Annotated in this window: 90 protein-coding genes and 1 tRNA gene; 30 read left to right on the forward strand and 61 right to left on the reverse strand. The window is 57.2% G+C overall.

The window, feature by feature from the left end; translation table 11 throughout:
* The 4 genes from ABD013_RS15705 to ABD013_RS15720 all read right to left on the reverse strand — a co-directional run.
* On the reverse strand, positions 1-217 hold a 217-nt coding region (locus ABD013_RS15705), incomplete at its 3' end, for an electron transfer flavoprotein subunit beta/FixA family protein (RefSeq protein ID WP_425543402.1).
* 144 nt (positions 218-361) lie between these two features.
* Positions 362-2140, reverse strand: a complete 1779-nt coding sequence (locus ABD013_RS15710; RefSeq protein WP_343808053.1) for an acyl-CoA dehydrogenase — start codon at positions 2138-2140, stop codon at positions 362-364.
* A gap of 90 nt (positions 2141-2230) precedes the next feature.
* Positions 2231-4357, reverse strand: a complete 2127-nt coding sequence (fadB, locus tag ABD013_RS15715) for a fatty acid oxidation complex subunit alpha FadB (protein ID WP_343808056.1) — start codon at positions 4355-4357, stop codon at positions 2231-2233.
* Between the two features lie 197 nt (positions 4358-4554).
* Complete coding sequence (locus ABD013_RS15720; RefSeq protein ID WP_343808059.1) at positions 4555-5739, reverse strand: acetyl-CoA C-acyltransferase family protein; 1185 nt, start codon at positions 5737-5739, stop codon at positions 4555-4557.
* A 229-nt stretch (positions 5740-5968) separates the two neighbouring features.
* Between ABD013_RS15720 and ABD013_RS15725 the strand changes: the two genes are divergently transcribed.
* Positions 5969-6973 (forward strand): AraC family transcriptional regulator, encoded by a 1005-nt coding sequence (locus tag ABD013_RS15725; protein WP_343808062.1) that lies wholly within the window; start codon positions 5969-5971, stop codon positions 6971-6973.
* Here ABD013_RS15725 and ABD013_RS15730 read toward each other — a convergent pair.
* Complete coding sequence (locus ABD013_RS15730; RefSeq protein ID WP_343808065.1) at positions 6958-10752, reverse strand: sensor domain-containing protein; 3795 nt, start codon at positions 10750-10752, stop codon at positions 6958-6960. The genes ABD013_RS15725 and ABD013_RS15730 overlap by 16 nt on opposite strands.
* A gap of 328 nt (positions 10753-11080) precedes the next feature.
* On the opposite strand from ABD013_RS15730, the gene ABD013_RS15735 reads away from it, so the two are divergent.
* Positions 11081-12037 carry a carbon-nitrogen hydrolase family protein gene (locus tag ABD013_RS15735; RefSeq protein WP_343808067.1) on the forward strand — a complete coding sequence of 319 codons (957 nt, stop codon included), beginning with the start codon at positions 11081-11083 and terminating at the stop codon, positions 12035-12037.
* Positions 12038-12095: 58 nt separating this feature from the next.
* Positions 12096-12530 (forward strand): GFA family protein, encoded by a 435-nt coding sequence (locus tag ABD013_RS15740; protein WP_343808070.1) that lies wholly within the window; start codon positions 12096-12098, stop codon positions 12528-12530.
* Between the two features lie 76 nt (positions 12531-12606).
* Here ABD013_RS15740 and ABD013_RS15745 read toward each other — a convergent pair whose 3' ends face one another.
* Entirely contained in the window at positions 12607-12966 is a 360-nt protein-coding gene (locus ABD013_RS15745; protein WP_343808073.1) for a hypothetical protein, read from the reverse strand.
* A 465-nt stretch (positions 12967-13431) separates the two neighbouring features.
* Here ABD013_RS15745 and ABD013_RS15750 point away from each other — a divergent pair, with 465 nt between their 5' ends.
* The 3 genes from ABD013_RS15750 to ABD013_RS15760 all read left to right on the forward strand — a co-directional run bounded on the left by ABD013_RS15750 (position 13432) and on the right by ABD013_RS15760 (position 15538).
* Positions 13432-14022: a carboxymuconolactone decarboxylase family protein gene (locus ABD013_RS15750; RefSeq protein WP_343808076.1), complete on the forward strand. Its 591-nt coding sequence runs from the start codon at positions 13432-13434 to the stop codon at positions 14020-14022.
* 15 nt (positions 14023-14037) lie between these two features.
* Positions 14038-14358 carry a thioredoxin gene (trxA, locus tag ABD013_RS15755; protein ID WP_343808079.1) on the forward strand — a complete coding sequence of 107 codons (321 nt, stop codon included), beginning with the start codon at positions 14038-14040 and terminating at the stop codon, positions 14356-14358.
* A gap of 136 nt (positions 14359-14494) precedes the next feature.
* Positions 14495-15538, forward strand: coding sequence for a TRAP transporter substrate-binding protein (locus ABD013_RS15760; RefSeq protein WP_343808082.1), 1044 nt, complete (start codon positions 14495-14497; stop codon positions 15536-15538).
* A gap of 73 nt (positions 15539-15611) precedes the next feature.
* On the opposite strand, the gene ABD013_RS15765 is transcribed toward ABD013_RS15760, so the two are convergent.
* Positions 15612-16391, reverse strand: coding sequence for a helix-turn-helix transcriptional regulator (locus tag ABD013_RS15765; protein ID WP_343808085.1), 780 nt, complete (start codon positions 16389-16391; stop codon positions 15612-15614).
* Positions 16392-16709: 318 nt separating this feature from the next.
* On the opposite strand from ABD013_RS15765, the gene trxB reads away from it, so the two are divergent.
* A complete protein-coding gene (trxB, locus tag ABD013_RS15770; protein WP_343808088.1) occupies positions 16710-17657 on the forward strand; it encodes a thioredoxin-disulfide reductase in 948 nt (315 codons plus the stop codon).
* Positions 17658-17731: 74 nt separating this feature from the next.
* On the opposite strand, the gene ABD013_RS15775 is transcribed toward trxB, so the two are convergent.
* On the reverse strand, positions 17732-18814 hold the full coding sequence (locus ABD013_RS15775) for an alkene reductase (RefSeq protein WP_343808091.1): 1083 nt from the start codon (positions 18812-18814) through the stop codon (positions 17732-17734).
* Between the two features lie 443 nt (positions 18815-19257).
* Between ABD013_RS15775 and yghU the strand changes: the two genes are divergently transcribed.
* Together yghU and ABD013_RS15785 are read left to right on the forward strand one after the other, a co-directional pair.
* The gene (gene yghU, locus ABD013_RS15780) at positions 19258-20100 is read left to right on the forward strand and encodes a glutathione-dependent disulfide-bond oxidoreductase (protein ID WP_343808094.1); all 843 of its coding nucleotides are present in this window, start codon (positions 19258-19260) and stop codon (positions 20098-20100) included.
* A 66-nt stretch (positions 20101-20166) separates the two neighbouring features.
* Positions 20167-21093: a LysR family transcriptional regulator gene (locus tag ABD013_RS15785; RefSeq protein WP_343808097.1), complete on the forward strand. Its 927-nt coding sequence runs from the start codon at positions 20167-20169 to the stop codon at positions 21091-21093.
* Positions 21094-21208: 115 nt separating this feature from the next.
* Here ABD013_RS15785 and ABD013_RS15790 read toward each other — a convergent pair whose 3' ends face one another.
* Entirely contained in the window at positions 21209-21652 is a 444-nt protein-coding gene (locus tag ABD013_RS15790; RefSeq protein WP_343808100.1) for an acyl-CoA thioesterase, read from the reverse strand.
* A 453-nt stretch (positions 21653-22105) separates the two neighbouring features.
* Between ABD013_RS15790 and ABD013_RS15795 the strand changes: the two genes are divergently transcribed.
* Positions 22106-24688, forward strand: a complete 2583-nt coding sequence (locus ABD013_RS15795; protein ID WP_343808103.1) for an ATP-binding protein — start codon at positions 22106-22108, stop codon at positions 24686-24688.
* Between the two features lie 3 nt (positions 24689-24691).
* Here ABD013_RS15795 and ABD013_RS15800 read toward each other — a convergent pair whose 3' ends face one another.
* The 4 genes from ABD013_RS15800 to ABD013_RS15815 form a co-directional block, all read right to left on the reverse strand.
* Positions 24692-26089, reverse strand: a complete 1398-nt coding sequence (locus ABD013_RS15800) for a sigma-54-dependent transcriptional regulator (protein ID WP_343808106.1) — start codon at positions 26087-26089, stop codon at positions 24692-24694.
* Between the two features lie 63 nt (positions 26090-26152).
* Entirely contained in the window at positions 26153-26638 is a 486-nt protein-coding gene (locus ABD013_RS18500; protein ID WP_425543417.1) for a response regulator, read from the reverse strand.
* A gap of 92 nt (positions 26639-26730) precedes the next feature.
* Entirely contained in the window at positions 26731-28020 is a 1290-nt protein-coding gene (locus ABD013_RS15810; RefSeq protein ID WP_343808112.1) for an SdrD B-like domain-containing protein, read from the reverse strand.
* Positions 28021-28483: 463 nt separating this feature from the next.
* Positions 28484-28571 (reverse strand) — tRNA-Ser (locus ABD013_RS15815).
* 199 nt (positions 28572-28770) lie between these two features.
* Between ABD013_RS15815 and ABD013_RS15820 the strand changes: the two genes are divergently transcribed.
* Both ABD013_RS15820 and corA read left to right on the forward strand, forming a co-directional pair.
* Positions 28771-29745 carry a calcium/sodium antiporter gene (locus ABD013_RS15820; protein ID WP_343808115.1) on the forward strand — a complete coding sequence of 325 codons (975 nt, stop codon included), beginning with the start codon at positions 28771-28773 and terminating at the stop codon, positions 29743-29745.
* Positions 29746-29766: 21 nt separating this feature from the next.
* Positions 29767-30720, forward strand: a complete 954-nt coding sequence (corA, locus tag ABD013_RS15825) for a magnesium/cobalt transporter CorA (RefSeq protein ID WP_343808118.1) — start codon at positions 29767-29769, stop codon at positions 30718-30720.
* A gap of 26 nt (positions 30721-30746) precedes the next feature.
* Here corA and ABD013_RS15830 read toward each other — a convergent pair whose 3' ends face one another.
* Positions 30747-33596, reverse strand: a complete 2850-nt coding sequence (locus ABD013_RS15830; protein ID WP_343808121.1) for a bifunctional diguanylate cyclase/phosphodiesterase — start codon at positions 33594-33596, stop codon at positions 30747-30749.
* A gap of 120 nt (positions 33597-33716) precedes the next feature.
* The gene (locus ABD013_RS15835; protein ID WP_343808124.1) at positions 33717-34184 is read right to left on the reverse strand and encodes an Lrp/AsnC family transcriptional regulator; all 468 of its coding nucleotides are present in this window, start codon (positions 34182-34184) and stop codon (positions 33717-33719) included.
* A 213-nt stretch (positions 34185-34397) separates the two neighbouring features.
* Here ABD013_RS15835 and ABD013_RS15840 point away from each other — a divergent pair, with 213 nt between their 5' ends.
* From ABD013_RS15840 to ABD013_RS15850, 3 genes are all read left to right on the forward strand, one after another.
* Complete coding sequence (locus ABD013_RS15840; RefSeq protein WP_343808127.1) at positions 34398-37913, forward strand: indolepyruvate ferredoxin oxidoreductase family protein; 3516 nt, start codon at positions 34398-34400, stop codon at positions 37911-37913.
* A complete protein-coding gene (locus ABD013_RS15845) occupies positions 37906-39099 on the forward strand; it encodes an amino acid aminotransferase (RefSeq protein ID WP_343808130.1) in 1194 nt (397 codons plus the stop codon). Before ABD013_RS15840 ends, ABD013_RS15845 begins: the two co-directional genes overlap by 8 nt.
* 98 nt (positions 39100-39197) lie before the next feature.
* Entirely contained in the window at positions 39198-40583 is a 1386-nt protein-coding gene (locus ABD013_RS15850; RefSeq protein WP_343808132.1) for a sodium-dependent transporter, read from the forward strand.
* Between the two features lie 415 nt (positions 40584-40998).
* Here the strand turns inward: ABD013_RS15850 and ABD013_RS15855 are convergent, their stop codons facing one another.
* Both ABD013_RS15855 and ABD013_RS15860 read right to left on the reverse strand, forming a co-directional pair.
* A complete protein-coding gene (locus tag ABD013_RS15855; protein WP_343808135.1) occupies positions 40999-42615 on the reverse strand; it encodes a BCCT family transporter in 1617 nt (538 codons plus the stop codon).
* Positions 42616-42943: 328 nt separating this feature from the next.
* Positions 42944-43120 (reverse strand): hypothetical protein, encoded by a 177-nt coding sequence (locus ABD013_RS15860; RefSeq protein ID WP_343808138.1) that lies wholly within the window; start codon positions 43118-43120, stop codon positions 42944-42946.
* On the opposite strand from ABD013_RS15860, the gene ABD013_RS15865 reads away from it, so the two are divergent.
* From ABD013_RS15865 to ABD013_RS15875, 3 genes are read left to right on the forward strand one after another with little or no spacing between them, the layout of a single operon-like run.
* Positions 43119-44243 carry an aromatic ring-hydroxylating oxygenase subunit alpha gene (locus ABD013_RS15865; protein ID WP_343808141.1) on the forward strand — a complete coding sequence of 375 codons (1125 nt, stop codon included), beginning with the start codon at positions 43119-43121 and terminating at the stop codon, positions 44241-44243. The two genes, ABD013_RS15860 and ABD013_RS15865, sit on opposite strands and share 2 nt — an antisense overlap.
* A gap of 48 nt (positions 44244-44291) precedes the next feature.
* On the forward strand, positions 44292-45740 hold the full coding sequence (locus tag ABD013_RS15870) for an NAD-dependent succinate-semialdehyde dehydrogenase (RefSeq protein ID WP_343808144.1): 1449 nt from the start codon (positions 44292-44294) through the stop codon (positions 45738-45740).
* Positions 45741-45763: 23 nt separating this feature from the next.
* The gene (locus ABD013_RS15875; protein WP_343808147.1) at positions 45764-46714 is read left to right on the forward strand and encodes a PDR/VanB family oxidoreductase; all 951 of its coding nucleotides are present in this window, start codon (positions 45764-45766) and stop codon (positions 46712-46714) included.
* On the opposite strand, the gene ABD013_RS15880 is transcribed toward ABD013_RS15875, so the two are convergent.
* Positions 46715-47605 (reverse strand): PAS domain S-box protein, encoded by an 891-nt coding sequence (locus ABD013_RS15880; protein WP_343808150.1) that lies wholly within the window; start codon positions 47603-47605, stop codon positions 46715-46717.
* Positions 47606-47630: 25 nt separating this feature from the next.
* Positions 47631-48536: a LysR substrate-binding domain-containing protein gene (locus ABD013_RS15885; RefSeq protein WP_343808153.1), complete on the reverse strand. Its 906-nt coding sequence runs from the start codon at positions 48534-48536 to the stop codon at positions 47631-47633.
* 102 nt (positions 48537-48638) lie between these two features.
* On the opposite strand from ABD013_RS15885, the gene ABD013_RS15890 reads away from it, so the two are divergent.
* Together ABD013_RS15890 and ABD013_RS15895 are read left to right on the forward strand one after the other, a co-directional pair.
* Positions 48639-49703, forward strand: coding sequence for a tartrate dehydrogenase (locus tag ABD013_RS15890; RefSeq protein WP_343808155.1), 1065 nt, complete (start codon positions 48639-48641; stop codon positions 49701-49703).
* A 130-nt stretch (positions 49704-49833) separates the two neighbouring features.
* Complete coding sequence (locus ABD013_RS15895; protein WP_343808158.1) at positions 49834-50742, forward strand: porin; 909 nt, start codon at positions 49834-49836, stop codon at positions 50740-50742.
* 167 nt (positions 50743-50909) lie between these two features.
* Here ABD013_RS15895 and ABD013_RS15900 read toward each other — a convergent pair whose 3' ends face one another.
* The 6 genes from ABD013_RS15900 to ABD013_RS15925 form a co-directional block, all read right to left on the reverse strand.
* The gene (locus tag ABD013_RS15900) at positions 50910-52310 is read right to left on the reverse strand and encodes an MFS transporter (protein ID WP_343808161.1); all 1401 of its coding nucleotides are present in this window, start codon (positions 52308-52310) and stop codon (positions 50910-50912) included.
* 152 nt (positions 52311-52462) lie between these two features.
* Positions 52463-53878 carry an aldehyde dehydrogenase family protein gene (locus ABD013_RS15905; protein ID WP_343808164.1) on the reverse strand — a complete coding sequence of 472 codons (1416 nt, stop codon included), beginning with the start codon at positions 53876-53878 and terminating at the stop codon, positions 52463-52465.
* A gap of 71 nt (positions 53879-53949) precedes the next feature.
* On the reverse strand, positions 53950-55275 hold the full coding sequence (locus ABD013_RS15910) for an alginate export family protein (protein WP_343808167.1): 1326 nt from the start codon (positions 55273-55275) through the stop codon (positions 53950-53952).
* Between the two features lie 196 nt (positions 55276-55471).
* Entirely contained in the window at positions 55472-56683 is a 1212-nt protein-coding gene (locus ABD013_RS15915; protein WP_343808170.1) for an OprD family outer membrane porin, read from the reverse strand.
* 82 nt (positions 56684-56765) lie between these two features.
* The gene (locus ABD013_RS15920; protein WP_343808173.1) at positions 56766-58454 is read right to left on the reverse strand and encodes an arylsulfatase; all 1689 of its coding nucleotides are present in this window, start codon (positions 58452-58454) and stop codon (positions 56766-56768) included.
* A gap of 364 nt (positions 58455-58818) precedes the next feature.
* Positions 58819-60741, reverse strand: coding sequence for a sigma-54-dependent Fis family transcriptional regulator (locus tag ABD013_RS15925; protein ID WP_343808176.1), 1923 nt, complete (start codon positions 60739-60741; stop codon positions 58819-58821).
* Positions 60742-60953: 212 nt separating this feature from the next.
* Here ABD013_RS15925 and ABD013_RS15930 point away from each other — a divergent pair, with 212 nt between their 5' ends.
* Complete coding sequence (locus ABD013_RS15930; protein WP_343808179.1) at positions 60954-61469, forward strand: Slp family lipoprotein; 516 nt, start codon at positions 60954-60956, stop codon at positions 61467-61469.
* Positions 61470-61527: 58 nt separating this feature from the next.
* Here ABD013_RS15930 and ABD013_RS15935 read toward each other — a convergent pair whose 3' ends face one another.
* The 5 genes from ABD013_RS15935 to peaA (ABD013_RS15955) form a co-directional block, all read right to left on the reverse strand.
* Positions 61528-62856, reverse strand: coding sequence for an alginate export family protein (locus ABD013_RS15935; RefSeq protein WP_343808182.1), 1329 nt, complete (start codon positions 62854-62856; stop codon positions 61528-61530).
* A 106-nt stretch (positions 62857-62962) separates the two neighbouring features.
* Positions 62963-64087 carry a quinohemoprotein amine dehydrogenase subunit beta gene (gene peaD, locus ABD013_RS15940; RefSeq protein ID WP_343808185.1) on the reverse strand — a complete coding sequence of 375 codons (1125 nt, stop codon included), beginning with the start codon at positions 64085-64087 and terminating at the stop codon, positions 62963-62965.
* A gap of 18 nt (positions 64088-64105) precedes the next feature.
* Complete coding sequence (gene qhpC, locus ABD013_RS15945; protein ID WP_343808188.1) at positions 64106-64432, reverse strand: quinohemoprotein amine dehydrogenase subunit gamma; 327 nt, start codon at positions 64430-64432, stop codon at positions 64106-64108.
* A 1-nt stretch (position 64433) separates the two neighbouring features.
* Positions 64434-65864, reverse strand: coding sequence for a quinohemoprotein amine dehydrogenase maturation protein (gene peaB, locus ABD013_RS15950; RefSeq protein WP_343808191.1), 1431 nt, complete (start codon positions 65862-65864; stop codon positions 64434-64436).
* 71 nt (positions 65865-65935) lie between these two features.
* Positions 65936-67528, reverse strand: coding sequence for a quinohemoprotein amine dehydrogenase subunit alpha (gene peaA, locus ABD013_RS15955; protein WP_343808194.1), 1593 nt, complete (start codon positions 67526-67528; stop codon positions 65936-65938).
* A gap of 449 nt (positions 67529-67977) precedes the next feature.
* Between peaA (ABD013_RS15955) and ABD013_RS15960 the strand changes: the two genes are divergently transcribed.
* Complete coding sequence (locus ABD013_RS15960; RefSeq protein WP_343808198.1) at positions 67978-69468, forward strand: aldehyde dehydrogenase family protein; 1491 nt, start codon at positions 67978-67980, stop codon at positions 69466-69468.
* 39 nt (positions 69469-69507) lie between these two features.
* On the opposite strand, the gene ABD013_RS15965 is transcribed toward ABD013_RS15960, so the two are convergent.
* The 9 genes from ABD013_RS15965 to ABD013_RS16005 all read right to left on the reverse strand — a co-directional run bounded on the left by ABD013_RS15965 (position 69508) and on the right by ABD013_RS16005 (position 77213).
* Entirely contained in the window at positions 69508-70227 is a 720-nt protein-coding gene (locus ABD013_RS15965; protein WP_343808201.1) for a GNAT family N-acetyltransferase, read from the reverse strand.
* A 6-nt stretch (positions 70228-70233) separates the two neighbouring features.
* Positions 70234-70677, reverse strand: a complete 444-nt coding sequence (locus ABD013_RS15970; RefSeq protein WP_343808204.1) for a DMT family transporter — start codon at positions 70675-70677, stop codon at positions 70234-70236.
* Positions 70674-71306 carry an NAD(P)H-dependent oxidoreductase gene (locus ABD013_RS15975; protein ID WP_343808207.1) on the reverse strand — a complete coding sequence of 211 codons (633 nt, stop codon included), beginning with the start codon at positions 71304-71306 and terminating at the stop codon, positions 70674-70676. The genes ABD013_RS15970 and ABD013_RS15975 overlap by 4 nt, the downstream gene beginning before the upstream one ends.
* A gap of 97 nt (positions 71307-71403) precedes the next feature.
* Positions 71404-71991 carry a Crp/Fnr family transcriptional regulator gene (locus ABD013_RS15980; protein ID WP_343808210.1) on the reverse strand — a complete coding sequence of 196 codons (588 nt, stop codon included), beginning with the start codon at positions 71989-71991 and terminating at the stop codon, positions 71404-71406.
* Positions 71992-72056: 65 nt separating this feature from the next.
* On the reverse strand, positions 72057-73733 hold the full coding sequence (locus ABD013_RS15985) for a GGDEF domain-containing protein (protein ID WP_343808212.1): 1677 nt from the start codon (positions 73731-73733) through the stop codon (positions 72057-72059).
* A gap of 13 nt (positions 73734-73746) precedes the next feature.
* Positions 73747-74763, reverse strand: coding sequence for an amino acid ABC transporter substrate-binding protein (locus ABD013_RS15990; RefSeq protein ID WP_343808215.1), 1017 nt, complete (start codon positions 74761-74763; stop codon positions 73747-73749).
* A gap of 127 nt (positions 74764-74890) precedes the next feature.
* Positions 74891-75523: a LysE family translocator gene (locus ABD013_RS15995; RefSeq protein WP_343808218.1), complete on the reverse strand. Its 633-nt coding sequence runs from the start codon at positions 75521-75523 to the stop codon at positions 74891-74893.
* 7 nt (positions 75524-75530) lie between these two features.
* Complete coding sequence (locus ABD013_RS16000) at positions 75531-76136, reverse strand: DUF2238 domain-containing protein (RefSeq protein ID WP_343808221.1); 606 nt, start codon at positions 76134-76136, stop codon at positions 75531-75533.
* 111 nt (positions 76137-76247) lie between these two features.
* Complete coding sequence (locus ABD013_RS16005) at positions 76248-77213, reverse strand: GlxA family transcriptional regulator (RefSeq protein WP_343808225.1); 966 nt, start codon at positions 77211-77213, stop codon at positions 76248-76250.
* Positions 77214-77309: 96 nt separating this feature from the next.
* Between ABD013_RS16005 and ABD013_RS16010 the strand changes: the two genes are divergently transcribed.
* Positions 77310-77861, forward strand: coding sequence for a cysteine hydrolase family protein (locus tag ABD013_RS16010; protein WP_343808228.1), 552 nt, complete (start codon positions 77310-77312; stop codon positions 77859-77861).
* A gap of 44 nt (positions 77862-77905) precedes the next feature.
* Here the strand turns inward: ABD013_RS16010 and ABD013_RS16015 are convergent, their stop codons facing one another.
* The 13 genes from ABD013_RS16015 to peaA (ABD013_RS16075) form a co-directional block, all read right to left on the reverse strand.
* Entirely contained in the window at positions 77906-79048 is a 1143-nt protein-coding gene (locus ABD013_RS16015) for a sterol desaturase family protein (protein WP_343808231.1), read from the reverse strand.
* A gap of 85 nt (positions 79049-79133) precedes the next feature.
* Positions 79134-80426, reverse strand: coding sequence for a GGDEF domain-containing protein (locus ABD013_RS16020; protein WP_343808233.1), 1293 nt, complete (start codon positions 80424-80426; stop codon positions 79134-79136).
* On the reverse strand, positions 80419-81222 hold the full coding sequence (locus ABD013_RS16025) for a phosphate/phosphite/phosphonate ABC transporter substrate-binding protein (RefSeq protein WP_343808236.1): 804 nt from the start codon (positions 81220-81222) through the stop codon (positions 80419-80421). Before ABD013_RS16025 ends, ABD013_RS16020 begins: the two co-directional genes overlap by 8 nt.
* A 240-nt stretch (positions 81223-81462) precedes the next feature.
* The gene (sfsA, locus tag ABD013_RS16030; protein WP_343808239.1) at positions 81463-82185 is read right to left on the reverse strand and encodes a DNA/RNA nuclease SfsA; all 723 of its coding nucleotides are present in this window, start codon (positions 82183-82185) and stop codon (positions 81463-81465) included.
* A gap of 214 nt (positions 82186-82399) precedes the next feature.
* Entirely contained in the window at positions 82400-83107 is a 708-nt protein-coding gene (locus tag ABD013_RS16035) for an NAD(P)-dependent oxidoreductase (protein WP_343808242.1), read from the reverse strand.
* Positions 83108-83199: 92 nt separating this feature from the next.
* A complete protein-coding gene (locus ABD013_RS16040; RefSeq protein ID WP_343808245.1) occupies positions 83200-83973 on the reverse strand; it encodes a TIGR01458 family HAD-type hydrolase in 774 nt (257 codons plus the stop codon).
* An 85-nt stretch (positions 83974-84058) separates the two neighbouring features.
* On the reverse strand, positions 84059-85384 hold the full coding sequence (gene qhpG / locus ABD013_RS16045; protein WP_343808248.1) for a flavin-dependent monooxygenase QhpG: 1326 nt from the start codon (positions 85382-85384) through the stop codon (positions 84059-84061).
* Positions 85377-86093 carry a subtilisin-like serine protease QhpE gene (qhpE, locus tag ABD013_RS16050; protein WP_343808251.1) on the reverse strand — a complete coding sequence of 239 codons (717 nt, stop codon included), beginning with the start codon at positions 86091-86093 and terminating at the stop codon, positions 85377-85379. Before qhpE ends, qhpG begins: the two co-directional genes overlap by 8 nt.
* Positions 86083-87810 (reverse strand): ABC transporter ATP-binding protein, encoded by a 1728-nt coding sequence (locus tag ABD013_RS16055; protein WP_343808254.1) that lies wholly within the window; start codon positions 87808-87810, stop codon positions 86083-86085. The genes qhpE and ABD013_RS16055 overlap by 11 nt, the downstream gene beginning before the upstream one ends.
* 129 nt (positions 87811-87939) lie before the next feature.
* Entirely contained in the window at positions 87940-89058 is a 1119-nt protein-coding gene (peaD, locus tag ABD013_RS16060) for a quinohemoprotein amine dehydrogenase subunit beta (protein ID WP_343808257.1), read from the reverse strand.
* A 13-nt stretch (positions 89059-89071) separates the two neighbouring features.
* Entirely contained in the window at positions 89072-89395 is a 324-nt protein-coding gene (gene qhpC, locus ABD013_RS16065; protein ID WP_343808260.1) for a quinohemoprotein amine dehydrogenase subunit gamma, read from the reverse strand.
* A 1-nt stretch (position 89396) separates the two neighbouring features.
* On the reverse strand, positions 89397-90827 hold the full coding sequence (gene peaB, locus ABD013_RS16070; protein WP_425543418.1) for a quinohemoprotein amine dehydrogenase maturation protein: 1431 nt from the start codon (positions 90825-90827) through the stop codon (positions 89397-89399).
* 54 nt (positions 90828-90881) lie between these two features.
* On the reverse strand, positions 90882-92483 hold the full coding sequence (gene peaA / locus ABD013_RS16075; protein ID WP_343808265.1) for a quinohemoprotein amine dehydrogenase subunit alpha: 1602 nt from the start codon (positions 92481-92483) through the stop codon (positions 90882-90884).
* Between the two features lie 254 nt (positions 92484-92737).
* On the opposite strand from peaA (ABD013_RS16075), the gene ABD013_RS16080 reads away from it, so the two are divergent.
* Both ABD013_RS16080 and ABD013_RS16085 read left to right on the forward strand, forming a co-directional pair.
* On the forward strand, positions 92738-93478 hold the full coding sequence (locus ABD013_RS16080; RefSeq protein ID WP_343808268.1) for a response regulator: 741 nt from the start codon (positions 92738-92740) through the stop codon (positions 93476-93478).
* Positions 93475-99855 carry an AAA family ATPase gene (locus ABD013_RS16085; protein ID WP_343808271.1) on the forward strand — a complete coding sequence of 2127 codons (6381 nt, stop codon included), beginning with the start codon at positions 93475-93477 and terminating at the stop codon, positions 99853-99855. Before ABD013_RS16080 ends, ABD013_RS16085 begins: the two co-directional genes overlap by 4 nt.
* On the opposite strand, the gene ABD013_RS16090 is transcribed toward ABD013_RS16085, so the two are convergent.
* The 4 genes from ABD013_RS16090 to ABD013_RS16105 form a co-directional block, all read right to left on the reverse strand.
* On the reverse strand, positions 99803-100678 hold the full coding sequence (locus tag ABD013_RS16090) for a phosphate/phosphite/phosphonate ABC transporter substrate-binding protein (protein ID WP_343808273.1): 876 nt from the start codon (positions 100676-100678) through the stop codon (positions 99803-99805). The two genes, ABD013_RS16085 and ABD013_RS16090, sit on opposite strands and share 53 nt — an antisense overlap.
* Complete coding sequence (locus ABD013_RS16095) at positions 100675-102960, reverse strand: putative bifunctional diguanylate cyclase/phosphodiesterase (RefSeq protein WP_343808276.1); 2286 nt, start codon at positions 102958-102960, stop codon at positions 100675-100677. Before ABD013_RS16095 ends, ABD013_RS16090 begins: the two co-directional genes overlap by 4 nt.
* Positions 102961-103133: 173 nt before the next feature.
* Positions 103134-103547 carry a hypothetical protein gene (locus ABD013_RS16100; RefSeq protein WP_343808279.1) on the reverse strand — a complete coding sequence of 138 codons (414 nt, stop codon included), beginning with the start codon at positions 103545-103547 and terminating at the stop codon, positions 103134-103136.
* A 78-nt stretch (positions 103548-103625) separates the two neighbouring features.
* Complete coding sequence (locus ABD013_RS16105) at positions 103626-104183, reverse strand: TMEM165/GDT1 family protein (protein WP_343808282.1); 558 nt, start codon at positions 104181-104183, stop codon at positions 103626-103628.
* 309 nt (positions 104184-104492) lie between these two features.
* Here ABD013_RS16105 and ABD013_RS16110 point away from each other — a divergent pair, with 309 nt between their 5' ends.
* Positions 104493-105035 (forward strand): lysozyme inhibitor LprI family protein, encoded by a 543-nt coding sequence (locus tag ABD013_RS16110; protein WP_343808285.1) that lies wholly within the window; start codon positions 104493-104495, stop codon positions 105033-105035.
* 10 nt (positions 105036-105045) lie between these two features.
* Here ABD013_RS16110 and ABD013_RS16115 read toward each other — a convergent pair whose 3' ends face one another.
* Positions 105046-106350, reverse strand: coding sequence for a DUF2252 domain-containing protein (locus ABD013_RS16115; RefSeq protein ID WP_343808288.1), 1305 nt, complete (start codon positions 106348-106350; stop codon positions 105046-105048).
* A gap of 156 nt (positions 106351-106506) precedes the next feature.
* On the opposite strand from ABD013_RS16115, the gene ABD013_RS16120 reads away from it, so the two are divergent.
* On the forward strand, positions 106507-107655 hold the full coding sequence (locus ABD013_RS16120) for a cytochrome-c peroxidase (protein ID WP_343808291.1): 1149 nt from the start codon (positions 106507-106509) through the stop codon (positions 107653-107655).
* A 279-nt stretch (positions 107656-107934) separates the two neighbouring features.
* Positions 107935-109038 carry a phosphoribosylaminoimidazolesuccinocarboxamide synthase gene (locus ABD013_RS16125; RefSeq protein WP_343808293.1) on the forward strand — a complete coding sequence of 368 codons (1104 nt, stop codon included), beginning with the start codon at positions 107935-107937 and terminating at the stop codon, positions 109036-109038.
* 190 nt (positions 109039-109228) lie between these two features.
* Here the strand turns inward: ABD013_RS16125 and ABD013_RS16130 are convergent, their stop codons facing one another.
* Positions 109229-110062, reverse strand: coding sequence for a M48 family metallopeptidase (locus tag ABD013_RS16130; protein WP_343808296.1), 834 nt, complete (start codon positions 110060-110062; stop codon positions 109229-109231).
* Between the two features lie 149 nt (positions 110063-110211).
* Between ABD013_RS16130 and ABD013_RS16135 the strand changes: the two genes are divergently transcribed.
* Positions 110212-110523: a monooxygenase gene (locus tag ABD013_RS16135; RefSeq protein WP_343808299.1), complete on the forward strand. Its 312-nt coding sequence runs from the start codon at positions 110212-110214 to the stop codon at positions 110521-110523.
* 27 nt (positions 110524-110550) lie between these two features.
* Here ABD013_RS16135 and ABD013_RS16140 read toward each other — a convergent pair whose 3' ends face one another.
* The 3 genes from ABD013_RS16140 to ABD013_RS16150 all read right to left on the reverse strand — a co-directional run bounded on the left by ABD013_RS16140 (position 110551) and on the right by ABD013_RS16150 (position 113966).
* Entirely contained in the window at positions 110551-111480 is a 930-nt protein-coding gene (locus tag ABD013_RS16140; RefSeq protein ID WP_343808302.1) for an electron transfer flavoprotein subunit alpha/FixB family protein, read from the reverse strand.
* Positions 111477-112229 (reverse strand): electron transfer flavoprotein subunit beta/FixA family protein, encoded by a 753-nt coding sequence (locus ABD013_RS16145; RefSeq protein WP_343808305.1) that lies wholly within the window; start codon positions 112227-112229, stop codon positions 111477-111479. The genes ABD013_RS16140 and ABD013_RS16145 overlap by 4 nt, the downstream gene beginning before the upstream one ends.
* An 84-nt stretch (positions 112230-112313) precedes the next feature.
* Positions 112314-113966: an AMP-binding protein gene (locus ABD013_RS16150; RefSeq protein ID WP_343808308.1), complete on the reverse strand. Its 1653-nt coding sequence runs from the start codon at positions 113964-113966 to the stop codon at positions 112314-112316.
* Between the two features lie 242 nt (positions 113967-114208).
* Here ABD013_RS16150 and ABD013_RS16155 point away from each other — a divergent pair, with 242 nt between their 5' ends.
* Positions 114209-115213, forward strand: coding sequence for an AraC family transcriptional regulator (locus ABD013_RS16155; RefSeq protein WP_343808311.1), 1005 nt, complete (start codon positions 114209-114211; stop codon positions 115211-115213).
* Positions 115214-115343 lie beyond the last annotated feature (130 nt).

Consider the following 115343-nt stretch of genomic DNA (forward strand, 5'->3'; position numbering starts at 1 on the left):
GGATCTGCTCCTGGCAGGCCTTGGGACCGATGGACACGACGACCACTTCAGAGGCCGTGCCGGCTTCCTTCAGGCGTACGGCTTCTTCCACGGCGATTTCACAGAAGGGGTTCAGGGCCATTTTGACATTGGCCAGATCCACGTCGGTGTTGTCCGACTTGACGCGCACCTTGACGTTGTAGTCGATGACGCGCTTAACGGCGACAAGTACTTTCATGCTCTACCTCTCTCAATACCCGAAGCAATTACGGCACACCGGGTATTTGCTCTCTTGTTATTCTGTCTGCCGCAAACAGAAACCCGCTGACAGACTAAGGTTCAGATACCGGGCGGACATAACCGCCCGGCACGATTTCAGCGATCAGAACTGATCTTCGCTCAATGCCATGATGCTGGCACTACCCTTACGGATGGTTTCCAGGCTTGACTTGGTACGCGGCAGCAGATGCTCTGAGAAGAACTGCGCAGTCACCAGCTTGGCCTTCAGGTATTCAGGATCGCCGTTACCGGCTTCCATCAGCGCCTGGGCACGCAGGGCTGCCTTGCCCATAAGCCAGCCACCACACAGGTAACCGAACAGCATCATGAAGTGTACGCTGACGCTGCCAGCTGCAGCCGGATCGGTTTCAGCATTTTCCAGCAGCCAGGCACGTGCTTGCTGACCGGCTTCCAGGGCTTCACGCAGGGACTTGCCCTGCTCGGCAAAGTTGGCGTCACCTTCCAGCGCAATCACGGTTTCTTCGATTTCGGCCAGCAGGTCTGCCAGGGCTTCACCCTTGTTCATCAGGGTCTTACGACCAACCAGGTCCAGTGCCTGGATACCAGTGGTGCCTTCGTAGATGGTCAGGATACGAGCATCACGGTAGTGCTGGGCAGAACCGGTTTCCTCGATGAAGCCCATACCGCCATTCACCTGAGTCCCCAGATAGGTCAGTTCCTGAGCCAGCTCGGTGATCCAGCCTTTAACGATCGGTGTCAGCAACTCCAGTCGTGCCTGTTCCTTGCGCTGAACGGCTGCGTCGGATGCACGGGCAGCACGGTCAACCGCAGCACCACCTACGAACGCCAGCGCTCGCATGGCTTCGGTACCGGCCTTCATCTGCATCAGCATCCGGCGCACATCCGGGAACTTGATGATGGAGAAGCGGCTGCCATCCTTCTTGGTGCCCTGCAGACGCTCTTTGGCATATTCCAGAGCCTGCTGGTAGGAACGCTCGGCAATCGCAACACCCTGAACACCAACCGCCTGACGGGCGCAGTTCATCATGGTGAACATGTAGGACAGACCTTTGTGGGCCTCACCTACCAGATAACCGACAGCACCTTCGTTATCACCGTAGCTCATAACGCAGGTCGGGCTGGCATGGATACCCAGCTTGTGCTCGACAGACACGCAATGGGCATCGTTACGCGCACCCGGGTTGCCGTTTTCATCCAGCAGAAACTTGGGTACCACGAACAGGGAAATGCCCTTCACACCGGCCGGAGCATCCGGCAGACGCGCCAGCACCAGATGGATGGTGTTGTCGGTCATCTGGTGGTCACCCCAGGTGATAAAGATCTTCTGACCGGTAATCAGGTAATGATCGCCGTTGGGTACGGCACGGGTCTTAACCGCCGCCAGGTCAGTACCTGCATCCGGTTCGGTCAGGTTCATGGTACCCGTCCACTCGCCGGATACCATCTTCGGCAGATAGGTCTGCTTCAGCTCATCGCTGCCATGGTGGGCGATGGCTTCAACCGCACCCTGAGTCAGCAGCGGGCAGAGCGCAAAGGCCATATTGGCAGACTGCCAAATCTCGTTGACAGCGGTACCCAGCACGTTCGGCAGGCCCTGGCCGTCATAAGCTTCTTCGGCGATCAACGAGTTCCACCCGCCTTCGGAGAACTGCTGGTAAGCTTCCTTGAAGCCTGCGGTTTCTTCCACGCCTTTTTCGGTCAGCTTGACGCCCTGAGTGTCACCGATGACGTTCAGCGGTGACAACACACCAGTACCAAACTTGCCGGCTTCGGTCAGAATGACAGATGCCAGTTCAGAGTTGATTTCGTCGAAGCCGTTCTCTGCGCACAGGTCGTCGAAACCAACCACTTCATTGAGGATAAATTCAGCATCAACCAGAGGGTGTTTGTACTCGCTCATTTCTTCTGCTCCTCGGTTTCAGACCCGGTCTGAAACCTCTTGTTTGTTATGGCCGCTCCGACAGGATTCACCAGCCGGAGCCTGGCTTCATCAGTAGTAGGTGCGACCTTCAGCCAGACGCGCCTTGAAACCTTCAGTCAGCTGGTACAGCGGGCCATGCGCCTGATTAGCTTCAGCACGGCTGGCAAACTCCTGCAGACCCAGCGTATCGATGTAGCGCAGAGCACCACCGCGGAAGCGCGGGAAGCCCAGGCCCAGAATCAGGCCCATATCAGCCTCTGCCGGCGTTTCGACAATACCGTCTTCCAGGCAGCGAACCGCTTCCAGGCACATCGGGATCATCATGCGATCGATAATTTCCTGATCGGTCAGCTCAACCGGCGCCTCAACACGTTCGCTGATCAGCTGCTGGGCGATTGCTGTCGCCTTCTTGTAGCGACGGCCGTTCTCATCCACACCATACTCGTAGAAGCCCTTGCCGTTCTTCTGACCCAGATGCTGAGCATCCAGCAACGCTTCAGCAATTACGTCACCGTCGTGCCCCATACGCTCCGGGAAGCCTTCCTGCATGACATGGTCAGCATGTACCAAGGTATCGATGCCGACCACATCAGCCAGGTAGGCAGGCCCCATCGGCCAGCCAAATCCTTCCATCACGCGATCGATACGCTCGAAATCAACACCATCCAGCAGCAGACGGTTGAAGGCATTGAAGTACGGGAACAGGATACGGTTAACCAGAAAGCCCGGGCAGTCGTTGACCACGATCGGGGTTTTGCCCATGGCAGTAGCATAGGCCACAGTACGGGCGATGGTTTCATCGCTGGTCTGACTGCCGCGAATGACTTCAACCAGCGGCATCAGGTGTACCGGGTTAAAGAAGTGCATGCCGCAGAACTGCTCCGGACGGGACACGCTTTGCGCCAGCTGATCGATGGAGATGGTCGATGTATTGGAGGTCAGCACCGCATTTTCGGGCACTACGCTTTCCACATCAGCCAGCACCGCGGCCTTGATCTGCGGGTTTTCGACCACCGCCTCAACCACGATATCGACATCACCGAAACCTTCGTAATCCAATGTCGGTGTGATGGCAGCCAGGACTGCCTGCTTGCCGGCCTCATCCAGACGGCCTTTTTCGATCTGCTTGTTGAGCAGGCCGGTAGCCGTCTTGGTACCCAGTTCCAGCGCCTCATCACGGATATCCTTCATCAGGATCGACGTGCCGGTAGAAGCAGACTGGTAGGCCACGCCACCGCCCATGATACCGGCGCCCAACACCGCGCTCTTGGTGACCGGAGCAGCCTGTTTGGTCCAGTTGCGTGATTTCTTCTTCAGCAGCTGATCGTTCATGAACAGACCAACCAGGCTCTTGGCCGCATCGGATTTGGCCAGGGTAACGAAACCATCCACTTCAGCCGCCAGAGCATCAGCAAACGGCAGCGTTGCATGGGTAGTGACCAGCTCCAGAATCTTCAGCGGCGCCGGATAGTTAGGATCCAGCTTCTTGGCCATCTGCTCGGCCATGGCGGCCAGCTCAGCACCGTTCTCCAGCGCCTGCTGCTTGCGCTGGCGATTTGCCAGGTAGTCCACCTCACCACTCACGGCGGCCTGCAGCAGCGCCAGACCTTCTGCGCGCAGATCAGCGGCATCGGCCACACGATCCACCGCACCCAGCTGCAGTGCGGCCTGTGCCTTTTGCGGCTTGCCGGTCAGCATCCATTGAGCAGCGGCAGCGGCATCGATCAGGCGGCTCAGACGCACGGTACCACCCCAGCCCGGGCAGATACCCAGAGTCACTTCCGGCAGGCCAATGCGCGCATCACTGCCCAGCACACGGAAGTCGGCGCTCAGTGCCAGCTCGCAGCCGCCCCCCAGGGCCATGCCGTTAACTACGGCAAGCGTCGGGAACGGCAGCGCTTCCAGCTGCGAAAAGAGCGCATGGGTCCTGCTGATCTGCTGATGCAGTTCGGCTTCAGGCTGTGAGAACATGCCCACAAATTCAGTGATATCGGCACCGACAACAAACGCAGGCTTGGCACTGGTGATCAGCAGGCCTTTTACATCACCGGCATCCTCCAGCAATTGCACCGCTTCGCCCAACTCGCTCAGGGTCAGGGCGTTCAACTTATTGACGGATTCACCCTGAAGATCCAGTACCAGCTCGACAAGTCCGTCGTTGAGTGTATTAAGGCTTACTGCCTGACCGTTATACATATTCGTTTTTCCTCAATCCTGCCTGCAGTGGAAAAAAGGTGGGCCATTTCTGGCCCCCAAAGGGACAACACGTCCTAGCCACGTGCAGACAATCCAAACTCGTTACTTAATCCGGGAAAAAGAGACCATCCATGGTCAAATAGAGCAGACATCACGTATTACTCCCCGGTGTTCAATCGCAATCCATCCGGACCGGATCAAACGCGCTCAAACAGTGCTGCGATACCCTGACCACCGCCGATACAAAGGCTGACCATGGCATAGCGGCCATTAACTCGTTCCAGTTCATACAGCGCCTTGACGGTAATCACCGCACCGGTTGCACCGATCGGGTGGCCCAGAGAGATGCCGCTGCCGTTCGGGTTGACACGATCCATCGGCAGGTCAAGCTGCTGGCACACGGCCAGCGCCTGGGCGGCAAAGGCTTCGTTGACTTCGTATACATCGATATCATTGACGCTCAGGCCGTTGCGCTCCAGCACTTCGCTGATTGCCGGAACCGGACCGATGCCCATGATTTTCGGATCGACGCCAACCACGGAGTAGTCGACCAGCTTAGCCATCGCCTTGATGCCCTGGGCTTCAGCCTCTTCACGGTCCATCATCACGATGGCAGCCGCCGCATCGTTCATGCCGGAGGCGTTGCCCGCTGTAACGGTGCCATCCTTCTTGAATACCGGCTTCAGGCTTGCCATGTCGGCTGCACTGCAGTTGAAACGCACATGCTCATCGGTATCGAAGGACACGACACCCTTACGGCTTTTGATCTCAACCGGCAAAATCTGATCCTGGAAGCGACCTTCTTCAATCGCTTTCTGGGCACGGTTGTGGCTCAGCGCCGCCAGATCGTCCTGCTGTTCACGGGTGATGCCGTACTTCTCGGCCACGTTTTCAGCGGTCACACCCATATGAATGCGGTTGAACGGGCAATGCAGGGCTCCCACAACAGGGTCGACCATCACACCGTCGCCCATACGCTGACCGAAACGGCCCGCCGGCAACTGGTAGGGAGCGCGACTCATGGACTCGGCACCACCGGCAATCACGGCCTTGTTGATACCCAGCTCGATCTGCTGAGCGGCGGTCAGGATCGCCTGCAGGCCGCTGCCGCAGAGGCGGTTAACACCCATGGCCGGAGTCGCTTCCGGCACACCCGCTTCAACAGCGGCGACACGCGCCAGATAGGCATCACGCGGCTCGGTCGGCAGCACGTTGCCGAAAACGCTGTGGCCGATCGCTTCCGGCGCAACACCGGCACGCTTGATCGCTTCATCGGCTACCAGGGTAGCCAAGGTGTGTGGCGCGTGGCCCTTCAGGCTGCCACCGTAACCACCTATCGCTGTACGAACACCACTGACGACAACCACTTCACGTTTCTGCATGGGACCCTTCCTTTCAACTGCATCCGTGTATTTAATCAACGGCAGCAGTTGAGCTTTGTTATTGGCTTCTCCGAGGTCGAGCACCCCGGCTGATGTCAGCTAGTTTCCGTTCCCGGCGCGATTTCAACAATAACGAAAGCAGCCCGATACTTAACATTTCCGGACACAGCATCTACACTATCCCGATCGTTACTTAACTTTTTGTTCCAGGCACCTACCCTAAACGGACATGAGAAACGACCATCATTCAGTCTCGACCCACTTTGCCCGCACCATGGTCGCGGCCGCAAAACGGCATGGGCTCAACCATGAGCAACTCCTGCAGGACGCAGGGCTCAATGAACAGCTGATCAATACACCGGGCTTGCGGATCACGCCGGAGCAATTGAGCCGCCTGACCCAAGGGATCTGGCATATGGCGGATGATGAGTTTCTCTGCATGGGCAGCAGCCCTTCCCGGTATGGGGTATTCGCCTTGATGACGAAACAGGTATTGCGCTGCCGCAGTCTGAGGTCGGTCTACCACAACCTGTGCCGATTCTATGACCTGGTAGGAGAGGCGATCAGCCTGGAGTTCAAGGTGGAAGGGGATATTGCGACGTTAACGCTGCAATTGACCGACCCGGACAAGGATCAGGACTACACGCTACGTGAATTTTTGTTGCTGTTGCTGCACCGTTTTCCGAGCTGGCTGATCGGCCAGCAGATTCCGCTGCACTATGTCACGCTGGATTTCCCGGCACCGGCACACCAGAACGAACACCGCCTGATGTACCCCTGTCGTACCGAATATGGCCAGCCAACCAACAGCCTGGTGTTTGGTACCGAACTGCTCAATGAGCCCGTGGTACAGACCACACGTACGCTCAGTACCTATCTGCGCAGCCTGCCGCTTGACTGGTTCAAGCGGCAGGCCTACTACTCGGTGTATACCCGCCGTGTAATGGATTATCTAGAACAGAGCACAGACCTGGCCGCCACCAATATGGAGTCAGTCGCGGAAGAGCTGCACATGACCTCTCGCACCCTGAGGCGGAAGCTGACCGATGAAGGCACCAGCTTTCAGGACTTGAAGGATGACGTGCGCCGCGATGCCGCCATCCATATGCTCAGCCAGCCATCGCTGCCAATCTCGCAGATATCGCGCCAGCTCGGTTTCTCCGAGCCGGCAGCCTTCACCCGCGCGTTCAAGCAGTGGACCGGAGTGTCACCGGGGATCTATCGCCGCTCCTGAGCGGACGCCTTGAGCAGCAGTTTTTCACAGGTTTCGGCAGGCAGGGGCCGGGAGAAGAGATACCCCTGATACTGGTCGCAGTTGCGCGTTCGCAGGAAATCCAGCTGCTCTTCGTTCTCGACGCCTTCCGCAATCACGTGCAGGCCTAAAATATGAGCCAGTGAGATGACCGCATGGGCAATGGCCGCATCATCGGCGTCCACCGTTACATCCTTGACGAATGAGCGGTCAATCTTGAGCTTGTCGACCGGAAGCTGCTTGAGATAGGACAGGCTGGAATAGCCGGTACCAAAATCATCGATCGACATCTTCACCCCAAGGGCACGCAAGCGATTCATCACTTCCAGCGCCTGTTCCGCTTCCTTGAGCAGCACTGATTCGGTCAGCTCCAGCTCAAGCATGGACGGCGGAATGCCTGACTCTCGCAACGCCTCGACGACCGCTTCTTCCAGGTTGCCTCGGGTAAACTGAAGCACTGAGATATTGACCGCCATGATCATGTCATCGCAGCCGATCATTTCTCGCCAAACACGCAACTGACGGCAGGCTTCGCGCAGCACCCAACGCCCCATTTCCACAATCAGGCCACTGCTTTCAGCCACGGGTATGAACCGGTCGGGTGGGACCAGCCCGATGTCAGGATGCTGCCAACGAACCAGCGCTTCCACACCGACAACCTGACCGCTATTGAGATCGACCTGAGGCTGATAATGCAGGACGAATTCATTGTGCTCCAACGCCCTGAGCAGACCGTTACGCACCAGAATACGATCCATTACATCGGCGTTCATTTTCTCGGCGAAGAAACGGAAGGTATTACGGCCGGCATCCTTGGCGCTGTACATCGCCATATCGGCTTTTTTCATCAGCGTATCGAAGTCTTCACCGTCATCAGGGTACATCGACACACCAATGGAAGCGGAAACGGACAGGGTATGACCATCCACATTGAAGGGGCGCGACAGTGCTGCCAGCAGCTTGGAGCACACTCTGGAAACAGTGTGCATCTCCACATCGCCGGTCAACATGATCAGAAACTCGTCTCCGCCCTGGCGACTGACCGTATCGGTCTCGCGGACGCTCTCCTGCAGACGCTCAGCAGCCGCTCGAATCAGGCCGTCTCCGACGGTATGACCCAAAGCATCGTTGATCCCCTTGAACTGGTCCAGATCGACAAACAGGAGCGCAAAATGGCCATCCTCTTCTCGCCGGGTTCGCGCCATCGCCTGCTCCAGACGGTCGCGCGCCAACTGACGATTCGGCAGCTCGGTTAACGGGTCATGGTAAGCCAGGAATTCAATACGGGCCGTGGCTGCCTTGTTGTCGGTAATGTCGTCGGAGATACCGATGAACTGAGTAATGTTCCCCAGTTCATCACGCACCGCGCTGGCGGTCAGCCACTGGGCAAAGTAACTGCCATCCTTGCGACGATTCCACAGTTCGCCACGCCAGTAGCCATCACGCTTCAACGACTTCCAGAAACTACGATAGAACGACTCTGACTGCCTTCCAGACTGCAGGAAGTTGGGATTACGGCCAATGGCTTCTTCTTCCGAATACCCTGTTACCTCGGTGAACGCAGGATTGACCGCCACGATCACCCCCTTGGCATCGGTGACGATGATGGCACTATGACTGTGCTCGATCACGCGCGCAGACAAGCGCAGCGCCTCCTGCGCCCGCACCTGCTCGATCACCTGGCGCACAAGCGTTCCTACCTGTTCGATCAGCCTCTGATTCTCGGAATCAGGCAGGCCTGGCTCGCGGTAATAGACAACAAATGCGCCCAGCCCGCGACCGGTACTGCTGCAGATCGGCAGGGACCAGCAGGCCCTGAGCCCACAGGAGAGCGCCAGTGGCGCCAGATTACGCCAGCGTCGATCACATTCGATATCCTCAATGAAAACCGCCTGACCGGAGCTGACCAAAGCTTCAAATACTGTAATATCCGCACCAGTTTTCACCCCTAGCAGCGCTTCTGCATAGGCTTGAGGCAAACTGGGACCCGCTCCCAGGCGCACCCGTCTCCCCTCGTCTTCCTGCAGCATGACACTGACAATCATGTCAGGATCGATCGCTTCGACACCCCGTATAACGATGTCCAGCGCATCTTTCAGAGAGCCACCTTCCGCCAGCAGACGCAGGGTTTCCGTGCTGGTTTCCAGCAGCGTGTGCTCACGCCACTGCTGCGTAATATCCTGCACGGTTCCAACGGCGTGCCTTAGCGCTCCGTCAGCCCCGGTTTCCAGCTCTGCCCGCTCCTGGACCCACTTGACGCGTCCATGGACGATAATGCGATGAATAACGTCGTATGGAGCGCCCGCCAACGCCTGCTTCCAGGCCAGATCCACCCGGGCAGCGTCATCCGGATGAATATGCTGCAGGAAGATGTCATAGTGCAGCGGCTCGCCAACCTCCATGCCAAAAATTCGATAGGTTTCGTCGGACCATATAAGCTGCCCGCTGGGAACATCGATCGACCAGCTGCCGACATGTGCGACCTGCTGGGCACGTGCCAGCTGAGTCTCACTGTCGCGCATGGCCTGTTCGGCCTGGCGCTGAGAGGTGATATCCCTGAGGTAGCCGGTCAAACGGCTAACCTGGCCATCCTCATCGTATTCACATTCCCCATGCGCAATACAGACACCGAACTCGCCATTGGCACGGATCGTACGCAGCTCAATCTCGTATGGCTGCCCAGTGGCTTGCGCATGGGCAACAACCGCTTTCAAGCGCTGAAAATCCTCGGCATGGTAGAGCCCCAGCTGCTCCTGCTCGGCAAAAGTCGGCGCGCCTTCGGCCGGGTCGATCTGCAATAGCTGAAACAGCTCATCCGACCAGGTGACAACATCGGTGGCCAAATCCCACTCCCAGCTGCCCAAGTGCGCCAGGCGCTCGGTACGCGCCAACATCTTTTCACGTTGACGCAGCTCCCGCTCAGCCTGCTTGATCGCCGTAATATCGGTCCAGAGCGATTCGATATAGGTTCTGCCCTGAAGCTCGACAAGGCTGGTGTTGACCATCATATCGATCAGATGCCCATCGCGGTGGCGGTGGCGGGTGTCGAAACGCAGCCCTCCCTGCTCGAGCATCAGTCTGAAGTGCTCACGGATTTTTTCCGGTGAGAGAGCCCCCTCAATATCAGCGACAGTCAGCTTGGCAAACGCCTCTCTGGAGTAGCCCAGGTTGCGGTGCGCAGCCTCGTTGAATTCGATAAACCGTCCCGTGTGAGGATCGATGAGCGCGATTGCACTGCCAGCAAGACTGACGAGGGTTTCCAACAATGTTTGCCGTTCACGCAACTTTGCCTGAGTATCATGGAGCTTGGTAATGTCACGCGCGATGCCGAGTACGCCGATGTAAGCGCCATTCTGGTCAAAAATCGGTGTTTTGATCGTTTCGAACAGGCCCTGGTAACCATCCTCCGCGAAGGTGAGCCACTCTTCGTTGATGCTGGGCTCACCCTTTTCAACCGATTTAAGATCATGTTCACGGAAGAAATCTGCAAGTTCCCGCTCCACAAAGTCATAATCGGTCTTGCCCAGGATATCGTCCTGCCCGGCACCGAAAAAGCGTTCGAAAGAAGGGTTGCAGAACAGGTAAACCCCGTCAGGGTCCTTGAGCCAGATCAGATCGGGAATGGCACTCAACAGCACCTGCAACGCCCCATCGGTCGTGCTGGTTACCAGGTGCCCAAGGGATTTCGCCAGATGTTTGCCAACTGAAGAGCTATCTTCGCTGCCTGAAGCCGACTGCTGTGTTTCATCAGAAATTATCATAAATTCTATACCGCCAAGTTACTGCGTTGGCCTGAAACACTCCACGCCATGCCGCACCTTTCCCAGGCCCGGCTGACAGCGCTTTCAACTCCATTGATACTGGCCGCTAAATCTCAATTCTGGATAGCTAAAATATATGCAGAAATATACTGCTCTTCCAAGTATCTGAAAACAAGACGAAGACACAGGCAGCAAGTCAGCCTTCACCCGTGGCTTTTGACAGGCTCAGGTTCTCCACTAGGCTTAATGCACGCGCCGGCAACACGTTCTTGATTCATGCCCCCGCAGCTGCCACGCCGTCACCACCCTGCTAAGCCGGAGGCAGAACATGTCGAGCTCCCCCATCAAAGTCGCCATCGTGCAAAAGCCGCCAGCCTGGCTGGATCTTCAGGCAACGCTGGATAGCGCCATTGCCAGCCTGAATGAAGCGGTAAGCCAGGGTGCGCAACTGGTTATGTTTCCCGAAGCTTACCTGCCCGGCTACCCCACTTGGATCTGGCGCCTCAAGCCCGGCGGCGACATGGCCTTGGGCAACCAGCTACATGCAAAGCTGCGCAAAAATGCGGTGGACCTCCGGCGTGGCGACCTGGACAGCTTCCGCGAGGCGGTAAAGGCTTCTGGCGCCGTCGTGGTCATTGGCATGCATGAGCTGGACTCCCGCTTCAGCGGTACCACCCTGTTCAACTCGGTGGCGGTTATCGACAGCGATGGCCGGCTACTGAACGTCCATCGCAAACTGATGCCAACCAACCCGGAACGCATGGTCTGGGGCATGGGGGATGCATCGGGACTTAAAGTGGTCGACACCGCCGTGGGGAGAATCGGTTGCATGATCTGCTGGGAAAGCTACATGCCGCTAGCCCGTTTTGCGCTGTATGCGCAGGATATCGAGCTCTATCTGGCGCCGACCTGGGACTGCGGCGATACCTGGCTTGCTTCGATGAACCATATCGCCCGTGAAGGCGGCTGTTATGTGTTGAGCACAGCAACCGCAGCACAGGGATGCGATATTCCCGACAGTTTTCCTGAACGGGATAGCCTGTTCACACCGGATGAATGGATCAACCCCGGCGATGCGGTGGTGATCAAGCCTTTCGGCGGCGTATTAGCAGGCCCACTGCACCGCGAGAAGGCGATCCTGTATGCCGAAATCGATCTGGAAGAGGCGCGTTCGGCACGCAAGGCACTGGATGTGACCGGGCATTACAACCGCCCCGATCTGTTTCGGCTGGAGGTGGACCGGCGTGCCGCTCCACCAGTTCATTTCACTGATGATCCCGCATAGTGTCGATACACCGGGATCCGCCTTCTGCGACTGAGCTGCTCAGTCAGGGAGTTTTGCCATGAATGAAGATAAACGCTATCACGGCAGCTGCTTCTGTGGCGCCGTGGAGCTGGAAGTCACCGGCGCACCCGAAGTTATGGCCTACTGCCACTGCGACTCCTGCCGCCATTGGTCGGCCTCCCCCGTCAGTGCCTTTACCCTTTGGAAGCCCGAAGCGGTCAAAATTACTCAGGGTGATGAACATGTCGGTTCTTTCCACAAGACCGAGAACAGTCACCGTAAATGGTGCAAGCAGTGCGGTGGTCATCTGTTGACCGAACATCCGGGAATGGGCCTGGTCGAAGTTTCCGCGGCCGTAATTCCTGACTTCCCTTTTGAGGCCGGTTTCCACGTTTTCTATCAGGAAACACGGCTGCCGATGAAAGATGGCTTGCCCAAATTCAAGGACTTACCTGCCGAAGCGGGAGGCTCTGGCGAACAGATGCCCGAGTAATCCTTGATCGGACTATACGTCAAAAAACGGCGGCGCGAGCTAATCCCGTGTCGCCGTTTTTCATGTCCTGATTGACTTAAGGTTTAAGCACCGTGATTTGGCTGCCATTACTGTCACCGTCCGGATCGCTGTTGGCTGCCGGGTTATAACCACTATCCTCGACACCTGTCACTTCGAAAATGACACTGCCGTCTCGCTTGCGGATACCGGCATTGGTAAACCGGCACCAGCCTGCAACATCAGTAGTACAGGAAAAAGTTGTATCACCGGAGCCAATGAGAGACCAGCTGCCATCTACTTGTACACCAGAGACCGGCTGCCCCGCGTCACTGATCATGACATCGACAATTGCCGTCCAGGTACCCTCGTTATTAATACCGGATGCATCCAGGTCCGAAACGTGGACGCCGTCTCCCGAAACAGGCGAATCCTGCACACTGACATTCGCACACGGAATCCGTAAAGCCAACGGCAACCCAAGCATCGGTCGTGGATATCAATTGCTGGAAGTCTGAGCCAAACTGCGCGGCCGCAACCGCTTCCGTTGCCGTTGCCGTTGCCGTTGCCGTTGCCGTTGCCGTTGCCGCTCGAGCATCACACATGCTGGCATCAGCACTCAGGCCGATCGCAAGCACCTGCCAAGTAAGGTCAAGGTATTCGTTGACTTCCTGCTGGAACAATATGCTGAAAAGCCCCCCTGGGGTTAGGCCTCTCCTGATGCCTGACAGGAGCAGACTAGACTCTGCCTCGCTTCTATAGATACACCAGCCCCAGAACGGGTTCTACCCTGCTCCAGGAGAGTTTTAAAGCATTGGTGTACCTATCTGTAGGGACAGACAGTTACGACTCACGTTTTTAGTATGGGGTTGACGTTAACAGGAGCAAATACCAGGAGATCGAAATGGCTCATCTAAGACCCCTCGAAAACCATGAAGTCGACCAGGAACTGCGTGACATGTTCGCGCATTACGAAAAAACCCGCGGCTTCTGCCCGAACAGCGTGAAAACCATGGCACGTCGCCCCAACATCTCGAAAACCTTCGGCAAGCTGAACCAGGTGATTCTCTATGAAGGTACCGTTCCCGAAGAGCTGAAGATGCTGGTTGCGCTGGCGTCCAGTCTGGCATCCGGTTGCCGCTACTGCCAGTCCCACATGACCAACCTGTCCAGCATCTACAAGGCTTCAGACGAGAAAATTGCCGCCATCTGGGAATTCGAAACCAGTGACCTCTTCAGCGATGCCGAGCGCGCCGCCATCAAGGTCGGCCTGAAAGCCGGCACCCTGCCCAACGATGTCACGGCAGAGGATTTTGATGAGCTGAAGCAACACTTCGACGAAGGCCAGATCGTTGAAATCGTGGCCACCATCGCGCTGTTCGGTTACCTCAACCGCTGGAATGACACCATGGCAACCCAGCTGGAAGAACTGCCGACCCAAGTCACTGAACGCGCGGTGGGCCACAAGGGCTGGGAAGCCGGAAAGCACGGCTAAACAAGGGTGAATAACATGACGACTCAACAGGTTACCGACGCCGACTTTCAGGCAACCCTGGATGCGGCCGACCGCCCCGTCCTGCTCGATGTATGGGCCCCCTGGTGCGGCCCCTGCAAAATGGTGGGCCCCGCTGTTGAACGCCTGGCGGCCAAACAGCCCGGGCGCTTCCAAATTGCGATGGCCAACATGGAGGCGTTTGAACAGCTCGCCGCCAAACTGGACATCAAGACCACACCCACCCTGGTCCTGTTCAAGGATGGCCAGGAAGTGGCGCGACGTTCAGGCGCCATGATGGAAAGCCAGATTGCGCAGTGGCTGAATCAGCACCTTTGAAATGAAGCACTGACCCAATGGGCATGGGCATCCTGATCCAGTTCGATGCCCTCTTTCCGGTCGATTCTACGGAGGACTCGAACAGGCCCAAGCCCGACAGCAAGATCCGATTATAAAAAGAACAGGAGATATACAGATGAGCATTCATCGACTTTGCAAGCACCTGATGGTGGGACTCATATCCACTTTGACACTGCTCTCCGGTGCCGCACAGGCCGAAACCATTCTCAGGGTAGCTTCCTGGGCACCGCCCTCACACCCCCAGAACAGCGTTGTAATCCCGACTTGGGCCGAGTGGGTTCAGGAAGCCACTGACGGCCGTGTGAAGGTCGTCGTAGACTATGACCTTGGGCATCCCAAGACCATGTTCGACATTGTTGAGGATGGCGTTGCCGATGCCAGCTGGAGCTACCATGGCTATGTGCCGGGCCGCTTCATTCTGCCAATGGCGGTCGAGCTGCCTGGCCTGGGGGCTGATGCCGAAGCTGCTTCGGTCGCCTTATGGCGCACCTACAACAAGGAGTTTGCCAGCGCCGGAGAATTTGCCGGACTGACATTGCTGGGCATGTTCACCCATGGCCCCGGTCAGCTGCATACCCGTACGCCTGTAACGTCCTGGGATCAGCTGGAAGGCAAGAAGATACGTGTGGGCGGCGGTGTACAGAGCGAGCTTGCCTCCCGCATGGGCATTACCCCGGTCTCGGCACCTGCCTCCAAGGTATATGAGATGATGCAACAGGGCGTAATTGATGGTGTCTTCCTTACGTTGAGTGATCAAAAAGGATTTCGCCTGTTTGAGGTCGCTCCCCATGTCACCGTCGTACCCAACGGCATGTACCTGGGCAGTTTTTCCATGTTCATCAATCCTGACTTTTTGGAATCACTGGAGCCCCGCGATGCTGAGGCGATCATGAAGGTCTCGGGTGAAAAGCTCTCCGCTATGGCAGGACGCGCCTGGGAAACGGCCGACGAGGAGGGTTTGGCGACCGCGAAGCAAGAGGGTGTGAAAGTGAATGTGCTTTCGGAAACCGACCCAATGACAACCAGCTTCCATGACCTGATTCAGGGGATGGACGAGGCGTGGATCCAGAAAGCTTCCGAGAGAGGCATCGATGCGCGAGCAGCACTGGAGGAACTGCGTAAGACCGCCCGCGAGTACACCTCCAGCACACAGGAGTAACTCTCTTCTCCGGCAGGGTAATACCCCTGCCGGAGGCTATCTGCCTGGCGATGAAATCACCAACCGCTAACACTCAAGAAACGGTCAGACAGAGCCCAAAAAGCTCATTCTGACTGGAGATATTGAGCCTGCTATAGGCGCGCTTGCGGTAGGTCAAAACGCTCTGCAGTTTAATACCCAGGTCCAGGGCGATGCCATCCGAACTCATTCCAAGCAACACTCGGGAACACACCTCTTTTTCCCGCTGGCTCAACGAGCTGTCCAGCTTGCTCAGGCGCTTGATCAACATCTCGATCTGGGCTTCGCGTGTCATGAAGCTGGATAGTGAGCCGGACAAACGGGAATGTTTGATGATCAAGCTGGACAGTAATGATGCCATACGATGGATGGCATCTATCGCAGTATCAGGGAAAGGAGTTTTATTACGAAAAAGGTTCAAGCAATATAATCCTTTATCCGCCTTTACTATTACTGATAACCGGTCAACAATTCCCATTTTATCGTACCACAGCCTGCGGTATCCAAGGTCGTTTATATCCTGCTGTCGGAGCCGCCTGATAATCATCTGGTCATCTTCCGTGAAGTCCTGCAGAAATTCCTTGTTAGGGTCCAGCCGATAATAGATCGTCAGATAGAGCTGCTGCATCTCCGGGGTAATATTCAGGGTTTTATCACTGGCCGACAGGATATAGGTCACCTTATCCTGCTCTTCAAGATGGACAAGAGACAGGTGATTGATTTCACAGATATTATTCAACCAACACAATAATTCTTCAGAAAAAACCGGACCACCCAGTTCGAGTACCAGTTGAGCAACACCCTCATAATCCAGCTGCTGTTTACTACCCGTCAAAATGCAACCACCGCCTCTTAACCATCTTCTTAATGACCTGTACCTATCTGTAGGGACAGACAGTTCCGACTCCTCTTTTTAGTATGAGGGAAGACGGTAAAAGGAGCAAATATCATGAGACAAAATGGCCAAAACACCCTGATAAAGAATGGGCTCACACCCCAGAATTCAGGAAAACACAACGAACCAACTTAGAAAAGCTTCTTTTAACCCAGTACATGATATTACAACTCAACAGATGCGGCTCAACAGTCAATCGCCATGATGGAAAGCCAGATTGCGCAATGGCTGGACCAGCATCTCTGAACGGGAATGAAAATGAACGAACAACAGCATCATAAAGTGATTATTCTGGGCTCAGGTCCTGCTGGTTTTACCGCTGCGGTCTATGCAGCTCGCGCCAGCCTGAAGCCAGCCATCATCTCGGGAATGGCGATTGGTGGTCAGCTCACCACGACAACCGATGTTGATAACTGGCCGGGAGAACCCGGCGGCGTACAAGGGCCGGAGTTGATGACTCGGATGCAACAGCATGCCGAAAGTTTCGATACCGCCATGATCTATGATCATATCGTATCAGCCGACCTGTCTGCTCGCCCCTTCAGGCTTACAGGCGATAGCGGTATCGTCTATACGGCTGATGCACTCATTATCGCCACCGGTGCGTCTGCCCAGTACCTTGGGCTGGATTCCGAACTGCAGTACATGGGCAAAGGCGTCAGTGGCTGTGCTACCTGCGACGGCTTTTTCTACAAGGAGAAGCCTGTCGCAGTTGTCGGCGGTGGCAACACCGCAGTAGAGGAAGCACTCTATCTGAGCAACATTGCCAGCCATGTCACCCTGATACACCGCCGCAACGAACTGCGTGCCGAAAGGATCCTGCAGGAAAAGCTGTTCGAGAAAGCGGCCAACGGTAATATCGATATTATCTGGGAACATCAGCTGACTGACATCCGGGGTAACGGCCAAGCGGTCAAGGAGCTGCAGCTGGTAAATACCAGCAATGGAGAAGAACGCTTCGTTAAGGTTGACGCCGTATTCATTGCCATTGGCCACAAGCCCAATACCGGCCTGTTCGTTGATCAGCTCGACATGAACAATGGTTACCTGGTCGTCAACAGTGGCTTGCAGGGAAATGTTACCCAGACCAGTGTTCCAGGCGTCTTCGCAGCTGGGGATGTGGCTGATCAGGTCTACCGCCAGGCAATCACCTCTGCGGGTATGGGCTGCATGGCTGCTCTCGATGTTGAGCGCTATCTTGGATAACCCTGGCCGCATCAACCGGCTGGTGATAGCGGCCGTTTTATGCATGAGCGGGAGCCCCGGCCCCCGCATCACCTTCAGGCTTCTACCAACGCTTCCAGAGCTGGATAATCAGTGTAGCCCTCTGCCCCTTGCGAATAGAAAGTGGAAGGATCAGCCCTATTCAGTTCGGCACCGTTTTCAAGGCGTTCAGGCAAGTCCGGGTTGGCAATAAAGGGAACGCCAAAAGCCACGGCCTCTGCTTGGCCAGAATTGATCACTTCATTGGCCTCATCACCTGCGTACCCCATGTTCAGGATCAGGTTACCGCGATAATGTTCACGAGCCGGAGTGACAACATCGGCTTTTTGCTCGCCCAGGAAATCGCCGCGCATCAGATGCAGATAGGCCAGATTGTAGTCATTCAGTCGCTGCGCAAGCCAGGTGATCAGCCCTACCGGATCGCTGTCTTTCATGCTGTTAAAGCTGTTCAACGGAGAAAGGCGTACGCCGACACGATCAGCTCCCCACACCTCTGCCACAGCCTCAATCACTTCCAGCAGTAACCGGGCACGATTTTCAATCGGGCCGCCATAAGGGCCTTCACGACGGTTGGCGCCATCGCGGAGGAATTCATCCAGCAAATAGCCGTTGGCACCATGCACCTCAACACCATCAAAGCCGGCTCGCCTGGCGTTCTCGGCAGCGGCTCTGAAACCCTCGATTATGGCCGGAATTTCATCATCCAGTAGTTCACGCGGCACGGTGTAGGCCTTTTTACCTTCAGGCGTATGTACCTCATCATTGGTAATCGCGATCGCACTCGGCGCAACCGGCTGCTGACCGTCATTGAGCAGTGGATGGCAAGCGCGCCCCCCATGCCAGATTTGCAGGAAAATTTTACCGCCCCTGGCATGCACAGCATCGGTAACCTTTTTCCATCCGGCAACCTGGTCTTCAGAATAGATTCCCGGTTCACGCCAGAACGCCGAGCAGCCCTCCATTGCCATTGTCGCCTCGGCAATAATCAGGCCTGATGAAGCGCGCTGGGCATAGTGCTCGGCCATCAGTGCCGTCGGTACATGGTCGGCATCCGCCCGACACCGGGTCAGTGGTGCCATCAACACACGGTTGCTCAAAGTGACAGCACCAAGCTGAACAGGGGTGAAAAGGTCTGTCATATCAATCCTCGCTGCAGAGAAAGCTATCGGTAAAATCTTGCTGAGATAAAGGGGCTACTTTTCACGTTCATTTCACCAAAACAGCTGTTCCTCGGGTACCCTCTAAAACCTTGGAACAGTTTCAACCATCGGTTGAAGCACAAGCTTCTAGATCAATCGGTTCAATCAACACGACCACCAAGCTTCAGGGGTCCATCAAAACTTGACCTGAAAGCTCCAGCCGAAGCAAGCGGCCATCCGCTATCAGCTTTTTGACTTCATGAAATACCTAGGCATCAACTGAACGAAGTTGATAGTCATAGGTCTTTTAAACTGTTGGTTGAATCAATTTTAAACAGATGGTTACTACAAACAGGGCCTTACTCTGCCTTAAAGTATCAACAAGTCGACAGAAGCCGGCCACGAATTTGGTACCTTCCCCCTTTAATCTTTGGAGTCTTAACATGTGTACAGCCTACGCCCCTCCCAAGGTATGGAGCTGGGACAAAGCCAACGGTGGCAAGTTCGCCAACATCAACCGCCCGTTAGCGGGACCAACGCACGAACAAGTTCTCCCCACCGGTGAGCACCCATTGCAACTTTACTCGCTGGCGACGCCAAACGGGGTCAAAGTCACCGTCATGCTGGAAGAGCTGTTGGCCATGGGTCACACGGGGGCTGAATATGATGCCTGGCTCATCCGTATCAGCGAAGGAGATCAGTTCTCCTCGGGCTTTGTGGACATCAACCCGAACTCCAAGATTCCGGCCCTGGTCGATTACAGTGCCGATAAACCTGTACGCGTTTTTGAGTCCGGCTCTATTCTGCTCTATCTTGCAGAGAAGTTTGGCGCCCTGCTACCCACCGATTTTCAGTCAAGAACAGAGGCCATGAACTGGCTGTTCTGGCAGGTAGGCTCAGCACCTTACCTGGGTGGGGGCTTTGGCCATTTTTATGCCTATGCCCCGGAAGCGTTTGAATACCCGATCAACCGCTTTACCATGGAAACCAAACGTCAACTGGATGTACTCAACCGCGAACTGGCCGAAAAGCCTTTTATTGCTGGAGATGAATACAGCATCGCCGATATCGCCATCTGGCCCTGGTATGGCGCGTTGGTTCGAGGGGATTTGTACAACGCAGCGGAGTTCCTCTCCGTGTCTGACTACCCCAATCTCATGCGATGGGCTGACTGCATCGCTGAACGCCCTGCCGTCAAACGCGGACGCAGGGTTAACCGTACTTGGGGGGAGGAATCCATGCAGCTTGCCGAACGGCACAGTGCCGACGATTTGGGTACCGAATAGGACCCACTGCGCCCTGCCTTTTAGTCAGGGCTTTAACACAGCTTCAGGGACATAAAACAGCCTGTCATGATCCCCAATCAGCTCAACACCTTCATTGCGGTAGTCAAAAACGGAAATTTTTCCTCCGCGGCCCGCCAACTTGGCGTTTCATCTGCTGCGGTCAGCAAGGCAATTGCACAACTCGAGAAAACGCTGGAGTTACGCCTGTTCCACAGGACCACTCACTCGTTGACACTGACCGAAGACGGCCACGAGCTTTACAGAAGAACGGGGCATCTGGTTGAGCAGCTTGAAGACCAGATCCGGCTCAGCACAGACAAGCAAAAAGCACCAAGTGGTCGGCTGAAAGTCAATTTGCCCGACAGTTTCGGACGCATGGTGGTACTGCCGTTGGTACCTTCATTTCTGGAACAATATCCGGATATCGAGCTCGACCTGACGTTTGATGATCGTATTGGTGATCTGGTCAAGGAAGGTGCTGACGTTGGCATCGGCGTGATGCTTAACCCGGACAGTCGCCTGATCGCCAGAGATTTCTACAAGCTTCAGCCGGTGCTCGTCGCCAGTCGCAACTACATAGACCAACATGGTGAACCCCAAACACCTGAAGACCTGTCAGAGCACAACTGCATCGCTTACCGATCCCCAACCACAGGACGAAAACGTACCTGGAATTTCAGGATTGATGGTGAGCTGGTTCAGATCGAACCTCAGGGCAATCTGATCGTTAACAACCTCTCAGCCGCCATCAAAGCCGTCGAGATGGATATCGGTATTTCCGCTGTGGGGATTGGTCATGCAAAATCATGTATTGAACTGGGGTGCTTTCGCAGAGTCTTAAGAAACTATGAGGTCGATCCCATTCAGATCATGATCTATTACTCGTCACGCAACTATCTGCCTGCCAAAACACGACTGTTTATCGACCACATGCTGGATCATGTTCATGAAGAACGGACGATCGATCTGGATGACATGATCCATGAGATTTAACCGGTAGGTGGCGTGAAGGCTGACAGCAGCCACAAGACTTGGTTGGTCCCATGACTGCCAGATCAGTTACCTGGTATATAACAGCACATTTCAAGTCTGTTACTCACTTAACCGGTCACTCAACCAGGTCCGAATCCAATAGATATTTGGATAGCGAGCGGCGTGCCTGATCACTGAGTCGGTCAGACTTTCGCGTCCTGTTATCGACTTGAACAATTACGGTCTCTGCGGTTGCTACGCACTGGCCGTCCTGAAACACCCCCTGGAGCAGCCTCATGGAGCTGTTGCCTACACTCATGACCCCCGTGCCAATATCCACTTTCCCCGGCCAATTAATCTCCGCAAGGAGCTGCAAGTTCAAGCTGGCAATCACAAAAGAATTTTTCTCAGACATGAGTGGCAGCTCGGAAGCGAACATCAATTCGACCCGCCCTGTTTCCAGGTAAGTTGAGAATACAGCGTTATTGACATGCCCTTGCCTGTCCGTGTCGCCATACCTGATCTTGTCGAAGGATTGGGACGGAAATGCTTCCAGTGGGAGCCGGGAGGATGTGTTCATTTTGTTATTACACCTCACTATCGAGTTTGGCATGCAGCCGCGATGATCATTATTTGTTGGGTTTCGTTTTACGTTTACGTATAAGGGTACAGCCTATCCAAAAGATGACAACCATGCCTAAGGCATTGATATTGAACCGTAAGAGAGAACCTCAAGCAACCTTCAGGCGTCCAGCAGGACACGTAATAAAATGGGACCAGATCAGTTTGCATCAAGCTAAGTGACCAATAAAAATCAAATTTGATGTGCTGTTGGTACTGGCGATCCTGCCCCAATCGTTCTATAGGTTGGAGATACGGAGGATACCTTGCTTCTCGGGACGAGACAGAGAACTGCCACGTTGTCCCGTTCCCACGGCATCGCCCATTTTCGTCCAATAAATCATCCTCCAGCGCAAACCGCTGAACTATTCCACTTTGTGCAGGGGGCCAGGCTTTAGACAGGAACCTCAATGTGACAAAGCTGCGCCGGCTTATCCCAAAGCTTCTCGTCAAACTCAAGGGCCCTCTCTCCCTCCAGGCTCAAGACTTTGGGGTTGCGCTACTCGTCTTTGGTCTGGCGTTCGGTACTGCCAGCACCTGGATTCACTTCAATCACAATTTCCGGGACGAAGAACAGCAGCTGCAGACCCAGCAAACTGCACTGATCCACGCATCAGTATTCGAGCTTAATCTGCAGCGTTCCCTTTCAGCGGCTAAGATTCTAGGGTCCTATGTCGAAATCAAGCAGGGGGATAGCAGTGGTTTCGAGCAGCAGGCACAGGTCTTGTTGGAATCTCTTGGTGGGATCACCAACCTGCAACTGGCTCCCGACGGCATCATCACACAAATCTATCCGCCAAGTGGACATGAGGCCGCTCTGGGTCACAACTTGATCAAGCAGGACAGCCGCCGTACTGAAGCACTCACGGCCATTCGGGATCATCGCATGACGGTCGCCGGCCCCTTTGAACTGATACAAGGCGGAACCGCGATCGTGGCACGCTACCCGGTCTTTCTGCCAGCGGACACGCATGGCATGCAGATCGAAAACACTAGTGATCTGCCATTTGCCCGTCAGGGTGATCGACAATTCTGGGGATTCGCTTCAGTGCTGATCATGTTCGATGACGCGCTCGCTTTCACCGAACTCGACAATGCCGCTCGCCAGGGCTTCGCCTACCGGATCCGGCGACAGCATCCTGATACCGGGCAGTGGCAGGTGCTTGCCGGTCAGTTGACCCTACCGGACATCTTTGTCGCCACCAGCCCAATAAGACTACCGAACGCTGTCTGGCAGCTGGATATTGCGCCACTGGCCCCCGCCGTAGCGCAGTTCGCCAAGATACTGGAGTGGATCGCAGCACTGCTCTTCGCCATCGTGCTGTCGGTGCTGGCCGTGATTCTGGTTCGACGCCCCCGCGTGTTGGCCCGACTCGTCGAACTGCGCACCTTGGAACTGCAGCGGACCCAGCAGGAACTCAAAGAGGCCAAAGTGCGTGCGGAAGATGCCAGCCAAGCCAAATCTGATTTCTTAGCGGTGATGAGCCACGAAATTCGTACACCGCTCAATGGGGTGCTGGGACTGCTCGAGCTTTTGGCAGACGCCAACCTTACGCCCCGGGAGGCCTCCTTTCTCAAGACTGCAAGGGAGTCCGGCGAAGCACTGCTGGAGGTCATCAACGATATCCTCGACTTTTCGAAGATGGAAGCCGGACAAATGCAGCTCGAGGAATCCACCATCGAGACACGTAAGCTGGTCGCAAGCGTCTCAATGCTGATGAGGCCCAAGGCAACCTCGAAGGGACTAACTCTTGAAAGTAACTTCAGTGGTGAAATACCGGTGCATTTCACCGGCGACCCTGGTCGCGTGCGTCAGGTTTTGTTGAACATGACCAGTAACGCTGTCAAGTACACCGGAAGCGGCACTATTTGCCTCGAAGTACATGGCCAACATATCGAGGACGACCGCTATCGGTTGCTATTCTCCGTCACCGATACTGGCATCGGGATCGATCTGGACCATCAACCTAACCTGTTCGAACGCTTCGCCACCGTTGATGCCTCCTATTCACGCCGCTATGGAGGAACCGGTCTCGGCCTTTCCATCTGCCGCGAACTTGTCGGGCTAATGGGCGGTACTCTTGGCGTCGATAGCCGCCCGGGCGCCGGCAGTCGGTTCTGGTTTGAGCTCACTGTCAACGCCACCAGTCCGGAGGGCACCAGCAATATGCCCATGCCACCACCAGCTTCGGCTTCGATCCGTCCACTCAAAGTCCTAGTGGTAGAAGATGTCGTCACCAACCTGCTGGTAATTCGTGAGATGCTCCTCCGCGCAGGCCATCGCGTGCAGATGGCGAAAAATGGTATCGAAGCCATACAAGCACTGCAAATAGCGCCGTTCGACCTGGTGCTGATGGATCTATCGATGCCGGAAATGGATGGTCTGGAGGCGACGCGCGCCATCCGGGCAATGGAGGAACCTGCATCAGGAGTGATTATTATCGCCATGACCGCGCACACCTTTGAAGAGGAGCGCACTCGCTGTCTCGAAGCCGGTATGAATGATTACCTGACCAAGCCGATTGATCGCCAACGCTTGCTGGCTACCATTACCCATTGGTTTGCCGACAAGAAAGATTACGACATGCCTGCCGGGGACGACAAAGCGTGGCAGTCTCTGACAGAGTCGGATGCCGTCGATGAGAGAACTCTGGCTCAACTCGCTGAGGACATCGGTGTGCAACGGGTTCCAGAACTGGTGAACATTTTCATACAGGATGCGCGCAGCCGGCTAGCACAATTCGAAGAGGCACTGCAGCATCTCTCACTCGACAAGCTTCAGCGTGAAGCGCACTCGCTGGCCAGCAGTGGCGCCACCTATGGCCTGCCAGAGCTGCACAGGCTTGCTCGGACTGTCGAACAAGCTTGTCGTGACGGAGACCAGGAAATGATAGCGGCCTCCGCCGACCAGCTGATCCTCCGGGGGCCGATCCTTATCGATACCCTTGTTACATTCATGTCCCACTGGGAGGACCAGCAGCCAACTGCGCGATAGCGCCTACTCACGCCAGGCAGCTTTCTTGCGGTAGATGGTGGCGGCACTGATCCCCAAATGATAGGCAGCATCCGCGATGTTGCCGTCGCAGATTGCGATCGCCTGTTCTATGGCTTCGCGCTCGACGTCAGCCAACCGGCGGATCTCCTGTGAAGTTGGTGTTGCCGGCCTGGATGCTGCAGTCGGCAGCTTGGGTGCAGCTGGTTTGGACGCAGTCCCGGCAATGGATTCCGGGACCAGCACTTTTTGCAGCATTGCCTCGGTAACAGTTTCGCCCTGATTGAGAACCACGATGTTACGAATCACGTTCTGCAGCTGTCGGACGTTTCCTGGCCAGCCGTACTCGCTCAACAGGCGCTCCGCTTCAGGCGAAAAGTGTGTGAACACCTTGTGCTCCTCGGTAGCATATAGAGCAAGAAAGTGCTGGGCGATCTCCAGCACATCACCGTCGCGCTCTCGTAGTGGCGGCAGCATGATTGGCAGTACATGAAGACGGTAATAGAGGTCTTCACGAAACCGTCCTCGGCGAACCTCCTCTAGCGGATCCCGGTTGGTCGCGCAAATAATGCGCACATCCACCTCCCGCGTTTTGCTGCTGCCGACCGACTGGAAGCGACCGGTCTGCAGAAAACGCAGCAGCTTCGGCTGCAGCTCAAGATCCATCTCGCAGATTTCATCGAGAAACAGGGTACCACCATCGGCCTGCTGCGCCGCGCCCTTGCGATCGTTGAGTGCACCGGTAAAAGCGCCCTTGATATGACCAAACACCTCGCTCTCGATCAAGTCCCCGGGAATAGCACTGCAGTTGATTGCAATAAAGGGGCCCTTGGCCCGGGAACTATGCTGGTGTATCGACTCGGCACAGACTTCCTTACCCGTTCCGCTTTCACCGGTAATAAACACCGTGGCACGCGAGCTGGCGGCACTTTCGATAATGCGGTAGACCGATTGCATCTCAAGTGACGAGCCGATAAATCCTCCAAAGCCGTGCTGATCAAGTTCACGATAATTATCCAGCATTTGGCTCAGACGACTGCGCTCAATTACATTGCCGAGAGTTGTGTAGAGACGTTCCTTGCCAAACGGCTTGACGATAAAATCACTGGCACCGAGCCGCATCGACTCGACAGCAGTACTGAGCGCCCCGTCACCTGTCACCACTACCACCTCGGTGGGAAGCTCCCGTTCGCGAATCCAGCGCAAGATATCCTGACCATTCATATCCGGCAGAGTAAGGTCGAGCAAGACGACATCGGGCAGCTCCCCTGACTCGAGCAGGCTTAGCGCTTCCGCACCAGTGGTGACATGTGTCAGATTGCAGGATTCCTGTTCCAGATACGCTTTATAGAGCGCGGCTATAGCTGCATCATCTTCAACCAGCAGCAGGTTGTAATGCGCCATCGTGCCTCCTTAAAACCCTTCATAGAGGAGTTCCTTGCAGTATAGAACCTGGAATCTGGCTGATCAGCTGCGGCGGCATCGTGCTTCGATACTGTTTGCCCTGTCCAGTGCCGACTTTCGACACCGGACAGAATGATAGCGCTGTGCAATCCGGGCCATCGCTTTCAACCGTGCGGCAAGTACTCTGACATCAACTGGCTTGCAAAGAAAATCATCACCGCCGCTGTTAACTCCTATCAGCATCTGCTCAGGGGAGCAAAGACTGCTGAGGAAAAGTATCGGCCGCCAGCATCCGTACCCTTGCTGTTCACGCTGCCGAATTCTGCTTGCCACCTCATAACCGTCAAGGTCAGGCATTTCGACGTCAAGCAGGATCAGGTCGATCTCGTCATGCCTCTCATCCAGCAGCCGGATGGCCTCGTGGCCGCCATCAACTTCAATGACCCTGTAACCAATCTGTTCCAGTTGGCATCTTGTAAGCAGCCGTTCGCTATAACTGTCATCTACCAGTAGCACCCCAATCGATGCTAATAATGGTTGACTATGCATCTTGCGTATCTTCTTAGTTTGCCTGAAACAACAGGCCCCGGCCTGAAGGCCGGGGCTTCTGACCGGGCTGTCGGCAACAGCCCGTCACGCAATTACTCGCCCGTGTTGTTGATCAGATCACAGATGTCCTTCATATCCAGGATTTCAGCAGCTGAGAATTCGCTGCTGAAGGTAGCCACATATTCAGCGAAATCGATCAGCACATCCTGCAACTGTCGGGCATCTCCCATCAGGCCCTGACCGGCGACATGGTTAAGTTCGGTTGCCAGCAGCTGCTTACGCAGCAGGTCAACGGAATCACTCGAGGTATTCTTCATGATATCGAACGCCTCCTGATAAGCATCGATACCGAACTCAAAGGTACCTTTGCCCAGTATCCAGCCGTCTTCAACATCAGTCAGGTAGGCTCCCAGGGTTACTGCATCTACTTGAGCCCGCCCCTTGCCCTTGATTGCAACGGCATTTTGGTGCTTCCAAAAGCCGATGGTCTTGCCAGTTCCCTCGAAGACCAAGCCATTAGCATTGCTATCAGCCAAGTCAAAGTCGGCAAGCACAGCCTGCGCCTGCAGCTGGAAGCCAAAGTCGTTGTCAAAGCTGTCTGACGACAGGTTCAGTGCGATCTCGTTATAGTTGACGATACCCTTGAAATAGAGCGACAACTGTTCATTGAAATCTTCACTCATGCCATCGGTAATATCAGGGATCTGGACCCAGTAGCTGCCGGCATACACACCGGTAAATTCGTAGTAACCATCTGAATCAGTCAGGGTCACTACTTCATTACCATCAACGTCAATTAGCACGACCGTGACGTTGTTCAACACTGGCTCGTATATACCCTGCATACCGTCACCATTGGCATCGACGAAAGCAACACCACTGATGCTGTAGGTACTGTCTACCGGTCCACCACACAGATCACCCGGGCCAGTAGTGGTACCTATCGCATAGTAGGTACCACCCTTAACTGCATAATCCACGTCTGTTCCACAGACATTGCCCTTGATGATGATCTTGTACTGCTCTACCGAGTTTTCAGTCTGACCATCATCGCACTTCAAACCGTACGTGCCGGTTGTCGGGTCAAGACCAAACGAACTGTCGACGCAACTGGCGAAGTCGAACGCTGGCAAGTTGCCTTCACCGGCATAGCCCAGTACCCAGTGGCTCAACGCCTTTTCACCGCTACTAACTCCCAAGCTGTAGATAAATGTCGTGGAATCAAACTCGGCGTCGTAAGTACGCTCCTGAAAACTCAGATTCCAACCCACGTTGCTAATATCACGCTCCTCGAAACTTGGCCCGGCAAGGGCGGAGCTGGCCAAGGTCAGACCGACAATGGAAAGAGCGGATTTATAGCTTTTGACTGTTGATGTATTCATGACATTCTCCAGTGAAGAATTCTTGTACTAGCAAGCAAATCCATCGAATGGTTATCCTTGACCTGATAGATACAAGGGGCGTACCAACAGAAAAAAAACCATTTAAAACAGCTATATATATTATTTTATCGGCGCCTTTCGGGCATTTGAGGCGTCATCAGGCAGGGTATTCGCATTTTGCGAATCATTGTGACAATCAGCTTGAGGAAATTTTGATGGGTTACAACCCCAGCCTTCCTACCCTACATCAAGGTGATGAAGAGGTTCAGATACTGGAAGCAAGCATGCAATGTAGTGTCAATTCAGGCCTTGGGGGTCAGGCAATAAGCCATTCCATTGCGGGATGATAGTGAGAGGCTTCGCCGCAAGTGCGAGATTGGCCAGCCAATGACAGAGCCGGAAACTGCCAATGAATTTCAGACACAAAAAAGCCCGCACTCGGCGGGCTCTTTCGTATAAATAATGGCGGTCAGGGAGGGATTCGAACCCTCGATGCCTTTCGACATACACACTTTCCAGGCGTGCTCCTTCGGCCACTCGGACACCTGACCATACCTCGATTGATTCGACCCTTTCCGTTTCGGTCTGTGTCGTCTCAAACGATGGCGCGTATTATAGATCGTTGTTTTCAAAGCACAACCCCTTGATCCATATTTTTTTCACTTTCTTCATAACGCAGACGTCAGAGCCTTGTCAGAGTATGATGCGCTACTGCAGAAACGACGAGAACAACGAGGAGTTCTGATACAAATGTTGATGGCAATTTTGGCCGTAGTGGGTGGACTAGCGGTGCTGGTCTGGAGCGCTGACCGTTTCATTGATGGAGCGGCCGCAACCGCTCGGCATGCGGGCATGCCGCCTTTACTCATCGGCATGGTCATTATCGGCTTTGGCACCTCGGCTCCGGAGATGGTGGTCTCTGCCTTCGCTTCCCTGCAAGGCAATCCCAATCTGGCACTGGGCAACGGCTATGGTTCCAACATCACCAACATTGCCCTGATCCTGGGTATCACTGCCCTGCTCAGCCCCATTGCCGTGCATTCACAGATTCTGCGTAAAGAATTGCCACTGTTGTCTGTGGTGACTCTTCTGGCCGGATATCAGTTGATAGATGGTCAGATTACGGCTATTGAAGCCTGGACACTGTTGGGCGTCTTCTTCCTGCTGATGGGCTGGTCGATCGTACAGGGCATGCGCCAGCGTGGAGATGCTCTTGCTAATGACATAGAGCAGGAAATGAGCAGCGATGACGTCATGCCGATTGGCAAGGCTATGTTCTGGCTCCTGCTGGGCCTGGTACTTCTGGTTGGCAGCTCCCGCATTCTGGTCTGGGGTGCCGTTGATATCGCCAGCGCCATGGGCGTCAGCGACCTGGTGATAGGCTTGACCGTAGTAGCCATCGGTACATCTCTGCCTGAACTGGCGGCATCGATTATCGCCGTCCGCAAGAACGAACACGATCTGGCGCTTGGCAATGTGATAGGCTCCAACATGTTCAACACCCTGGCTGTCGTCGGTATTGCAGGCACTATTCACCCGATGAGCATTAGTCCTGAAGTACTGACCCGTGACTGGGTGGTCATGGCCGGTCTGACACTGTCCCTGTTTGTTCTCAGCTACGGCTTCCGAGGCCCCGGCCGGATCAACCGCGCCGAGGGTGGCCTGCTGGTTGCGATCTTTGTCGCCTACACCAGCTACCTGGTATACGGTGTAGTGAACGCCTGAGCGTCATAAGGAGACACGCCCTTGATCCGTACCTTTGCACTGGAAGCCGGCAAACTGCGTGAGCAGGAGCCTACCGAACCCCTGACGCAGTTCGATCTGGAAGGTACCAGCTGGATCGATCTGCAGGATGCAGACGAGCATGAGCGGCATGCCATCGAGCAGCTGTTTCCGCAGAGTCTGCCCGATGCCGATGAGGTTGAGGAGATCGAGTCCAGCGCGCGCTACTTTGTTGAAGGTGATGACCTGCATGTGCACTCGCTGTTCCTCTATCAGACCGAGGGGCGCTTTCGCACAGCCACAGTGGCATTCACGCTAAAGCCTCAGCGTCTGATCAGCACCCGGGATGTGGAGCTGCCAGACTTCCGCCTGACACGCCTTCGTGCCAGGCGGGGCTGGATCGAGGCCAGCACTCCGCTTCAGGTCATGACCGCACTGTTCGAGCAAAAGGTGGACAACCTGGCGGACCAGCTGGAAGACCTGCACCACAGCCTGGAGCAGATCAGCATTGAGGTACTGGAAAATCGGGAAGCCGACCTGGGTGAACAGCTGGACCGCCTGGCCAAACTGGAAGACAGCAATGGTCAAATCCGCCTGTGCCTGATGGACACCCAGCGCTCTACCTCCTTCCTGCTGCGGCATATTCGCCAGGAACCAGCCAGCGTGGAAACCTGCCGCGAAATCCTGCGCGACCTGGATACGCTGATGGCGCACGCCACCTTCGTGTTCGAGAAGATCAACTTCCTGCTGAATGCGGCTCAGGGCTTCATCAACATCCGTCAGAACCAGATCATCAAGATCTTTTCCATCGCGGCCGTGGTGTTCCTGCCACCGACACTGGTCGGCACCGTTTACGGCATGAACTTCCATACCATGCCGGAACTGGATTGGGTGTTCGGTTACCCAATGGCGTTGGGATTAATGGTGGTATCGGCGATATCGCCTTACCTGTTCTTCAAACACAAGGGCTGGCTGTAAGCCAGCCCCTGGTTATCCGGGATGAGTCATTGCAGGCGATTGCTGAACTCGTCTGCCGGCAGTGGTTTGTCGAAATAGTAGCCCTGTGCCAGGTTACAACCTGCCGCACGGAGGAACTCGCAGTGCGCTTCAGTCTCAACCCCTTCTGCTACGGTCATGATATTGAGGTGACGGGCGATATCGATAATCGATGAGGTGATGGCCACATCGTCCTTGTCTTCCGGAATCCCCATGATGAAGGTTCTGTCGATCTTCAGCTTGTCCAGCACGAAGCGCTTCAGATAGGCCAGACTGGCATAGCCAGTACCGAAATCATCCAGCGCGATACGGATACCCAGCTCACGCAGCTGCTGCAACAGACGCACCGAGCCATCCACATCGCTCATCAACACGCTTTCAGTCACTTCCAGCACCAGTTGTCTGGGGTCAAAACCGGTGACATCCAGCGCATTGCGCACTTCCACCACCAGTTCGGGCCGGAACTGCACCGCCGACACGTTGACAGCAACGGATATTGGCTCGACGGTGGCGCGATTCCAGATTTCACCCTGCCGGCAGGCCTCTTCCAGTACCCAGGCCCCAATCGGGATGATCAACCCCGTCTCTTCGGCCAGCGGGATAAACCGGTCCGGCATCACCAGTCCATCCGGGCCATTCCACCGAATGAGTGCCTCACAGCCACACAAGCGATTGCGGCTGAAGTCATACTGCGGCTGATAATAGAGTTCAAACTCCTCCCGCTTAAGCGCATCCCGCAGGGCGCTTTCCAGCAGCAGACGCTCGGACACCTTCTGATTCATCGACGAGGTAAAGCACTGGTAGTTGTTACGCCCCTGCCCCTTGGCATAGTAAAGCGCCGTATCGGCATTTTTCAGCAAGGTGTCGAAGCTTTCACCGTCGTCCGGATAGACCGCAACACCTGCACTGGCGGTCACAACCAGTTCATGCCCATTCAGATCCAGCGGCCTGGCCACCTGGGCCAGGCAGTGAGCAACCTGCGCACTCAGATCGCTTTCAGCATCAACATTTGGCAGCAAAGCCACAAACTCGTCCCCACCGATACGACTCAGGGTCGCACCGCCTCGCATCTCGTGTGACAGACGCTGCGCCACCCGCTGCAACAAGGTATCGCCGGCGCCATGCCCCAGGGTGTCATTGACGTTCTTGAAACGATCCAGGTCGATGATGACCAGCGCCACCTGCTCGCCGCGACGCATCGCCCGACTGATGGCCTGTTTGGTCCGCTCACGCAGGAGACGACGGTTGGGCAGATCGGTCAGCGCATCAAAATCCGACAGGTAACGCACCTGATCCTCGGCCGCCTTGCGCTCCGAGATGTCGTTCAGCATTGCAACATAGTTGCGCGGTGCACCCTCTTCATCGGTCACCAGCGTAATGGACAGCCATTGCGGATAGATTTCGCCGTTGCGGCGACGATTCCAGACTTCACCCTGCCATCGCTCATCCTCATGCAGGGTTTTCCACATCTGCTTGAAGAAAGCACGGCTGTGACGGCCGGAGGCCAACAGCGCCGGCGTCTTCCCGACCACTTCCTCCGCGCGGTAACCGGTAATGCGCGTAAATGCCGGGTTGACCGCCATGATGCGATTGTTGGAATCACTGATCATGGCACCCTCGCCAGCGGATTCGAACACCTGCCCCGCCAACTGCAGCTTGCGAGAGCTGGCCTCCAGCTCCTCACGCTGATGATCAATCTCGTGCTGGTAGCGTCGCATCAGCACACGCAACCAGCGTGAAATCAACAGCGCCACACCCATTGCGATCATCAGCGCGACCACCAGCAGCATCAATAATGCACGCAGATCCTTGTGCAGCCCGGCCTCCAGGCGCTCACGCTGCTCATTAAGGCTGCCGATCAACTGATCCTGATAAACACCTGCCACCAACACCCAATTCCACTCTGGCACAAGCTGCACCAGCGCCAGCTTCTCATGCTTTTCACTGCTGCCAGGGCGATACCAGTCATAATTGACGAAGCGCCCTTCAGGGGTGGCCTGCTCGATCAACCAACTCGCCATATCACGCTGCTCAACGTCCAGATCCTGCAGCCCTTGTCCTTCCAGAGCGGGGCGTGACGGCCAGAGCAAGAGCTCACCATCCTGTTGCAGCACAGCAATATAGCCATGATTGTCGAGTCGCAGCGTTTGCAGCCGCTTCAGGGTTTGCTGTTTGAGGTCGTTTTCAACCTGGTAGAGGTAGTCGCCACTGCCGATAATCCAGTTCAGTGGCTCGAATGCTTCCACATAGGCGATTTTGGCCCGCATCTGATCGGGGTAATCAGGAGCATACCAGCGGTATGAAGAATAACCGGTACCACGAGGCTGCTGTGCCGCTTCGATCAACCCGCGCATGATGTAGTGACCGGTATCATCCTGGTTGTCGTACAGCGAGCTGCCTTCGACTTCGGGCAAGGTTGGCAGGAGCACACACTCTCCGGCCATAGTGTCGATAAATATATAGCCACGCCCATCAAAGAAACGCAGGTCGCGCAAAGCCTCGCGAATCAGCCGCGCCGCTTCCCCATCGCCTGCGTTGCGGGCCTGAACGTCGGCATAGATGGAACGCGCCACGCTGACCGCTTGTCGCACCTCATCCCTGACCTGATCCTTTAAAACTGACTCGGTCTGCTGACGAATAAAACCGATATAGTCCAGCGTCGAGTCCACTTGGTCCCGCAGCTTCTGATGACTACGCTCAAGCTGGGTCTGCCACTGCTGCCGAATGTATTCATTACCGGCAGTGTATGCGTTAACGATAAAAAAGGCGGACACGGCCAGCATCAGCACAGCGACCATCCCAAGGATCACCCGGGTCTGGTAGCGCGGCAAGGTGTCTGCATTGATGATCAGTGACATTTTCAAGTCTCTGCAGAGTTGTAACAGCTTCCGTCCGAGTCCTTTTATATTGACCTAACGGAGATACAAGCTGTTGTTTTATAACACCACGTCTAGGCTAGCCGCAAACGATAACCGCTCTCAAAGCGGGAGATGTTGAGTATTCTTGATCTCACGCAGGGAAAAATTGGAGTGTACCTGAGCGATGCCCTGCAAAGTGAAGATCTTTTCGTTTAGAAAGCGGTCATAGGAACGCATATCCGGCACCACGACCCTCAGCACAAAATCCGCATTCCCCGTTACCGCAAAACACTGCAGCACTTCAGGATAGGTCATGACCTGCTGTTCGAACTCCTCGGTGCTGTCGATGTTATGGCGTTGCAGAGAAACCAGCACGAACACACTCATCGCCTGCCCCAGCATTTCGGGGTTCAACAAGGCACTATAGCCGGCAATGGCGCCCTGCTCTTCCAGTGCCCGGACACGCCGCCAGCAAGCCGCCGGCGATAGTCCAACTTCTTCAGCCAATTGCTGGTTACTGATGCGACCGTCCTGTTGCAGGTAATGAAGGATCTTGCGGTCATAACCATCCAGATCTAATTGTTTCATTTGGTAACACTCCTATTTTTTCGAACTATATTTCACAATAATAGAACCCAAAGAAACAATCTTGCAAAAAATCTTGCATCCAACCATCAAATAGCAAGCACCTTCATCGGTCTTCTCCCTACAATTTCCTCCCATGAATACGGGTTTTTTCGCTCAGCCATCCGGCGTTAATCCCCGATAACAACAAGATCCAACAGAGAGAGGTAACCGGGTATGTCTGCCACGACCCCCGCACTCGACGACTACCGTCTTGAAGATCGCTACCTGCGTGACTCAGGCCGTGTTTTCCTCACCGGCACTCAGGCCCTGGTCCGCATCCCGCTGATGCAGGCGCGCCTCGACAAGCAGAACGGTCTCAACACCGCCGGTCTGATCAGCGGCTACCGTGGTTCTCCCCTCGGCGCCTACGACCAGGCACTCTGGCAGTCCAAGAAGCTGCTTGACGAGCACAAGATCGATTTCGTACCGGCCATCAACGAAGACCTGGGCGCAACCATCATCCTGGGCAGTCAGCAGGTTGAGACCGACGAAGACAAGCAGGTCGACGGTGTATTCGGTCTCTGGTACGGCAAGGGCCCGGGTGTAGACCGCGCCGGCGATGCGCTCAAGCACGGCACAACCTACGGCAGCTCCCCGCACGGTGGTGTACTGGTTGTCGCCGGTGACGACCACGGTTGCGTCTCTTCTTCCATGCCGCATCAGTCCGACGTCGCCTTCATGGCCTGGTTCATGCCGACCATCAACCCGGCCAGCCTGTCCGAGTACATGGACTTTGGCCTCTGGGGCTACGCACTGTCACGTTTCAGCGGCTGCTGGGTCGGCTTCAAGGCGATCTCCGAGACGGTGGAAAGCGCAGCCTCCATCGAGCTGAAGCCGCTGCCGAGCTTTGTTACCCCGACCGATTTCACCCCGCCAGCCGACGGTCTGCACTACCGTTGGCCGGATCTGCCTGGCCCTCAGCTGGAGACTCGTATCGAGCACAAGCTCGCTGCGGTTCAGGCCTTTGCCCGTGCCAACCCTATCGACCGTCGCATCTTCAACAACGATGAAGCACGCTTCGGTATCGTCAGTACCGGCAAGGGTCATCTGGACCTGATGGAAGCCCTGCAGCTGCTGGGCATCGATGAGGCCCGTGCCCAGGAACTTGGCATCGACATCTATAAAGTCGGTATGGTCTGGCCGCTTGAGCGCCAGGGCATGATGGACTTTGTCCGTGGCAAGGACGAAATCCTCGTGATCGAGGAAAAGCGTGGCATCATCGAGAGTCAGATCAAGGAGTACCTGTCCGAACCGGATCGCCCTGGCGAAGTGCTGATCACCGGTAAACAGGACCAGAATGGCGAGCCGCTGATCCCTTACGTGGGTGAGCTGAGCCCGAAACTGCTGGCAGGCTACCTGGCGGCACGTCTGGATCGCTTCTTCGGGGTGAAATTCAGTGACAGCATGGAGCAGATCAACTGCTCTCTGGGCATTACCGATCCGGGTGGCGTGCGCCGCATGCCCTACTTCTGTTCCGGTTGCCCGCACAACTCCTCCACCAAGGTACCCGAGGGCAGCAAGGCGCTGGCCGGTATCGGCTGCCACTTCATGGCATCCTGGATGGGGCGTGACACCGAATCCCTGATCCAGATGGGTGGCGAAGGCGTCAACTGGATCGGCAAGAGCCGTTACACCGGCAACCCGCACATCTTCCAGAACCTGGGTGAAGGTACCTACTTCCACTCTGGTTCCATGGCGATCCGTCAGGCGATCGCGGCGGGGATCAACATCACCTACAAGATCCTGTTTAACGACGCTGTGGCGATGACTGGCGGTCAGCCGGTAGATGGCCAGATCACCGTGGACGCCATCGCCAAACAGGTATCGGCCGAAGGCGCCAAGCGCGTGGTCGTACTGAGCGATGAACCGGAGAAATACAAGGGCCACGAATCCCTGTTCCCGCAGGGCGTGACCTTCCATGACCGCTCCGAGCTGGACAAGGTTCAGCGCGAACTGCGTGACATCGAAGGCTGTACCGTACTGATCTACGACCAGACCTGTGCCGCCGAGAAGCGTCGTCGTCGCAAGCGTGGCCAGTTCCCGGATCCGGCCAAGCGCGCCTTTATCAACCACCACGTCTGTGAAGGTTGTGGCGACTGCTCGACTCAATCCAACTGTCTGTCCGTGATTCCGCGCGAAACCGAGCTGGGCCGCAAGCGCAAGATCGACCAGTCCTCCTGTAACAAGGACTTCTCCTGCGTCACCGGCTTCTGCCCGAGCTTTGTCACCATCGAAGGTGGCCAGCTGCGCAAGTCCAAGGGACTGGATCTGGGCGCCGAACTCGACAAGCGTCTGGGCCAGATCGGCACTCCGTCGATCCCGACCCTGGCCGGCAGCTATGACCTGCTGGTTGGCGGTGTCGGTGGTACCGGCGTTGTCACCGTGGGCCAGCTGATCACCATGGCAGCGCACCTGGAATCCAAGGGGGCCTCCGTACTGGACTTCATGGGCTTCGCCCAGAAAGGCGGTACCGTACTGAGCTACGTTCGTCTGGCGCCGACTCCGGACAGCCTCTACCAGGTGCGTATCGAAAATGGCCAGGCTGACGCCCTCGTCGCCTGTGACATGGTGGTTGCGACCTCACAAAAGGCACTGAACGTACTGCGTCCGAACCACACCCGCATCGTGGCCAACGAAGCCGAGCTGGCCACCGCCGACTACGTGCTGTTCCGCGATGCTGACATGAAGGCTGAAAAGCGCCTGAAGCTGCTGAAGGATGCCGTTGGCAACGACGCCTTCGACCAACTCAACGCCAACCTGGTGGCCGAAAAGCTGCTCGGCGACACCGTGTTCTCCAACGTCATGATGCTTGGTTTTGCCTGGCAGAAAGGCCTGGTACCGGTTTCTCTGGAAGCCCTGATGCGCGCCATCGAGCTGAACGGCGTGGCCATCGAGCGCAACAAGCAGGCGTTCGGCTGGGGCCGCCTGGCCGCCAACGACCGTGACTACGTGATGTCACTGCTGAGCCCGGAAGCGCGCGAAAAGCCGATCACACCGGCTAAAGAAACACTTGAGCAGCTGATCGAGCGCCGCATGAAGCACCTGAGCGAATATCAGGACGCGGCCTGGGCCGATCAGTACAAGCAGCTGGTCGAACAGATCCGCACCGCTGAACTGTCGCTGGGCCAGAAAAATATGACCCTGACCCGTGCCGTCGCACAGCAGCTGTTCCGTCTGATGTCCTATAAAGATGAGTATGAGGTAGCACGTCTGTTCACCCAGACCGACTTCCTGAAAGAGGTCGAGCAGACCTTCGAAGGCGACTACCGCATCAACTTCAACCTGGCGCCGCCGATCCTGGGTGGCAAAAAGGATGCAAAAGGCCGACCTGTAAAGCGTCAGTTCGGTCCCTGGATGCTGAAGGCATTGAAAGTTCTGGCACCTTTGAAGGGGCTCCGTAACACTGCGTTCGACCCCTTCCGTTTTTCCGCCGATCGCAAGCTGGATCGTGCCCTGCTGGCGGAATACAAGGAACTGCTGAACCGCATTGCCCGTGAGCTGAACGCCGGCAACTACGAGTTCGCCGTCGACCTTGCCGAACTGCCGTCCGAAATTCGCGGCTACGGCCCGGTACGCGAACAGGCGGCTGAAGGTGTTGCCGAGAAGCGCAAGCATCTGATCAAGGCATTCGAAACCGGTCAGGCAACCCTGATCAAGGTCGCTCAGACAGAGGAGAAAGCTCATGTTTGAACAACTCAAAACCCTGCCCCAGGATCCGATCCTGGGCCTGATGAAAACCTTCCGCGAAGACCCGCGCACTGACAAGGTGGATCTGGGTGTTGGTGTCTACCGTGACGAAGCCGGTGCAACGCCGATCATGGCCGCCGTAGCGACTGCCCAGGAACGCCTGCTGGCAACGGAAACCACCAAGGCCTACATCGGCCCGGCCGGTGCTGAAGGTTTCAATCGCCTGATCGGCCAGCTGCTGCTGGGCGGTAATCACCCGGCACTGAAAGATGGCCGTGTCAACGTGGTGCAGACCCCGGGCGGTTGTGGCGCCCTGCGCATGGCGGCGGAATTCCTGAAGCTGTGCAAAGCGGATACCACCGTTTGGGTCAGCACGCCGACCTGGGCCAATCACATCCCCCTGCTGGGCGGTGCCGGCCTGAGCATTCGCGAATACCCGTATCTTGACAAGGCCACTCTGAGTGTCGATTTCGACGCCATGATGGCCTGCCTGGAACAGGCAGACGCCGGTGATGTGGTACTCCTGCACGGCTGCTGTCATAATCCGTCCGGCGCAGATCTGGACGCCGATCAGTGGTCCGCTATCACGGACCTGGTCGAGCGCAAGGGCTTGCTGCCGTTTATCGATATTGCCTACCAGGGCCTGGGCGAAGGCCTTGATCAGGATGCGCTGGGTGTTCGCCTGATGGCGGAGCGCCTGCCGGAAGTGATTGTCGCTTCCTCCTGCTCCAAGAACTTCGGCCTCTACCGGGAACGTACCGGTGCCCTGATGCTGATTTCGGCCAATGCCCAGCAGGGCCTGGCCGCCACCAGCCAGCTGTTGAGTGCGATCCGGTCGCACTACTCCATGCCTCCCTCGCATGGCGCAGCAGTGGTCGAGATGATCCTCGATACACCCGAGCTGATGCAGCAATGGCAGCAGGAACTCGGGGCGATGTGTTCACGCATCCTCGAGCTTCGAGCAGCCTTGAGCCAGGCGCTGGCACCTGCCGGCGACTTCAGCTTTATCGAGCGGCAGCGTGGGATGTTCTCCTTCCTGGGGATCTCCCCGCAGCAGGTACAGATCCTGCGCGAAGAGTTCGGCATCTACATGCTGGACTCCAGTCGGATCAACATCGCCGGTTTGTCCGCCACCACCCTGCCTCAGGTCGCTACGGCCCTGCAGGAGGTACTCGGACGTACTGAGTAGCCAGCAACACTACAAAGCCTCCACCGTTCCCCAGCGGTGGAGGCTTTTCAGTACCGGCACTGACCGATAACAATAACGATACCGGAGAACTCTTTATAATGAGTCAAGCAACACCCAAAACACACCAGCAGGCTGGTAACCTCTGGTCTTCACGCATGGCCTTTATCCTGGCAGCCGTCGGCTCCGCGGTAGGCCTGGGCAACATCTGGAAGTTCCCCTATATCACTGGCGAGAACGGCGGCGGCGCCTTCGTACTGGTTTATCTCGCCTGTATCGCCATTGTCGGCATTCCCGTGCTGATTGCCGAAGTCATGATCGGTCGTCGCGGCGGCCAGAGCCCGGTCGCCAGCATGCGTGAACTCACTACCACCGAAGGCACCGCCAAGGGCTGGCGCCTGATCGGCTGGAACGGCATCATCGCCTCCTTCCTGGTACTGTCTTTCTATTCCGTGATTGGCGGCTGGTCACTGTCCTACGTGGGCAAGGCCGCATCCGGCATATTCACCGGTGCCGATGCCGACACCATCGGCGGTGCCTTTGGCGGCATGCTGGCCAGCCCCGGCGACCTGATGCTCTGGCACAGTGTATTCATGGCGATCGTGGTACTGATCGTCGGCCGCGGCATCCGTTCCGGTATGGAAAAGGCGATCAACACCCTGATGCCGCTGCTGTTCATTCTGCTGTTCATCATGGTGGGTTACGCCACCACCACCGGCAAGTTCGGTGAAGCGGTCAGCTTCATGTTCTCACCGGACTTCAGCAAGCTCACCACCGAAGGTGTGCTGACGGCGCTGGGTCATGCGGCCTTTACCCTGAGCATCGGTATCGGCGTCATGATGGCCTACGGCTCCTACCTGCCGCAGAAGGTCAACATCGCCCGCACCGCCATGACCATCGCATTCATGGATACCGGCGTAGCACTGCTGGCCGGTCTGGCGATCTTCCCGCTGGTATTCGCCAACGGCCTTGAGCCGGGTGCGGGTCCGGGCCTGATCTTCGTCACCCTGCCGCTGGCGTTCGGCCAGATGACCGGTGGCGTGATCTTCGGTACCCTGTTCTTCGCCCTGCTGCTGGTGGCAGCACTGACCTCCGCCATCTCCATGCTGGAGCCGGTGGTCGAATGGCTGGAAGAGCACAAGGGCATCAGCCGTGCCAAGAGCGCCTTCTTCGGTGGCCTGGCGATCTGGCTGGTGGGTATCGGCACCGTACTGTCGTTCAACAGCTGGGCCGAATTCCACCCGCTGGCATTCATCCCGTTCTTTGAAGGCAAGACCGTATTCGACCTGCTCGACTTCCTGGTCTCCAACCTGATGATGCCGCTGGGCGGTTTGGCTATCGCACTCTTTGCCGGCTGGGCGATGAAACGCCAGGGCCTGGATCAGGAGATCGGCCTGAAAGGCGCCGTCTACAGTGCGTTCATGTTCGTCCTGCGCTTCCTGACTCCGGCCGGTATCGCGGTGGTGTTCCTGTACAACCTGCTGTAATCCGTCTCAGGAATCAGTACTCACTGATGACCAAGCCCCCGGGCGGCAACCGCCACCGGGGGCTTTTTGTTCCTTACATCCCTCCTCTCGGACTGCTCCCCAATAGCGGCCCGACTGCCTGCCCTGCAGCTCCCTGTTTTCGACCAGCATCCAGCACCTTATATGGCCACCTTCGAATCCAACATCCTTGCAAGACCCGCTTACCCAATGGGCAGAGCAGCGCCTATCAACATGAGAGTAGTGCCTCGGACAAAGATACGTAGATAGCGAAGCTGTACTGCTTACAGCAGCCGAGAAGGCACTGCTGGCAGACATGAAAAAGCCCGCTGCCGGCAAATCCGACAGCGGGCTTTTGTGAATGCTCTTCCTGCCTGCCGGGCTATACCCAGCTCAGTTCAGAACACACCGAAAGGATTCAGCCTGAAACCTTATCCGTTGAGCTCTGGTAGGTGCATACCTTTACGTTCTCGCCTTTCACCTGGCAACGCGCGATGGCATGCGGGGCCAGATCGGCACCGAAGTCCTGGTACACCCAGCGCAGCAGGGACGCCGCCATAATGAACAGAACCGGAATCATCGGCAGGGCTACCAGTACGGTGGAAGACTGCACGGCTTTCAGGCCGCCAACCGACAGCAGGCCCACACCAACCATGGCCAGCACCAGAGTCCACAGAATGCGATTCCAACGGGCCGGTTCTTCATAGCCGGTAATTTCCTTGGTGCAGATGGCAGACAGCATGTAGGCCGACGAATCTACAGTGGTCGCCAGGAATACGAAGCACAGCAGCGTAAATACCGGAATCACCAGGTCAGCCATGGGCAATTGCTGCAGCACTGCCACCACGGTAGCCGGAATCCCCTCAGCACTCAGGATAGCCTGCAGATCGACACCGTTATTAACACTCAGGTCGATGGCATAGCCACCCCAGATGGCAAAGAAGGCCCAGCAACCGATGCTGCCCCACAGCACCCCATTCACGATCAACTCCTTGATGGTACGACCGCGGGAGACACGTGCCACGAACAGCCCCATCATCGGTGCATAGGCGATCCACCAGGCCCAGTAAAACATGGTCCAGCCTTCCGGGAAGCCGCCCTTATCGATGGGGTCAGTCCAGAAGTTGATACGGAAAAAGTTATCCATGAACAGACCGAAACTGTTGGACCACAGGTTCAACAGAAAAACGGTCGAGCCGGTCACCAATACGAACACCAACAGTACAAATGCCAACACCGCATTGATGTTGGATAGGGTCTGAATCCCCTTATTGAGGCCGTTGTAGACACTCCAGGCAATCATGGCAATCCACGCGGCAAGGATCATCATCTGCAGGCCAAAAGAATCTTCCAGGCCAAACATCTCCTGGAAAAGCTCAGATACCAGCGGCACGGACAGGCCCAAGGAAGTACCTACACCACCAACGATGGAGAAAATCACCACAATATCGATGATCTTGCCCAAAGGGCCATCCACACGATCACCCAGCACGCCTCGGCACGCCTCGCTCAAGCGCAGAACATGCACCTTACGCACATACAAGGCATAGCCGATTGGCAGCGCTGGCATCAGATACAGCGCCCAGGGCACCACACCCCAATGGAACATCGGGTACATGGCTGCCCATTCAGCTGCGGCATGCGTATTGGGTGCAACGCCAAGCGGCGGTGAAGACAGGAAGTAAAGAGGCTCGACGAAAGCCCAGTTACAGATGGAAATACCGATACCGGCACAAAACAGCATCGCAATCCAGGATGCCTTGTTGAACTCGGGCTTGTCGTCAGGCGCACCCAGCTTGATCTTGCCAACCGGACCATAGGCCAACCAGCACATGAAGAAGAAACTGCCAATGCCGGTCAGCAGATACAGCCAGCCAAACTGGCCAGTGGCCCAACTCAGCAACTCGCCGACAACCGCTTTACCCGCATCGGGGTAAATTGCCAGCGGGATGCTGGTGGCAAGAATCATCATGACGGCAGGCCAGAGGATAGCGGGGTCAATCGCCATCTTATTATTGTTGTGATTCGTACTCATTCGAGATACCTATCATTTAATTATTATTAGATCGCCAGCAGCTGGGCGGGGGAAGCCACTGCTGCACAACCCTCTTCTCCGTCCTGAGCAGCTGTCACCGACCGGGCGGGACCCGCACCCGAACAGCCACATCAGTCCTGACAAGCATATTTACTTCAACCCGCATGCGCCCATCCCTGAGCTCAACCGCTTTCCTGCTCTCATTCATCCAACGACAAGTGAGGAGCAACCCAACAGGTCGAGACAAATAAACTTGAGGTTTACAATCTAAAGAGTCTCAAACAGCCATGTCAATAGTGACACAGGAATTAAATCAAGCCTAAAAAACTTATTTTTTTTGATCCAAGGCTGATGGTTGTTGAGTTTTATTGAGATCAACCTGCCATAAATTGAGTTTTTCTAGACTTATTTGTGCAATTGCCAGTTGACTCAAAACACAAGCCTCGATAGCATCCACTCGAAGTGTTAACTTGTAGTTTACAAAAACAAGAACGGAGCCTGCCATGAACGCCAAGCACCCTCTCTCGCTGGATGACTTCACCGATATCGACAACGCGTGGACCATCCCCGCTCAGTACTACACCTCTGACGAGATCTTCGAGACCGAGAAAGAGAAATTTTTTGCCAACTCCTGGGTGTGCGTGGCGCACAGCAGCGAAGTGGCCGACAAGAATGCGTACATCACTCGCGAAATCATCGGTGAAAGCCTGGTGATCGTACGTGGTCGTGATAGTGTGCTGCGTGGCTTCTATAATGTTTGCCCGCACCGCGGACATCAGTTGATGAGCGAGACCGCAGGCAAGGCCAAGAACGTCATCACCTGCCCGTATCACGCCTGGGCCTTCAAGCTGGATGGCAAGCTGGCGCACGCGACCAATTGCGAAAATGTAAACAACTTTGAGTCAGATGCACTGGGCCTGACCCCCTTCCACGTCATCGAACATGCCGGCTTCATCTTCATCAACCTGACAGAAGGTGAACCACAGCCGATCGAAGAGCAGCTGCCCGGTCTGGCCGACAAGATGAAAGAAGCCTGTGGCGTGATCAAGGATCTGAAACTGGCGGCTCGCTTCGTCAGCCACACGCCGGCCAACTGGAAAACCATCGTCGACAACTACATCGAGTGCTACCACTGCCCGACCAACCATGTCAGCTTTGCAAGCTCGGTCAATGTGGATGTTTACGAGCATCAACTGAACGACAACTGGACCGTGCAGATCGGTGAAGCCAAGTCTTCCGATGCTTCTTTCCAGATCGACGCATCCGTAACCGATCCCAAGTTCTTCGGTTTCTGGGTATGGCCCTGCACCATGTTCAACATGCCGCCGGGGGGCGACTTCATGACCGTTATTTACGAATTCCCGGTCAGCGCCAACGAGACCCTGCAGTACTACGACATCTACTTCCTCAATGAAGAGCTGACCGAGTACCAGAAAAACCTGGTCGAGTGGTATCGCGATGTGTTCCGCCCGGAAGACCTGCGCCTGGTCGAAAGTGTACAGAAAGGCCTGAAGTCACGTGGTTACCGCGGTCAAGGCCGCATTATGGTGGACCGTCAGCGCAGTGGCATCAGTGAGCACGGTGTTGCTCATTTCCACCAGCTGATTGCCAAGTCTCACCTGAGCTAATCCCATTCACCCGGGGCACTCAGGTGCCCCGTCGCGAGGATGCACGCCATGCACACCCTGACATCCCCTTCACTGTTCCGCCAGAGCTGCTATGTAAACGGCCAATGGATGGACGCCGATAACAGTATCGACGTCACCAACCCGGCCAACGGCGAACGTCTGGGTAGCGTACCCAGCCTGAGCGTTGAGCAGGTCGAAGCCGCTATCGTCCAGGCCCACACGGCCATGCCAACCTGGGCCGCCCGCACCGCCAAGGAACGTGCTCAAATCCTGCGCCGCTGGTTCGACCTGATCGAAGCCAACATTGATGACCTCGGCCGCATTATGACCCTGGAACAGGGTAAACCCCTGCACGAAGCGAAAGGCGAGATTCGTTACGCCGCCTCTTTCATCGAATGGTTTGCCGAGGAAGGCAAGCGTGTCTATGGCGAGACCATTCCGCAAACCGTAAGCAGCAACCGTCTTACCACAATCAAGCAGCCGGTCGGCGTCTGCAGTGCCATCACGCCGTGGAATTTCCCGGCCGCCATGATCACTCGCAAGGCCGCGCCGGCACTTGCAGCCGGCTGCAGCATTATCATCAAACCGGCATCGGAAACGCCGTTCACGGCATTGGCACTGGCAGAACTCGCCGACCAGGCAGGCATCCCTGCCGGTGTTTTCAATATCGTGACTGGCGCCTCCCGAGTACTGGGTGAGCAGCTGACTCAGCATCCGCTGATAAGCAAGTTCTCCTTCACCGGCTCGACACCTGTCGGTCGCACCCTGTATGAACAGTGCGCACCCACAATCAAGAAGACGTCACTTGAGCTTGGCGGCAACGCCCCCTTCATCGTGTTTGACGATGCCGATATCGACAAGGCCGTCGCCAGCGGCGTTATGGCCAAGTATCGCAACGGCGGCCAGACCTGTGTCTGCGTGAACCGTTTTTATGTGCAAAGCGCTGTTTACGATGAATTCCTGGAAAAATTCACTGCAGCCGTCGCCAAATTGAAGGTCGGTAACGGCCTGGACGCCAACACCGACATCGGTCCGATGATTACCGGCCGTGCCATTGAAGGCATGCAGGCACTGCTAGACGATGCCCTGACCAAAGGGGCCAAACTGGTCACTCTGGGCAATGAGATCGAGGAGCACGGACAGTACTTCAACCCGAAGGTGTTGACCGAAGTCGATCACTCGATGGATATCGCCAACGAAGAGATCTTCGGTCCGATCGCGACTTTGATCCGTTTCGACAGCGAAGAAGAAGTTCTGCACCACGCCAACAATACCATCTACGGCTTGGCGGCCTATTTCTTCAGCAATGATGTACGCCGTGTCTATCGTGTCGCCGAAAAGCTGGAAAGCGGCATGGTGGGCATCAACACCGGAATCATCTCCAATGAGGTCGCACCCTTTGGTGGCGTCAAGCAATCCGGCCTCGGTAAGGAAGGCTCCCGTTACGGCATCGAAGACTACCTGAAGGTGAAATACCTCTGCGTCGACATCGCCTGAGCTACAACGAGTGAGAAAGCGTCATGAATCAGAATAAAATTACCGTCACAGTCAGCCGGGTCGAACAACTGACACCGACTATCAAGCAGTTCGAGTTTTCCGCCCCGAACGCTGAACTGGGCACTTTCAGTGCCGGCAGCCATGTCAGCGTCCATATGGATGAGGCCGGAATCCGTCGTGCCTACTCTCTGACCAGTGACCCACAGAAGGCAGATCGCTACAGCATCGCCGTACTGCTGGATGAAAATTCTCGTGGTGGTTCGACCTACATGCACCAGCATGTAGCTGAGGGCGATACCCTGCAGTTGTCAGCTGCCGAGAACTTTTTCCCTCTGGTTCATGATCGCGCCAGCAAGCATGTCCTGATTGCCGGCGGTATCGGCATCACCCCCTTTCTCTCCTACCTGTACGAACTGGAGCGTGAAGGGCTGGATTACGAGCTGCACTACACCTTCCGTGATGGTGCGAATGCCGCTTTCGTTGACGAACTGCATACACGCCTGGGCAACCGCCTGCATACGTATGACAACACTAAGGGGCAACGCCTGGAAGTTGCATCACTGATCGAGCAACTGCCTCCTGAAAGCCATGTGTATGTCTGCGGCCCACAACCGCTGATCGACGCGGTCATCGCCAATGGCAATCGCGTTCTGGGCGAAGCGCGCACCCATTTCGAGAATTTTGGTGAAGTCGCCAGTGAAGGTGATGCGTTCGAAGTACACTTTCAGCGCTCAGGTTTCAGCCTGAACGTGGAGGAAGGTGAGTCGATCCTGCAAGCCATTGAAGCAGACAGGCGCATCAATATCGAATGCCTGTGTCGCAACGGTGTCTGCGGCACCTGCGAAACTACGATTCTGGAAGGCGAAGCGGACCATCGTGACCACTACCTGGATGAAGATGAGCAAGCCGCGCAGGAAACAATGATGATCTGCGTATCCCGCGCCAAAGGCAAGCGCCTGGTACTGGACCTCTGATTACTCGAATTCAAACATCAGAAATGGCTGTGCGTTCTCATCTTCATGATGATGCACAGCCATTTTTTTACCTTGAAAACGGGTCTTAACACTGCCGTCTTCTTTCACTTGGGCCAACAGCTCCCCATTTCTCAGGACGAACTGGTACAACAAAGCCTGCAGTTCCAGATAGCCTGTTTTTTCCGGCCGAGTCTCATGGTTGGTCGCCAGTATCTCGCCTGCCACATCCGTAAATACCACCAGATGATCCATATGACTCAACAGAGCGCGAAACAGGCGGCTGGTGCTCCTCAACTGCAACTCTGTCGTTTTGCGCTCGGTGTTGTCCATACTGATACCCACCAGCTTGGTCACCTTGCCATTCGGCCCCTTGACTCCTGTCGCCCGTGACGTGATCCAGCGGGACTGACCATCATGTCCAACGCGGAAATCCATTTCATGGGCGCCGCCTTCACGCATGATTCTCTCGTAGCCTTTAACCAGCTTGTCTCTGGACGCTTCGCTCATCAGGGACCAGAAATCATCGTTAGTGGCTATCTTGACGCCATAAACCGCTTCCACATTGTCGGAATAGGTCACCTCTCCGGTAAGCAGATCCCACTCCCAGGTGACGATTTCGACATTATCATGCATGTGAACTTCGTTGATATTACGACCTTCACGCGCCTGATCACCGGCACTGCCGACATACTCACCATACTTGAGCCAGATCTTGTCAACACTCAGGAAAGCCGCCAGGTTCTCCAGGTTGCTGTCGTCAATCATGCCGCCCTTGGTCCACTTGTTGACCGCAGTCCTTGAGACTCCCAGCGCCTTGGCCACCTTGATCTGGCTGAGCTTCCGCTCTTTCAACAGGCTGAGCAAACGCTTACCGAACTCTTCTCCACTCATATCCTTTTTTCTTTCTCCCGTTCGTTCAAGCCATATTCTGCTTCAGATACAGCTCCAGCTGCTCAATGAACACTCTCAGATTGGCACTCGTTCCTGTCTGTCTTGAGTAAACTGCATATACATCGGCGGGCTGTTGCCATTCCGGCAGTACATGAACCAATCGCCCTTCGCCCAGCTCCTTGCGAATACTCCAGATTGACCGCAGCAATATGCCCTCACCGTTCAGACACCATTGCTTGGCCACATTGCCGTTGTTGACGCTAAGTTGACTGTTGGGAGCAACTGTCAGCTTCTCGCCCCCTCGCTCTATCTTCCAGGAAGCAGGGTTATGGTTACGTTCGCGAATGGAGATACAGGCATGCGCATGCTCCAGATCACGAGGGTGGTCAGGCCAGCCGTGCTGCTCGAGATAGCTGGGTGAAGCGCAGAATACCCGGTAATTGCGAGCAAGCTTGCGTGCAATGTATTGCTCCGGAATGTTACCGCCCAGACAGATATCCAGATCTACATTTTCAGTGACGATATCCACACTGCGGTCGACCAGCTGAAGGTCGATCCCCAGCAGGGGGTAAGAGTCCCGAAGCGACAGAATGAACGGGTTAAGAAACTCGGTGCCAAAACCGGTACTGCAGCTGATTCTCAGCATCCCCCGCGTTTCCTGACGACAGGCCAGCAGCTCATCCTTCATTGAATCCAGCTCCTGTAGCATCTGCACTCCAGTGCGCAGCACAATTTCACCTTCCGGCGTCAGGCTAATGGAGCGGGCGGAGCGGTAAAAAAGTGTAAACCCCAGGTTTTCTTCAAGCAGTTTTATACGCTTTGAAATATAGGCCGGCGAAACCATAAGCTGTTCAGACGTCCTTGCAAAGCTCATGAAACGGGCTGCCGTCACGAAAACCTTGATATCTTCAAGTGCAGGAAGCTTGTCCACGTTTTGTAAACCCAAAGATTACACTTCGTGCCTACATCTTATCAGACTAATCCCTAAACTGGTTTACCAAGTTGCCAATTAAGACAATAAAAGGTGTAGCCAATGTCACAATTCAACATCGCCGTTATTCCCGGAGACGGTATCGGCACAGAAGTCATTCCGGAAGGCATCAAGGCACTGGAAGCCGCAGCGTCCAAACACGGCGTTGAACTCAACTTTACCCATTTCGACTGGTCCTGCGAAACCTACCATCGTACCGGCCGCATGATGCCCGCAGACGGTCTGGAGCAGCTTAAGCAGTTCGACTCCATCTTCCTCGGCGCGGTCGGCTTCCCGGGCGTACCGGATCATATCTCTCTGTGGGGGCTGCTGCTGCCGATTCGCCGCGCCTTCAACCAGTATGTCAACCTGCGTCCTGTACGACTGTTCGAAGGCCTGCAATCCCCGCTGGCCAACAAGCAGCCGGGTGACATCGACTTCTATGTCGTCCGTGAAAATGTGGAAGGTGAGTATTCCAATATTGGCGGCATCCAGTACGAAGGTACTGAGGATGAAGTAGTCTCCCAACAGAGCATCTTCACACGCAAGGGCACTGACCGCATCCTGAAGTACGCTTTTGACCTGGCACAGTCCCGTGACAAGAAACACCTGAGCTCCGCCACCAAATCAAACGGCCTGTTCCACTCCATGCCTTACTGGGACAACCGTGTCGAAGCCATGGCCGAACACTATCCCGACGTCAGGGTCGATCAGTTCCACATCGATATCTTCACCGCCAATCTGGTGCGCATGCCGGAATTCTATGACGTGATTGTGGGCTCCAACCTGTTCGGTGACATCCTGTCCGACCTCGGCCCAGCCTGCACCGGAACCATTGCCATTGCGCCGTCAGCGAACATCAACCCGGAAAAAGACTTTCCCTCCATGTTCGAGCCGGTACACGGCTCGGCACCGGACATTGCAGGCCAGAACATTGCCAACCCGATCGGTACCGTCTGGGCCGCAGCCATGATGATGCAGCACCTGGGCCGCCAGGACATGCATGACACCATCATGGCTGCCATCGAAACCGTGATTCGTGAACAGATGGCGCTGACCCGTGACATGGGCGGCACCGCCAGCACCCAGGAGCTGGGTCAGGCGATTAGCGACATCATTTCGGCCTGACCGGCCAAGGGAAATAGCCTCCCGGCTATTTCCCGAGCTCTGTTGGCCTCCCCTTCACCAGACAGACTCACCCTATGGTTGCACCCCCACTGCATCCAACCATAACAACAACAATTGGATACATGACCCAATGAAAAAAATCTTCGCTGTATGCACCCTGATGGCCACTGCCGCCCCCGCCTATGCTGTACAGATTGCCAATACCGGTATCGACGTTTATGGCAGCCTGCGTATCATGCTGGAACAAACAAAAGACAGTGACGATACCGAGTACAAGGACGCGTCCTCACGTATTGGTATCAAGGGCGCTTACGATCTGGATGAGCACCTGAGCGCCTTTGCCAAGTATGAAGTCGCACTGGATCTGGGCAACGACGGAGATACCGTCGGCGACATGCGCTACGGCCATGTCGGCCTCTCGGACGATCGCTATGGAACCCTGGCCCTGGGCAAGGTCGACTCCCCCTTCTACGAAGCGGTTGGCGTGGCCGCCGACTATATGTGGTGGAACTCGGCCCCCGTCTACTACACCCTTGATGGTGTCCTCAGGGTTAGCGAATCCGTCTATTACAGCAGTCCAGATCTGAATGGCCTGAAACTGAAGGCGCTGTATCAGGTGGATGACGAGAACAATGCGGATCAGGAGCAGACCCAGCTGGGGGCCACCTACAGTATTGGCAAACTGACCTTGGGTGCAGCCTTCACCGGCACCGAAGGCAGCGAAGACCTTTACGGCCTCTCCGCCTACTACTCGGGAGAAGGCTTCTATATCAACGGCGCCTACCTGGATCGTGAAAACTCCGGTGCAGGTCTGGATGCCATTCTGGGCATCCCGTCCGGCAAGAACCTCTATACCCTCGGCCTGTCAGAGTTCTCGGCAGACAATGAGGGCGGGGATTTTACCGCTGCGATTCTGGCGTACCAGCGCACGCTTCACGAAAACGTACTGGTGTGGGCTGAATTCATGGCCTGGGATGGCAGCCTCTATGGCGTTGAAGACTCCAACCAGCTCAACGTTGGCATCAACTTCAACTTCTGAAGCCACGCTGATTGAAAACAGCCTTGCTCAGGATTTATGCCCATTTCAGCAGATAATGGCAGGATCAATTTCAGCGTTTCATGACCGCCCCAAGCCTTAAGGACGGGCGGTTATCTCCCTGATGACCTCAATACTCACCGGCCCACAGCCATCGTTTTAACTCCCCATCAACTGGCACGAACCTTCCCCCTCGACCAGGAACGCCAGGCGGCAAGCAGTGCATAGCCGCTACAAAGTGCAAAGGCGATTTCCAGCAGCTGGATCAGCGCCGGGAACTGTTCAGGTGTCAGCTGGGCATTGCCGATCAGCAGATTGAACAGGAACACCACCACAGCCATGCCCAGCATATTGCCAAGGGTACGGGAGATGTTGAGCAACGAAGACGCGATGCTCAGCTTGTCATGCGGCACCACACTCAATGCGCCATTGTTGTTGGGTGACGAGAACAGGCCAAAGCCGGTGCCCATCACCAGCAGTGCAATCACCACTTGGGTCAGCCCGCTGTCCTGATCGAGCAGCGCCAGAATCAGAAATCCGGCGGCAAAGAGTACACAGCCCAACGTCGCCGGTATTCTCGGCTCCAGACGATCCGACAGGCGGCCGGCGATGGGTGCCAGAATCGCCATCATCATGGCTTGCAGCAGCATCAACTGCCCCGCTTCCGCCGGTGACAGGCCGCGGATGTACTGCAGGTAGAGGCTGAGCAGGAACTGCAGCGGGTAGTTGGCGGCATACATCAGGAAACTGGCCTGTATGGAACGGAAAAAGGTCAGGTTCTGCACCATTCTTCGCGGCCGAATCAACGGATAGGGGCTGTGTTCCTGCTGATAGACAAAGCCGGCCAGCAGCAGCACCCCTGACAGCGCCAGCAAACCACCCATCAGGTCAGGCAGTTCTGACAGACCGACAAAAAACAGGCTGGACGCCACAATGAACAGCAGGCTGCCGAGCCAGTCCAGTTGCTGGTCGTGCTGCCGCTCGGTTTCACGCACATGGATCGCAACCAGTACCGCACACAGCACCGTCAGGGGCAACGGCGCCACAAACACCGCCTGCCAGTTCCACCACTCCGTCAGCCAGCCGCCGATGGGCGGACCACAGGTCAGGCCCAGGTATACGGATGTGGAAGTGAGCCCCAGCGCCATGCCTCGGCCATGCAGGGCAAATACCTGAGACACGATCGCCATGCCGGTACCGAACACCATGGCGCCACCGATCCCCTGCAACAGGCGCATCAGCAGCAGCCAACCGATATGGCTGATCCACACCACCGCAAGCGAGCTCAGTGCGAACAGCAGCACACCTGCCAGAAAGACTTTTTTGCGTCCGATCATGTCGGCAATGCGGCCAGCTGGCAGCTGCAGCGCAATGGCACCAAGCAGGTTCATGGTCGGGATCCAGCTAACCAAAACGGCGTCGGCCTGAAGCTCGGCTGCAATGGCGGGCAAAGCCACGTTGACCGCCGACATACTCATCGGCATCAGGAAGGTGGCCACGCAGATACTGATCAGTGCAAACCAGCGGGTTGAAGCTGATGCGTAAACATCGTCTGGAGCCGTGGCGGTCATCAGGAACCCCCTGTTATTGTTGGTGTGTTAGGGACATTCTAATGAGAGAGAAGGAAAAGTGTAATAATTGTTACGCTAAAACAAAAAAGCCGGGGCAAAAGCCCCGGCAAGCACTTCCGTAGCAGAAACGGGAAAGTGAGATGATGCAGTGATCAGCCTCGACTGATGCTGAGCAACTGTGGCTGGGTATACTCGAGCAGACCTTCTTCGCCGAACTCGACACCAAAACCGGACATCTTGCAGCCACCGAAGGGGCAGTGGGGCAAGACTTCAGCATGGTTGTTAATCCAGGCAGTACCGCTCTCCAGACGCGTCGCCACAGAACGCGCCTTTTCAATATCAGATCCCCAGACAGAACCGCCCAGGCCGTTGACGTTGTCGTTGGCCATGGCGATTGCATCTTCCAGATCGCTGTAAGGAATCACCGGCAGCACCGGGCCAAACTGCTCTTCGTCTACCAGGCGAACACCATTGCTGACGCCAGCTACAATGGTCGGCGGATAGAAGTAGCCATTGCCTGGCTGCGCTTCACCACCGCAAAGAACATTGGCGCCCTGAGCCTTGGCATCCTCGACCAGTTCAACGACCAGATCCAGCTGAGCCTTGTTCTGAACCGGACCAAAGGTTACGTCCGCTTCCAGGCCGTTGCCGACAACCTGCTGTTTGGCGATCGCCGCCAGACGCTGACACACCTCGTCATACTGGGACTCGTGTACGTACAGACGCTTCAACGCGGCACAGGTCTGGCCCATATTGAGGAACGCAGTCTGGAAAATACCCGGCAGCGCCTTATCCAGATTGGCATCCTGCAGCAGGATACCGGCGTCGTTGCCGCCCAGTTCCAGCGTCAGGCGCTTCAGGTTATCGGCGGCCTTGCGCATGATGTCCTGACCAGTCGGCGTGGAGCCGGTAAAGACGATCTTGTTGATGTCCTGGTGCGAAGTCATGGCCCGACCGATACCGCCCTCGCCCGTCACGATGTTGATCACGCCAGCCGGTACGACCTGATTGATCAGCTCGATCAGCTTCAGGGTGCTGAACGGTGTGAAGGAAGACGGCTTGGACACCACGGTGTTACCGGTGCGAATGGCCGGCATGATGTGCCATACCGCAATCATCAGCGGCCAGTTCCAGGGGGTGATGGAACCGACAACGCCAAGCGGTTTATGGTGCAACTCGGCCAGACGCGCTTCGCTGTCCTCAATCACCTTGACCGGAACTTTCAAATCGGCGGTATAACGGGTCCAGCCGATTGCACCGCCCACTTCCATCTGCGCCAGCGCCAACGGCTTGCCCTGCTCCAGGGTGACCAGCTGGGCCAGCTCGTCAGCATGCGCCTCGATCAGGTCCGCAATGCGGTGCAGCATCGCCTGAAGTTCTGCATCAGGGGTATGCTGGAACGTTTTGAAAGCAGCCCGTGCTGCTGCAACAGCGGCATCCACCTGCTCCGGTGAAGCGCCCGGGCACTCTGCGAAGGCTTCACCTGTCGCCGGGTTGATGACCGGGAAGGCTTCACGCTCGCCGGCAACCGCCTGACCATTGATAAAAAGAGTCGATACCGTCTGCATTTCGGGATCCTTAATTTCAATTGGAGCCGCCAACATCCTTTGGCGACGGCTCCGGGTTAACACTTGTTAATTTAGAACGGGACGATCGCAATCATCTGAGCGTAGACGTTGGTGTCATCGCTGCCGATCTGGGTGCCGCCATTCGCATCACTGTTATCAGGAGTATAGAAGCCGATCAGCGGGCTGACGATCAGGTTCGGCGTCACCACCCACTCGGCGTAGAGGTCGATCTCCTGACCATCCAGGGCACCGCTGCCACTGGCAGTGTCACTGAAGTCGAAGAACAGAGCGCCAACACTCAGCATCTCGGTCGGAGAGGCCTTCACACCAATGTGGTGAACATCTGCATCAGAGTTGAACGGACCGGCGTAGTTGGCCGCCACTTCACCCTGGAACCAGGTGCCGTAACCTCGACTGAAGCCGAAGAACAGCGGATCAAAGCCTTCATCAAACGTGGAATAGCGATAGTTCACGCTCGGTGACCAGGGCAGGTCCGCAAAGGTCCAGCCCGCTTCCACATACCATGCATCCGCATCGGCAACAGTGTTATCGCCCTGGTCCTGGGTCACGAATTCACCTGACAGGAACAGGTTCTCGACGCCGGCATTACCCTGGTAACGCAGGCTCAGGGTATCCTGGCCATCACGGTGAGTCGCACCACCTTCCATCACATCCAGCCCTTGGATGTAAGCAAGACCGAAAGTACCTTCCGGAATGGTGTACTCGGCATTGATACCGGCCAGTTCCATCTTCGACTGAGCAACGTTGTCAGACTCAAGCCAGAACAGATCAGCACGCAGGCCTTCTGCATCACCGATACGGACAATCGCGGTACGATCAAACGCCTTGCGTGCCGCCAGCCAGTAGGCACCGCCACGATCCAACTCATCACCCAGCGCATCACCAAAGTTCAGGGAATCACCGTTGATCAGGAAGCCGTCACCGATGGCGAACTGCTGACGACCAAAGGAAATATCCAGACCGTTCTCACCCAGCGCCGGGATCATGCTACCGGAGCGCCAGCCAAGGTAGGCATCTTCAAGATCGGTTTCGCTCTCGTCACCCGAGGTAAAACCACCAGCATCGCCATCACCCCAGGTCGCTGAGCTGAGCAGGTTCACACCGGCATACACACTGGCACCGGACTCGCCATAAGCGTGGCTGCCAGACAAGCCATATTTGATGTAGCCTTCACGCCAGTCAGCACCACCGGTATCGGTATCGAACAGGTAGTTTTCTTCACTGGAGAAAACGCCGAACACGGCTTCAATATCCAGGTTCAGCTCAGAGCCGTCCTTGGAATAGAGATTGTAGGCAGAGGCCGGTGCAGCCATGGCTGCAGTTACAGCTGCAGTCAGCAGAAAACCGGGAACACGACGAGCGATCTGAAGTTTCATAGGCGCATTTCCTTTGGCGAGGCGGTGCGATTATCGGACTGCGACAATCCCGCCTGTCGTTATTTTAGTCAGCTAAGCCTAGACGCTGGCTGTAAACCAGATGCGCTGTTAATGTGCAAACTTGTGGCGCTTTGTAACAGGTTGTAACAAAGAGTGGATACCCCCTGCGCAGGCAGGGAGCACCATTAAAAAAGCCTCAGAAAAAGGCCTTGGTATACTCGGCAATCAGACGGATGTCCTCCAGATCACCTGCTCCACCGATCTCAACGTCCGCGTAGCGAAGCTGGAAGCTGAGATCCTTGAGCGGACCGGTCTGGAGTACGTACTTGGTTTCAAAGTCGAACTCGCTGTCTTCATAATTGACACCACCCTGAGTGTAGTCACCCTCGGTGTAGCGCCCCATCATGCTTAACCCGGGGACTGCAGACGAGTTGTAGTCCACTCGAGCCTGCCAGGAGTCCTGGTTGGGGTTGTAGAAGTCCAGAATCTGCACCGAGTTCCACGACCAGAGCACTGAGCGGTCGTTGTTGAAGCCATCCCAGCTCGGCTCGTAGAGGTCGTCGCCTACTGTCTGCCAAGACAGGGTGTACTTAAGGTCGCCCTGCTTGTAGGAAACGGCCAGGTTGCTCAGGTAGGTATCCAGCTCACCGTCTGGTCCCGGGTTATCCGCCAGATTGGAACCATCGCCGATCTCTTTGGCCATGTAGTGGTAGGCATCAAACAACAGCTTGCCATCACCCAGCGGCATGCCATAACTGGCATTGAAGAATGTCTGTCGCTTGGCATCTTCCAGCTGACCATGCGACAGCATCAGACCCAGACCATTTTCAAAGTTGTAGGAACCACCCAAAATCATCACACCATCACCGTCCTGGGTATATTCCTTGAAGGTGTTCTCGCCGGTGGTTGAAACTTCATCTGAGTAGATGCCGTAGACTTTGGCACCCGCAATGGAGCCATCCAGCCTGACGGCACGACGTGTGCTCGGCTCTGAACGACCATCGGTGTCCGTCATCAGCGGCGAGACAATACGCATACGGCCTGCACGCAGATGCCAGTCTTCACCCAGCTTCAGTTTGACATTCGCCTGACCCAGTTTGGAGAAACCGTCACCATCTTCATCCAACAGCGGAATGCGAGCCGTGTTTTTGGCAGCGTGCAGCTTGAGCACGGCGTACAGAGATCCATCAAAGCCGATCACGTCGTTGAAATAGGGAGAACGGTAATCCAGGCGAATGGCCTGACTCATCTCTTCGCTGTCTTCAGGACCGAAGTGACGATCAACCTGTCCGTAATGTGTTCGGAAAGTAACAGACAGGTCATGATCCTGCGCCATGACGGCAGGAGCTGCGAAAAGAGAGGCAATTACAGGAACCAGGCCAGCGGTTTTCATAATTTTCTTATTCATAGTCTAGTACTCGAGGCGATTCGGTTTACAGGGGCCGGTTAGATGGGAGGCATGCAAAGCCTGCCTCCCGGGTAAAACTTGATCAGTAGCCGCTTACCCAGCTTGGCAAGATCACGTTGTTATCCTTGGCATAGGCCTCCCAGACCTGCTTCAGCTCAGCAAGCTTTTGAGGATTCTTGGCACTCAGGTCGTGACGTTCAGCTGCGTCTTCCTTGAGGTTATACAACTCCCAATCATCGGTGCCCCAAGGCTTGGGCATATGCACCAGCTTCCAGTCACCTTTACGAATGAAGCGTTTGCCAAAGAGTTCACCGCCCAGAACCCGGTCGCTTCCATCAGTCTCGCCTTTCAGAGACGGTACCAGAGAAATGCCAGAGACAGGTTCGATATCACGCCCCTGGTACTTGCTGCCCGGATGCTTGATACCCGCCAGTTCCAACAGTGTCGGCGTCACATCCTCAACTGCGGCGAGGTTGTTGTTGATCGCATTCGCTTCGACGCCGGGCGCCTTGATAATACCGATAGAACGGGTGCCACCGTCAGTCGGGAAGCCCTTATGGAGCTTGTATGCAGGAGCGCCAGCCCAGGCCCAGTTAGGCCCATAGAGGGTATAGGAGCCAGGGCGTCCCATCTGCTCGTAGCTGAAGTCGTTGGTCTCGTCGATTGTTTTGCGGATTTTCGGGAACTGATCGGCCGGCCAGGTCTCGTCCAGGTCATGACCTTCAGCGCCATTATCCGACAGGAACACCACGACCGTGTTGTCGTATAAACCATTCTGTTTCAGGTATTCAAAGACACGCCCGGTATGAACGTCCATCTCATCGACCATGGCCGCGTACACTTCCATTGCACGCTTTTCTACCATCTGCTCTTCGGCGCTCAGGCTCTCCCAATCACGCCCCTTGGGCGGACGCGGCGCGCCTTCGGCGCTAGACGGCACCAACCCCATTTCCTTCTGCTTCTTCAAACGATCAGCAAACAGCTTGTCAAAACCGGCATCGTAGCGTCCCTTGTACTTCTCGATTGCCTCATCCGGAGCCTGCAGCGGCCAGTGGGGAGCCGTAAAGCTGAGCATGCCGAAGAAAGGTGCGCCGTTATCCTTATCAGAGGCAATATATTCAATCATCTTGTCAGCATAGAACTGAGACGAATACTTGAAGCTGTCAGGCAACTTTTTCAGCAGCACCCCATCCTCGGTGTAAGGGGCTTTTGCCTCTGGGGTAGGCGCATAAGCAGGACGCATGTCAGGCCAATGGCTTGCGCCGCCAACCAGCAAAGAGAAGGAGTGCTCAAAGCCGCGCGCATCAGGCGTCTTGCCCTCGCCTCTGCCCAGGTGCCACTTGCCGCTCAAGTAGGTGTTATAGCCTGCATCCTTCAACAGAGTCGCCAGAGAAACCACGCGATCGTTCAGGTACCCCTCATAACCGGGCTTACCTTCCTGGTTGGGCGCCATCTCCTCGGCCATATTCCCAAGTCCCGCCTTGTGCGGATCAACACCGGTCAGTAGTGCCGCACGTGTCGGTGAACAGGCCGGAGCAGTATGAAAGTTCGTCATGCGCACGCCGGATTGTGCCAACGCATCCAGATTCGGCGTTTCGATCTCACCACCAAAACTGCCAAGGTCGGCAAAGCCGAGGTCATCAGCAACGACGACCAGAATGTTGGGCTTTTGAGGGTCAGTGGAAGCCGCATAGAGCTGCTGACTGAAGGAAAGTGTGGCGGCCGATGTTGCTGCCACCATGGCAAGAGGAAGAAGCTTGCGTTTGATCATGATGTTACCACTGCTATCCGGGCTAAACCTGGTGCTAAGCAGCAACCGGGGCCAGCCGTTTGTTATTGTTGCGGGGGCTTTGTTCGGGGCACAGCCGTAGTGCCCTGCCCAACAGTAGTAACTCTAGCTCAAGGCGACCGGAAAGGTTTTATTAATATGTTAATTAATGTAACAAGTTGCAACACAACTAAAATATTTAGTTATATATTAAGTATATGTCGATATATAATAGATACTTGCCAGTCACCTATACGTGCTGGAAAGCAGAACCTGGCCCTAACGGCTTCATGCGGGCCTTCAAACCCGCTTGAACCGCTACTCCCCTCAAGATGTGGTTGAACCTGCCATTATTGCATCTAGGCTTTCATGCTATGCCAAGAGACTTCATCCTGCGATACAGCGTCGCACGACTGATCCCCAAAGCCCGAGCAGCCGCCGTCACCTTGCCATCATGCTGATCCAGGGTCGTGCGAATCATCATTTCCTGGGTTTCCTGCAAGGTGCCACCCGCTACCGGCACAGCCTCAAGCTCCTCGAGAAAGTCATCGCTCAGGTGATCCTCAGTGAGCACAGACTCCTGTGGTTCCATGAACGCCAGTGCAACTTTCAGCACCATTTCCAGTTGGCGGAAGTTGCCCGGCCAGCTGTAATCGGCCAACCGTAGCAGCAGCTCCGGATCCAGAAATACATCCGGGCGCCCCAGCTGCTGGAGCAGCCGCTGGCAAAGACCAGAAAAATCCTTGCGATCACGCAGTGCCTGCAGGCGCACACCTACCCCGTTTATCCGGTAGTACAGATCTTCGCGAAAGCGCCCCTCCGCCACCATCTGCTTCAGATTGCGATGAGTGGCCGCGATAAGCGTAATATCCAGCGCGACCTCTTCCCCGCCACCCAGTGGTGCCACCCTGCGCTCCTGCAGCACTCTCAGCAAACGGGCCTGCAGTGAAACCGGCATATCGCCGATCTCGTCCAGAAACAGAGTGCCGCCGTTGGCCTGCTGGAAGCGCCCCACCATGCCGCCCTTGCGCGAACCGGTAAAGGCCCCTTCTCGATACCCAAACAGCTCTGATTCGATCAGTCCTTCCGGAATGGCCGCGCAGTTCACCGCCACAAAGGGTTTGTCTCTGCGCTCGCCGGCGTCATGCAACGCCCTAGCCGCCACTTCCTTGCCGCTGCCGGTTTCACCGCTGAGCAGAATCGGGATCTCCTGCCCCATGGCACGGGCGGCCATCCTCATGGCCCGCTGCAGCCTGGGCTCACCCGCCGCAAAACGCTCCAGAGGATTGACTGTCTGAGTGCCCCGGGAAGCTGGACTCTCGGGTACTCGCGTAACCGGAGTTGCCGGTAGCAGGCGGTCAGGGAACTGAAGCAACTCGCAATAAAGCTCGCCAGACCGTGTCTGAACCAACGCTATGCGCTGACGCAGGCAGGTCGTGAGCAGTACACCGACGCTCTCTCCCACCAGCTCGTCGATCGTCTTGCCAACTATCAACTCACGCCCCCGACCCAGCAACTGGCATCCCTGCTCATTGATTGCCAGCAAGCGTCCCTCTTCATCCAGCGCAACCAGCCCCTGCCAGGCCGAGCGCAGGTACTGCTGGCGGGTGTGGAAGGCCAGCACGATTCGGTTCTGGTGTTGGCTGGTGAACAACCGTCCTTCGATACTGCGTGCAGCCAGCTGGATAACGCCCAGGGTGTCCTGCGGCTGACTGTTGAGCCCTACCCGGGTCAGATCCAGTACACCCATCAGATGACCATCGGCATCGAACAGAGGTGAAGAGGTACAGGACAGATGGGACACGGTATCGAGGAAGTGTTCCTCCTCATTGATCAGCACCGGGCGGTGTTCAATGATCGCGGTTCCAACTGCATTGGTACCGCGGTTGGCCTCACTCCAGGATACCCCCTGCCGCAGCGCCAATTGCCGTGACGGGGTGATGATGGCATCTCCACCCTCCAGGGCCAGAATACGGGCATCGGCATTGGCCAGCATAATCAGGCCACGATCCCCAAACTGGTGCGTCAGCTGCTCGATTTCAGGCATGGCAACCTGCAGCAGCAGCTCGTGCTGATCACGGAAGGTTTTCAGATCGGAGACTTCATCGATGATTTCGCTACGCTCGCCAGAACAGTCCAGGCCAGCCTCAAGACTGCGACGCCAGGACGCTTCGATTTCATCACGCAGGTAACCGGACGGCAGTTCACCCTCCGATTGAAGACGTTCGCGCGCAATGCGCGCAGCATGGACAGGATCACTGATCAGATCCTGGCGTAGACGGGGCGCCATAACTTCGGCCTCTTTATTGTTATTTTCCCGATGATGTAAGGAAATTGCGATCACTCTTGTATACGCCAAACCCGGACGAGGTGCAAATGCCCCAAGGCCCACCTAAACTTTCAGAGTTAGTTGCAATATCCAGACCAGACATCACCGAACTCTGGGCGGATATCGGTTGTCTGACATACATTCAGAGTAGTTTCCAGACGAAAGGGTTACCCATGTTGAGTCGTTACTGTCTTCTGTTCTGTTTGTTGCTGCTGGGAGGATGTGCATCTGTTCCGGATGAACTGAAGCCCGTCAATGAACTGGCCCTGCTCCCCTTTGCCGATGCCCCCCTGACTTCACCTCCCGCCGAAGCACGCTGGGGCGGCGAAGTGGCTCAGGTCAGAAATCTCAGCGAGGGCAGTGAGATCGAGGTCGTCCAGTTCGAGCTCAGCAGCAGTGGTCGCCCGCTGAAAAGCGATAACAGTACCGGCCGCTTCCGCATCAGAGTACCCGGCTTCATTGATCCCGCCATCTATGCACCTGGCCGGCAAGTTACCGCATTGGGCGAGTTCTCGGGCATGGAACAGGGCAAGGTCGGCGAACAGCCCTACGCCTTCCCGGTACTGAATGCACAATCCGTCCACCTCTGGCCTGAACTCAAGGACCCGCCCGAACGCTGTGACTGCGATCCCTTCTTTTACAGTCCCTTCATGTTGCGCCCGATCATCGTAGTACCAGCCAGAAACTGAAAAAGGGGCAGCCTCTGCTGCCCCAAAATAGAAAGGGAGATTTGTTGCACTGGCCGCCTCAGAAAGGCACGATCGCAATCACCTGACCGTAGACATTGGTATCGTCGCTGCCGATCTGAGAACCACCGTCAGCCAGGCTGTTATCCGGCGAGTAGAAGCCGATCAGCGGGCTGATGATCAGGTTGGGGGTGACGACCCATTCGGCATACAGGTCGATTTCCTGACCGTCCAGCGCGCCACTGCCACCGACACTATCGTTAAAGTCGAAGAAGAGCGCGCCGATGCTCAACATCTCCGTCGGCGCCGCTTTCACACCGATATGATGCACATCGGTGTCCGAGTTGAACGGACCGGCATAGTTGGCCGCCACTTCACCCTGGAACCAGGTGCCGTAACCGCGGCTGAAACCGAAGAATAGCGGATCGAAACCTTCGTCAAAGGTGGCATAACGGTAGTTCACACTGGGGGACCAGGGCAAATCAGCGAAGGTCCAGCCCGCCTCCACGTACCAGGCATCACCATCTTCACGCGTGTTGTCACCCTGGTCCTGAGTCACGACCTCACCGGACAGGAACAGGTTTTCGATCCCGGCATTGCCCTGGTAACGCAGGCTCAGGGTCTGCTGGCCATCACGATGGGTATAGCCAAGTGCCTGGGCATACTTGTCGTTAACATCCAGACCTTCGATATAGGCCAGACCAACAGTACCTTCAGGCATCACATACTCGGCATTGACACCCGCCAGTTCGGTCATCGCCTGCGCCGGGTTATCGGATTCGATCCAGAACAGATCAGCCCTCAGGCCTTCCGACCCGCCAATACGGGCAATGGCAGTGCGATCAAACGCCTTGCGCGCCGCCAGCCAGTAGGCACCACCACGATCAAAGTCGTAACCGCCACCGTTAAGGGCATCCCCCAGGTTGAGCGAGTCACCGTTGATCAGGAAACCGTCACCGATAGAGAAGTTCTGGCGACCAAAGGAAATATCCAGGCCATTCTCGCCCAGTCCTGAGATCAGGTTACCGGAACGCCAGCCAATGTAGGCATCTTCAAGATCGGTGTCAGACTCGTCACCGGAGGTAAAGCCGCCGGCATCGCCGTCGCCCCAGGTGCCAGAGCTGATCAGGTTCAGGCCGGCATAGACACTGGCGCCCGAGTCATAGGCGTGGCTGCCCGAGAAGCCGTACTTGATGTAACCTTCCTGCCAGTCGGAGCCACCCGCTTCGGTTTTGGCACCCAGACCGTAGTTTTCTCCGCTGGTGAAAACACCGAACACCGCTTCGATATCCAGGTTCAGTTCAGTGCCCTGCTCATTATACAGGTTGTATGCCGACACCTGTGCCGACACCAGAGTCGCGATGGCCGCAGCCAAGATCGTTTTCTGCATCTGTTGTTCTCCGTATTTCCTGTCAAAAGGGCCCGGACCTTATGTCCGGGCAAGCCTGCCAGGCTATGAGTGCAGACAGGAATGATGAAACTTTCAAGTTGATTGCTTAGCGAATGAACACCTGCGAGGTAGAGATGGCCATATCGCCTCCCGGGAGCTGGATATTGCCCAGCTTCTCCATGCTCTCGGCATCGTAGATGGCCACATCATTAAAGGTGCCGCCCAGATAGATCTTGCTGCCTGCATGGTTGATGGCGACACAGTAGTAGGAATGATCCAGTTCGGCGGCCCCTACCAGCTCCTTCTTCTCGATATCGTACTTGGCCAATCGATTGAGTACGCCGTAGATGATGTTCGGATCCTTCGGGGACAGGATGCCGGTGAAGTAGATTTCGGTGATCGGGCCGAAGTCGGTGGTTTGGGTTTCACCGGTTTCCAGGTTCACGTTCATGAAACCGTAGATCCAGTCCGCGGTATCCAGGTTGTAGCTTTCATCCTGAAATTTGGCCGTCGTATACAGAATGGTGAAATCCTTCGACGGCGACTGGATCGGCCAGGCGTTCAACACATCGGGCGGTGCATACAGCGGACGCTGCCAGTTACGGCTCGGAATCGCCACATCGACATCACCCGTGTTCACATCGACCTTGTAGATATCAGCACCGGCCATGTAGAGAGTGCCATCCGCACCGGTCTGCATCACCGTAACCTGCCGCGGTGACGGGAAGGTACGTACCGGCTTGGCATTCAGGCCTGCGCTGGTGTCATAAACGGCCAGACGGGACGGCTGTACCCGGTAGTGATCGCGATACAGCATGGTCGGATTCTGCACCGCATACAGCTCCTTGCCATCGCCACTGATGGCAAAGGAGAATATCGATTTGGTGCGCTCATTCTGTTGCTGTGACATGGCGGCATGGAAAGTCACTTCACAGTTGTCCAGGTTTACGCCGTAGATATCCTCGTAATGGTTGTTGAGGATATAGGCGGTCTTGCCGTCCGGCGCCATCTGGGTCACACCCGGCCCGAATGAATCCGGCAGTTCGCAGCTTTTGTACAGCTTGTCGCTCTGCAGATCGATCACGTGCATGTTGTTGGGGTAGTTGGCCACTACCATGTATTCGTGGCCCTCTTTCAGCGCCGGCCCCTTGGCCAGTACGCTTCCTGACAGCGCCGTTCCCAGAACCAGAGCAGCCGCCGGCATCAGGGATGTAAGTCGTTTTTTATTCATGATCAGGTCACCTTCGGCTTAGTTCTTGTCACTGGGGAACACGGTACCCAGGTTGCGCCAGTCATCTTTCGAGTTCATCGCATCCTTGTTCCAGTCCGGGTAGGTGTTCATCATGTCCGGCACCTGTGCAGGCCACCAGCAGGGGTCGGCGCAGCCATAAAGATCGGACTCCATCGGCTGACACAGGGAGGTCACGCCACCGAAGGCATCGATCTCCCAGCCCGGGTCGGTTGTGGCGGTACAACCGGCCAGCGCACTCATGGTGACGACCTCTTCCACGTTGTCGTCGGCCACGGCCTGGCTCAACAGCTGAGCCTTGTTGTTGATCGCTTTGAGATGTTTCATGTCAGTGCGCCCTCCGAGGCGAGATGTACTGGTCGATGAAGGCGGGATTGACCGCCATGATGCGGCTGTAGACTTCGATGCCGAAGTCGACCCAGTCACGCATCAGGTCGCAATAGTGATAGGTGGGATGAGTCGGGTCCCCGTAACGGGCGTAGCTCTCGTGATAACAACCGCCGGAGCAGAGGTTGCGAATGCGACAGCTGGCACAGCCGGTGTCGGTACGATCCAGACGTTTGGACAGGAAGTCGCCCAATTCCACCTGCTGCACACCGCTCTTCACATTGCCAAAGGTCGGCATATCAGAGCCGGTGAAACGGTGACAGAGGTTGAGCTCGCCTTCGTGATCCACCGCCAGCATTTTCAGGCCTGCACCGCAGGGCAGCGCTTTCTTGTGGCCTTCGTGCAGGTCGGTGATCAGCTGGTGCATGTTGGAAAAGCCGATATTTCGGTGTTCCAGCGCAGCCTCCAGGTAGCGCTGCCCCAAGCGTTTCATGCCGGCAAAAACTTCCACCAGCTCCTCGGAGGTGAGGTTGTAGCTGCTGATATCACCGGAGGTGACCGGCGCAAAACCGACTTCCGAGAATCCCATCTCGTTGAACAGGTGGTCCCAGATCTGCTCCACCTCGGTGGTACCACGGGTCAGCGTGACGCGTGCGCCGATGGGGCGTGAGTCGTAACGCTCCAGCAGCCTCAGCGCCTTGCGACGTACTACATCGTAGGTACCCTGACCGCCGACGGTGATACGGTTCTTGTCGTGGATCGCCTTGGGTCCATCCATGCTGACCGACAAACCAAAGCGATGGGCGTTGAGCCAGTCGATGATCTCGTCGGTGAGCAGCGTGGCATTGGTGGTCATGACGAACTCCACCTGCTTGCCCAGCTCGGCGAAACGGCCTTCGCAGTACGCCACCATCGCCTCGATCAGCGGGCGATTGCTCAGCGGTTCGCCACCGAAGAACACCACCGTGTAGCGCTCTTCATCCGGTGATTCGCGCAGCAGCATCTCCACCGAATCGATCGCGGTCTGCAACTCCATCTTGCGACCGGCGGAGGGTATATCCAGGTCTTCCTTGTAGCAGTAGGTACAACTGAGATTGCAGCCGGTGTTGACGTTCAATACCACCGTGGTCAACGGGAACTGGTCTACCCGGCGCGTGCCAATCTCGTCGGTCAGCGGCCGGCCATCGTTGACCAGCTCCAGCGCCAGCAGCTCGCGTACCGTTTCGGTGATCTCCTGTTCCGAAAAACGGTTGCTCAAGCCCGTGACCAGTGCCTCGGCCGATTCTGCACCACTGCGCAGCCGATCGAGTATGCCCGAAGTCAGGCTATCCAGTGCAAACAGCGAACTGGACGGAATATGGAACAGCATCCGGGTATCCCCGACCTGCACCTCATGCAGGTTGTGTTCCACCAGATTGAGTACAGCACCCATATCCGGTCTCCCCTTTCAGATTTCATATCGAGTGCCAAAGGGCACTCCCCTGATTGCATCGAACCCGCTGATCAGGGGATCGGGGGGTTATTCCAGCGCTGTACAGTGACGATCATCTGTCCTTCGGCACTGTGTGTCTCGGCACCGTCCTGTACACTCGCCTGTACCTTCAGATTGCCGGCGTTGTTGGTCATCATGCGGCGCTCCGGGTTGGGACCGGCCGCGGCGGGTGTGAAGACACCGGTACTGGCGTTCATACGACCTGTGAAATGAACATCGCGGTCGGCCTCAGCCACGTCATCGAACGGCGCCACAGACCAGGTCGCCGGCATCATGCCGACACGGTAATCATCGGCCGTTCCATCCTTGCCATCCGGGCCTGCCGCCCAGGCTTCGGCCTCAAAGCGTGCCTCCACGCGTGGTGTGGAACTGCCGTTACCGCCGATACGGGCCACGGCAAACTCAGGTACCACCTTGACATCGGCAATGCGGTCATAGATGGCAAAACGACCGCCTTCAGTCACGCCTACACTCGGTGTCATCACACCTGATGCGTTACTGGCAGCACGAGCACGCACGCGGATCAGGTCGGGGCTTTCACTGATCACTTCAACCACATCCACCCCTGTTCCCAGCACCGGCAGGCCGCTCAAACCCGTACCGACAATGGTGATCTCGGCTTCAGTACCGGCTTTGATGTAGGCAGGCTGCACAGCCAGAATACTGCTCGCCCCCTTGGCATCACGTGCGGCAACAACATCAGCGCCTACCTCATCCTTGTCACGCAGGAACATGCGACCGCTCAGCTGGCCGTCCTTCAGTGCAAACACCTGGCGCATCACCTGACCATCGATTTCGAGATTGGCGCGCCATTCGTAACCGGTGTAGACGACTGCTTGTCCCTTGCCCTTGAGTTCACTGCCATCGGCATACTGACCGGTCAGCATAAGTGCATACTGATCTTCACCCTCTGTCGGGGTCACGCTCATGCGGGCATGGAAAGCGCCCTTGCCCGGCATATGGCCGGCCAGCGTCCAGTCACCCTGGACCGGTGCGACCGCCTGTTGCTGCCACTGAGCCCAGGCCCTGGAGTCCATCGGCAGGGATTCCGCCAGTTCCGGCACCATCTTGTTCAATGTCAGATCCAGCCAGTCGCGGTCTCGGGCCAGCGCCTGGAATTCGGTGGTCGGCCACTGGCCGAGGTGAAAGTGAACCAGGTGTTCCCATTCAGAGGCCGGGCGGCGCTGCAGCAGCACGCGTGCACCGGAGTGACAGCGAGCACATGTCTCGGTGAACATCTGGGAGTCAAAAGCTTCAGGGGTGTTGAGACGGCGCTCCAGTGCGTAGCGTGCACCTTCGGTCTCCGACGGGGCCAGGCCCTGACGATCAGCCAGATATTTGACCACTGTGCGTCGATCTTCATCGCTGATCTTGAGCCCGTGCATCACTTGCATGCGGGCGATGGTCATCAGCCAGCCTTCCGGTGTCTTGCGCTGATGGCTGATGCGGCTCCACTGTTGATCGCCTTCCTGAGTGTGACAGGCCAGACAGTTGCTCTGAATAATCTGTTCGGCATCTGACGCCGCCTGCGACGACTGAGTCGCTAAAGCCACGGCCAATGCAAGTAAACCTCGCCCCAGGGGTTTTAGTGTTGTTGTTTTCAAGGTCCGACCTCCTTCAGTGGTCATTTGCGGGATCTCGGCTCCGAGACACCCGTTGAGCTCCGGGTCATGTTGAGTCAACGTGAAGGAAGCACAGCCTGTGCCAAATTAATTTTTCGTCTATAAAACAGTAACTTGTTTTTAATATTACGACTTTCGACCCCCTGTTCCCGCGAACACTTTCTGTCTTATCTCGAGACAGGAGTTTCATTCTGAGACAAGCGACTGCGATAACCCACAGATGCCGGCAATGGGCTTTGTCATCCCAAGCATCTGCTCCGGGCTCAAAACTGGACGCCTGTCTCAATCTGCGACAGACGCCCGCGACATGAAATCGTCATGAAAACCAAAAAAGTCATTTATTTTCATGAACATAAGAGCAATCATGAAAACTGGCACAGGCATTGCCATTCATCTCTTACAGCTATCACGATAACCATAAGAGGTATGCCATGACTGAGTTTTCCCTCCACCCCGACACTCAGGCCTTTATTAACCGAACTCACGCCCTGCTGATCGGTGATCAGCGGCCGGAAGCCAGTGATGGCGGTAGCATTGATGTGATAAATCCGGCCACAGGGGAGCGCTTCACCCAGGTTGCACGAGGCACTGCCGAGGATATCAACCGGGCGGTCGCCATCGCTCGCAATACATTCGAAGACTCTTCATGGAGCCGGATGAAACCGGTTGAGCGCGAGCGGCTGTTGTGGCGCTTTGCCGATCTGCTGGAAGCCAATGCCCAGTCTCTGGCTGAGATCGAGTGCCTCGACAACGGCAAGAGCGTGGCCATCGCCAAGGCGGTGGATATTCAGCTGGCGATCAATTTCCTGAGATACATGGCTGGCTGGGCCACGAAGATCGAGGGCAGCCACGTGCAGCCGTCCGTCCCCTTCATGCCGGACGCCCAGTTCCACGGCTACACCACCCGCGAGCCGGTCGGTGTTGTAGGTGCCATCGTGGCCTGGAACTTCCCGCTGCTGCTGGCCTGCTGGAAACTGGGACCGGCACTGGCCACCGGTTGTACCGTCGTACTCAAACCGGCGGAAGATACCCCGCTGACAGCATTGCGCCTGGGAGAACTGGCACTGGAAGCGGGCTACCCGGCCGGCGTACTCAATGTGGTGCCGGGCCTTGGCCAAGACGCCGGTGCGGCGCTGTCATCCCACCCGGACGTGGACAAACTGACCTTCACCGGCTCGACCGGTGTCGGCAAGCTGATCGGCAAGGCGGCGATGGATCAGATGACGCGGGTGACGCTGGAACTGGGCGGCAAGTCGCCCACCATCGTGCTTGACGATGCCAACCCTCAGGAAGCGGCGGCCGGTGCTGCCAACGCCATCTTCTTCAACCACGGTCAGGTCTGTTGTGCGGGCTCCCGTCTTTACGTGCAGCGCAAACTGTTCGATAACCTGATCGCCGACATCACCGATATCGCCGGCAATATCCGCCTCGGTAACGGGCTGGACCCGTACACCGAAATGGGTCCGCTGGTATCCGCCGTGCAGCAGCAGCGTGTGCACAGCTATATCGAGAAGGGACTGGCCGAAGGCGCTACGATCACCACCGGTGGCAACACCCAGGGACCAGGCTTCTTTGTGCAGCCCACCGTAGTGGTCGATGTGAACCAGCGCTCAACGCTGGTACAGGAGGAGATCTTCGGCCCGGTACTGGTGGCCATGCCGTTCGATACTATCGAGGAGGCGATCCGTATCGCCAACGACAGCCAGTACGGGCTGGGTGCCAGCATCTGGTCCAACAACCTGTCAGCGGTGCACCGAATGGTGCCGCGCATCAAGTCCGGCAGTGTCTGGGTCAACTGTCATACCGCGCTGGACCCGGCCTTGCCGTTCGGTGGCTTCAAGCAATCCGGCCTGGGTCGCGAGATGGGCGCCGCCTGCATCGAGCACTATACCGAGGTCAAATCGGTACTGATGAAGATCTGACCGGTTAACCGGCAGCGGATTCAGCGCTGCCGGTGACTCTCAGGCCCGGCGGTAGCTGCGGAGCGTGAACTGTGGCTGGAATCCCATACTGAGATACAGGGGTTCTCCCGCCGCCGATGCCTGAAGACACAGATACTCAGCCCCTGTTGCCTGTGCGCGTGCTACCAACTGCTGCATGAGCTCACGGGCGATGCCCTTGCCCTGCTGCTCCTGCGGCACGCCGACCTGGTGCACGCCCACCACCGCCCCTGTTCGATACAGGATGGCCGTCGCCACTGGAACACCGCCACACTTGGCCCAAAGCACCTCCACATCCGGCTGTTGCCGCAACCGCTCAATCACACTGGCATCGATCGAATAGCCGAAGGCACGACCACAAAGATCGGCCCAGGCTTCAGCATCACCGGCATGCTCAAGAAGGCTCAGATCGAGTCGGTCGCTCTTATTACCCGGCTCCTGACCACCCAGCGGCAAGACCATGACCAGCTGTTGCAGCCCCATTTCGAAGCCGCTGGCAACCAGTTGCTGCTCCAGCTGCGCCGATGTTTCCCCCGCATGCCAGATCGGGCAGAGGTAACCTGAGGGAATACAGGCCTGGATCGTCAGCGCGTCATACTCCTCCCTGAGGTCCCACTCCAGCCAGCATCGCCCTGGCCAGCTGAGCGAATAATGCAGACCTGAGCTCTGTCTCTGGGATCCCATCAGGCGCCAGAGACCGGTCAGGTTATCGATATTGGCCTTAGCGAGTGATACATCCATCACGCTTTACTCCCAGTAAATCAGGCTGACACCGGCGATCAGCACGAGCAGGCCGGCCAGTCGTATTGTGTTCATGGGTCGCACCGGCTGATCAAACCAGCCAAAATGGCTGCAGATCACCGCCAGTATGATCTGGCCGGTCAGGGCGAAAGCCATCATCGGCCCAACCCCCATCCGCGGAATCAGGAAATAGAACATGCCGACCCCAAAGGCACTGATGACGCCTCCCAGCCAGAGGTAGGCCGGCACATTACCCAGCTGGTCCAGCCCCGGCAACCGATGCCATTGCAGCACAACGACCAGCAACGAAGCCAGACAGGCCACCGCAAAGGCGATACTGGTCCCCAGCATTGAATGGCCCAGCTCGACACCCAAACGCGCATTCATCCCGGCCTGGATGGCAATGGCGGCACCGGCCGACAGCGCCAGCCAGGGAAACAGCTGCGTCACGGCCACCTCCGGATCAGTTCTTCGGCCGGTAACCGCACCTTGGCCTGTTCAGCCAGAGCATCCTCCGGATGTCGCTGACCAAGGGCGCAGACCGCTACAGTCCTGAGTCCCTCAGGCTGAAGCTGCAAGACGCGATCATAGCCCTCGGGATCGAAACCTGTCATGGGACAGCAATCGATATCCAGCAGGGCCGCGCTGGTCAGGCAGTTGCCCAGCGCCAGGTACAATTGCTGATCCGCCCATTTCGCCTTCTCGGCCAGGTCCATATCATTCAGGTAGCTTTTGACATGCTGCTCCAACCCCTTGTAGGTCTCCAAGTTACCGCCACGCTGAGCCACCATTTCATCGACCAGCTGATCGACCATGCTCGAGTCAACCGCTGAACAGGCAGCAAACACCAGCAGGTGTGACGAGTACAGCACCTTGTCCTGTCCCATTGAGTGGTGCACCAGTGCCGCCCTTACCGCGGGATTACGAATCAGGATCAGGCGATAGGGTTGAACACCAAAGGCTGATGGGCTCAGGCGTACCGCCTCCATCAGGCTGTCGAGGCGATCGTCCTCAAGGATCTGGTCTGTGAAGCGTTTGACGGCATAGCGTCGGTTCAAGGCATCAAGCAGGGTCATCATCAACTCCAGTCATCAGGTTTCAGGCAGGCAGCACAACCGCCCACTGCAACCAGATTACGTACCGACAGCGCCGGACTCATTTACATAGGTTGATGAATCAGATTTTTTTGCGGATACGGCTCAGCTGAGTTGGAGTAATCCCAAGATGAGAGGCAACATGGTACTGCGGCAGACGGGCGACCAGGCCCGGTTTTTCGCTCAGCAGGCGTTGATAACGCTCGGCAGCATCCTCCTGCACCAGCTGGGTTTCACGCGCGTCCTTGGCCAGCAACCAGTTGGTTTCCAGATAATGAATCTGGAACAGCTTCAGGTCATCCGAACGGTACAGAAGATCCCGAAAGGACTGAAAATCGATCTCGATAATCACCGAAGCCTCAAGCGCCTGAATCGAGTGCTGCGAAGGCTCATGACACAGCAGTGCCGTCATGGAGCCGGGAAACTGCCCTTCGGTGAAAAAGTTCTTGTTGTACTCATGCCCCTTGTCATCCAGAGCAAATACCCTGAACAGGCCTTTGCAGACAAAGGCAAAGCTATGCGGTACTTCCCCCGCCTGGCAGAGCATCTGATGCCGTGCCAACTGGCGATAGCGGCAAAAATCCTGCAAGGCACGCCAGGTTGGCTCTGACAAAGGATGATAGGCATCCATCCCCTGTTTCAGCATCAGGAAAGCCCGATCTTCATGCATAAGCCAGCTCCGCGGTTGACTGGACACTCAAGCATTTCACCTGTGGCGAGTTCGCACCACCGCCGTTAATCGGTTCGCCCCTCAGCACTGAAGCAGATACGATCCCTGCCCTGCTCCTTGGCCATGTAGAGCGCCTTGTCAGCATCGTGAATCAGCATCTCTACACGCATGTTGGGGTGCGGCACTCGCGCCACTACCCCCAGGCTCACACTGACACACCCACTAAGCGAACTCGGGTGCGAAATATTCAGTGCTGCCACGGCATCACGCAGCCGTTCAGCCATCTGCCCTGCCTGTTGCAGATCCAGCCCCGGCAACAACAGAATGAACTCCTCACCGCCATAACGGGCGATCAGGTCACCACTTCGGTGCAGTTGAGCGGCCAACGCCTGAGCAATTTGACGCAGGCAATCATCGCCTCGCTGATGGCCAAAGGTGTCGTTAAAGTTCTTGAACAGATCCACATCAACCATGATCACCGCCAGCATGCGACTGTCACGCTGTGCCCGGCGCCATTCCTGGGCCAGCTGAAGGTCAAAACTGCGCCGGTTGGCGATCCCCGTCAGTGCATCGGTCACACTCAGGCGCTCCAGCTCTTCATTGACTTGCTGCAGATGCTGATTGGCTTCTTCCAGCTGCTGCTCTGCCTGATGACGGGCATCCACGAACACGGCAAAACTGGTGCCCATACCACTGATTTCATCCTGACCATCCTGAGGGATGGAAACCACCTGCCCGGACAAATGAGACTGCATGGCGTGGTTCAAGCGGTTGATACGATAAACGATATTACGGCGGATATGGATGACTGCGCCAAGCGTGATGACCAGCAATGCCAGCGAAGCCAGGAGCAGCCCCATCAACGAGTGGCGGATCAACTGTTGATGGTCCTCAATCGCCTGCTGCGCCGACGCTTTCAGTTGCAGATGATAGTTGTAGGTGGCACTGGTCAGCTTCTGCGCCAGCACCCGGGTATGTCGAGCAATCGCCAGCGTTGCCCGGGCGTTTTTCAGCAACGGTGGACGGTTTTCAAAGGTTTCCGGCAGAACAAGACTCAGCTTGGTCCGCAACCTGACCCACTGATCATCGGCTAACGACAGGGCTTCCAAACGCTGCAGGGACTGCCTGCAGGTGTTTTCCAACTGAGCGATATGCCCCGGACGTTCGGCACTCAAAGCCGCCGCCGCCGAAGTCATGGCCGTCAGGGCATAACTGACAAAACGTTGCTCATTCGGCTGCAAGCTGTCGGTATTCTCAAGTGGTAATTGCTGCAGCAGCAGGAACAGCTCATCAAAGCGCTGCAGATGGGCCGCCCTCAGCGTTTCCTCCTTGTCCAGCTGATCGCCCAGGCTGTTGAGGCTGTCAAAGAAAGGCTGCTGCCAACGGATCAGCTCATCACGTACCGGGTCACCGACCTCCCCTGCAGTGCCCAGCTGTTCCAGACGGTCACGGGCCATCTGGTAGAGACTGGCGAGATTCTCGGTGCGCTGGTTGCCGGCACTGATGGAACGGCGACTACCGACCATGATTTCGAACACTTCGGCGGCAATGATCTCCGCATCCCGGGTCAGCTCGGCCGCTGCCATTGCACGCCCGAAGTGGCTGCTGGCCAGTTCACTGAAACCGCGGTACTGCTGGTAGATCACATAGCCCACAGTCGAAACGACCACCAGATAGAGACTGAAAGTCACCCCGATAATCAGGCTTAACCGCGTACCAATGCTCTGTCGAAGTGAACGCATTCAGGTCTCTCGTTTAACGAAACAGCGGGGAAAACAGCAGGCCGCCACGGGACCAGGGCTGGTTCAGCCCTGGCTCTACATTAATCGGTGTTCCCGGACCGTAATGGCGTTGATAGATCTCGGCGTAGTTACCCACGCGGGTGAGCATCTGGTAGGCCCAGTCCTTACTCAACCCCAGTTGGCGGCCAAAATCACCACTCACTCCTAATAGATTGAGTACTTCGGGGTCCTTGCTGTGCTCACGCATGGAGTCGACATTGGCTTGAGTGATGCGTTTCTCATCCGCCAGAATCAGGCCATGCACCACGGCCCTGATCACCCGCTCCCAGCGTGGGTCATCATTACGAACCATGGGACCGATAGGCTCACGCGACAGGTTGTCCGGCAGGATACGATACTCATCCGGGTTATCGGCCCGGTTGGCCCGGTTGGTCGCCAGGTTCATCCGATCGGCAGAGTAGGCATCACAGTGCCCCCGAAAGAAGCTGTCACCGTTGCTGAACTGAATCCTTGCCTCGATCTTGTGACGCGCCAGCACATCCACCAGATTCTGATGGGTGGATGTATTCTCCGTGACACAAACGGTTTTGCCCTTCAGGTCGGCCAACTGCTGAATGTCCGAGCTGCCACGCACCATGATGCCCTGGCCATCAAACAGATAGATCGCCGGAAAAGCCACCTGGTAGCGATTTTCACGCTCCAGCGTCCAGGTAGTACTGTACATCACCACATCGGTCTGCCGTTGCTGCAAGGTCGTGAAGCGCGTGGTGGCATCGACTTCAACATACTGCACCCGGTCGGGATCGCCAAAGACGGCAGCGGCCGTGGCACGGCAGAAATCGACATAAAACCCCTGCCAGTTGCCATTCTGATCGATGGCGCTGCGCCCGGGATCATCCGGAAAGACACCACAACGTATATCGCCGTGACGTTTCACCTCATCCAGCGTATCAGCGTGTGCGGCAGCCCCGCTCAGCAGCATCAGTGACATCAGGGCAAGTAACAGGGAGTGGTAACGACGAAACGACATGAGCCCTTTTTCCTTGGGTATTGTTCTTTCAATAATCGGCAGCATTGTAACGATCTTTACGCACTGCATCATGACAAACAGCATCAACCAGCCGAAAAAACCAACCAGGCTGCTTTGTTGCCCGATATCACCCTTTGCTCTCCGAAATCAGCAACCCCATTCCAAAGGCCAGCATGACCGACCCCAGAGCTCGGTCAATCCAGTGCGCGACACGCTGAACCTTCCGTCGAACCTGAGGCCGCGATAGCAGAAATGCCACCAGGCTGAACCAGCCGAACTGCAGCAACATCATCCAGAACCCCAGTAGAGCGATCTGCCACAAGGGTGAATTCGGTGAGATCACCAGCGTAAACAGGGACAGAAAATAGAGCGGCGCCTTGGGGTTCAAGGCATTACAGACAAACCCCATGGCGATCAATCTGGAAGTGGATTGAGGTTTGACGGCCCGATGTGCCTCATCCCCCTGGGCACTGGCCTTGCTGCGCAGTCCCTTGATACCCAGCCAGATCAGGTAGGCAGCCGCTAGATATTTCAGCATGGCCAGGATTTCCACCGAATGACTGACCATCGCCGCCATGCCCAGCGAAGAGTAGATGATGTGCACCGACAACCCCAACGCGATACCCAGACTGCAGAGCACTCCAGCCCGGCGCCCCTGGGTCAATGATTGTTGGCTGACCATAACAAAATCCGGCCCTGGAGACGCCGCAGCCAGCAGGTGAACCAGGGTAACCGTCATTAGTGCCGATAGAAGATCCATACTGTTCTCACGTCTTACTGTTGATCAAGTTTAACTGCCGGTCGTGCTGGCGCCCGAGCAGCAGTAGCGCCAGGGCCGCTCCGAACAGCGCCCAGGCCATATCCGACTGAGTATCCCAGACATAGCCCTGAGTGCCCAGAAAAGACTCGGCGGCCTCTTCAGACAACAGCGCCACCCACCACTCAATCAGCTCATAGAAGGCGCTGACCGCCAGGCAGAAGCAAAGAATAAAGAAGTTGCGCCAGGCGACGCCGTTGATCAGCTGTAAGCGGATGATCAGCTCCCGAGCCACCAGTGCCGGCACGAACCCTTGAGCGAAGTGCCCCAGCTTGTCGAAGTTGTTGCGCGTCCCACCGGTCAGTTCCCGCAGGGAATCAAACAGTGGCACCTCGGCATAGGTGTAGTGACCACCGACCATCAGAATGACACAATGGGACAGCAGAAGCAGATAGACCATCGGGGTCAGCGGGAAGCGCCGCCGGGTCAGCGCCAGAATCAGCAACGCCACTATCGCGGGCAGAACCTCCAGCACCCAGATCACACGGTCAGCCGGCTGCCAGGCCGACCAGGCAAATACCAGCAGATACAGAGTCAACCACAACGCCGTCCGCATTGACGACTCCTTCTTTCACACATTGTCATCGCTTCATCTTAGCCTGTCCCCATGGCGGAAACAGTCCCCTTAGGTACCGATTTCAGTGTCTGTAACGAGGCGCACAGGCGGTCACCGTGTATTCAAACGACTGTTGGCAAAACGCTCGCGATACTGGCTCGGAGTCAGCCCCGTCTGCTTCTGAAACATGCGTCGAAACGCGCTGACATCTTCATAGCCCACCTGCCAGGCGATCCGCTCGACGGTGGTTGCCGTGTTTTCCAGCTGCTCCCTCGCCTTGTGCACGCGCTGCTGCTGCAGATATTCCGCCGGCCTCATGCCGGTCGCCTTGTGGAACCGACGGATAAAGGTGCGTTCGGTCAGGTTGGCCAGTGCCGCCATCTGACCAATGCTCAACGACTGCGTATATTCACGATGAATGTGGTGCTGCACCGCCAATATTGGCCGATCATTATGGTTCAGCACAGGGATAAAACTGCGATAGAAACTCTGCTGACGAACGCCCGTATCCACCAATAGAAAGCGCCCCAACGCCTGTACCACCGTCGGCGGCACATAACGTCCGATCAGGTGCAAACCCAGATCCATCCAGGACATCACGCCACCGGCGGTCACCAGATCAGAATCCGCCAGCAGCAGGGCATCGGTATCCAGCTCCACATCGGGGTATTCATAGCGGAAGACGCCCTCCAGTTGCCAATGGGTAGTCGCCTTGCGTCCCTGCAACAACCCCGCCTGAGCCAGCAGAAAGGAGCCGGCACAGGCGGAGCTCACCACTGCTCCCTGCTGATGCCAAGCTGACAGCCGAGCACAGACTTCCTCCTGCGGTTCCAGGTAGGCCTGTCCCTCCAGTACCGGAGGGACGATTACCAGTGAAGGTGAGGCATTGTCATTTTCCAGCGCGGACAACTGCCCTTGCGCCAGCTGCCAGCGTGTTACCTGAAAGCAGAGATCAGGCGCCTGTTGCAGTTCGGACAGGATGCGATTGGCTGTCTGGAACAGGTCGATCAGACCATAGACGGCGGACAACGCAGTCCCGGGAATCACCAGTATGGCGACATGGATGGTTTGAGTCATGTCAGTTTCAGCATTGTTATTGTCAGTTCTGCCACCCGCACAGCCTAACAGGGATCGTTAGGATGAGCGACAACAACCACTCAACAGGAGAGACACATGAGCAAGACCGCCCTGATCATCGTTGACATGCAGAATGACTACTTCCCCGGTGGCAAATGGACCCTTGAAGGCATTGAAGCGGCGGCAGCCAATGCAACTCGCGTCCTGGCCGACTTCCGTGAACGTGGCCTGCCGGTCATTCATGTTCGCCATGAATTCACTTCCATTGAAGCGCCTTTCTTTGTTCCCGGCACTGAGGGCGCCAATATCCATCAAAGTCTGCACCCTGCCAACGGCGAGTTCCAGATACTGAAGCACGAGGTCAACAGCTTCAAGGGCACTGAACTGCAGCAACTGCTGCAACGCGAAGGGATCACCAACCTGGTGATCGTCGGTGCCATGAGCCATATCTGCATCGATGCCATCACCCGCGCCGCCGCTGACCAGGGCTACAGCAATACCCTGGTGCATGATGCCTGCGCTACGCTGGATGTGGAGTTCAACGGCATTCAGGTTCCTGCAGCACAGGTGCACGCTGCCTTCATGGCCGCACTGGCCTTCGCCTATGCCGAAGTGCTGAGCACCGATGAACTGCTGACACGTCAGTGATTCCGAGACCGGCCGGGAGCCATTCATGGCCCCGGCTGGCCTGTTTACTTGCGAGGCAGCCAGCGCTCGAGCGGATAAAGTACCTGTGCCAGGTAGCCGCGCGGCAACCGCACCGTAGTGCCGTATTCCACCGGCCAGTGATCGGCGGGCATGTGGTAACTACCAAACAACCGATCGAAGAGCACCGTATGCGCACCGTAATTGGTATCGATCGCCGGCTTCTCCGAGCCATGGTGCCAGTGGTGGAACTGGGGCGTCACCAACACATACTTCAGTGGCCCAAACGGCAAACGAGTATTGCAGTGGATCAGCACCGCCTGCAGCGCAGCAAAGGTCACGTAGATATTCAATGCCACCGGATCAGCGCCCAGCAGATAAAGCGGAATCATCACCAGCGCCCGCTCCGAGAACACCTGCACAAAATGCCCGCGTGAACCCGCCAGCCAGTCCAGTTCCTCCACCGAATGATGCACGGCATGAATCGCCCACAGCGGTCGTACTTCATGGTACAGCCGATGCTCCCAATAGAGTACGAAGTCGGCACAGAGGATGATCAGCACCACCTGCAGCCAGACAGGCGCCGACTGCACCGCGGCCTGCACCGACTCACTCACGGCCCAGTCAAAGTGGCTGGCATGGTAGTTGGCGTAGATCAGGATCGCCGAGATCATCAGGTGATTGAAGCAGAAATAGATCAGGTCCACGCTCCATTCAGGCCGCAATATCACCTGATTTCGGTATTTGGGCAGCAGTTTTTCCAGGGTCATGAACACCAGTACCGAACCGAGAAAGGCCAGGATCAGCCAGTCCACACCCAACGACAACCGCACCGGCTCTACGGGTCCAACAGGAATGCGGTAACCGCCAAGGGCAAAGGCGACCAGGGTCAGTCCGATACCGGCTGCGCCCAGTCGCTTGAAGCGGTTGAAATAGAAGGTCAGCACGCCAAACAGCAGGGAGAAATACATGCCGTATTTGAGCACCTGCTGCAGCATGACCGCATCATAGGCCTGACGCAGCTCGATAGTGGTCAGATAAGCCGGATAGAGATAGGCGAACACGGCCAGCAGGCTCAATGCGCCCAGAAAGAGCGAGCAGTAACCGCTTATCTTGCCTTCACCCAAGCGAAACTCCCGCTGAGCATTGAGTTCCACCTGACGTTCGCGATAGTGATGTTCGGGTTGCATGGGGGCATGCCTCATCGTTCCATGATTAGATAAGGCCACATGATAATCAGACTTACTCGCAAAACGAAGCGCCACCAGACCTCGTTCAAACCTCCTCGGCAACGGCCTGACGCACTTCCTCGACAGTCGCGACCTCAACTCGACTCCGCCCCATGCGTTTGGCGTTGTAACAGGCGGCATCCGCTTCGGCTATCACCTGCTCAAGGCTGTCGCTCATCGGGCGCAGTTTAGTAACCCCGATACTGGCTCCGACGCGGAAATTCTGTTCTTGGCAAGTAAACCTGTAACGCTGTACAGCTCGGCATATATCGTTGGCAATGCGCACGGCCGAGCCAAGTTCGCAGCCTGCCAAAAGAATAGCGAACTCGTCCCCGCCCATGCGCGCAAACACGTCCTGTTCGCGAATACATCGACGCATGACTTGAGTCACCTCACACAGCAACTCATCTCCGGCCGGATGACCACAGGTATCATTGACCGCCTTGAAATGATCCAGGTCGATAAATAACAGGGCATACTGCCCCCCCTGGCTCGACTGCACATGATCCAATGCGATAGATACCCTGCGTTCAAGCTCCCGGCGATTGAGCAAACCAGTCAAGGCATCGTGCATGGCGTCAAATTCGGCTTTCTGCTTGGCCAACTGCAACTGCTCGGTCTGCTTTCGCTGAACCTCCAGCTCACCTGCCAAATCGATATGGTGGCGCTCCATTGATGCGCGCATATCCGCAAAGGCTCGGGCCAACTCACCAATCTCATCTCCGCGGTGTACCGGCAAGGGCGCATGAAAGCTTCCTTTCACCAGTTTACGCGCGGCAATCAGCATCATTCCAAGAGGGCGCCTGATCATCAGCTCCACTTCGAACCAGACGAACAGCAACAACAGCAACAACAGGATCGCCAATGCCATCAACAGGGAGCTTTCCAGTTCATCGGCCATTGCGTAACTGGCGGTCATGTCCACCGTTACTTTCAAGGTAGCGATCGGCGGCTGTAAAAAACCCACAGGCCCTTCGAGAACCATGATGTCGTAGCTGAAGGAATAATCATCCGGCAGTCCCAGGGGATACAGGCGTCTGCCATCAGGACTATAGAGCTCCACCTGCAACCAGCCGGGCGAGTCATACTGAATCGCATCCAGCAGCTCATAGACGCGGGCAAGATCGCCTTCCAGCAGGTGCGGGATGATCGCTTCGGCCGCCAGTTTCAGGTGTCCCCGATGGGCGTCCTCTTCAACCTGGACGGTCCGTTCACCTACTGCCGGGATCACCTGAATGTGGATATAGCCCATGAAAAAACAGGCCAACACCAGCAACAGCAGGGAAAACTTGGGACGTAGCCCCATGCCTGACACCGGGCCTTTTTGAGTCTTACTCAACGATATAATACTCTTCCAGATTCCAGTCCAGCATTGGGCGATAGTCATCCATGGTCGCCACTGCCGGCTGCCCCATGGGAATCAACGCCATCAAGCGGCTCCCCGCCCTGGTGCCGGCCAGCTTCAACCACGCCTGGCGAAAAGCTTCACGATCTTCCTCCGGCACTCTTGGATGAACCGACAGGGGGTGAGGCTTCATGCCACGGGTTTCATAGATCACGCGCAGCCGCTCACGCACTTCAGGCGGCTGCTGTTTCAACGTACTGAGCACACCACCGCCCGCCGCCGCCTGCCCAAGCGCCACATTCAGATAAACGGAGCTGTGGGTCTGCACATAGCGTGGGAAATACTCCAGCTGAAACAGCGACATGAGGTCAGCACGCATCAGCAGGGAAGCCCCCAGCGCATTGGGTGCAGGGAACGCCAGAATCTGTTTATCGAGATCCGCTACCGTCTGATACGGACTGTCCTTATTGACTACCAGAATCCCCTTGAGCTGTCGGGAGCCATCCCGAATCAGCGGCACATACCCCTGCGTCTGGTGCGCCTTGAGCAGGTGATAGGGATTCATATAGGCGAAGTCATATTGACCAGCCAAATACTTCTTCTCGAACATCGGAATTTTCGGGCTGCCGACCAGCTGCAGCTTGAAGTCCAGTTCGTGCTCCAGTGCCGTGAGAATCGGCTGCCAGATATCAAACAGCTTGCGCTGCTCAAATTGCGGGACCACCCCAATGGTGTACACCTTCTGCCCGTCTTCATACTGAGCACTGACAGGTAATGCGATCAGGGACATGAGGAGAATCAGGATGTACTTCATATGCTCTGCTTCTCAATGCTGAAAGGACAATCTGCCTGTCCGGATGCCAGGCCCCGGCAAACATGTATCTGTTTTGTATACATATTGTGACAAACCCCTACCTGCAACAACAAGCCAACCATTTGGCTTTTGCCGGTTCTTTTGATCTGTATGCATAATGGCAACGGTTCCAAGAGTCGAACCCAGCGCAACAAGCGGTCAATGGCTGTATAACTGCTAAAGCTGTAACGGCAATGCCTGCTCCAGTTCAATGCAGTCGGGAGACACCCGTGCACGCCAGGCCAGCACCTCGACACCCTTGCTCCGGGCTTCGCGCAGCAGCTCACCATAGCGGGCATCGATCTCGTCCGCCGGACGTGCGACCAGTGCACCGGTATGCTGAACACAGAAAAACAGCACAGCGCGGCGCCCTTCGGTCACGACCTGCATCAGCGTTTGCAGGTGCTTTTGGCCGCGCTCGGTTACGGAATCAGGAAAGGCGATAATGCCGTCATCCTCGTCATCCGGCCCGGGTCCCAGAGTGACGTTTTTCACCTCGATATAGGTTTGCGGCTCTGCCCTCGTCCCCAATGCCAGATCAAAACGGCTGTCGCCGTATTTAATTTCGCGCTCTACCCCCGTTTCAGGTGACAGTTCGGGAATCAGACCGGCACGGATCGCCTCTTCCACCAGTGCATTGGTACGACCGGTATTGACCCCCGCCCAATGCCCATGCGCGACCTGCACGGCCTCCAGCGTATGCCGATATTTGCGCTTGGGGTTACCGCTGTCCGAGATCAGCGCCTGCTGAGGCACGCCGGGCAGCACACAGTTCTTCATGGAGCCGGTATTGGGACAATGAACAGTTATCTCACTGCCATCGGCACGACGTACATCGGCCAGAAAACGCTTGTAACGGCGCAGCAGGGTAACGCGTTCGAGAGGGGGATTGAATGTCATCATGCATCCTGATCAGCGGATCGGAATACTCTTCCGAAGGATTTACGTTGCCAGTCCCACCTGGCCAACGACAGGCACTAAAGGATACAGGATTCCTCAATATTCTTCTGACAATCAATCAGATAGCAGACAGGTATTGATTACTCGAATGACACCAGTCCTGACCAAAGAAACAGCTGGCCATGCTTAGGTCAGTTCTTCGGTTTATTGGCGTTCAAACATCGGTCACTCTGCGACAGCCGGTCTCGCCATAGGCCTGTGCAGAAGGGGACTGGCAGCCAACGATCGCTGGCGCCTCGTGGATAAGCTGGTCGTTGCCCAGTGCTTCAACCATGAACCGGGCAAAGTCCACCCGGCGCGTGAGATTACTTTCGAGTACAGGGTCGCCCACATGCCGGCTCCACAAGGGCAACCCCTGACTCGGCCCCTCTTCGAGATCACTGCCCCGCACAACGGTCCAACGGGTGTCACTGGCAAAGATACGGCGGCAGGCTTCAACCTGATCATCAAGGTCCGCAAAACGCACAACACGCGCCAGCCAGCCAAACAGCGCCAGCAACAGCTTGAACCTGCGCGAATAACGGTCCTTGCCGTCACGTGTAATGTGCCAGCCGCAGGAAAAGATCAACCTCGCGTCTGCCGGTGCGAAATCCAGTACGGCCTGCGCCGTTCCTGTCGCATACTGCTGCACACCCCAGGGCACCAGTACCGTCAGCACACCTTCACATCCCGAAACCACCTGCCTGATCACATCAGGATCATTGGTCGCTCCCGGCATGAGGGTTATGCGGTCCTTGAAGTCATCAAGCTTGCCGACGCTTTGCTGCCGACAAACAGCCACGACCTCATATCCCCGGTCAAGCGCCTGCTGCACCATGTACCGACCCAGCTTTCCCGACGCCCCGATGATGCAGATCTTCATAAGCTATAACCACCTCGGTTAGTATTGCCCTGCGTGTATCAAGCCCTTCAACATAAGGACTCTTCGGCTGTACCAACAAAAGCCCTTCCTGCTTACAGGTAACACGGCAGCTCCGCTATGGAATCCAGCACCGCATCAGGCAGAATCTCGGACGTAGCCAGTTGTTCCTGACGAAACTTGCCGGTTCGCACCAGAGCTCCTTTCATGCCGCAGCGTTGTGCCCCCGCCACATCCGACTCTATATCATCGCCGATCATCAGGATGTTTTCGGCCGGGCACTGCAACGCCTCAATTCCGGCCTGAAAGAATGCCGCCGAGGGTTTGCCGATCACCCGGGCTTCACCGCCGGTCACGTACTCGATGCCGGCTACAAAAGCGCCGATATCGACCCTCAATCCTTCATCGGTTTGCCAAAACTTGCCCTTGTGCAGCGCCACCAGCTGGGCCCCGGCCATCACCATTTGAGCGATGTGATTGACCAGATCATAGTCCCAGTCCTTGCCTATATCGCCGATCACGACCGCATCTGGCGCAGTCTCAACGCAGGCGAATTCCTGGAACTCGTCGCGAATGGCCTCCGATACAGCCAAAAAGCAAGAGTGCAGCTGCTGTTGGCGTAGATAAGCAGCTGCAGCAGCAGGCGTGCTCAGAATGTCACCCGGCTCAGCAGGAAAACCCAATGCTTTCATTTTGCGCGACAGGTCATCCCGGGACTGGGTAGTGGTATTGGTAACAAAGCGATGGGGGATCTGATGCTCACTGAGCCAGTCGATGGTATCAACCGCCCCTTCGATCACCTGCTCCCCGACATAGAGAACCCCCTCAAGGTCGATCAACACACCGCGAATGCCTTCAAATACCTTCATCCCGGCCACTCCCCCCTGTTTGCCCATGGCTTCCAGTATAGAAGGGCTCAGGCGCTGCAGCGGGTTAGCACTTCAGTCCTGGCTATCAACTCAGCCAGCCCTGTTGCCTCATCCATTGAGCCAACAGGCTTCCCTTTTCCTCGCCAAGACTGCCAGCAAGCACGTCAGCTGGAGCACGCTCTGACTGAGCACGCACCGCCTCCAGCAGGGGCGCCAGCGGCAGTCCGTTCAAGTGCCAGATGCCCAGCGGCTGGTCCGGTGTAACCACCACATGGGCCTCGGTGATAAAACCATCCTGCACCACCGGGCGCCTGGCGGTGCTGACCTGATCCGGCGTCACCTCAAGATGCAATGGCTGACTGTCCGGCCACTGACTGCGCGCCTGCCAGAAGGGGCGTTGCGGCCATTGCGACTCCTGAGCGTAGAAGTCACGACCGATACGGGCAAAACGGTAGAACAGTCCTTCGATTCGCGCTTCGTGGAAGGCTTTCGCCAGCACGGCACGCTCGGGGTGGCGAATCAGGGTGTTAACCACGGCCGGGGCCTGCAGCGCCGAGGACAGTGCCTGGAAGATCCCATTACCGGATAGCGGATCTACCGCCATGGCGGCATCGCCGATCCTGATCCAATTGTCACCGGCACTGTGTTCGCACAACACCGGTGTGCTGGTGCGGGCATAGACCTCCCCTGCCGGCTCGGCGCCCTCGATAAATGGCTGTGCCTGCTCCAGCTGTTCCAGCCGTGCCCGACACCAGTCGCCCAGCTCGCTTTTGGGTGGCAGATCGGCACTGGCCACATCCAGCGTCAACTGCAGGTAACGACGACCATCGCCGCGCAACGCCATCCAGGCCCAGCCATCCTCGAAGCTCTGCACCGCCGAGCGCGGTTCGGCGGCCGGCCCCTGCCAGTACTGCAGCAGTGACACCGTCTGTGCCCCCTTGACCCGAGGCACACCAGCCGCCGGCGCGGCACGGCCACGGGCTTCTACCAGAAAACCTGCGAGGATCTGCTGCTCGCCCCCCTCGGACAGGGCGACCTCAGCCCTATACCCCGGGCCTTCGGCCTGGCAACCTTTGACCCTGCCCTGCACCACCTGCACCCCTTGCTGCGCCAGGTCGAGCAGCAACGCCTGGTCGAAGCGTTGTCGCGGTACCAGCCGTTCGGTGTTGGCGGCACTGGTCAGACCATTCCAGGTCACTTGACGTGGCGAAGGGGCGGCCATTTCATTCAGCGCGATATTAAACCCGGCCCCTTTCATGCCCTGAATGACGCGATCGGAAATGCCCTCAACCGCATCAAAGGGGCGTGGCTCACCAACCAGGGTAACGCTGTAGCCCATACGGCGCAGCCCGATTGCCACGGCACCACCGGCCGGACCGCCCCCCAGCACCAGAATATCCGATTCAAGCATCTTGGGCTCCTTTGTGTTCAGGACTTCTGAGATCTGCGCTTCTGCGTTCCGGCCCCTGGTAACTGGATGCAGCGATCAACCACTGGCGGGCATCGCTCAGGCCGGGCTCGTGAGCCTGCTGCAGATATCGCGCCAGATGGCCGCTGAGATGAGCGCATCCCAGGCTGGCACCGGACTGGCCCGGACTGTCATCCAGCGGCCGCACACAGGCACCAAAATCGGCAAACTCGGTTTCAAGGTAAGAGATCTGGTCACGTTCACAACGTGCATCACCGGTCATGCGAAAGACACCGGGGTACCCCGAGGGATACACCGGCTCGCCGCGGGCCGGGCTGGCTGCACAGAGGATCACTCCCTGTTTCAGCGCCCGCTGACAGGCTTCACGCAAGGAATCCCGGTCCTGCCGCAACCCCAGGCTCAGGTTGATCACCTGTGCGCCCTGCTCCACCAGCCAGTCGATCGCCGCCGCCACCTGAGCGGCCGTGGTTGTAAAACGATCATGGAACACCTGAGCTGACAGCACCTCAGCCTCTGGCGCCAGATACTGGATGATATCGATAATGCGAGTGCCATGTCCGAGCTGATCCGGCTCGGCCTCGGCCAACCAGAGCTGGTTATCCGCCAGCACAAAGGCGGCGCTGTCCTTCACCGACTGCACGGGGGAAAACCCCGAGTCCACCACGCCGATTCGAATGGGTTCAGCTGGCATCCGCCACCTCCTTCACGTCGCTCAGCTGGCCGTTCTGCAACAACAGGCGCTGATCAGCTCCGGCCAGCGTCGACGGCCGATGACTGATCAAAATACGGGTGCGATTGGCAAAGAGCCGGTCCACCGCCGCGATCACCTGCTGTTCGGTGGCTTCGTCCACCGCCGAGGTCGCTTCATCCAGCACCAGCACGGCCGGTTGCTGCAACAGGGCTCGTGCGATGGCGATGCGCTGTTTCTGACCACCGGAGAGCTGCTGACCACGCTCGCCCAGCGGCGTATCCAGCCCCTGCGGCAAGCGCTGAATCAGCTCGTCCAGCTGGGCTTCATGCGCCGCTTCGCGGACCTGCTCATCACTGGCCGTTGGACAGGCGTAACGCAGGTTGTCGGCCAGGGAACCCCTGAACAGGGTGATCTCCTGGGATACCACCGCAATACTGCGACGCAGATCGGCCAGGCCCAATTGACGAATATCGACGCCATCGAGCAGCACCCGCCCCTCACTGGGGTCATAATGGCGCTGCAGCAGGTCGATCAGGGTCGACTTGCCGGCCCCCGAGGCACCCGCCAGCGCGATTTTCTTGCCTGCCAGCAGTTCAGCACTGACCGTGTTCAGTACCGGATCACGACCGGTATAGGCAAAGCTGACGCCCTCCAGACGGATCTCGCCCTTCAGTGGCGTAGGCAATGTCTTGGGTTCAGCCGGAGAGTCGATGTCGGCATCGGTCAGGCGCAGCTCGCTGACCCGGTTCAGGCTGACGCTCATGCGCTGAATCGCCACATAAAGTCCCAGCAGGCTGTTCACCGGCCCGGTCGCCATGCCCAGATAGGTGGAAAAAGCAATCAGCGAACCCAGCTGCCACTGTCCCTGAATCACCCACCAGCCACCAATCAGGAAGGCGGCGGCGCGCGTGATGGAGGTCAGAGTGCCGGGAATCGCATGGGTAAAGAATTCGGTGACCTGCAGCTGCAGCAGCTTGTCCAGGTAACTGTCATTGAGGCCACCCAGTCGGGTGCGTTCACGATTCTCCTGACCACTGGACTGGATGAACTTCATCGCCGGCAGGGTTTCCACCAGGAAGCTGGACAGGTCAGCCGAACGTTCGCGCATCTCACGGGTGCGCACCTCCACCTTGCGCCGCATCCAGCGCAGCCAGATCACCTCCAGCGGAATCAGCACCAGCACCAGTAGCGACAACTGCCAGGACAGCGCCACCAGCAGCACCAACGCGCCGACCAGTCCGATAATGCTGCTCACTGCCGAAAACAGGCTGTCCACGGCGAAGCGCTGGATCGCCGCCACGTCACCATCGATTCGAGACAGCAGGTCACCAATGCGGCGCTGGCCAAAAAAAACCGGGGACAGCCGTTGCAGGTGCGCGTATAGATCGGTGCGCAAGGCAAACAGAATGCGACCAGACAGGCGGGTATGCAGGTAGCGATTGACCCCGGACAGGGCCGTGCTGAAGATACCGACCAGAATCATGGCGATCGCCAGCTGTACCAGTACGCTGTAGTCCCTGGCAATCAGGCCATCATCGATCAGCATTTTGGTCAGCCAGGGCTGCAGCAGCACAAATGCCGAGCCGATGAATGACAGCCCCAGCAAGCCGGCAATGGCTCGACGCTGAGGCTTGACGAAGCTGTACAACCAGCGAAACCCCTGCTCCAGACGGCTTCGGTCCGGGGCATGGATCGCGCGTACCAGCCAGTTCAGCATATTCTGTTCCTTCTTGTTATTCCGTACCGCAGCCGCGGTGTTCGCATGAACCTGCCATAAAACAAAAACGGGAGGGCCGTTGCCGGCACCTCCCGTTGACTATACCTGATTTGAAGGTCGCGTCAGGTATCAGTCCTTGATGGTGGCCACACGCAGGTCAGAGGTCGACATGTCGCCCGTCAGCTGGATGGAGCCGATCTTCTCCAGCGTATCGCTGTCATGGACCGAGATATCGCTGCTGGTACCGCCGACATAGAGGGTCTTGCCGTCACCTGAAATGTTCAGGTCATAGTAGGTGTGTTCCATTTCACGGACCGCAAGCGTCTTGTTCTGACTGATATCGTGCTTGGACAGGGTATTGAAGCTGCCGTACAGGATATTGGAGTCACGCGGATCGGTGATGAAGTTGAAGATGATGAACTCGAACGGAATCGTCTCCATACGTTCCGCCTTGCCGGTCTTCAGGTCCACACGGCTCATGCCCCACCACCATTCGGCGGTTTCGAAGTTCCACTCTTCTGAATCGAACTTGGCGGTTACGTACGGCATGATGTATTCATCAGCCTGTTCCCCCTGGGAGTGCATGGCAAAGGCATCAGGCGGCAACCAGAGCGGGCCTTTTTCCCAGTTGGCCAGCTTGGTGACGATACGGATTTCGCCGGTCTTCGGGTTGATCGCTTTCAGGTCGGCACCACCGAGAATGATTTCATTCTGAGCAGTAGTCGCGATCTTGGTGATACGGCGATCCACCGGGAAGGTGCGCACGACCTTGGCATTCATGCCATCGGCAATGTTGAATACCGCCAGGCGCGGCTGTTCCACTTCGAAGCGATCACGCAGTTTCTTGACCGGGTTCTGTACCGTGTACAGCTCGGTGCCGTCAGCACTGACCGTGATCGACTGCATGGAAATCACCTGCTCGGTCGGCGAAGACTGCTCAGCCTTGAAGGTGATGTCGCAGTTACGGATATCAAAACCATACACGTCCTTGGTGCCGTTGCTGAGCACATAGGCATGGGTGTTATCCGGCGACAGCGCGATGGAACCGGTACCGAAAGGCCCCGGAATATCACAGGTACGCGCGATCTTGTTGGTGCTCATATCGATCACGTGCAGCTGATTGGGACGGGTCACGGTCAGCAGGTATTCCTGATCGGCCATGGCCGCAGGCGCAACCGCTGATAGAGCGCTACCCAGCGCCAGGGAGCCGACGAGTCCGGCTGGTTTAAACAGCTTGTTCAGTTTCATTACCAGACTCCTGTTACTCTGCATCCTCGAAAATACCGTCCAGCTTGCGCCAGTCCTTGTCGGCCTTCGCCACATCCTTACCCCATTCCGGGTAAGTATGCATGGTGTCCGGCACCTGAGCCGGCCACCAGCAGGCATCGGCACAGCCGTAGAGATCAGATTCCATCGGCTGGCAGAGTGAGCCCAGACCGCCGAAGGGGTCCAGCTCCCAGCCCGGGTCAGTCGTGGCAGTACAGCCAACCACGGTCTGCATGGCGACCACGTCTTCAACTTCTTCCGGGCTGATCGCTTTGTTGATCAGCTGTGCTTTCTTGTTCAGAGACTTCAGATGTTTCATATCAGGCACTCCTCCTGGGAGAGACGTATGCTTCGAAGAACCCCGGGTTCTCGAGCATGATCCGCGAATACACTTCCACACCGAAATCGACCCAGTCTCGCATCAGGTCACAGTAGTGGTAGGAAGGATGCGTCGGATCTCCATATTTGGCGTAACTTTCGTGGTAGCAACCACCCGAACAGAGGTTACGGATACGGCAGGTTTCACAGCCTGTATTGCTGCGGTCCAGACGCTTTTCGACAAACTGGCCCAGACTGGCCTTGTCGATGCCGGTTTCCACATCACCGAAGGTGGGCAGGTCCGAGCCGGTGAAACGGTGGCAGAGGTTGAGCCCGCCATCCTTGTCTACCGCCAGCAGACCGATCCCGGCACCGCAGGGCACCAGTTTCTTGTTGCCCTCGTACATATCGGTGATCAGCTGGTGCATGTTGCCGTAGCCGAAGTTTTCATTGCGCAGCGCGGCTTCCAGATAACGCTTGCCAAGACGCTTCATCCCCGCGAACACTTCAACCAGCTCTTCACCAGTCAAGTTGAACTCGGCAATGTCACCGGAGGTCACCGGACCGAAACCGACCTCGAAGAAGCCCAGCTCGCCGTAGAGGTGATCGAAGATCGCCTCTACATCGGTGATACCGCGGGTCAAGGTAACGCGACAGCCTACTGGACGGGCCGTATAGCGCTTGAGCAGCATGTCCACCTTGCGCTTGACCACATCGTAGGTACCCTGACCGCCAACAGTGATACGGTTCTTGTCGTGCATCGCCTTGGGTCCATCCATGGAGATGGTCAAACCGAAACGATGCGCATTGAACCAGTCCACCAGCTCTTCATTGAGCAGGGTAGCGTTGGTGGTCATGGTGAAGTCCACCGTGGCATCCAGCTCGGCAAAACGCTGCTCGCAATACGCCACTACCTCACGGATAAGCGGCATGTTGGAAAGCGGTTCGCCGCCGAAAAACACCACGTTGTAGGCGGGCTGATTCGGCGACTCTTTCAGCAGCATTTCGACCGACTTGATCGCCGTGTCATAGGCCATCTTCTCGCCCTTGGACGGAGTGGTCAGATCCTCCTTGTAGCAGTAGGTGCAGCTGAGGTTACAGCCGGTATTCACGTTCAACACCACGGTATTGAGCGGAAACTTGTCCACCTTCTGCGGATCGGGATTGATCCGGGCCACGGCTCCGGCCTCGGAGATCACCTCCAGAGTGCGCAGCTCGTCCAGCACTTCGTTGACCGCGTCCTGCGAATAGCGCGCCCGGAGTTCGGCCAGGTGATCAGGCTCTACCTGTTCGTGGCGGTCGAACACCTGCAGCAGCTCGCGACCCAGCTCATCAAGCTCGAAGATACTACTGCTGGGGATGTGAAACAGCATCTGCCGGGCATCGACATCAACCCGGTGCAGATTCGGTTTCACTAGCGTCATGGCGCCCATATTCACCTCTTTTTTGTTCTGTTGGGTGGCTACTTGTTGGGGGTGTCTACAGGCTTAATCCAGTACGCGGCGAACGAAGTCCTGTACCGCTACCAGCATGCTGCCCTCACCCTCGACCTTGGTGTTGCCGTCGGCAACAGTGGCCACCACGGTCAGACGGCCGACGTTGTTGGCCGACATCTTGCGTTCAGGGTTGGGACCGGCATCACCCGGGGTGAAGATACCCGCGGCATTGATGCTGCCCGCGTACTGCTCATCCTTGTCGTGAGCCGCCACTTCGTCAGCCGGCTTGATGCTCCAGCTGGCCGGCATGTAGCCCAGGCGCAGGTCGTCTTCGGTACCCGGCTTGCCATCGGCACCGGCGCTGTAACCCACGGCACGGTAGTTGGCACGTACCTTGGCCATGGCGCTGCCAGCGCCACCATTACGGGTGACCGCATTGGCCGGAGTAACATCGACACGAGCCAGTTCGCTGTAGACCACCAGGCTTGCCTTGGCAGACTCGCCAACGGCCACTGAACGCAGGCCTTCAGCACCGGTCGCCTTGGCGATAACAGTGATACGATCGGCGCCACGGGACAGGACCTTCTCAACCACAACACCTTCACCCAGGTCGATGTCGCCTTGCAGATTCTGGCCGATCAGCGTCAGCTCGGCACTCTGGCCAGCGCGCAGGTAAGCCGGCTGGATCGCAACCAGCTGAGCCTTGCCCTGATCACGCACGGCATTCAGTTCGCCACCGATTTCACGCTCGGCAGCCAGGAACATGCGACCTTCCAGCGTGTTGCCCTTCTTGTCAGCCGCCATCACCTGACGCATTTTCACGCCATCGATGGTCAGGCTGGCACGCCATTCGTAACCGGTATAAACAGTAGCCTTGCCCTCACCCTGCAGCGCAGAACCGTCGGAATACTGACCTTCCAGGCTAACAGCGTAATGACCTTCAGACGTCTTGGCGGCACTCATCCAGGCATCGAATTCACCCTTGCCCGGGATGAAACCGGTGACGCGCCAGCGACCCATCAGGTCACTCTTGGCCGCTTTCTGCCAGTTGTTCCATTCCTGGGTGATCAACGGGAAGCGCTTGCCGAGTTCGGCCGCTGTATCGTTATGAGCGATCTGGTACCACTGGCGATCACGTGCCAGTGAATGGAATTCGGTGGTCGGGAACTGGCCCATGTGGAAGTTGACCAGGTATTTCCACTCTTCCTCGGTACGGCGCTGCAGGGCAAAGCGCGCTTCGGAGTGACAGCGACCACAGGTTTCCGCCAGCCCCTGATTGATGCTGTTCTCGACCGTATTGGTATCCTGCTCCAGGAGGTAGCGGTAACCGGCAGCTTCCTCGGGCGCCAGCCCCTGGGTGTCAGCCAGATACTTGACCAGCGCTCGCTTCTCCTCGACCGGCAGCTGGAGGCCACGCAAGTGAGTCATGCGATTGATGGTCATCAGCCAGCCTTCAGGGGTTTTGCGCTGTTCGCTGATGCGCGAGAAGCTCGGTGCCTCTGCCGTGCCGCTTTCGGTATGACAGGCCAGGCAGCGATCCCGGATGATCTGTTGTGCGTCCTGAGCCAGCGCCGGTGTTCCGGCCAGTCCTGCCAGGACCAGCACGCCGGTGCCAAGCGCTGCACGCTTCGAATTATTATTACTCAATGCCATCACTCCCTCACTGATGAGATGGATCTTGTTGTTCGCCAGAGCGGAAAAGGCGGCGCAGTGCCTCGGCCCGCTTCAGTGCTCATGGCTAAGCTAAACCTAGCATGTAAATTAAATTTCCACCTTTTGTGCTAAGTTGTGCCCAGATGTAACAGAATGTAAAAATGACTTTTACTTTTGCGCCACTCGGTTGATATTGCCCATCTTGCATCTCCCCCAGAGTTTGCCGCCGTTATTGCAGTCAAGAGGCCGTTCCAATGAAAACCACCCCTGCCGACATTCATATCCTCATCGTGGAAGACGACCTGGCCTCCAGGTCCCTGCTGGTGAGCTATTTCGAGAATGCCGGCTACCGGGTCTCGGAAACCGATAATGCCGACCATCTGGGCGAGCGGATCGACCAGGACGCCGTCGACCTGGTGCTGCTCGATATCAGCCTGCCCGGCAAGGATGGCCTCACCGTGACACGAGAGCTGAGAGCCAAATCCGCCGTGGGCATCATTCTGGTCACCAGCAAGGGCGATGAGATCGACCGCATCGTTGGCCTGGAGCTGGGTGCCGACGACTATGTCACCAAGCCGTTCAACCCGCGCGAACTGCTGGTACGCGCCAAGAATCTGCTGTGGCGCATGTTCAGCGCCGAAACGGCCAACGGGGGCAACAGCCATGGCAGCCGAAGCGCCACCTGCTACAGTTTCGAAGGCTGGCAACTGGACCCGCACAAGCGCCAGCTGACCAGTCCTGACGGACATCAGGAACGCCTGCCGGAAGGTGAATTCAAGCTGCTGCAAACACTGGTCAATCACCCAGGACAGGTACTCTCCCGCGACCAGCTGATGGACGCCATCCATGATCGTGAATGGACACCCAATGACCGTTCGGTGGACGTATTGATTGGCCGCTTGAGACGCAAGCTGGGTGACAACCCGTCCAATCCCCAGTTAATCCTGACCGCTCACGGCGCCGGCTACATGTTCGCCGGCAATACCGGCACATGAAGGCACCCGAAGGCTACCGCATCTACCGCCAGCTGCACCGATCCAATGACTGCCGCATCAGCCGGGCCGTGCGCCTGCACGACAGCCGTGATGTAATCATCAAGCAGCTGGATCGCAGCCAGTGCAACCGTGATCGACTGAGCCGTTTCCAGCACGAATTCGATATCCTGTCACGGCTGCGCATCAGAGGCATCATCGAACCGCTGGAGCTGCTGCAGCTCGACACAGGACCCGCCATCATCTATGCCGATTCCGGCTCACGCCCGCTGCGTCAACTAATCGCCGAACGCCAGCTGGCCTGGCATCAGTGGCTGGCAATCGCCATCCGCATCAGCGAACTATTGGGCCGCCTGCACGAGTCAGGTATCACCCATAAGCAGATCAACCCGGACCACCTGCTGCTCAATCCCGACTCCGGCATGGTAGAGCTGATCGGCTTCTCGCGCAGTACCGGCCTGAGCCGTGAACAGGCCAACTGGCATACACCGGATCTCGGCCGTGAGGGGCTGGCCTATATCGCCCCGGAACAGACCGGCCGCATCAACCGCAGCATCGACTACCGCAGCGACTACTACAGCCTGGGTGCCACCCTGTATGAGCTGATGACCGGGCGCCCCCCGTTCGTCAGTGATGACGGCATGACCCTGGTGCATGACCAGATCGCCAAGCAACCTGGCGCGCCGCACCAGATCAACCCGCAGCTGCCCGAGATGCTGTCGCAGGTGATCCTCAAGCTGCTGTCCAAGGATGCGGCCCAGCGTTACCAGTCCAGCGTCGGCCTGATCCATGACCTGCAGCTCTGCCTGCAGGCACACCAGCGCCAGGAATATGATCTGCGCTTTCAACCAGGGCGACACGACCTTTCCGCCCGTTTCCAGATTCCGCAGCGTCTGTATGGCCGCCAGCCACTGCTGGCCCAGCTGCGTGAGCGGTACGACAGCTGCAGCCGTGGCGCCCATCCGCTGATCCTGATCACCGGCTATGCCGGCGTCGGCAAGACCAGCCTGGTCAACGAGCTGCGTCAGTACGTCAATGAACAGGGCGGCAGCTTCAACGCCGGCAAGTTTGACCAGTTCCGTCGCAGCCGCCCCTACTTCGCCATCGTTCAGGCGCTGCAGGGGCTGGTTCGCCAGTTGCTGACCGAGCCGGAGGAGCGCATCGCACGCTGGCGCAAGCGTCTGCTCGACAGCATCGGCAACCATGCCCAGGTACTGATCAAGCTGATTCCCGAACTGGCGCTGATCATCGGCAACCAGCCGGTGCTGCCGCCACTGCCGCCAATGGAAGAGCAAAACCGCTTCTCGCGCATCTTCATCCAGATGCTGCGCGTACTGGCCACTCCCCAGCGCCCGCTGGTGCTGTTCCTGGATGATCTGCACTGGGCCGATCTGGCCTCATTGCACCTGATCGAAACGCTGGTCAATGTCAGCGCCCCACCGGGGCTGATGCTGATCGGCAGCTATCGCGACCACGAGTTGAGTGCAACACACCCGCTGCGTACCTCACTTGAACGCCTGCAAAACAGTGACCCGCTACCGCTGGAAATTGCGCTGCACCCGCTGCAACTGAGCGAAGTCAACCAGCTGGTGGCCGATACCCTGCGTGTAGAACCACAAACCTGCCGGGCGCTGGCACAGGCCTGTATGGAAAAGACCCAGGGCAACCCCTTCTTTCTCAGCCAGTTCCTGCATGCGCTGCACCAGGATGGCCTGATCAGCTTTCGCGAACAGCACTGGCAATGGGACGAGGACGCGATTCGCGCCCAGGAGATGACCGATAACGTCATCGAACTGATGGTCAGCAAGATCCAGCGCCTGCCAGAAAACACCCAGCAGGTACTGCCACTGGCCGCCTGCATCGGCAGCAGCTTCAACCTGCGCACCCTGTCCGTGGTAAGCGGGCTTGTACCTGAAGCGGCCAGCCGCTGTCTCTGGCCGGCATTGACCGAAGGCCTGATCGTACCCCAGGACGACAGCTATCGCCTGTTCCAGAACCTGGAGCCGGAACGTACCCGCTTCCGCTTTGTGCATGACCGCGTCCAGCAGGCCGCCTACTCGCTGATCGATGACCGTACTCTGGAACAGCTTCACCTGCAGATCGGGCGGCAGCTGCAGCAAAGCCTGCAGCCGGAAGAGATCGACAGCCGCATCTTCGAGATCAGCAACCATCTGAATCAGGCACAAAAACTGCTGGACACCGATGACGAACGTCTACAGCTGGCCCGGCTTAACCTGCAGGCCGGTCTCAAGGCGAAGGAGTCCGCCGCCTTTGACTCCGCCATGGAATACCTGAATACCGGCCTGAGCCTGCTGCCGGTTAATGGCTGGCAACGCGACTACCCGCTGGCACTGGAGCTGCACACGACCGCGGCGGATATCGCCAACATCAAGGGTCAGCAGGAGCGCATGCAGTACCTGATTCGCAATGTCGAGGCCCATGCTGTCCGGCTGCTCGACCGCATTCGGGTATTCGAGATCCAGATCCAGTCGCAGGTTGCCAACAACGAATTCAACCAGGCACTGCAGACGGCCCAGATGGCCTTGCAACAATTGGGCATCAATATCCCGGCCAAGCCTCGCGAGGGCCAGCTGGCCTATGTCGTTGCCCGCACCCAGTGGCTATTGCGCCGCATGCCCGAGGAGAAAATCCTGCAGCTGCCCCGGATGGAAGATCCCGAGCTGCTGGCGGCGATGCCGATCCTGGCGAGCATGTTCGGCGCCATCAAGTTTTCCAGTTCCGAGCTGCGCCCGCTGGTCATGGCTCGACAGGTGGAGCTAACGCTGAAGCACGGGCTCAATCCTTCAGCGGCGCTGGCCTTCGCCGGCTATGGCGGCGTCCTCTGTGGTCAGTTCAACGCCATTGAGCAGGGCTATCGACTGGGCAAACTGGCCCTGCAACTGGATCAGCAGCAGCCGTCGGTGCTGACGCACCACCGCACTCTGTCGCTGTTCAACAGTTATATCCGCCATTACAGGGAACCCTTGCACAACTGCATGGAATCCCTGCTCAAGGCCCACCAGCTGGCGCTGGATGCCGGTGACATGGAGTGGAGTGCCTACGCCCTGGCGGCCTATATCCAGTATGCCTTTCCTCTGTGCCGCAACCTGGATGAGTTGCAGCCCCGGCTGGAGCAGTATGCGGCCCTGCTGTCAGAGTCCGGCCAGCAGCAATCGCTGCAGTATTCACAGTTCGTCTTGCAAAGCATGGAAAACCTGCGTGGCCAATGCACCGACCCGACCCGGTTCGATGGCCGCTTCTATCATGAAGAACGCAACCTGGCGGAGCTGAAGCGGGAAAACCACCGCACCGCCATCAGCCTGCACCACTTTTACAAAAGCCTGCTTTGCTACCTGTTCGGCGACTATGCCGGCGCCTACCGGCACAGCGAAGCCGGCATGGAACTGCGCGCCTCGATCAGCGGCACGCTGACCGTACCCTGGCTGCAGCAGCTGAACGCGTTGAGCATCCTCGCCCAGCTGCCGCAAACCAGCATCCTGCAGCAACCGGCCCGGCTGCAGAAGGTACGTCAGACCCTGCGCCACCTGCGCAAGCTGGCACGCTTCTCGCCTGAAAACCACCGCCACCATGCCGACCTGCTGGAAGCCGAGCTGTATCGCAGTCAGCACAAGTACACCAAGGCGATGGACCTGTATGAACAGGCGATCGAGCAGGCCCGTCAGCAGGGCTTCATGCTGGACGAAGCGATGGCCACCGAGCTGGCCGGGCAGTTTTATCTGGCCTGGGACAAGCCCGGCATCGCCCGGACCTATCTGCAGGATGCCTACGAGCGCTACGCCGACTGGGGCGGCCGCGCCAAGCTGGAACAGATGCAGGAACAGTATCCGTTCACGCTGGAACGCCCGCTGCGCCATCTGGAAGACAGCCAGCCGAAGGAGTCACCGGCTTCCAACCAGACGCTGGACAATCAGGCATTCGACATCAACTCCGTGATCCATGCCTCCCAGGCGATTTCCGACGAAATTGTGCTGGAGCGCCTGCTGGAGCGGCTGATGCAGCTGGCACTGCAGAACGCCGGTGCTCAGCGCGCCATCCTGATCCTGCGCCGCTCCAAGGGGCTATTTCTGGAAGCAGAGATCTGTCTCAACCAGGCCCCACGCCTGTTCAATGCCCAGGCGCTGGAACAGAGCGAAAGCCTGCTGCCGCTGAGCATCATCAACTACGTCGCCCGCACCAAGGAAGACGTGGTACTGGGCAATGCAACCGAACACCAGATGTTCCAGCAAGACCGCTACATTCGCCAGCATCAGCCGCGCTCGCTGCTGGCGATCCCGATCCTGTACCACGGCGAGCTGACCGCGATCCTCTATCTGGAGCACACGGAAAGCCGTGACATTTTCAACCGCGACCGGCTGAAAACCCTGCAGATTCTGGCCTCTCAGGCGGCAATTTCGATCGAGAACGCCAAGCTGTACCAGAGTCTGGAACAGTCGGAACGCGAGTACCGTTCGCTGTTCGAGAACTCCAGCGAAGGCATCTTCCGCATCGACCGGCGTGGCCGCTTCATCTCCGCCAACCCGGCACTGGTAAAACTGCTCGGCTACCCCAGTGCCGAAGCCTTCCTCGACACAGTGACAGACGTAATCCGCGACTGCTTCGTTGATCGTGATGAGTGTCGTCAGTTTCTCGCCCGTCTCAACCGTGATGAACGCGTGCTGGGCTTCGAAACCCGCTGGCGACGCAGCAACGGCAGTGAAGCCTGCATCTCGATCTCGGCACACAGGATCACCGACGAACAACATGGCCTGAGATACTATGAGGGCTCGCTGACCGATATCAGCGAGCGCAAGGCCAAGGAGCAAGCGGAGCTGGCACGGGAAAAAGCGGAAGCAGCCAGTGAAGCCAAGAGCCAGTTCCTCGCCACCATGAGCCATGAAATCCGCACCCCGATGAACGGTATTCTTGGCATGGCTCAGCTCTTGATGCGCTCGGAGCTCAGCCCCGAGCAACTGCAGCAGGTCGGCTCGATCTATCGCTCCGGCCAGTCATTGTTGAGCATCCTCAACGACGTACTCGATTTCACCAAGATCGAGGCCGGACAGATGGAACTGGAACAGTTGGAGTTCAACCTGCATGAGCAGCTGGAACAACTGCGCCAGTTGCTGATACCGATGGCCCAGGAGAAGCACCTGGACCTGATCCTGCGCCTCGAACCCGACTTGCCGGAACGTGTGGTGGGTGACCCCAGGGCGTTGAATCAGGTGCTGCTTAACCTGTGCACCAACGCGCTCAAATTCACTCATGAAGGCTATGTGCTGATCAAGGCTCGCCCGATCAAAACGAATAGCAGCGACTGCCGCATCCATTTCGAAATAGAAGACAGCGGCATCGGCATCCCCGAAGCCGCCCACGCGCGCATCTTCATGCATTTCAGCCAGGCTGACAGCTCCATAACCCGCCGCTTCGGCGGCACCGGTCTGGGACTGTCGATCTGCAAGCGACTGGTCGAACTTCAGGGGGGCGAGATCGGTTTCGATAGCCGCCCAGGGGAAGGCAGCCGCTTCTGGATCGAGCAGGATTACCCGCTTGCAACGCAGCTTGAGTCGGCACATCCTCCCAGCCTTCCATGCGATGAGGGCGGCAAGCATCGCCTGGATATTCTGCTGGTGGAGGATACCCCGATTAACCAGCAGGTCACCGTGGGACTGCTGGAGTCAGAAGGGCACACGGTCAGTGTCGCTGACGATGGTTATACCGCTCTGTCGATGCACAACGACCACGGTTACGACCTGGTGCTGATGGATATCCATCTGCCCGATATGGATGGCATCGAAACCGCGCGCCGCATGCGTCAGCACCCGGATCCTTCCCGTGCCAAGGTGCGCATTATCGCCCTGACCGCGTCGGTCACACCGGCGGAGATCCGCCGCTACCAGCAAGCCGGCATGGATGCCGTGGTCAGCAAGCCGCTGCAGTTTGACGAGCTCAACCGCCTGCTGCGCCAGTCTGCCGTACCCGAAGCGGCCGGCCGGGCCGGGCCGACACCGCTGCCCGCACGACTCAACCACGCCCTGCTCGATCAGCACCTGAGCATGCTGGGGCGCGAACGCTTCTGCAGTCTGTGCCAACAGATGCAGGCGCAGTGCCTCGAGTTGCTGCAACAGCTCGCCAAGACACAGCCGGGCGAACATGCCCCGCTGCTGCACAAGCTGGCCGGCACTCTGGGCAACTTCGGCATGCAGCAGGCCGCTGAACTGAGCCGTACGCTGGAACAGCAAACCCACTGCACCACGGCAGAACTGGCGCAGCTGAACCAGCTGTGCCGGCAAAGCATCGCAGAGCTGCAGCAAGGCTATGAACTGCCCGTTACTTCAGTTGACTCACCAGCTGTTCCAGCCAGCGGTAGTCCTCGTCACTGACCGCCTGCATGCCCACTGCCCCCTTGGTGTCCAGCAACTGCTGACGTGCCGGTGAGGGCGTCAATAGTACCTGGCGAATGCGTGTCTGGACCTCGGGACAGAGCTGGCTGCTCAGTGTGAACGGATCGTAATGGATCGGCCGCGAGCGCCAGAGTTCTCGCAGGGCGCCGGCCTTCGACTCGCCACGGCCGATGTAATCATCGGCCCGGCGGCTGGATACAAAAGCGGCGTCCACCGCACCCGACAACACCGCTTCGATGGCACGATCATGAGAGCCTGCATAGATCCGCCTACCCACATAATCAGCCAATACCACTCCGCTCTCGCGCTTGAACTCTGTCATCGGGATCAGCGCTCCAGAGGTACTGCCGGGGTCGGTCAAGGCGACCGAGCGCCCCTTGAGGTCACGGATCGACTTGATCCGGGCACCCGCCTTTACCAGCAGCAGTGAATTGTAGTAGCTCCCTTCCGGTGTAAACGGTCCGCCCCTGAAACTGTAGGCCGCCACGGCCTGAACCCCGGGATCACGCTCCTTGGCCTGGATATACGCGGCCGGCCCCAACTCGGCCATATCCACGGCACCGGAAAGCAGTCCCTCAATCACCGCCTGATAGGAGTGGACCGATACGGTACGCACCGGAATTCCCAGCACACGCTGCAGTTCCTGACGCAGTGGCTCGAACTCCTCATACTGCTGCGCCAGGCTTTTCTTGGGAATGGTGGCAAAGTGAAGTACCCGGGGCTGCTTGCAGGCCGACTCGGCCCAGGCCATCCCTGTCGCCATCATCAGCAGAAGTGTCACACCACGCAAGATCAGCTTCATACGGCTAGTTCCTGTTCGGTTTGCTGGCGATACTGGTTCAGTTCTTCGGCATTCATGGCTCGGCTGAACAGGTGCCCCTGCACCTCATCACAGCCGGACAGCTTCAGATAGACCAGTTGATCCGGAGTTTCCACGCCCTTGGCGGCAACCTTCAGTCCCAGGCGCTGGGCCACGGAAATGGTTGCCGACAAGAGCACGTTATCGTCATAGCTGTTGCGAATATCTCGGATGAAGGCCCGATCCAGCTTGATTCGGCTGAATGGCAGGCGACGAATCTGTTCCGGGTCCAGGCCACTGCTGCCAAAATCATCAATGGTCAGGCCCAGTCCATGCTGCTGCAGCTGGTGCAGCAGGTCGAGCTGTTCAGACGCCAGCTGCTGAAGATCACGCTCGTTGATTTCCAGTTCCAGCCAGGCAGGGTCAATGTCATAACGCTGCAGAATGATCTCGATGCGCTCACCCAGCTCGGCGGCTTGCAACTGGGACAGGCCAAGGTTCACCGCCACCGGCACTATCGGCACGCCATCAGCCCGCCACTGCAGCAACTGCTCGCATGCCTGCTGCAATACCTGCCGCGCCAGTGCCGGCATCAGCCCCAGTGACTCCGCCAGCGGCAACAGCTGCGAGGGTGGCAACAGACCAAATTCTGGATGGTTCCAGCGTACCAGGGCCTCAAAACCGGTCACGCGATAATCGGGCAGTGACATGCGTGGCTGCAGGTGGATACACAGCTGCTCAGCCATACCCGAAGGCAACTGCTGGGCCAGTCCAGAAGTGTCCAGCTCATGACTATTGAGCGCGTTATCGAAAAAGGCGTAACGGCCCCGCCCTGCCCGTTTGGCCGTATACATCGCCATATCAGCGTGCTTGACCAGCGTCTCGATCTCCATGCCATCCTGAGGTGACAGGGCAATACCGATACTGGGGCTGGTACCGAGCCCCGAACCCTGCAGTTCGATATAGGGCGCTGCCAGTATCGTTACAAGCTCACGTGCCTTGAGTTCGATATCCTCCCGTCGCTTCACCCCGGTCAGCATCACGACAAACTCATCCCCACCGAACCGGCCGATGATGTCACTTTCACGCAAACTGCTGGTCAGCCGTTCGGATACGGCCTGCAGTAACTGATCCCCCACCTTGTGGCCCAGGGTGTCGTTGATCGCCTTGAAACGGTCCAGGTCAATGAAGAAGACGGCGGCAAAACGGCCCTGACGCTTGGCACCGAGCAGATGGGAATGCGCCAGCTCCAGGAACAGCCGTCGGTTGTACAACCCCGTCAGCGCATCCCGTGATGCGGCTTCAAGGGTTTGCCGGTGTTCCCGCTGCAACCGTTCCAGCAGTGCATGATTTCGCTGCTCGGAATACTCCAGCGCCCGCAACTGCACCTCCCGTCCATGCATCATCCAGAGCAACCAGACTACCCCCACCAATACCACCAGGCTGAGCAACAATACGGTCAATACATATCGGGAACGTTGTTCCAGGTGAGGCGCGAGTATTTCGTTTTCGGCCTGGCGCACCACCACCACGAACGCGAAGGACTCCAGGCGGTGAAAGAAACTTAAAAAGCTCTTTCCGGTATTGAAATCCCGAGCATTGAAGCGTCCATGGTGGAGGCGCGAATCCAGCACGACGCTGTTGTCAAAACGCCCACTTTCGATCACCAGTCCGCTCTGATCAACCTGGGCCAGCTCTTCGCCTGCAGCCGTCAGGATATGAATGCTGGCCTGAGCCCCCAGATCCAGGTTTTGATACAGCCTGAGCAGGTAACCCAGATCCAGCTCGAGCAACATAAAACGGTTACCACCATCAGCCTCAGGCACTTCCGGCAACAGCAAAGGCATGGACCAGGGATGCTGCCAGGCACTGCGTGGCAAGACCCACAGATCATCAGCGCCCTTGGCAGGCGAATGCTGCCACTCCGACTCAAGGTGCAATAACGTGCTTGGCGAGGTGTTGTATCTCAGCCGCCCACGACCGTCATACAAGCTGAGCCGATTGAACACCGGATCAGACAGAATCAGGGATGCCATCTCGGCGTTTTCCCTGGCCTGTTCTCGCTGTTGGATGTCGTGCACCAGCATGCGCAGGGTTTTAGCCCGGTCCAGCACCTGTTCCAGGTTTTCCGCCACGATGAATGACAGGTTGGCCATGGCTGCCCCCTGCCTGGCTAACGCCCGCTCCCGACTGTCACTGAGCTGGTGGGCAGTGAACAGCCAGACGACGCCGATCATCAGCAGCGCGAACAGTGCTACCCCCATCTGGGGCGCCGTAAGTGACATGGGGTTTCTTTCCAGAGGCGGGTTCAAGCAAACATCCTGTTCAACTTCAATTCGGGATTGCCACCTGTATTCATACGGCGACATTCAAGTGAAGCTAGCAGAACAAAATGACGGCAGCATGACAAAAAACGCGGCTCTGAGGCCGCGTTTATGAGAATGGATAAGTCGGGTACTTACTTGTCTTCGGTCTCGCTCTCCTGCATGGCGTCGACCTGATCGCTCGCCTTTTGCTCCAGATCAGCAGCAGCTTCAACCGCCTTGTCTTTCAGATCGCTCATTCCATCTTCAGCCTGCTCGTAAGCTTCGACGGCATCCTGCTTGATCTCTTCACCCATCTCTGCAGCCTTGTCAGCCATGTCGCCGGCAGCCTCAGTCACATCCTCTTTGGCTTCAGCCATGACATCACCGGCGGCCTGCATGGTTTCACCCGCTTCTTTCTTCAGCGTGTCCATGGCAGACGGTTCAGCGGCCTGCTCCACGGCCGGAGCCACCTCTTTTTCTTCAGCCGCTTTCTGGTCATCGCCACAACCAACCAGCAGTACCGTCGAAGCCAAAACCGCAGAGCCCAGCATCTTATACACGTTCATATCCTTGCTCCCCTCGTATTCAAACGTTGATGGCCGCAGTATAGGCGCCACAACTGAGCAGTGTATGAGCAAAGTTGATCAAATTGCGATAATCGAAAGCAATCCCAGCCCAACGAACAGGCCACAGGCAGACCAGCGCGCCAGATTGAGCGGGATTTTCTGCATCAACCAGTTGCCGGCATAGGCCACCGGCACATTGGCCAGCATCATGCCGATAGTGGTACCGGCAATGACCCAGAACAGACTGTCGTAGCGAGCCGCCAGGATGACGGTTGCGATCTGTGTTTTATCGCCAATCTCGGCGATAAAGAAGAGTATGCAGGTGGCAATGAAGGCGCCATATTTAAGTACCGCGCCGTCCTCTTCATCGTCCTTGTCGGGAATCAATACCCAGAGGCCAACGGCGATGAAGCTGCCACCGATAATCCAGGGCACCCAGCTTTCGGGAATCCACTGCACCAGCCAGGCACCCAGCCAGGCCGAAAGTCCATGGTTAACCAGGGTCGCAACCAGAATGCCCAGAATGATCGCATTGCGTTGAACAAAGCGCGCGGCAAGAAAGAGTGTCAGAAGCTGAGTTTTATCGCCGATTTCGGCAATGGCAACCGCGAGGGTCGAAGGTATGAAGGCGTCCATAAATATCGTCCGGCGGGCTTGTTGATTCCATAAGACATCACACACCGGCCCGCCAGGACAGTGCGTCATGTCTCAGGTCTCATCAATCCCGGGAACGGGACGCGACTGCCATGAGCTTGAGGCTCAATTATGTTGACAGCCACTCTGTCGACAGGGTCTGACAGAAGATTACTCCCCCAAGAGTGCGCGCATATTAACAACACCGCTCCCAAGTGGCAAATTGTGCCAGACACTGGCCTGTGGCTCCGGCTCGGGTAGAATGGCGGACTTGTCACTTGTTTTGTCACTGCAACGAATGAAGGGTTACCGATGACTGCACGACTGGGATCTGCCGCTGCCTGCCTGATGTTCAGCCTTACTCTGGCCGGATGCCAGACACTGCCGATGCCCTTTACCAACAAGCCCCAGGCCGAACCTGAACCTGTGGTACAGCCGGTTGAAGTAGCCAAACCGGCTGCGCCCAAGGCTGCCGAGGCTCTGCCAGCCAGCGCGGACCTGAACTGGGAACCCAAGCTCGACCAGCCGATCGCCCAGCTGGAAGCGCAGATGGCGCTGGAAGAAACCCAGCTGGCCAAGAACCATACCCTGTCCAGCATCGCCTATCTTTGGGATGCCCGGCTCTACCTGCTGTTCCAGGACACCCTCGACTATCTGCCGGAACAGGCCCAGCGTCACGAGGTGGAACTGCAGAACCGCTGGCTCGACCAGCGCGCCGAAGCGATGACCCGTGCCTTCCTCAATGACAAGGATGGCGAGGTCGCCCGCTTCGCAGCCGGTCAGGCATTCATCGAAGAGACCCAAAAGCGGATCAAGGAACTGGAACAGCTGCGCGAGCTGATCGTCATTCAATAAGCGCCAGCCATCACCGCTTCAGGTATCGGCAGAAACTCGCATAGTCGTTCTGCACACAATCGGCGTAGGCCTGCGCCATGCTCATCAGCAGCTCGGTAAAGGCCTCACGTCGCGGCAGGGTCAGTTGCAGGACCGCGTCAGCAAAAACACGGCCTCCCGCCTCGCTTAGTGCCGCCGCGCCTCGCAGATGGGATGCCGCCAGAATCCGCCCCCAGGCCGTCACCAGATGGTGCCAGTGCTTGGGCTTGAGCAGCTTGTCCGTCGGATAGTCAGCCTTGAACGGTGAGCGCTCGCGTACCGAGAACACCTGATCACCCAGCACCAGCCAGCCCACATAAGGGTCGGGATGACGTGCCATCGCCTGAAACGCCAGCGCATGGCGCTCCCCTTCATGGTTGAACATGAGGCGATATTCGGCCCGCTCACTCTCGTTCATCACCCACCAGGCAGCCGGTGGCTGCTGCGCCTTGATATCCAGGATGACATCATCATGGTCAGCTTCTCCCTGCCCCTCCACCAGCGCATAAAAGCGATCCGTACCCAGTGAACCGGTGCCGGCACTGAGGCGTCGCGCCAGATCCTTGACCCTGAAGTGCTGATGGCTATGTCCTGGTACCTCATCATCCAACGTTGCCTGATAGTCGACCAGCGCCTGCTCCAGTGCCGCCCGGTCTTGTGCTGACAGGGGCGCCAGCTTGGGATGGTCAACGATAAAGCGACGCTCGTCGCCCTGTTCAAAGCAGGTCCATTTTTGCAACATGCGTGCCCGTCCCTTCTTCTCGGCCACCTTGATCAGGAAGGACTGCAACTTTCCGTCAGTGGTCTGCGCAGTGGCCGCCCAGTCAGCGATCTCGACCACATTCTGTTGCAGAGTATGCAGATAGCTGTCGATCAGCGTTTGCAAGATTTCAGGCAGCGCTGTGAGCTTAAGCGAGCCGTTTTCACGCACCGCCAGCACTACACTGACGAGCAGGCGCCAGAGGTCGTACTGATAGTCACCAATGATGCCGTCATCAAAGTCATCCAGACCGAAACGGACCAGGTCATCATGACTGCCATAGGCACCGAAGTTGTGCAGATGAGCATCGCCCTGCAGCCAGGTCTGGGTTTCAGTCACACCTCCGAACAGGGAAAAATGCCAGTCCCGGTACAGATCCTGCCAGTACAGATGGTTGCTGCCACGAAAGAAGCTGAAGGCCGACACGGACATCCGCTCGTACTTCTGTTGTCTGAACGTTTCGCTCAACTCAGCATTGAATCCCTCCAATGCCTCAATCACCTGCTGTTCACGATTATGTGCGGTGGCAACACGCATTCACGGCCTCCTGCTGTGCGTTTTTGGGAGGACACACCTTAACTCAGCCTTGAGCTGGGTCAAAACGCCAAGGAGATGACCGCTGCACAGGCCTGTGCAACGTGTTAACATCCATCACACTAATGAGAATGATTCTGATAATCAGGTTATATCCCTATGAAGGCCACATCGCTGCTGCCCCTGTTTCTTTCTTTCGGCCTGCTGTCCCTGCCCGCGTTCGCCGAATCACCGCCGAACGCACTCGCAACAGCCAAGGCGCAGCTGGGTCAGCAGCTGTTTTTCGACACCAACCTGTCCAAAAACCGCAGCCAGTCCTGTGCCAGCTGCCACTCCCCGGCACAGGGCTTCGCCGACAACCGCCAGGGAACTGAACTGGGTGGTTCAATCGGCGACGATGGCCACTCCCTTGGCGACCGTAACGCACCGTCTGCCGGCTATGCGAGCTTCAGCCCGAAGTTTCACAGCAAGGCCGACGGAGAGTGGGTCGGTGGTCAATTCTGGGATGGCCGTGCTGCCACACTGGCCGAACAGGCCGGTGGCCCGCCGCTGAACCCGATCGAGATGGGCATGCCTGACAAGGCCAGCGTCGTCGAGCGCCTGAAAGAGAATCCGGAGTACCAGCGCCAGTTTGACGCCCTCTATGGCGCAGGCATTCTCGACCAGCCTGAACAGGGCTATGCCGCCATGGCCGACAGCCTTGAAGCGTTCGAGCAGACCGAGTTCTTTGCCCCCTTCGACTCCAAATACGATCGTTTTCTGCGCGGCGAAGCCAAACTGACCGATCAGGAAGAGCTGGGCCGCTTGCTGTTCTTTTCTCAGCAGTTCACCAACTGCAACCAGTGCCATCAGCTGCGCAAAAGCGCCCGTGCGCGGGATGAGTCCTTCAGCAACTACGAATACCGCAACATCGGCACGCCGGTGAATGCCGAACTGCGTGCAGCGAACGGTGTCGCACCTGACTTTGTCGACCGTGGCCTGCTGGACAACCCGGCCGTCGATGATCCAGCTCACGCCGGCAAGTTCAAGGTGCCGACCCTGCGCAACGTGGCGGTTACTGGTCCCTACATGCACAACGGCGTGTTCAAGGATCTGCGTACCGTGGTGCTGTTCTACGACAAGTACAACAACCCCACCCGCACCAACAACCCGGAAACCGGCGAGCCCTGGGGCAAACCTGAAGTAGCCGATACCCTGGCGCTGAAAGAACTCGAGCATGGCCCGGCACTGGAGGACGAGCGTGTGGACGCTATCGTCGCCTTCCTGAAGACGTTGACTGACCAGCGCTACGAGCATCTGTTGAAGTAATTCAAATCGTTATGATCGCCTGCAGGCAGGCTGCTACAGCCAGGATCCACTTGTAGGAGCTTGCCACACAAGCGATAACCCCAGCCAGGAGATTATCGCCTGCAAGCAGGCTCCTTCACTGGGGTGTAGACTGCACTATTCCCGGAGGTATCGGTCTTTGTGGGAGCTTGCCCTGCAAGCGATTGCGCCGCGCGCACTTGCTAAACCTTGTGCTAGAATCCCGCCATTCCTATCTGCCCTTGATGGCTGACCAATCCAAGCAACAGGACCTGTGACACCATGAGCCTTGCGCAATCCGTTCTGGCCGTGAACAACGACCTGCCGATCCGTACCGACCGCCCTGTCCACAGTGGCAAGGTACGTTCCGTCTACTGGCTGACCGAAGCGGACAGCCGCCGCCTGATCGAAGAGAAAGGCTATGATGTAGCACCTGACGCCCCGCTGGCGATCATGGTGATCAGCGACCGAATTTCTGCATTCGACTGCATCTGGCACGGTGAAGGTGGTCTCAACGGTGTCCCTGGCAAGGGTGCAGCGCTGAATGCAATCTCCAACCACTGGTTCGGTCTGTTCCGCGAGAAGGGCCTGGCCGACAGTCACATCGTCGATATCCCGCACCCGTTCGTCTGGATCGTGCAGAAGGCACGCCCGGTGATGATCGAAGCGATCTGCCGCCAGTACATCACCGGCTCCATGTGGCGCGCCTACAGCAAGGGCGAACGCGAATTCTGCGGCATCACCCTGCCGGAAGGCCTGCAGAAGGACCAGAAGCTGCCCGAACTGCTGATGACCCCGTCTACCAAGGGTATTCTGCGTGGCATCCCGGGCGTGCCGGAAGCGGATGACGTGAACATCACCCGCGCCAACATCGCCGACAACTTCGAAGCCTTTGGCTTCCGCTCTGCCGACGACATTGCCCAGTACGAAAAGCTGCTCAAGGAAGGCTTCGGCGTAATCAGCGATGCGCTGGCCGAGCTGGATCAGGTGTTCGTCGATACCAAGTTCGAATTCGGTTACGTCACCGACGCATCCGGCAACGAAAAGCTGATCTACATGGATGAAGTGGGTACACCGGACTCCTCCCGCATTTGGGACGGCCCGGCCTACCGCGATGGCAAGGTGATCGAGAAGTCGAAGGAAGGTTTCCGTCAGCTGCTGCTGAACCACTTCCCGGACCCGGACATCCTGCTCAACAAGGAGCGCATGCCGGAACGTGAAGCCCTTGCCCGCGACAACGCCCTGCCGACCGAAGTACTGATGGACGTGTCCCGCACCTATCTGGATATCGCCGAGAAGGTCGTCGGCCACAAGATCGAGCTGTCGGAGAACCCGAAGGCGGAGATCATCGCAATCCTGCGCGACCAGTACGGCCTGATCGACTGATCAAGCGCCTGGCGTCTTCATTAAAAAACCTCCCCTGCTCCAAAAGCAGCGGGAGGTTTTTTTATATTCAGGACGAATGGTAGGCCGCGGGTGCAGGATGCACAGGAGCGGCCCATTTCAGGATGTACGGTCGGCAGCGGTTACAGGGACGTTATAGAACTGCCAGACATAGAACACATGGCAGGTTGCTTCAACGCGGCTTCAGCCGATCACAATCCGGTCGGCGCCCAGCAGCACGCGCCTGCTGATACAGCGGCATGTATTGCTGCACCTGGGCATCCAGCTGATGGATACGTGTGCTCGGCGCCGGGTGGGTCGACAACAGCTCCGGCGGAGTTGCGCCCCCCTTCTGTGACATCTTCTGCCACAGCGTGACCGCTTCACGAGGATCGAAGCCGGCCTGCGCCATCAGCTCCTGCCCAAGCATATCCGCTTCGGATTCATGCTTACGGCTATAGGGCAGCAGAATGCCATATTGCGCACCCAGCCCCAGCGCCAGTATCGCGGCCTGCTGAGTTTTGGAGTCCACCCGGTCGGCCATCGCAATGGTGGCCGCGGCCATGCCCAGCTGGGTCAGCTGCTGCTGGCTCATGCGGGCATTACCATGCTGCGCCAGCACATGCGACACCTCGTGACCGATCACCGATGCCAGCTGATGCTGGTTATTGGCCATCTTCAGCATGCCTGTATAGACACCGATCTTGCCGCCCGGCAGCGCGAAGGCGTTGACCGCATCGTCCTTGAACACCACCAGTTCCCAGTTCTGGGGCGCATAGCCGTACTCGCGTGGCACCTGCATGACAATCGCATCCGCCACACACTGCACATAGCGGTTAGTGCGCGCATCTTCCTCTGCCGGAATTTTTTCTTTCATCTGCTCGAACGACTGGCTCCCCATCGCATTCATCTGCGCTGGCGAGTTGAGCAGCAGGGTCTTTTCACCCGTAGGCGACACCGCACACCCGGTGGCAAGGATGCTCAGGCCGGTAATCAGGGCCAGACGCTTGATGCCCGCTTTCAACATTCGATTTTCTCCTGTCTAGAGTTCCATTCTTCTTCAGTAAGACAGCCAATGCCTGGCATGGTCAACCGCCCGGTCATTCAGGGCCGGCTTGTCGCCGCAATCAATGACGCCTAAGCTTGCGACTTTCAGATACTGACGAGGTTCATAACATGGCTGTTATTTTACAGATCGATTTTACCATGCCCGGCGAAATGCTCGGCGATAATCTGGCCGAAGCGGCTCGCGGACTGGCGGAATCGATCAATCAGGAACCAGGCTTCATCTCCAAGATCTGGACCGAGAATATTGAAACCGGTGAAGCAGGCGGGGTCTACCACTTTGCCGACAGGGCATCGGCTCAGGCGTACATGGAAATGCACTCGAAGCGGGTTGAAGCGATGGGCGCAAAAAACATTCGCGGCCGTATCTTCGATATCAACGAGATACTGACCGCGATTAATCATGGCCAGACCGGACACTAAAGCCCGGCCAGGCCATACAGCAGCCTGTTAGAGGCGGCTTTCCAACTCAGGAACCGCCTCGAACAGATCCCCTACCAGACCGTAGTCGGCTACCTGGAAGATCGGCGCTTCCTCGTCCTTGTTGATCGCCACGATCACCTTGGAATCCTTCATGCCGGCCAAGTGCTGGATGGCACCGGAGATGCCCACGGCGATGTAGAGTTCCGGCGCGACCATCTTGCCGGTCTGACCCACCTGCATGTCGTTGGGCACGAAGCCGGCATCGACAGCCGCACGGGATGCACCCACAGCCGCGCCCAGCTTGTCGGCTACCTTGTTGAGCAGCTCGAAGTTGTCGCCGTTACCCATGCCACGCCCACCGGAGATCACCACAGAAGCAGCGGTCAGTTCCGGACGATCGGACTTGGCCAGCTCTTCGCCAACGAAGCTGACGTCAGCATGCTGATGCACGGAGCCGCAGGCTTCGATGGCAGCACTGCCACCAGTCGCTTCGGCCGCATCAAAGGCTGTACCACGCACAGTGATCACTTTCACCGCATCTGAAGATTTAACGGTCGCAATGGCGTTACCGGCGTAGATCGGGCGCTTGAAGGTATCAGGCGCTTCTACCCCACTGATATCGGACAGCTGATTGACACCCAGCAGCGCAGCCACTCGCGGCGCAACGTTTTTACCGGTTGTAGTGCCCGGCGCCAGAATGTGGCTGTAGCCGTCGGCCAGCTCCACCACCAGCTTGCTGACATTCTCGGCCAGCTGATGAGCATAGGCGGCATTGTCAGCAACAATCACCTTGCGTACACCGGCGATGGCAGCAGCTGCTTCGGCAGCAGCCTGAGCGTTTTCACCCGCTACCAGCAGGTCGATGTCGCCGCCGATCTGCTGGGCAGCGGTCACCAGGTTCAGAGTGGCCGGTTTCAGGGACTGGTTGTCGTGTTCGGTAATAATCAGAATGCTCATGCGACCACCTTCGCTTCGTTACGCAGTTTGTCCACCAGCTCCTCAACAGAGCTGACCTTGATGCCCGCCTGGCGTTCTGCCGGCGGCTCCACACCCAACAACTCAACACCGGCGGCCAGCTGGGCACCCAGCTCTTCCGGGGTTTTCACATCCAGCGGCTTCTTCTTCGCCTTCATGATGTTGGGCAGGGACGCGTAACGTGGTTCATTCAAACGCAGGTCGGTGGTCACCACCGCCGGCAGTTTCAGGCTCAGGGTCTGCAGGCCGCCATCGATCTCGCGGGTCACTTTCAGCGACTCGCCTTCCACGACCACTTCAGAGGCGAAAGTCGCCTGCGGACGGTCCATCAGCGCGGCCAGCATCTGACCGGTCTGATTGTTGTCGGAGTCAATCGCCTGCTTGCCCAGCAGGATCAGATCAGCCGACTCTTCCTCGGCCACCTTCTGCAGGATACGGGCAACAGACAGGGAATCCAGCTGCTCAGCGGCTTCCACCTGAATGGCACGATCAGCACCCAGCGCCAGCGCGGTGCGCAGCTGCTCCTGGCAGGACTTGCTGCCGATGGAAACGACCACCACTTCAGTCGCGGTGCCCGCCTCTTTCAGGCGCACGGCCTCTTCAACGGCGATTTCACAGAAAGGGTTCAGGGCCATTTTGACATTGGCCAGATCGACATCGGAACGGTCAGACTTGACGCGCACCTTGACGTTGTAGTCGATCACTCGCTTGACGGCTACCAGTACTTTCATTGTTATTACCTTTTGTCTGTTCGGCTGGAAAAGGAGGCCCTTGCGGGCCTCAAGGCTCACTCAGAGATCCTCTCACCAAGAAACTCAGTTCGAGACCACTTCCTCAGCCGCCTGCTTGCGCAGGAGGAAACGCTGGATCTTGCCACTGGAGGTCTTGGGCAGATCGGTTACAAATTCGATTTCACGCGGGAAGGCATGAGTCGACAGGCGATTACGCACGTGCTGCTGCAGCTCTTCCGCCAGCTTGTCGTCGGCATCGAACTGCGGATGGATCACCACGTATGCCTTGACGATAGCGCCACGCTTGTCGTCCGGCTTGCCTACCACCGCACTTTCCACCACCGCTTCGTGCTCCAGCAGGGTGCTTTCCACATCCGCCGGGCCGATGCGGTAACCGGCAGAGGCGATGATGTCATCATCACGGCCGGTGTAGGAGTGGGAACCGTCACCGTTACTGATCACCACGTCACCGGTCAGGTAGTACTTGCCGTGATACGGGCTCTTCTCGCCCCAGGTGTAGCCCTGGAAGAAGTACAGCGGCGAGTTTTCCATATCGATCGCCAGTTCACCGCTCTCGCCCGGGCCCACTTCGTTGAAGTTGGCATCCAGCGCCACCAGGCGGTAACCCGGCAGCTGGTAACCCATGCTGGCTTCGCGGAACTCGTGGTCCAGCTCATGGAAGTTGGCCGAGGTCATGCCGGTTTCGGTCTGACCATACTGGTCGCAGACCAGACAATCGAAGGCACGTTTTACCCAAGTCACGATCTCGGGGTTAAGCGGCTCGCCTGCACTGTTGGCGACGCGCAGATTGATCTCCGGGTAGTCCTTGAGCAGTGCATCATTGGCCTTCAGCATGCGATAGGCCGTCGGCGCTGCAGCCAGGTTGGTGATTTTGTACTTGCGCAGGAATTCGAAGGTGTTTTCAGCAGTAAAGCCCGCTTCATTAAAGTGGGTGGTACAACCCAGCAGCAGCGGTCCGGTTACCGCGTAATACAGGCCGTATGCCCAACCCGGGTCAGCCACGTTCCAGAAGTTGTCGGTCTCACGCAGGCCGATGGCATAACGCATGTAAACATAAAACGCCGACAGCGCCTTGGCCGGAACGGTCACACCCTTGGACTTGCCGGTGGTGCCGGAGGTAAACATCTGCAGGAAGGGATCTTCCGGACCGATCTTGACCGGCTCGAACTGGTCAGACTGCTGATCCAGCGTCTGGTGATACAGGAAGTCCGCTTTGCCAGCCAGCTCATCGCTGTCATCGGCCACCAGCATGGTGGTCGGCAGGCCCTTGACGCCTTCCAGCTTGGACCACTGATCCGTGTTGGTGATGATCAGCTTGGTCTGCGCCTTCTCCAGGCGGTACTCGATGGCGCCGGAACCGAAAGCGGTGAACAGCGGCTGATATACTGCACCGGCACGCATGGCGCCAAGCACGGCGATCAACAGTTCAGGTGTACGGGTCAGCAATGCGGCGATGCGATCGCCCTTGCCGATTCCCTGAGACTTGAGGAAGTTGGCGAACTGAGCCGAACGCAGCATCAGTTCCCGGAAGGTCATCTCGCCGCTGGTGCCATCGACCAGTTCGTACCGCAGGCCAACCTTGGCCGGATCTTCCGCCCAACGGTCGCAGATCTCCTCGCAGACGTTGATGCCTTCGTTAAAATCACCCACGAAGTTCTGTATGATGGACTCCGGCGTGAAGTCTTTGATGAAGTCGTTGTAGCTGATTTTGTCCATACTGAAACCTGTTTATTGTTCTAATGGGGCCCGCCACCTTCCTGTAATGTGGCACGCGCAGCAGCTGGTCAACGAACAAGGGAAATCCCTTATTCATCGCTTGTGAACGCAGGTTAATGCAATCCTTGGTGGCAACAGAATGACAACTTCCAACAGATAAATTGACATTTTTTGCAACGCTGAATTGTCGACAAAATCGCCCAAAACCCACATCTGGATTCTCTGGCCCGGCAGTCGTAATCATGAAGAACCTGACCTTCTCCTCCCACTATGCCCGTGCCGTTCTGCACGGTCCCCGGACACAAGGTCTTGATATCAATGCCCTGCTCGACGAATGCCAGATCGACCCCGACCTGATCAGCCAGCCCAAGGCTCGCATCCGTACCGGCCAGTTCATCCAACTGTTCCGCCTGGTCTGGCGCGAGCTGAATGACGAATTCATGGGGCGTACCTCAGCCCCCTGTCGTATCGGCCATTTTCATCTAATGGGTTCACTCGTGGTGCACAGCGCCAATCTGGAAGAAGTCATCCAGCAGAGCATTCGCTGTTATCAGCTGTTTTCTGAGGATATCGAGATTCAGCTGAATCTGGACGGTGATGAAGCCGAGTTGAGCCTGATCCACCACCGACCGGAACTGGATCCGGACAATTTCCTGACAGAGTGGTTACTGATGGTCTGGCATCGCCTGATCGGCTGGCTGATCGGGCGCAAGATCGTGCTCAGCCGGGCTCACTTCAGTCACCCGCTGCCGGCCCATTTCGACGAGTACCGTTTCATCTATCCGTGCAAGTGCCACTTCGAGCAGCCGCGCACCAGTATCTTCTTCAGCAAGAATTACCTGAGCATGCCGGTCACTCGAACCTCTGAGGAAGTGGACGAATTCATCCTCAGTTCGCCGCGCGACCTGCTGATCTGGACCGACGAGGATGACAGCCTGACCACGCGTGTACGCGGCCTGCTGGAAAATTTCGATGAAGGCGGCCTGCCCAACCTGGACTGGGTCTCCGAGCAGTTGCACACCACGTCCTATACCCTGTCGCGCAAGCTCAAGGCGGAAGGTACCTCCTATCAGGCGATCAAGGACAACCTGCGCCGTGACCAGGCGATCATCATGCTGACACGGCAGAACCTGAGCATCGGCGACATCTCCAGCCAGCTGGGCTTCGCCGAACCCGGCGCCTTCTCTCGTGCCTTCAAGCACTGGACCGGCGTCAGCCCCCTGGCCTACCGCAAACAGGAAGGCTGAGATTCGTCCAGCCCCAAGGGCCCGCTCAAAGCCAACCGGGTCACCCAATGCCCACAAGGCCATCAGGCTGTCATTTCAACTGACCAAGGTCATGCCTGTGCCATGCCCGCTCAGGCATAATCAAACATTC

The organism is Marinobacterium maritimum (assembly GCF_039523155.1).
Classification (GTDB): Bacteria; Pseudomonadota; Gammaproteobacteria; order Pseudomonadales; family Balneatricaceae; genus Marinobacterium; species Marinobacterium maritimum.

What these genes read in the sequence shown, in the direction of transcription:
- ABD013_RS15710 (WP_343808053.1), bottom strand. Translation starts at nt 2,140, where the DNA reads ATGAGCGAGTACAAACACCCTCTGGTTGATGCTGAATTTATCCTCAAT.
- fadB (WP_343808056.1), bottom strand. Translation starts at nt 4,357, where the DNA reads ATGTATAACGGTCAGGCAGTAAGCCTTAATACACTCAACGACGGACTT.
- ABD013_RS15720 (WP_343808059.1), bottom strand. Translation starts at nt 5,739, where the DNA reads ATGCAGAAACGTGAAGTGGTTGTCGTCAGTGGTGTTCGTACAGCGATA.
- ABD013_RS15725 (WP_343808062.1), top strand. Translation starts at nt 5,969, where the DNA reads ATGAGAAACGACCATCATTCAGTCTCGACCCACTTTGCCCGCACCATG.
- ABD013_RS15730 (WP_343808065.1), bottom strand. Translation starts at nt 10,752, where the DNA reads ATGATAATTTCTGATGAAACACAGCAGTCGGCTTCAGGCAGCGAAGAT.
- ABD013_RS15735 (WP_343808067.1), top strand. Translation starts at nt 11,081, where the DNA reads ATGTCGAGCTCCCCCATCAAAGTCGCCATCGTGCAAAAGCCGCCAGCC.
- ABD013_RS15740 (WP_343808070.1), top strand. Translation starts at nt 12,096, where the DNA reads ATGAATGAAGATAAACGCTATCACGGCAGCTGCTTCTGTGGCGCCGTG.
- ABD013_RS15750 (WP_343808076.1), top strand. Translation starts at nt 13,432, where the DNA reads ATGGCTCATCTAAGACCCCTCGAAAACCATGAAGTCGACCAGGAACTG.
- trxA (WP_343808079.1), top strand. Translation starts at nt 14,038, where the DNA reads ATGACGACTCAACAGGTTACCGACGCCGACTTTCAGGCAACCCTGGAT.
- ABD013_RS15760 (WP_343808082.1), top strand. Translation starts at nt 14,495, where the DNA reads ATGAGCATTCATCGACTTTGCAAGCACCTGATGGTGGGACTCATATCC.
- trxB (WP_343808088.1), top strand. Translation starts at nt 16,710, where the DNA reads ATGAACGAACAACAGCATCATAAAGTGATTATTCTGGGCTCAGGTCCT.
- ABD013_RS15775 (WP_343808091.1), bottom strand. Translation starts at nt 18,814, where the DNA reads ATGACAGACCTTTTCACCCCTGTTCAGCTTGGTGCTGTCACTTTGAGC.
- yghU (WP_343808094.1), top strand. Translation starts at nt 19,258, where the DNA reads ATGTGTACAGCCTACGCCCCTCCCAAGGTATGGAGCTGGGACAAAGCC.
- ABD013_RS15785 (WP_343808097.1), top strand. Translation starts at nt 20,167, where the DNA reads ATGATCCCCAATCAGCTCAACACCTTCATTGCGGTAGTCAAAAACGGA.
- ABD013_RS15790 (WP_343808100.1), bottom strand. Translation starts at nt 21,652, where the DNA reads ATGAACACATCCTCCCGGCTCCCACTGGAAGCATTTCCGTCCCAATCC.
- ABD013_RS15800 (WP_343808106.1), bottom strand. Translation starts at nt 26,089, where the DNA reads ATGGCGCATTACAACCTGCTGCTGGTTGAAGATGATGCAGCTATAGCC.
- ABD013_RS18500 (WP_425543417.1), bottom strand. Translation starts at nt 26,638, where the DNA reads ATGCATAGTCAACCATTATTAGCATCGATTGGGGTGCTACTGGTAGAT.
- ABD013_RS15810 (WP_343808112.1), bottom strand. Translation starts at nt 28,020, where the DNA reads ATGAATACATCAACAGTCAAAAGCTATAAATCCGCTCTTTCCATTGTC.
- ABD013_RS15820 (WP_343808115.1), top strand. Translation starts at nt 28,771, where the DNA reads ATGTTGATGGCAATTTTGGCCGTAGTGGGTGGACTAGCGGTGCTGGTC.
- ABD013_RS15830 (WP_343808121.1), bottom strand. Translation starts at nt 33,596, where the DNA reads ATGTCACTGATCATCAATGCAGACACCTTGCCGCGCTACCAGACCCGG.
- ABD013_RS15835 (WP_343808124.1), bottom strand. Translation starts at nt 34,184, where the DNA reads ATGAAACAATTAGATCTGGATGGTTATGACCGCAAGATCCTTCATTAC.
- ABD013_RS15840 (WP_343808127.1), top strand. Translation starts at nt 34,398, where the DNA reads ATGTCTGCCACGACCCCCGCACTCGACGACTACCGTCTTGAAGATCGC.
- ABD013_RS15845 (WP_343808130.1), top strand. Translation starts at nt 37,906, where the DNA reads ATGTTTGAACAACTCAAAACCCTGCCCCAGGATCCGATCCTGGGCCTG.
- ABD013_RS15850 (WP_343808132.1), top strand. Translation starts at nt 39,198, where the DNA reads ATGAGTCAAGCAACACCCAAAACACACCAGCAGGCTGGTAACCTCTGG.
- ABD013_RS15855 (WP_343808135.1), bottom strand. Translation starts at nt 42,615, where the DNA reads ATGAGTACGAATCACAACAATAATAAGATGGCGATTGACCCCGCTATC.
- ABD013_RS15865 (WP_343808141.1), top strand. Translation starts at nt 43,119, where the DNA reads ATGAACGCCAAGCACCCTCTCTCGCTGGATGACTTCACCGATATCGAC.
- ABD013_RS15860 (WP_343808138.1), bottom strand. Translation starts at nt 43,120, where the DNA reads ATGGCAGGCTCCGTTCTTGTTTTTGTAAACTACAAGTTAACACTTCGA.
- ABD013_RS15870 (WP_343808144.1), top strand. Translation starts at nt 44,292, where the DNA reads ATGCACACCCTGACATCCCCTTCACTGTTCCGCCAGAGCTGCTATGTA.
- ABD013_RS15875 (WP_343808147.1), top strand. Translation starts at nt 45,764, where the DNA reads ATGAATCAGAATAAAATTACCGTCACAGTCAGCCGGGTCGAACAACTG.
- ABD013_RS15880 (WP_343808150.1), bottom strand. Translation starts at nt 47,605, where the DNA reads ATGAGTGGAGAAGAGTTCGGTAAGCGTTTGCTCAGCCTGTTGAAAGAG.
- ABD013_RS15890 (WP_343808155.1), top strand. Translation starts at nt 48,639, where the DNA reads ATGTCACAATTCAACATCGCCGTTATTCCCGGAGACGGTATCGGCACA.
- ABD013_RS15895 (WP_343808158.1), top strand. Translation starts at nt 49,834, where the DNA reads ATGAAAAAAATCTTCGCTGTATGCACCCTGATGGCCACTGCCGCCCCC.
- ABD013_RS15900 (WP_343808161.1), bottom strand. Translation starts at nt 52,310, where the DNA reads ATGACCGCCACGGCTCCAGACGATGTTTACGCATCAGCTTCAACCCGC.
- ABD013_RS15905 (WP_343808164.1), bottom strand. Translation starts at nt 53,878, where the DNA reads ATGCAGACGGTATCGACTCTTTTTATCAATGGTCAGGCGGTTGCCGGC.
- ABD013_RS15910 (WP_343808167.1), bottom strand. Translation starts at nt 55,275, where the DNA reads ATGAAACTTCAGATCGCTCGTCGTGTTCCCGGTTTTCTGCTGACTGCA.
- ABD013_RS15915 (WP_343808170.1), bottom strand. Translation starts at nt 56,683, where the DNA reads ATGAATAAGAAAATTATGAAAACCGCTGGCCTGGTTCCTGTAATTGCC.
- ABD013_RS15920 (WP_343808173.1), bottom strand. Translation starts at nt 58,454, where the DNA reads ATGATCAAACGCAAGCTTCTTCCTCTTGCCATGGTGGCAGCAACATCG.
- ABD013_RS15925 (WP_343808176.1), bottom strand. Translation starts at nt 60,741, where the DNA reads ATGGCGCCCCGTCTACGCCAGGATCTGATCAGTGATCCTGTCCATGCT.
- ABD013_RS15930 (WP_343808179.1), top strand. Translation starts at nt 60,954, where the DNA reads ATGTTGAGTCGTTACTGTCTTCTGTTCTGTTTGTTGCTGCTGGGAGGA.
- ABD013_RS15935 (WP_343808182.1), bottom strand. Translation starts at nt 62,856, where the DNA reads ATGCAGAAAACGATCTTGGCTGCGGCCATCGCGACTCTGGTGTCGGCA.
- peaD (WP_343808185.1), bottom strand. Translation starts at nt 64,087, where the DNA reads ATGAATAAAAAACGACTTACATCCCTGATGCCGGCGGCTGCTCTGGTT.
- qhpC (WP_343808188.1), bottom strand. Translation starts at nt 64,432, where the DNA reads ATGAAACATCTCAAAGCGATCAACAACAAGGCTCAGCTGTTGAGCCAG.
- peaB (WP_343808191.1), bottom strand. Translation starts at nt 65,864, where the DNA reads ATGGGTGCTGTACTCAATCTGGTGGAACACAACCTGCATGAGGTGCAG.
- ABD013_RS15960 (WP_343808198.1), top strand. Translation starts at nt 67,978, where the DNA reads ATGACTGAGTTTTCCCTCCACCCCGACACTCAGGCCTTTATTAACCGA.
- ABD013_RS15965 (WP_343808201.1), bottom strand. Translation starts at nt 70,227, where the DNA reads ATGGATGTATCACTCGCTAAGGCCAATATCGATAACCTGACCGGTCTC.
- ABD013_RS15975 (WP_343808207.1), bottom strand. Translation starts at nt 71,306, where the DNA reads ATGATGACCCTGCTTGATGCCTTGAACCGACGCTATGCCGTCAAACGC.
- ABD013_RS15980 (WP_343808210.1), bottom strand. Translation starts at nt 71,991, where the DNA reads ATGCATGAAGATCGGGCTTTCCTGATGCTGAAACAGGGGATGGATGCC.
- ABD013_RS15985 (WP_343808212.1), bottom strand. Translation starts at nt 73,733, where the DNA reads ATGCGTTCACTTCGACAGAGCATTGGTACGCGGTTAAGCCTGATTATC.
- ABD013_RS15990 (WP_343808215.1), bottom strand. Translation starts at nt 74,763, where the DNA reads ATGTCGTTTCGTCGTTACCACTCCCTGTTACTTGCCCTGATGTCACTG.
- ABD013_RS15995 (WP_343808218.1), bottom strand. Translation starts at nt 75,523, where the DNA reads ATGGATCTTCTATCGGCACTAATGACGGTTACCCTGGTTCACCTGCTG.
- ABD013_RS16000 (WP_343808221.1), bottom strand. Translation starts at nt 76,136, where the DNA reads ATGCGGACGGCGTTGTGGTTGACTCTGTATCTGCTGGTATTTGCCTGG.
- ABD013_RS16005 (WP_343808225.1), bottom strand. Translation starts at nt 77,213, where the DNA reads ATGACTCAAACCATCCATGTCGCCATACTGGTGATTCCCGGGACTGCG.
- ABD013_RS16010 (WP_343808228.1), top strand. Translation starts at nt 77,310, where the DNA reads ATGAGCAAGACCGCCCTGATCATCGTTGACATGCAGAATGACTACTTC.
- ABD013_RS16015 (WP_343808231.1), bottom strand. Translation starts at nt 79,048, where the DNA reads ATGCAACCCGAACATCACTATCGCGAACGTCAGGTGGAACTCAATGCT.
- ABD013_RS16025 (WP_343808236.1), bottom strand. Translation starts at nt 81,222, where the DNA reads ATGTCCCTGATCGCATTACCTGTCAGTGCTCAGTATGAAGACGGGCAG.
- sfsA (WP_343808239.1), bottom strand. Translation starts at nt 82,185, where the DNA reads ATGACATTCAATCCCCCTCTCGAACGCGTTACCCTGCTGCGCCGTTAC.
- ABD013_RS16035 (WP_343808242.1), bottom strand. Translation starts at nt 83,107, where the DNA reads ATGAAGATCTGCATCATCGGGGCGTCGGGAAAGCTGGGTCGGTACATG.
- ABD013_RS16040 (WP_343808245.1), bottom strand. Translation starts at nt 83,973, where the DNA reads ATGAAGGTATTTGAAGGCATTCGCGGTGTGTTGATCGACCTTGAGGGG.
- qhpG (WP_343808248.1), bottom strand. Translation starts at nt 85,384, where the DNA reads ATGCTTGAATCGGATATTCTGGTGCTGGGGGGCGGTCCGGCCGGTGGT.
- qhpE (WP_343808251.1), bottom strand. Translation starts at nt 86,093, where the DNA reads ATGCCAGCTGAACCCATTCGAATCGGCGTGGTGGACTCGGGGTTTTCC.
- ABD013_RS16055 (WP_343808254.1), bottom strand. Translation starts at nt 87,810, where the DNA reads ATGCTGAACTGGCTGGTACGCGCGATCCATGCCCCGGACCGAAGCCGT.
- peaD (WP_343808257.1), bottom strand. Translation starts at nt 89,058, where the DNA reads ATGAAACTGAACAAGCTGTTTAAACCAGCCGGACTCGTCGGCTCCCTG.
- qhpC (WP_343808260.1), bottom strand. Translation starts at nt 89,395, where the DNA reads ATGAAACATCTGAAGTCTCTGAACAAGAAAGCACAGCTGATCAACAAA.
- peaB (WP_425543418.1), bottom strand. Translation starts at nt 90,827, where the DNA reads ATGGGCGCCATGACGCTAGTGAAACCGAATCTGCACCGGGTTGATGTC.
- peaA (WP_343808265.1), bottom strand. Translation starts at nt 92,483, where the DNA reads ATGGCATTGAGTAATAATAATTCGAAGCGTGCAGCGCTTGGCACCGGC.
- ABD013_RS16080 (WP_343808268.1), top strand. Translation starts at nt 92,738, where the DNA reads ATGAAAACCACCCCTGCCGACATTCATATCCTCATCGTGGAAGACGAC.
- ABD013_RS16085 (WP_343808271.1), top strand. Translation starts at nt 93,475, where the DNA reads ATGAAGGCACCCGAAGGCTACCGCATCTACCGCCAGCTGCACCGATCC.
- ABD013_RS16090 (WP_343808273.1), bottom strand. Translation starts at nt 100,678, where the DNA reads ATGAAGCTGATCTTGCGTGGTGTGACACTTCTGCTGATGATGGCGACA.
- ABD013_RS16095 (WP_343808276.1), bottom strand. Translation starts at nt 102,960, where the DNA reads ATGTCACTTACGGCGCCCCAGATGGGGGTAGCACTGTTCGCGCTGCTG.
- ABD013_RS16100 (WP_343808279.1), bottom strand. Translation starts at nt 103,547, where the DNA reads ATGAACGTGTATAAGATGCTGGGCTCTGCGGTTTTGGCTTCGACGGTA.
- ABD013_RS16105 (WP_343808282.1), bottom strand. Translation starts at nt 104,183, where the DNA reads ATGGACGCCTTCATACCTTCGACCCTCGCGGTTGCCATTGCCGAAATC.
- ABD013_RS16110 (WP_343808285.1), top strand. Translation starts at nt 104,493, where the DNA reads ATGACTGCACGACTGGGATCTGCCGCTGCCTGCCTGATGTTCAGCCTT.
- ABD013_RS16115 (WP_343808288.1), bottom strand. Translation starts at nt 106,350, where the DNA reads ATGCGTGTTGCCACCGCACATAATCGTGAACAGCAGGTGATTGAGGCA.
- ABD013_RS16120 (WP_343808291.1), top strand. Translation starts at nt 106,507, where the DNA reads ATGAAGGCCACATCGCTGCTGCCCCTGTTTCTTTCTTTCGGCCTGCTG.
- ABD013_RS16125 (WP_343808293.1), top strand. Translation starts at nt 107,935, where the DNA reads ATGAGCCTTGCGCAATCCGTTCTGGCCGTGAACAACGACCTGCCGATC.
- ABD013_RS16130 (WP_343808296.1), bottom strand. Translation starts at nt 110,062, where the DNA reads ATGTTGAAAGCGGGCATCAAGCGTCTGGCCCTGATTACCGGCCTGAGC.
- ABD013_RS16135 (WP_343808299.1), top strand. Translation starts at nt 110,212, where the DNA reads ATGGCTGTTATTTTACAGATCGATTTTACCATGCCCGGCGAAATGCTC.
- ABD013_RS16140 (WP_343808302.1), bottom strand. Translation starts at nt 111,480, where the DNA reads ATGAGCATTCTGATTATTACCGAACACGACAACCAGTCCCTGAAACCG.
- ABD013_RS16145 (WP_343808305.1), bottom strand. Translation starts at nt 112,229, where the DNA reads ATGAAAGTACTGGTAGCCGTCAAGCGAGTGATCGACTACAACGTCAAG.
- ABD013_RS16150 (WP_343808308.1), bottom strand. Translation starts at nt 113,966, where the DNA reads ATGGACAAAATCAGCTACAACGACTTCATCAAAGACTTCACGCCGGAG.
- ABD013_RS16155 (WP_343808311.1), top strand. Translation starts at nt 114,209, where the DNA reads ATGAAGAACCTGACCTTCTCCTCCCACTATGCCCGTGCCGTTCTGCAC.